This is a genomic window from Nocardioides sp. SLBN-35 (genome assembly GCF_006715725.1).
Lineage (GTDB): Bacteria > Actinomycetota > Actinomycetes > Propionibacteriales > Nocardioidaceae > Nocardioides.
Map to the genome: position 1 here is coordinate 4,386,260 of NZ_VFNU01000001.1, position 112,190 is coordinate 4,498,449.

Consider the following 112,190-nt stretch of genomic DNA (forward strand, 5'->3'; position numbering starts at 1 on the left):
CCCGGGCCGGATCCTGCGGATCGCCGAGGCCAAGGTGATCGAGGCCGACCTGGCCGCCCATCAGGCCCGAGTCGCCGAGGACGCCAAGAAGACCGGGTGCTGGCTCTCCAGGCCTCGTCCCGGCGAGATCATCGACCCTCTCGGCGGCGGCGAAGCAGCCACCCGCCGATTCGCCGCCAAGCTGCCCGCAGGCGCAGCGGTCGAGCTGGATGCCGCCATCGACGACCTCGCCGATGCGCTCGAGGCACACCTGGACCGAGCCGAGGACGACCAGCACGCCACCCGGGCCCAGCTGCGGGCCGAGGCGTTGGCTTTGTTGGCCGACCCCCACGCCGCGGCACGGGTCCTGGACAGCCTCCACGCCCCCTCTCCCGAACCGTCACCCGAACCGTCTCCCCAACCGCCGACACCGCCCGCCCGACGCCGCAAGGCGGTCGTCCACGTGCACCTCTCCGCCGCGGCCCTCGCCGGCGTCCTCCCCGGCGTCGCCCGGGTCGAAGGGTTGGGCCCGTTCCTGCTCGAGCAGCTCGCCGAGCTCCTCGGCCGCAACGACATCTGCCTGCAGCCTGTCCTGGACCTCGCCGGCGTCACGAGCGTGAATGCCTACGAGCACCCCACCGTCGTACGGGAACGTGCCATCCAACGCATGCGCGGCGACGTCTTCCCCCACTCCACCAACGGCGGAGGCGTCGGCGGCCGGTTCGACCTGGACCATCCCACCCCCTACGTCCCGCCCGCCCGCGGCGGACCCCCCGGTCAGACCGGCGACCACAACGCCGCTCCCCTGACCCGAAGACACCATCGGATCAAGACCCACGGCCACCTTCCCGACGGAGGTGGCGGCTACCAGGTGCGCCAACTCGGCCTCGCCGCCTACCGCTGGATCACCCCGCACGGACTGGCCCGCATCGTCACTCCACGCGGCACGACTCGCATCGAGCTGCTGCGCCGCCGCGACGGCACGGTCGTCGGCGAGTGCTACTCAGACCTGCCCCTTGGCCAAGTCGATGGCGGGATCGCACATCGGACGTGACCTGCCTGGTGTTGATGGCTCAGATGGACGGACCTTGCGACCGTTGGCGTATGGGCTGCCTCGACCGGAGCAACTGCGGGCAATCCGCCGCGATCGACCCCGCCGATCCAGCGCCAGGCGCTCAAGATCCGCGCTGCGGTCCGCATCCAGACCTCACTAGTCGGCGCGGACCCGTCGGGTGTCGTACGCCCACATCGCGATCTCGACGCGGTTGCGGGCACCGAGCTTGGCCATCAACGAGGCGACGTGGGTCTTGACCGTGCTCAGGCCGACGAAGAGCTCGGTGGCGATCTCGGCGTTGGTCCGGCCCCGCGCGACCAGGGCGAGCACCTCCTCCTCGCGCTCGGTCAGCGGATCGATGGGTTGGACCGGTGTCGCCGGCGCCTGGTCGGCGAAGGTGGACAGCAGGCGACGGGTGATGTTGGGGGCGATCAGCGCGTCGCCCTCGGCCGCGGCGTGGATCGCCTGGACCAGGAGCGCCGGTCCGGCGTCCTTGAGCAGGAAGCCGCGGGCGCCGGCGCGCAGGGAGCCGAGCACGTACTCGTCGAGGTCGAAGGTGGTGATCACCACGACCGCCATCGGGTCCGGCACGTCCGGGCCCGCCAGGCGCCGCGTCACCTCGACGCCGTCGAGGCCGGGCATCCGGATGTCGACGAGGAGTACGTCGGGACGCAGCCGGGTCGCGACGTCCAGCGCTGCGAGCCCGTCCGCCGCCTCCCCCACGACCTCGATGCCGGGTTGCGCGCCCAGGATCATCACCAGCCCGGTCCGGACCAGGTCCTGGTCGTCGGCCACCACGACGCGGATGGTCATGCCAGTCCCTCCGCCGGCAGCACGGCCTCGACGACCCAACCGCCCTCCGGCCCGGGGCCCGCGGAGAGCGAGCCGCCGAGGAGCTGGGCGCGTTCGGCCATGCCCTGCAGGCCGTACCCGGGCGCCGGGGCCGACCCCGGCTCGTTCCGGCCGTCGTCGCTGACCCGCAGCCGCACCGTGTCGCCCTCCCGGCGTACGTCGATGCCGACCCGGGTGGCGCCGCGCGCATGGCGTACGGCGTTGGTCAGCGACTCCTGCGCGAGCCGGTAGAGCGCGGCGTCCACGGGTGGCGCCAACAGGCTCAACGACCCGTCCAGCGAGACCTCGACGGTCGGCTTCGCATCGGCGCGCTCCAGGGCAGGCAGGTCCGCGACGCCTCGCTGCGGCGAGTACGCGACGGACTCCTGCTCGCGCAGCACCTTCACCATGGACCTCATCTCCGCCAGGGTCCGCGACGCCTCGGACTCGATCGCCGCGAGGACCTCGACGGCCTTCTCGGGCTGGACGCCGGCGACCACGCCGCCGGCCTGCGCCTGCACCGCGATGGCCGAGACGTGGTGGGCCACGATGTCGTGGAGCTCGCGCGCCAGTGCGACCCTCTCGTGGTTGCGGATCTCGCGCTCCTGGCGGTGCCGGAGGTCCGCGCGGTAGCGGAACACCGCCGCCAGGGCGACGCACAACAGCAGCAGGACGCTCCCGCCGAAGACCTGGGACCAGCTCGCGGACGTGGCGTACATGCCCAGGGCGGCGACGACGGCCACGAACGCCGTCCCCCACGCGGTCTCCCGGCCCGAGCCCCACCGCACCAGGGAGTAGAGCAGGACCAGGACTGCGAGCATGGAGTCGAGGCCGAGGGACCCGTTGTGGGCGGTCAGCTGGAGGACCGAGAGCAGCCCGGCGACGCCCCACCCGGCCACGGCGGCCACCAGCGGGTGGCTGCGCCGCCAGAGCAGGGCGGGTGCCAGCGCGAGCGCGAGCACCGTCACCAGCGGTCGCCACGCCAGATCCGGCCGAAGGACGCCCTCGATCAGTACGGCGACCGCGAACCCGCCCGCCAGCAGCCGGTCGGGGCGACCGACGGGCGCGGCGTCGGCAGGCCGCGGCTCGTCGAGGACGGAGCGCCGGACGGTGACCACGGCTCCAGCCTAGGGATCGGCGCGCCCCGGCATACCCGCCGAAAGTACGAGACGCGCAGCATGCCTTCGGCCAGGGGTTCCGCGGCCTCCCGGCCGATGCCGCCCGCCGCCGTACCCAGCCATCGTGGACCGACCGATCCACAGCACGACAACGGAGCCCCCGATGAGCGAACGTCACCCCACCCCACTGCAGGACCAGCCGATCCCCGTGCGAGCCAAGCTCGCCGCCGCGTGGACGAGCCTCATGTTCCTCTACGCCTACGTGGACATCCTCAACTTCTTCACACCCGGCGTCGTGGAGGACATCCTCGACGGCCGGGTCTTCGAGTTCGACCTGTCACAGGCCTTCTCGACCACCGCGCTCGCCATGATGGCCGTCCCGATCCTCATGATCACGCTGTCGACGACGCTGCCCGCCCCGGCCGGCCGCCTCGCGAACCTCGTCGTCGCCACGCTCTACGTCCCCGTCACGGCGTTTAACCTGGCGGGCGAGTCCTGGCTGGCCTTCTACGGGCTCGGCGTCGCGCTGGAGCTGGCGCTGCTCGCCCTCGTCGTACGGCTCGCCTGGACCTGGCCCCGCGAGCAGGACTGAGCCACGCGATGCTCGACCGAGCATGAAAAAGCCCCAGGGCCCCCGCCGAAGCGGAGGCCCTGGGGGTGGTGCGGTGGAGCGGCGGGACTCAGAAGTCCATGCCGCCCATGCCACCGGTCGGGTCGCCGGCAGCGGCGGCCTTCTCCGGCTTGTCGGCCACGACGGCCTCGGTGGTGAGGAACAGCGCGGCGATCGACGCGGCGTTCTGCAGCGCCGAGCGGGTGACCTTGGCCGGGTCGATGATGCCCTCGCCCAGCAGGTCGACGTACTCGCCCGTGGCAGCGTTGAGGCCCTGGCCGGCGGGGAGGTTGGCGACCTTCTCCGCGACGACGCCGCCCTCGAGGCCGGCGTTGATCGCGATCTGCTTCAGCGGGGCGGACAGCGCAACCTTGACGATGTTGGCACCGGTGGCCTCGTCACCCTCGAGCTCGAGCTTGTCGAACGCGTTGGCACCGGCCTGCACGAGCGCGACGCCACCACCGGGGAGGATGCCCTCCTCGACGGCCGCCTTCGCGTTGCGGACGGCGTCCTCGATGCGGTGCTTGCGCTCCTTGAGCTCGACCTCGGTGGCCGCGCCGACCTTGATGACGGCCACGCCGCCGGCCAGCTTGGCGAGGCGCTCCTGGAGCTTCTCGCGGTCGTAGTCGGAGTCCGACTTCTCGATCTCGGCGCGGATCTGGTTGACCCGGCCCTCGATCTGGGCCGCGTCGCCGGCACCCTCGACGATGGTGGTCTCGTCCTTGGTGATGACGACCTTGCGGGCCTGGCCGAGCAGCTCGAGACCCGCGGTCTCCAGCTTGAGGCCGACCTCCTCGGAGATGACCTGGCCGCCGGTGAGGATCGCGATGTCCTGCAGCATGGCCTTGCGGCGGTCGCCGAAGCCCGGGGCCTTGACCGCGACGGACTTGAAGGTGCCGCGGATCTTGTTGACGACCAGGGTCGACAGCGCCTCGCCGTCGACGTCCTCGGCGAGGATGACGAGCGGCTTGCCCGACTGCATGACCTTCTCCAGCAGCGGCAGCAGGTCCTTGACGTTGCTGATCTTGCTGTTGGCGATGAGCACGTAGGCGTCCTCGAGGACGGTCTCCATGCGCTCCGGGTCGGTGACGAAGTACGCCGAGATGTAGCCCTTGTCGAAGCGCATGCCCTCGGTGAGCTCGAGGTCGATACCGAAGGTGTTCGACTCCTCGACCGTGATCACGCCCTCCTTGCCGACCTTGTCCATCGCCTCAGCGATGGCGTCACCGACGGTGGCGTCGCCACCGGCGGAGATGGTGGCGGTGGCAGCGATCTGCTCGCGGGTCTCGACGTCCTTGGCCATGCCGAGCAGCTGCTCGGAGACGGCCGAGACGGCGGCCTCGATGCCGCGCTTGAGACCCATCGGGTTCGCGCCGGCGGCAACGTTGCGCAGGCCCTCGCGGACCAGTGCCTGGGCGAGGACGGTCGCGGTCGTCGTACCGTCACCGGCGACGTCGTCCGTCTTCTTGGCGACCTCCTTGACCAGCTCGGCGCCGATCTTCTCGTAGGGGTCCTCGAGCTCGATCTCCTTGGCGATGGAGACACCGTCGTTGGTGATCGTGGGGGCGCCCCACTTCTTCTCCAGCACGACGTTGCGGCCCTTGGGGCCCAGGGTGACCTTGACGGCGTCCGCGAGCGTGTTCATGCCACGCTCGAGACCGCGGCGGGCCTCCTCGTTGAAAGCAATCAGCTTCGACATAACTCCTGCGATTCCTTCGCGATGTCCGTTGTCACTCTCAAGGCGAGAGTGCCAGCATCATGTTTAGCACTCGACCATGGCGAGTGCAAGGAGAAGGGGTGGTCAGGAGCGCGCGAGACGCCCCGCGACGACGGTCGCGAAGCGGTCGGCGTTGGCCGGGTCGACGTCGAGGTACAGGCCCGGCTCGATCAGCTCCAGCTCACTGACCGCCCAGGCGCCGTCCCGGACCATCAGGTCGACCCGGGCATAGGCGAGGTCGGCTCCCAGCAGCGTTGCAGCCGCCCGCACCGCGCCCTCCGCGACCGCCGCCCGGTCCGGGGCCAGGGCGACGGGCCGGCTCGAGCCGCCGTACAGCTCGTGGACCCGCACCTCCCCCGTCGCCGCGACCTTGTCGACCTGCGCCACGGCGCGCCCGTCGAAGACGTAGACCGACGACTCCCCGGTCGTCCGCACCGACTCCACGAGCGGCTGGGCGATCCACGGCCCGGCGACCAGTCCCTCGAGCCGCGGGTCGTCGGTGCGCTCGGCCACCACGACGCCCACGCCGCCCGCGCCGGTGCGCGGCTTCACGACCACGCTCCCCCAACGGGCCAGGGCCTTCGCCAACCCACCGGCACAGTCAGTGTCGTCGATGAGCATCGTCGGCACCGTCGCCACCAGCTCCGCGAGGTCGAGCAGATAGGCCTTGTCGGCGTTCCAGGCGAACACCTCGGCACCGTTGAGCAGCGGCGTCACCGCCTCGAGCTCCCGCGCCCAGACGAGGAACGAAGGCAGCCGGCGGTGGTAGTCCCAGGTCGAGCGGACTGCGACCAGGTCGGCCGCGGCCCAGTCGACCGCCGGGTCGTCCCAGCACACCCAGCGGCTCTCGATCCCGCGCTCGGCGAGCGCGGCGGCCAGCGCGGCACCTCCCGGCTCGCCGTCGGGCAGCAGGTCGAAGGTGGCGAGGAGGACGGTGGCCATGGCCCCAACGTTAGGAGGCAGGCGCCAGCGATGCCCGGCTCAGTGCGGGTGACCCTCGTTGCTCGGGTTCGTGTCGCCCGTGTCGGGCGACTCGGCCGATTCCTGCTGCTCGGGCGCCGCGGGAAGATCGACACCCACCGGGTGCTTGTCGCGCCAGTCAGCCGAGTCGACGACCTCCTGACGGTGCTCGCGGAGCAGGCCGGCGACGGTCTGGTCGGTGTGGTCGAAGAGCTTGCCGATGTCGTCGAGGGTCTCTCCCGCGTCGACGAGGTCGTGCGAGGTCCGCAGCAGGACGTTCTCCAGCGTCTCGGCGACGGCGTTGTAGATCGGCCACGGCCCGGTCGGGACCATTCCCTGGTGGTCGCGTGTCCAGGGGCCGGCTCCCACCGCAAGGTGCTTGGCCGCCGTCTTCACGTGGCCCGCGACGGCCGGCATCTTCTGGGTGCCGATCCGGTGCAGCTTCTGCGGGTAGATCTCGAGCAGGTTGCGCTGGACCAGGTTGTTGCCCGTCGGGTCGGTCTCCCGGATGATCCGTGGCGGGCCGAGCCGGAAGGGCGAGCTCGCTGCGCCGACGGCCTCCTCGACCGACGTGAGGGCCTGGTAGCTGTCCGACTCGACACCGTAGATCTTGTCGTCGAGCTCGTTGAGCGCGCCGACGATGTTGTCGAGCACGACCTGCGGGTCGGCCGAGCCCATCGGCGGCAGCTCCGCGTTGTCGTCACCGTCGTCCGTGGGCCAGAACTGCGCGAGCAGGCCGTTGATGGTGGCGACCGGGCCGATGACCGCCGCGGCCGCACCTTCGGTCACGACCAGGGATGCGGCTGCCGTGAGCGTGCCGACGACCGTGAAGACGAAGGATGCCACTCCGTTGTCACCACCGGACTCCTCACGCCCGGCACCACCCATCGCCTCGAACCCGGCGATGGCGATGGACAGCACGTCGGCGCGGGTCCGGGTCCACAGCTCCTTCTGCGCGGCGATCGCGAGCTTCAGGTGAGCAGCGACCTCGAACTGCGCCGCGTTCACGCCGGCGTAGTCGTTGACATAGTTCTCGTAGAACGTGTCGACCGCGGTGGAGCCGCCCGAGAGCATCGACCCCAGCTGACCGACGATGTCGTCCATCAGGTTGGGGATCGGCCCGACGCCCTTGAAGTTCTTGATGTTGCTGCCCGAGCCACCCTCACTCGTCCCCCCGGAGGAGATCCCGGGGCACAGCTCGGTGAGCGCCGTGTCGAGCCGGGCCAGCTGGGGCGTGAAGCCATCGGGCTCGGGCAGGATCCGCCACGGAGCGAACACGCTGCGGACCGCGGTGATCCAGGGCAGGTAGACCTTCTGGTACGGGTTGAACTCGAAGACCTCGTTGTTCTCGTCGTAGGCGCCCCAAGCCGGGGAGAGCTCGACCTTGACGTCGCCGGTGTCCCCGTCCTGCCAGCTCCGGATCCGGTCACCAGGGGTGATGAAGTAGCCGACCCGGGTGAACTCGAAGAGTGGGCCCAGGTTCGGGTCGCAGTTCGGGTCCTGCACGGGAATCGACAGGTAGCCGTTGCGTTCCATGTCGGCCCGGATCGCCAAGCTGATGATGGCGTTGACCCAACCGTCAAGGCGACCGACGTAGTAGTCCGACACACTTACCTCCCAAGATCGACGAGCAGACAGTCCCCCACGCCCACCGACGACAAACCGCGCCGTCCAAGCGTTTCTCGCCGGGCTCCTGCGGGAACGTGCTGGCCGTGACGACGCGACGGCTCCTGCTCGCCGGCCTCGTCGTCACGGTTGCGGGAGCGCTGCTCGCTCTGGCGGTCGTCGCCACGACAGACCACGGGTGGCGGGTGCCGGACTCCGCCGGTTCGTACGTCGGCACCGTCGGCTCCGTGGTCGTCACGGTCTCGCCGTCCCAGGTCAACGGCTGGGATCTCGCGTCCGGCGAGCGCCGATGGCGGTGGCGATCAGGCACCCGGAGCGCCTCCGACGCCCTCCGGGTGGGCGAGCGGGTGGTGCTCCGTACCGGCGAGGACCTCGTCGCGCTCGACGGCGACTCCGGTCGCGAGCGGTGGCGCGTCGCCCTGCCGGTGGGGCTCGACCCGGTGACGGCCGACGGTGACGTCCTGGTCCTCACCCGCCGCGACGGCACCGGCAGCCGCGCGCTCGACGTCACCGACGGGCACACCGTCTGGGAGATGCCCGGTCGGGCCGGGGTCAGCAGCCAGGCCGAGGAGCTGGTGTCGTCCGTGCGGTCCTACGGGTCGCCGTACGTCGTCGTGGCCGGCGCGGACGCCGGAGTCTCCCGACTGCAGGTCGTCCAGGTGCGCACAGGCGTCGTCGCCCGGTCGGTCCCGGGCGCTGCCGAGTTCACCCTCCAGGGCAATCACCTGCTCACCCGGTCGCTCGTCCTGCAGAAGGACCCACGCCGCTACGAGTTCGGACCGTGGCAGGGCTACGAGGTCGAGAGCACCGCCGCGCCCTGGTCCGCGCCGGTCGACGTGACGTCGCCGTGGGTCGGCGGGGGACCGAGTCCGGCCCAGTCGGACGCGGTGATCGACGGGCTCCAGGTGCCGGACCGGCGCTGGCTCGCCCTGGACACGGACACCGGCGAGATCGGGACCCTGAGGCCACCGCGGGGCTGGCGGTGGGCCGGCGCACCCGAGCAGGCCGCCTTCGACACCGTGGAGCCGGGCACCGTCCTCGTCACCCGGGGCGAGGCCGCCGGCGTCTGGCAGATCGGTGAGCGGAGCGTCACCTCGCTGCCCGACGCCGAGCGACGCCTGGCAGCCTTCGCGGGGCCGGGCGTCTACGCACAGCTCGTGCGCGCCGGGCGCCGGATCGGCGGCACCCTCACGCGCATCGACCTGGTGCGGGACGGCGAGGTCCACTCGCTGACCGTCGACCTCGAGCCGACCGACCACCTCCGGCTGGTCGTCCTCGACGAGACCGTGGCCGTGCTCGACCGTGGGCGGCTGGCACTTGTCGTCCCCGTCGCGGACTTCGGCTGAGCCGGACCCCGGGACCGTCAGCGTGCGGCGTCGGAGGACCGCGGTGCCCGGTGACCGAACGGCACCCGCTCCGCGTGCCCCAGCGCCAGCAGCACCGATGGCAGGAGCGCCTTGGCTGTGCGCTTGTAGCCCAGGGCGCTGGGGTGGAACCGGTCCAGGCTGAACATCTCGTCGGGATTGGTGATGAAGAACGGTCCGACGACGTGGGCGAGCGAGACGGCGTGCGCCCCGTTGCGTACGGCGACATCGGCCTGCGCGGCGGCGAGCTGGCGTGACATCCGCGAGCCGAGCGAGCGCAGCGGTTGCGGGACCGGCCGGAGCGCACCGAGGTCCGGGCAGGTGCCGACGACGACCTCGGTCCCCTGCTCGCGCAGCCGGGACACGGCCTCCTCCAGCTGGGCCGCCGACGTCGCCACGGGCACCCGGTGGGTCACGTCGTTGCCGCCGATCACGATGACGGCGACGTCGGCGTGGTAGCCGGCCGGCAGCCCGTCGAGCTGCCCGGCCAGCGCCGAGCTCTCCGAGCCCACGATCGCGGCGGTCCGCAGCGCGACCGGCCGGCGCAGCTCGCCGGCCAGGCCGCGGGCGACGCGGGCGCCGAGGGTGTCCTTGGCACGCTCGGCCCCCAGGCCGGCCGCGATCGAGTCGCCGAGGACCAGCAGGTGCAGCGGCGGGCCGTCGTACGACTTGCGCTTCCAGACCTTGTCCGCCGGGATCGCCTGCTCCCCGAGCGGCTTCCCGATCCGGGCGCGGGCGACGGCGGCCTGACGCCGAAGCAGCTCGCGCCCGCCACCGGTCGTCACGCCGATCCCGGCGAGGGCGACGCCGGCGGCGACGAGGGTGGTTCGGGTACGGCTCATGGCTGCTTTGAACCAGACCGGCCTGAACGGATCGTGGCTTCGCGGTTTCGCCCCGGTGTCGGGCATCTCGCACCTACGATCCCCGCATGCTCTCGCGCCTGTCGCTCGCCCTCGCCTGTGCCGTGCTGCTCGCCGGGTGCGGCGGGGAGCCCGTGGCCGAGGAGGACAAGATCCTGATCCCGTCGACGTCCTCCCCGCTGGGGCCCTCCCACGGCGGGACGGGCGCGGCGTCGCCGGAGGCGAAGCCGAAGAAGGAGAAGCAGAGGAAGGCGAATGTGGTCCTCGCCCCGCAGGCCGGCATCCGGTTCACCGCTCCGGCGGGCTGGGCACCGTGGACAGCCGAGGACCTTGCGGGCACCGCACGCAGCTCCGAGCTCCAGGGACTGCTGGACCGGATGGGGATGACCCGCGAGCAGTTCGCACGCTCGCTCGACGACTTCGACGCGTTCCTCGTCGGCTTCGCCGGCAACCTCAACGTCTCCACGGTCGGCACCGGCAGCGCCCTGCCGTCCGAGGCCGAGATGCGCGCGCAGTACGGGGCGGTCACCTCGTCCATCGACGACGTCGAGGACGTCGACACGGCCGCCGGCCCGGGCCGTGTCATCCACTACACGATCACCGTCGGCACCCGAGTGCAGTACGGCGCCTCCCTGATGCTCCTCACCGGCGGCCGGTTCGCGAACCTGACGATCACCACGGCCGACGCGGACGAGAGCAGGTCCCGGATGAGCGATCTCCTGCCGACGATCCGCCGGTCCTGACCTCAGTCCGCGACGAGCACCGTCGGCTCGTGCGCGACCGGGAAGTTGACCGACGCCGCGATGAAGCAGTTCGCGCTCGCCTCGCCGTGGATCTCCCGCGCGGTCGCGGCCATCGAGGCGTCGGCGACGGTGACCCGGGGACGCAGCGTGACCGAGGTGAAGCGTCCACCCTGCCCCACCTGCGCCATCGTGCCGACCGGGCTGTCGTCGTACGCGACCACGACGACGCCGTGGTTGACCGCGGAGTGGAGGTACGACAGCAGGTGGCACTGCGCCAGCGCGGCGAGGAGGAGCTCCTCGGGGTTCCAGCGGCCGGCGTCACCGCGGAAGGTCGGATCGGCGGAGCCGAGCAGGTCGGGCTTGCCGGCCGCGGTGAGGAGGACGTCGCGGTCGTAGTCCCGGTAGCCGGACGTGCCGGTGCCGCGGTTGCCCTGCCAGACCAGGTCGAGCGCATAGCTGTGATCGGTCACCGGACCATTCTGTAGCGAGAACTTGTTCTAGTTTGGCACTCTTCTCCTGTGACCCCCACCACAGAGACCACCGCGCGCCCGATCAACCTCGCCGACGTGCTCGAGGCGATGGCCGACGCGCTGCCCGACCGGGCGGCCGTGCACACCGGCGACCGGGTGTGGACCTTCGCGGAGATCGACGAGCGCGCGACGCGCCTGGCCAACCACCTGGTGGACCTCGGGATCCAGCCGGGCGAGCACGTCGCGGTGCACTCGACCAACCGGATCGAGTGGGTCGACGCGCTCTACGGCTGCCTCAAGGCCCGGGCCGTGCCGATCAACATCAACTACAAGTACCTCCGCGACGAGCTGGCCTACCTGTACGGCAACGCCGACTGCGTCGCGACCATCGTCGCGCCGGAATACGTCGACGCGGTGGCCGAGCTCGACCTGCCGACGCTGCGACACACGATCGTCCTCGGGGACGAGTACGACGCCACGCTGGCCGCGTCCTCCCCCGAGCGGAAGGTCACCGGCCGTAGCGCCGATGACCACTACGTGCTCTACACCGGCGGCACGACCGGCTACCCCAAGGGCGTCGTGTGGCGCAACGAGGACCTGATCCGCGCCGCACTCAACGCCGCGCGGTACGGCGCACCGCTGGACTCGATCGAGCAGCTCGTCGCCGAGGCGAGCGCCGCCGAGAGCCCGATGGTGCTGCTCGCCTGCGGCCCGATGATGCACGGCGGCAGCCAGTGGATCCTCGGCAACGCGCACGTCGCCGGCCAGACCGTGGCGCTCTACACCGAGCCGCACTTCGACGCGGCGTCGATCCTCGACCTCGTCCAGACCGCGAAGGTCGTCTCGCTGACCTTCCTCGGCGACGCGATGGGCCGCCCGGTCGCCGAGGCGATCCTCGCCGAGCCCGACCGGTGGGACCTGTCCAGCCTGGCCGCGGTGTCCAACGGCGCCGCTCCCCTGTCCGACGGCGTGCGCGAGGAGATCCGCCGCGCGCTGCCCGGCCGGTTCATCCTCGACTCCTACGGCTCCTCCGAGTCCGGCGCCGCCGGGTCCCGGATGGACGACGGCACCGACGGCGGCCAGAGTGCCCCGCGGTTCACCGTGACCGACCAGGTCGAGGTCTTCGACACCGAGTTCAAGCCGTGCCCGGTCGGCGTCGACGGGATGCTCGGCCGCTCCGGCCCGGTGCCGCTCGGCTACTACAAGGACCCGGTCAAGACGGCCGCCACGTTCAAGGAGATCGACGGCGTGCGCTGGGCGATCCCGGGCGACTTCGCGCGCCGCGAGGAGGACGGCTCGGTCACGGTCCTGGGCCGCGGCTCGGTGTGCATCAACACCGGCGGCGAGAAGGTCCACCCCGAGGAGGTCGAGGCGGTGCTGCTGCGCCACGACGACATCTTCGACGCGGTCGTGGTCGGCACCCCGCACGAGCGCTGGGGCCAGCAGGTCACCGCACTGGTGCAGCGCCGCGAGGGCTCGACCCTGACCGAGGACGACGTCCGCGACCACTGCCGCGCGCTCATCTCCAACTACAAGGTGCCGAAGACGATCCTGTTCATCGACGAGGTGCCGCGCACCCCGGTCAGCAAGGTCGACTACCCGGCCAGCACGGCCCTGGCGGCCCAGCTTCTCGGCTGAGTCGCGCACCGCACCCCATGCGAATTGGTCGGCAATTCCGCCGTACGGCGACCAAATCGCATGGGGCGCGGTCGTTCAGCAGCCGCCGGCGACCGCGGGGATCACCGAGACCTCGGCGCCGTCGGGCGTCGGGGTGTCGAGCTCCTGCTCGAAGCGCACGTCGTCGTTGTTGACGTAGACGTTGACGAAGCGGCGCAGCTTGCCGTCCTCGTCGAGGATCCGGCCCTTGATGCCCGCGTAGTTGGCGTCGAGGTCGTCGAGGATCTCGGAGAGCTTGGCGCCGGTGGCGCTGACCTCGGACTCACCACCGGTGTAGGTGCGGAGGATGGTGGGGATCCGGACGCTGACTGCCATGGGGGCTCTCCTGGTCTGCTGGTGAGGGGGTGGGCCGGAGCCGGTCTCAGAGACCGGTCTCCTTGAAGGCCTTGTAGCTGGGGGCGATGGTCGCCGCCGCGCCGACCTGGCCGGAGACCGCGTCGAGGGTCTTGAGGCCGTGGCCGGTGTTGATGATGACCGTCTCGAGGCTGGGGTCGAGCTGGCCGGTCTCGACGAGCTTCTTGGTGACCGCGGTCGTCGTACCGCCGGCGGTCTCGGTGAAGATCCCCTCGGTGCGGGCGAGCAGCACGATGCCCTCGCGGATCTCCTCATCGGTGACCTCCTCGACGGCGCCGCCGGTGCGGCGGGCGATGTCGAGGACGTAGATGCCGTCGGCGGGGTTGCCGATGGCCAGGCTCTTCGCGATGGTGTCGGGCTTGACCGGGCGGATCGCGTCGACCCCGGCCTTGTAGGCGGTCGCGACCGGGCCACAGCCGGTGGCCTGGGCGCCGAAGATCCGGTAGGGCTTGTCCTCCACGAGGCCGAGCTTGATCAGCTCCTGGAAGGACTTGTCGACCTTGGTCAGCTGGGAGCCGGACGCGACCGGGATGACGACCTGGTCCGGAAGCCGCCAGCCGAGCTGCTCGGCGATCTCGTAGCCCAGGGTCTTGGAGCCCTCGGCGTAGTAGGGCCGCACGTTGACGTTGACGAACGCCCAGCCCTCCTCCTCGCCGGCGATCTCGGAGGCGAGCTTGTTGACGTCGTCGTAGTTGCCGTCGACGGCGACCAGGTTCTCGGTGAAGATCGCCGAGTTGACCTGCTTGGGCTGCTCGAGGTTGCTGGGGATGAACACGACGGTCTTGATCCCGGCACGGGCGCCGGCAGCGGCCACCGCGTTGGCGAGGTTGCCGGTCGAGGGGCAGGCGAAGACGGTCGAGCCGAGCTCGCGAGCGGCGCTGAGCGCGCAGGCGACGACGCGGTCCTTGAAGGAGTTCGTCGGGTTGGTGGAGTCGTCCTTGACCCAGAGCTTGTCGATGCCGAGCTCGGCGGCCAGGTTCTTCGCGTCGAGCAGCCGGGTGAAGCCGGGCTCGGTGTTGGGGCTGGTCTCGATGTCGCTCGGGACCGGCAGCAGCGCCTTGTAGCGCCAGATGTTGCGGGGGCCGGCTTCGATCTCCTCGCGGGTGATCGCCGGGAAGTCGTAGGAGATCTCCAGCGGCCCGAAGCACTCCGGGCAGGCGTAGAACGGGCCCAGGTCGACCCGGTGGCCGCACTCACGACAGGAGAGGGCGGTGGCGTTGCCGAACGCGCCCTCGCGCAGGCCGGGCTTCGTCTCGGTCGTCTCGACCTCGGTCACAACGGCGCTCATGGATTCCTCCTTCTCATCTGTCCCGGCGACTCTCGCGCGGGTCGGATTTGGCACCGTTTCCGCGACGTCGGATCCCTGCGAGCAGGTGTCCGACGGGAGTTCGCGGCGGTTGCCGGGACTTCTCAGGGCCGTTCCCTCAGTCCCTCTGGATGAGCACGCACAGCCTAGGGGCGATCCACCACCGACACCCAATCGAGATCCCGGATACCGAGACTGACGTCCGGAATATGAGACTCAAGAAGTACGACGCGCCGCGCGCGCGTCGGTCGCGAGCTGCCGGAGCAGGTCGAGCACGCCGGCAGGACCATGCACGACGACGTCGGAGAGCGCGACCAGGGCACTCTGCTCGTCGGACGCCGAGCACACCCGCAGGGTGGCCAGGCCGCGGTCGCCGAGCTCCTCGACGGCCTCGAACGCCTCGACGTCGCCGAGGTCGTCGCCGGCGAACAGGAAGCCGTCGGCCTCGAGCACCGCGGCCAGGCGGTGCACGACCATGCCCTTGTGGGAGCCGGCCGAGCGCACCTCGATCACCGACTTGCCGGGCTCGAGGACCAGCCCGTGCCGGTCGGCGAGCTCGCGCAGCGAGGGCAGCAGCCGGTCGAAGGCCTCCTCGGAGTCCGGCAGGCGCCGGGTGTGGACCGCGACCGCGAGCCCCTTGTCCTCGACGAACGCGTCGGCGGCGCCGGCGCTGCGCAGCGCGCGCGGCAGGTCGCGCTCGAAGGTCGCCAGGCCGCGCGGGGGGCGGGCTCCCTTGATGCGGCGGTGGCTCGAGCTCCAGCGCTCGTTGCCGTACTGGCCGAAAACGAACAGCTCCTTGCCGGCCGCCTCGAGGGCGTCGCCGACCTCCTCCAGCCCCCCGAGGTCGAGCGCCTGGCGCGCGGGTCGCCCGGTGATCACCGCGATCGCGGCGACCTCCTCGGCCAGCGCCGTCAGCACCGCCGGCGCGTCCGGGTGGATGTGCGCCTGGGCGGGGTCGTCGACGATCGGTGACAGGGTGCCGTCGAAGTCCAGGCCGACGACGGTCCGCGACGCGACGCGCACCAGGGCGTCGTACCGCTGCTGGCCGGGAACCGACGTGAACCTCACGCACCCCATCCCATCACGTCGCCCGCGATCGCGGATGACGGGTGGGTGAACCTTCAATCGGGTGGGGCCGGATCGGATCAGTCCAGCTCGCCGGTCAAGATGACCGTGAGGTTCGTGTCGCTCATGTCGCTGTCGGTGTCGGCGGGCAGCACCCGGGCGATGCCCAGGTCGAGCGCGAGCTGCTGGGCGACCGCCTTCTTGCCCTTCGGGAAGTAGACGCTGGTGGCGGGGACGGTGCCGTACCAGTTGTCGGCGGCCGCGACCTTCCAGCCGGCGGCCTTCACCTTCTCCGCGACCCGGCCGGCCAGGCCGCGGATCGCGGTGTTGTTGAAGACCACGACCGAGTGGTCACCGCGTACGACCGGCGGCGGGGCGGGCTTGTCCTCGGTAGGCGTCGCGGTCGGCTCGGTGCCGGCATCACCGGGCTCGTCGGTGGCGGTCGGGGTGGCGGCCGCCTTGGTGGCGGAGATGTCGCGCTCGGCCGGGCCGTCGCCGCGGGTCGCGACGAAGGCGATGGCCGCGAGGACCACGGCGACGATGCTGAGCAGCACCACGGGCGAGGGCAGGACGGCGCCGCGCTCGTCTCGGGTGCGAGTGGGCCAGGTGGGGAAGGTCATGGCCGCCTCTCCGGGTAGCTGGGCTGGTGGGTCAGATCTCGAAGCCCAGGCGCCGCGCGGACCGCTGCCGCTGACGCTGCGAGCGCAGGCGCCGCAGGCGACGCACGAGCAGCGGGTCGGCCTCGAGGGCCTCGGGGCGGTCGATCAGCGCGTTGAGCACCTGGTAGTAGCGGGTCGCGCTCATGTCGAACTGCTCGCGCACGGCGCTCTCCTTGGCGCCGGCGTACTTCCACCACTGGCGCTCGAAGGCGAGGATGTCGACGTCACGCTTGCTGAGGCCAGCGGGAGCGGCGGCGTCGGCGGCCTGGGGGCTGCGCTCGGCGTTCATGCGGTCTCCTCGACGCTCGGGGCGGTTGCGACAACTCTTCGCGAGTAACTGTAACCCGCGAATCACAACCATGTCATTCGGCCGCGCCGGACGCACCCACCCTAGGCTCAGGCGCATGAGCGGCACCTCGGACCCCGTCGGCTGGGGCATCCTCGCCACCGGCAAGATCGCCCGCTCCTTCGCGGCCGACCTGGCCCTGGTCCCCGGCGCGCGACTCGCGGCCGTGGGCTCCCGGAGCGAGGGGTCCGCGCGGGCCTTCGCGAGTGAGTACGGCGACAGCGGCACCCGCGCCCACGGCAGCTACGAGGCGCTCGTGGCCGACCCCGAGGTCGAGGTCGTCTACGTCGCGACGCCGCACTCGCTCCACCTCGACGGCGCCCGCGCCGCGTTCGCAGCGGGCAGGCACGTGTTGTGCGAGAAGCCGCTGACCCTGCGCACCTCCGACGCCGAGGAGATGGTGCGCCTGGCGACCGGGCACGATCGGTTCCTGATGGAGGCGATGTGGACCGCGTGCCACCCGGTGGTCCGACAGCTCGGGGGCGAGCTGGCGAGTGGCCGCTTCGGCACGCCGCACCACCTGGCGGCCGAGCTCGGCTTCCGGGTCGACGCCGGACCGACCGACCGGATGCTCGCCCCGGAGCTCGGCGGTGGGGCGCTGCTCGACATGGGGATCTACCCGCTGACCTTCGCCCACCTGATGCTCGGCGAGGCCGAGGAGCTGCGCGGGGTGGGCACGGTCGACGGGAGCGGGGTCGACCTCGACGTCGCCATCGCCGGGCGCTATCCCGGAGGCGTGGTCGCCACCCTGCACGCGTCGATGACGTCGTGGTCGACGCGCGCCGCGTCGATCGCCACCGACCTCGGCCGGGTGGAGCTGCAGGGCGACTTCCACCACCCCACGTCCGCTGTGTTCACGCCGGTCGGTCACCCCGACCAGCAGGTCGTGCTCACCGGGGACGAGCCCGTGATCGGTCGCGGCTACGGCAACGAGATCGTCGAGGTCGACCGCTGCGTGCGCGCCGGGCTGCGGGAGAGCCCGCTGGTCCCCCACGCGCAGACGCTCACGATCCTGCGCCAGATGGACGCGCTGCGCGCCGACCTGGGGATCCGCTATCCCGGCGACTGAGAGTCGGCGCGCAGGAAGCGCACCACGGCCAGCACCCGGCGGTGGGACTGGTCGTCGTCGGGGCTGAGCCCGAGCTTCGCGAAGATCCGTTGGGTGTGCTTCTCGACCGCCGCCAACGAGACGACCAGGGCCTCGGCGACGGCGGCGTTGGAGCGGCCCTCGGCCATCAGTGCGAGCACCTCCCGCTCGCGCGGGGTCAGCGCGGCCAGCGGGTCGCGCTGCCGGCCCATCAGGTGCTTGACGACCACGGGGTCGAGCACCGTCCCGCCCTCGGCGACCGTACCGAGGGCGTCGAGGAACTCCCCGACCTCGCTGACCCGGTCCTTGAGCAGGTAGCCGACGCCGCCCTCTCCGGTGGCGAGCAGCTCGTCGGCGTACGACGCGACGACGTACTGCGACAGCACCAGGACCCGCGCCTGTGGCCAGGCCCGCCGGCAGGCCACGGCGGCCCGCAGCCCCTCGTCGGTGTGGCTGGGCGGCATCCGGACGTCGGCTATCGCCAGGTCCGGGCGCTGCTCGAGGACCGCGTCGACCAGCGCCGGTCCGTCGCCGACGGCCGCCACGACCTCGTGCCCGGCCTCGGCGAGCAGCAGCTGGAGTCCCTCGCGCAGCAGCACGGAGTCGTCGGCGACCACGATCCTCACGCCGCCATCCTCACCGCAGCGGTACCTGCGCGCGCAGCCGGGTCGGGCCGCCCACCGGCGAGGCCACGAACAGCGCGCCGTCGACACCGGCCAGGCGCTCACGGAGGCCGGCCAGTCCGTGACCGGGTACGTCGGCCGCCCCACCGCAGCCGTTGTCGTCGACGGTGACCTCCAGCCGGCCCTCGACGACGGCGAGGGCGAGGTCGGCACGGTCCGCGCCGCTGTGCTTGACCACATTGCTCAGCGCCTCGGCCGCGACGAAGTAGGCGGCCGTCTCGACCGCCAGCGGCAGCTCCGGGGGGACGTCTGCCGTGACCTGCACCGGGATCGGCTGGCCGTCGGCCATCTCGGCGACGGCGGCGGCCAGGCCGCGGTCGACCAGCAGCGGCGGGGCGATCCCCCGCGACAGCGCCCGCAGCTCCTCGACCGCCTCACGGGTCTGGGCCACCGCAGCGTCGAGCGTGCGAGCGGCCGTGGCGGGGTCGTCGGCCAGCTGCACCCGGGCCCGGCCCAGGTCCATGCCGAGCCGGATCAGCCGCTGCTGCGGGCCGTCGTGGATGTCGCGCTCGAGCTTGCGCAGGGACCCGGCCTCGGCCCGGTGCGCCGACTCGCGACTCTCCTCGACGTGCGCCACCCGGCCCTGCAGCTCGGCGCGGCTGGTCAGCAGCACCGATGCGAGGCTGGCGTGCACGAGGGCCGCGAACCTCATCGCGAACGGCAGCGTCACCAGCGCGAGGAGCCCGATCCCGGAGATCAGGCCGATGTCGGCGACGCGGCTGTCGCCGAGCCCGATCAGGTCGGCGAGGCTCTGCGCATCGCTGTCGTCACGCGGGATGTACCGCTCCCAGAACCAGTACGACAGCCCGCCGAGGACCGAGGCCCACCAGGTGATCGCGACAGAGAAGGCGACCGTCGCGGTGATCCAGCCGACCAGCGACCACACCACGTCCAGCCAGGACTGCGGGTCCCGCAGCGGGGTCAGCGACCGGCGCCAGAAGCCGTCGCCGCCGTGCGCCCGGAGGTACGTCGGCTCCGGCACCGGCCGGCCCGCGAGCACCGCGAGCCGGCGGCGTTCCACGAAGGCGAACCCGCGGGCGGCGTACGTCCCGACCACGAGGACGAACACGCCACCGACCACGACGGCCAGCCCGAGCCCCGCGGACACGAAGGCGATCACCACGACGAGGGCGGCCAGGGCTACCGGCAGCGCCGTGAAGGCGTAGCCGGTGTCGCGCAGCCACCGCTTCATCAGCGGTTGCGCGGGCGGGGGCAGCACCAGGGTCTCGGTCATGGGTCCAGCGTGGTCGGGACGGGTCGTCGAGAGAATCCTGCCAGCACGACACCTGCTGTCGGGCCAGCCCGACATCCCCCTTCCCACTAGGGTGACCACGTGGGCCATGACCTCGTGATCGTCGCCAACCGACTCCCCGTCGACCGCGTCACCGACCGCACCGGGAAGACCCGCTGGCGCCGGTCCCCCGGGGGCTTGGTGTCGGCCATCGAGCCGGTGATGCGGGCTCACGACGGTGTCTGGGTCGGCTGGCCGGGCGGCACGAAGTCGTTCAAGCCGTTCAAGGTCGACGGCCTCGACCTGGTGCCGCTCGCGATGTCGGCGGAGGAGATCGAGGAGCACTACGAGGGCTTCTCCAACGGCACCCTGTGGCCGCTCTACCACGACGTCGTGGCGAAGCCGGAGTTCCACCGCGAGTGGTGGGACACGTACGTGAAGGTCAACCGGCGCTTCGCGGAGCGCACCGCCGAGCTGGCCAACGACGGCGCGACCGTGTGGGTCCACGACTACCAGCTGCAGCTGGTGCCGCAGATGCTGCGCGAGCTGCGCCCGGACCTGCGGATCGGCTTCTACCTGCACATCCCGTTCCCGCCGGCCGAGCTGTTCCAGCAGCTGCCGTGGCGCCGCCAGATCCTCGAGGGCCTGCTCGGTGCCGACCTGGTGGGCTTCCAGCTGCCCGGCGCGGCACAGAACTTCATCCGCCTGGTCCGCCAGCGGGTCGGCCACAAGACGCACCGCGACCTCGTCTACCTGCCCGACGGACGCACGGTGCGCGCCGCCGCGTTCCCGATCTCGATCGACGCCGCCGGGTTCGAGGAGCTGGCCCGCTCGGAGGCGGTGGCCGAGCGAGCCGAGGCGATCCGCGACGCTCTCGGCAACCCGCGCAAGATCTTCCTCGGCATCGACCGGCTCGACTACACCAAGGGCATCCACGCCCGGCTGCGTGCCTTCGGCGAGCTGATCCGCGACGGCTCGTTCACCGTCGACGACGCGGTGTTCGTCCAGGTCGCCGTCCCCTCGCGCGAGCGGGTCGAGCACTACCGCAACCTGCGCGACGACATCGAGCTGCTCGTCGGCCGGATCAACGGCGACCTCGGCCGGATCGGCCGGCCGGCCGTGAGCTACCTGCACACGTCGTACCCGCGCGAGGAGATGGCCGCCCTCTACCGCGCCGCCGACATCATGGTCGTCACGCCGTACCGCGACGGCATGAACCTGGTCGCCAAGGAGTACGTCGCCTGCCGGATCGACGACGACGGCGCGCTGGTGCTCTCGGAGTTCGCCGGCGCGGCCGACGAGCTGCGCCAGGCCTGGCTGGTCAACCCCTACGACATGAACGGCATGAAGGCCGCGCTCCTCGAGGCCTACGAAGCCGATCCCAAGGAGCTGACCCGGCGGATGAAGGCGATGCGGCGCCAGATCGCGCAGCATGACGTGAAGGCCTGGGCCGACAGCTTCATGACCGAGCTCGAGGACGAGAGCCACAGCCACACCAAGTCCGTGCGGCCCGCGACCCGCTCCTGACGGCGCGTCGCCGGCGGCCGTTTCGAGACCGTCCCCGCGGGGCAGCACCCCGTCATGTCGATCTTCGCTCTCGTCCGCTCGGACATGACCAGAGCAGCATCGGCCGCAGAGGACTCGGCCGATGCTGCACGTGGCGCCGACGGCGCCGACGCCCTCGCCACCCTGGCGGCGGGCCTTCCCGGATCCACCATCTCCACCATCACGACCGAGCTCGGCAACGCCTGGAACACCGGCGTCGACGAGTGGGCGGACGGCGTGGACGCGTTCGGGGTCTCGATCAGCTCCGCGACCGGTGACGCCGGCGGCACCGACGGCTCGTGCGGCGGGTTCCTGGACCACCTGCTCGGGCTGTGCTGAGGAGGCCGCGATGGTGACCTTCACGGACCTACGTGCCTGGCGGTCGGCCAAGCTCACCGAGGCGAGCAAGGACCTGCGCTCGGACCTCAAGATCCTCGAGCGCGCCAAGGACGACCTCGAGGACAAGACGCTCCCGGAGTCCTGGTCCGGCCTGTCGCGGCTGTTCGCGGGCATCCGGCAGACCGGGCTCGTGTCCAGCATGGACGAGCACATCGAGGCCGTGCGCACCTTCGAGTTCGAGATCTTCTACCAGGCCGACGAGGTCAAGAAGATCGAGACCGAGGTCGCCGACATCGACACCGACGCGAAGGCGGCGGAGTTCTCGGTCGACGGCGACGGCTACCTCGAGGACCAGAAGAAGCCGCCCACCTTCCACAGCCGCTGGGAGGCCGAGGAGTACGGCACCAGCCGGCACGACGCCGCCCAGCCGCTGGCCGAGCGGATCACAGCCGTCTTCGAGGCGGCCTACGACGTCGACCGGGCCCTGTTGCGCGCCCGGCCGCGCAGCACGCTGGGCCAGGAGGTGCCGACCGACGTCGTCGACCCGGAGGTCTCGCGCGACTGGGAGACGATGGACGACGAGGAGCGCCGCAAGGTGCTCGAGCGGATCGCCAACCGGCTCGCCGACCAGTACGGCATCGAGGACTTCGAGATCCGGTTCGAGGACCTCGAGGACGAGGACGGCGACGGCACCGACGACAACCCGTCGACCGACTCCCACGGCAGCTGGTCCGAGGACGACCGGGTGCTGCGCATCGACATCAACGACGTCGACGACCCCGCCACCATCTCGACGATCGCCCACGAGGTCCGCCACGCCGCGCAGCACAAGTACGTCGACGACTACCCCGACCTGCCTCCCGGCGTCGACCCCGACGAGGTCGAGGACTGGGACGAGAACTTCGACGACTACGTCGACCCCGACGACGACTTCGACGGCTACCGCGACCAGCCGGTCGAGTCGGATGCCCGTGAGGCGGGCGACGACTACGTCCGCGACTACGACGGCGACGACCTCGACGACGACCGGGAGGCGGTCCGATGAGCAGCGACGTCAGCACGCTCGACGCCCTCGCCCTGCGCTGGCAGGAGTCCCGCTCCCCCGCCGACCTCGCGGCCCTGCGTGACGCCGTCCGCCACGTGCCCGGCTTCCGGACCGACCTCGACGTGGCCGGCGAGACGGCCGGGGCGCACGCGCGCGGCGCGCACGCCGAGGTGCTGGTCACCGTCGAGGCCGCCATGCCCGGCGCCTTCCTCAGCCCAGCCGCCCACGCCGCCCTCGCGACGGCGTACGACGCCCTCGGCGACACCTCCGCAGCCGAGCACCAGCGCGGCCTGGCCCGGCTGGCGCTGGACTCGATCGCCGCGACCGGCGACGGCTCGGCCGCCCGGCCGTGGCGGCCGCTTCGGCTCAGCGACCAGTACGACCTGCTCCGCTGGCGTGGCCGCCGTTCCCGGCGCGTGGACCTGGTGGTCCGTGGTGGGCGCCGGCTCGACCGGCACCGGTGCACCGACGGCTCGGTGGCGTGGTTCGACATCGGGGCCGCCGCACCGGCGCCGACGGATCGCACGTGAGGTCGCCCGTACCCGCCCTGGCGGCACTCGCCGTCCTGCTCGGTGGCTGCGGCACCGACGACGCACCAGCCGGGGGTGACCGGCCGGCCGGGGACGTCGACGTGGTCGCCGGAGTGCAGCTGAACCCGGACGGTGCCGCGCTCTCACCCGACGGCACCCGCCTGGCCGCGCCCTGCGAGGAGCGGCTGTGCGTGTGGGACACGACGACCGGCCGGCTCGTGAGGCGGCTGGACGGCGGCGAGGTCGCGGCGTTCACCCCCGACGGTGTGCGGATCGTGACCGCCGACGGCCCCGATGTCGTCGTCCGCGACGCCACGACGGGGGCCGAGGTCGAGCGGCTCGAGGGGCACCGGGCCGGGGACGACACCGACGACGCGTCCCCCGCCGTACGCGACCTGGCCGTGTCCACGGACGGCCTGGTGGCCAGCGCGGGCAGCGACGGCACCGTGCGGCTGTGGTCGGACGGCGCCGCCGCCGGGGTGATCGAGCCCGAGGGCGACCTCGCGACCGACCTCGCCTTCTCCCCCGACGGCCGACAGCTGGCGGTCGCCTCGACCGACTCCCCGGCCGAGGTGTGGGACGTGGCACCGGTCCACCGCGCCTGGGTGCTCGACACCGAGCCCGCGCAGCAGGGCTCGCTGGCCTGGCGCCCGGACGGGCAGCAGCTCGCGTCCGCGAGCGCCGCACCGGGCGACGGAGCCGCCGTCCTCCTCTGGGACACGACCACCCACCGGCAGGTCGACGAGACCACCGGGTCGGCGACCGACCTCGCCTGGTCGCCCGACGGCAGCACCCTCGCGATGGCGGTCCGCTCCCCCGACGGACTGGCCCTGTGGCGACCCGCCGACGGCGGGCCCCGGTCACTGAGCACCGCCGCCGGGCTGCAGGCGGTGCGCTGGTCGCCGGACGGGCGCACGGTGCACACCGTCGCGGTCGACGGCGTCCGGTCGTGGGACGTGGCGGCCGGGACCGCCTCCGCCCCGTACCAGCTGCCCTGATCCCCGTCGGTCCACCGTTGCGGACCAGGGCGCACGACTGCCTACCGCGCGGTAGTTTTCGCACATGGATCTGGTGCCCCTGCGCTCCGTCCCTGGCGCCGGCCTGCTCCCCGCCCCGGACCAGGTCGTCGCTGCCGCGAGCAATGTCGCCCACAAGCTGCTCTACGGCGGCGTGGCCGACCTGCGCCCGATGCCGCGCACCCTGATCGACGACGGCACGCTGCGGGAGGTCTACCACTACCGGCCGTCGGGCCACGTGCAGGAGCACGGCGACCCCGTGCTGCTGGTGACGCCGCTCGCTGCGCCGTCGAGCTGCTACGACCTGCGCCGCGGCTGCTCGCTGGTCGAGCACTTCGTGACGGAGGGCCGGCCGACCTATCTCGTGGAGTACGGCGAGGTCTCCTTCCGCGACCGCAACCTCGGCATGGAGCACTGGGTCGACGAGGTCGTGCCCAACGCGATCCGCGCGGTGTCCGAGCACGCCGGCGGCCGGCCGGTGCACGTGATCGGCTGGTCCCTGGGCGGCATCTTCTCGCTGCTCACCCTCGCCGACCAGCGCTCGGGCGAGCTGCCCGTCGCGTCGCTGACCGTTGTCGGCTCGCCGATCGACATCTCGCTGGTGCCGCTGCTCGCGCCGTTCCGGCCGCTGCTCAACCTGTTCAACGGCAACGGCCCGATCACCAAGGGCTACCAGATGCTCGGCGGGGCGCCGAAGCCACTGGTGAAGTGGGCCTTCCAGCTCACCGCCTTCCAGAAGCTGGTGACCAAGCCGATCGCCCTGGCCACCCATGTCGACGACCGCGAGTTCCTCGCGCAGGTCGAGGCGGTCGACCGATTCACCTCGAACATGATCGCCTACCCCGGCCGCACGTTCGGGCAGCTCTACCACCGCTTCGCGAAGGGCAACCAGCTCGCCAGCGGCACCTTCGAGCTCGACGACCGGACCATCGACCTCGGCGAGATCACCGTGCCGGTGCTGGTCTTCGGTGGGGCCACTGACGGCATCGCTCCGGTCCCGGCGGTGCGGGCCGTCGTACCCATGCTGGCGAAGTCGCCCGAGGTCCGCTTCGAGGTCGTGCCGGGCGGCCACCTCGGCATGCTGACCGGCCGCGCGGCACGGACCACCACCTGGTTGGCGATGGACGAGTGGATCACCGAGTGGTCCACCGACAACCGGCCGGCCACCCCCATCGGCACCAACCGCAAGCGGCGGCACTCCTCCGCGGCGTCGCGAGCGCTCGGCAAGTGAGCCCACGGATCGGGTACGGCGCGGGCTCGGTCGCCACGGGTGCGTTCGGCACCGTCCCCGGCCTGATGCTGCTGCCCTACCTGACCGACACGCTCGCCGTCCCCGCCCTGCTGGCGGGCGCGATCGTGCTCGTGCCGAAGGCGTGGGACGTCGTCCTCAACCCCATAGCGGGGCGGATCAGCGACCGCACGGTCGACCCGCGCGGGCCGCGGCGTCCGTGGCTGCTGCGCGCCGGGCTGGTGCTGGGCGTGTGCTTCGCGGTCCTCTTCGCCGGTCCCGACCTCGGCTCGCGGGCCTTCGACGCGGCCTGGGTGCTGGTGGCCTTCCTGGCCTGCGCGACGGCGTACGCCTTCTTCCAGGTGCCGTACGTCGCGATGCCCGCCGAGATGACCGACTCCTACGCCGAGCGCACCCGGCTGATGACCTGGCGGGTGGCGATCCTGGCGTTCACGATCCTGCTCGCCGGCGCCAGCGCCCCGGCGATCCGCGACGCGGTCGGCGGCCGCGACGGCTACCGGGTGATGGGCGTCGCGATGGCCGCGATCATCGTCACCGGCGCGCTGCTCGCCTACCGCGGCACGCGCGACGCCCGCATCGGCGAGGTGGCGCCGGGACCGGGCAGCCTGCGCGACCAGCTCCGGCTCGTCGCGGCGGCCCGCGACTTCCGGCTGCTGCTCGTCACGTTCGTGGTGCAGGCGCTGGCGACCGGCTGCATGCTCGCCGGCGTCGACTACCTCGCCGGCGACGTGCTCGAGCACGACGGCGCCTCGACCGTCCTGTTCGTCTGCTTCGTCGGTCCGGCGCTGCTGCTGACGCCCGCGTGGGCGGCGATCGGGCGCCGGGTCGGCAAGAAGCGGGGCTACGTCGCCGCCTCGCTCGTGCTCGCCGCCGGAGCGGCACTTGCGGTGCTCGCCGGCCACGCACCGTCGTCCGTGGTGTTCGCGGCGGTCGGCCTGGTCGGCGTCGGGTACGCCGGCGTGCAGGTGTTCCCGATGGCGATGCTGCCGGACGCCGCGGCGGTCGACGCGCGTCGTACCGGATCGTCGCGGGTGGGCGTCTACACCGGCGTGTGGACCGCGGGCGAGACGCTGGGACTGGCGCTGGGTCCCGGCCTGTTCGCGGTCGTGCTGGCCCTGGGGTCCTACCGCTCCAGCGACAGCGGCGACCTGTTGCAGCCCGACTCCGCCGTCACCGCGATCACGCTCGGATTCTCGGTCCTGCCGGCCCTGCTGGTGCTCGCCAGCCTGTGGTGGCTGCGTGGCTACGCTCTCGACGAGAGGGAGGTCGATCTCGTTGACGCCTGAGGACATCCGCGCCCGGCTGGCCGCACTGCAGGCCGACGACCTGCCCGTGCACGGCGGCCGCACCCTCGCCTACGTCTACGACGCCGGTCTGGCCGAGGTCGACGCCCTGGCCCGTGAGGCGGTGGCGGCATTCGCCGGCAGCAACGGCCTGGACCCGACGGCGTTCCCGAGCCTGCTGGCGATGGAGAACGACCTGGTGGCCTTCGCGCGTGCACTGGTCGATGGTCCGGAGACGATGGTGGGGACGCTGACCTCGGGTGGCACCGAGTCGTGCCTGCTCGCCGTCCAGGGCGCGCGGGACGCGCGGCCCGACGTGCGCGACCCGTCGATCGTCGTAGCGGACACGGTGCATGCGGCCTTCCACAAGGCCGGGCACTACTTCGGCGTCCGGGTGGTCGTGGTGCCGGTCGGTCCCGACCACCGGGCCGATGCCGCAGCCATGGCGGCCGCCATCGACGACACCACGGTGCTGGTCGTGGCCAGCGCGCCGTCGTACGCCGACGGAGTGGTCGACCCGGTCCCGGCGGTCGCCGCGGCAGCGGCGGCGCGGGGCGTGCGCTGCCACGTCGACGCCTGCATCGGCGGCTGGGTGCTGCCCTACGCCGCCCGGCTGGGCCGGCCCGTGACTCCGTGGACGTTCGCGGTCGAGGGCGTCACCTCGATCTCGACCGACCTGCACAAGTACGCGTACGCACCGAAGGGTGCGTCCCTGCTCCTGCACCGCGATCCGTCGCTGCGCCGCCCGCAGTACTTCGCCCATGCCGGCTGGCCCGGCTACACGATGCTCAACGCGACCCTGCAGTCCACCCGCTCGGGCGGCCCGACCGCCGGGGCGTGGGCGACGGTGCAGGCGATCGGCGACGCCGGGTACCTGCGCCTGACCGAGCAGGCGCTGGTCGCCACCGACGCGATCGCTGCGGGGATCTCGGCCCTGCCCGGGCTCTCGCTGGTCGCCTCGCCGGAGTCGACGCTGGTCGCCGCGGTGGCCGCTGCGGGTCTCGACGTGTTCACCGTCTGCGACGAGATGGCGGCCCGTGGCTGGTTCGTCCAGCCCCAGCTGTCCTACGGCGACCGCCCGCCCTCGCTGCACGTCGCGATCAGCGCGGCCACCGACGCCGAGGCGTTCCTGGCCGCGCTGCGCTCGTCGGTGGAGGCGGCGCGCGAGGCCGGCCCGGTGCCGGTCGACCCGGGCGTAGCCGAGCTGCTGCGCAGCCTCGACCCCGCGACCCTCGGCGACGCCGAGTTCGACCTGCTGCTCGCCGCCGGTGGCCTGGCCGGAGACGACGGCGACCTCGGGCTGCCGGAGCGGATGGCACCGGTCAACGCGCTGCTCGACGTCGCCCCGCCGGCCCTGCGGGAAGCGGTCCTGGTCGCGTTCCTGGACCGGCTGGCTCGGCCGGGCGCCGGGTCGTTCGCTCCCGGGACATAGTCCCAAAGGACTAACGCGTCCCGGCCGCGTTCCCGATGCCCGGCCTGCGTCGTACTCCGTAGATTCCTCACTACCGACGCGGACCTCAGGTTCGCTGGAGGGAGCCCCACCGGGTCCGGCACCCCATTGCCGGGAGTGCCCCCGGAGGACCAGCAGAACTCGAGATCCGCGTCGGAGCTACGCCGTACGCCGGCAGTGGCGCCCCTGGGAGGGAGAGGGGCGCCCGCCGGCGACGCGGCGTCAGGGAGCAGCAACCACGGCCGGGCCCTCTGGAGGGGTGGGGTCTGGGGGGACCGCGACACCTGTGGTGTCCTAGGGTTCGGCCGTGGGTGCTCTCCAGGGACTCGTCGACCAGGGCCTGATGGCCGCCGACTGGGCCGAGGCCCTCGCGCCGGTCGAGGACCGGGTCGCCGCGCTCGGGCAGTTCCTGCGTGCCGAGATCGCCGCGGGCCGTGCGTATCTGCCGGCCGGCGAGCACGTCTTCCGCGCGTTCCGGCGCCCGCTCGCCGACGTCCGTGTCCTCATCGTGGGCCAGGACCCGTACCCGACCCCCGGGCACCCGATCGGCCTCAGCTTCGCCGTCGACCGCGGCGTGCGGCCGATCCCGCGCAGCCTCACGAACATCTACCAGGAGCTGGCCAACGACGTCGGCTTCGTCTCCCCCGGCCACGGCGACCTCACCGGGTGGGCCGACCAGGGCGTCATGCTGCTCAACCGGGTCCTGACCGTGCGCCCCGGCGAGCCCGGATCGCACCGCGGCCAGGGCTGGGAGCACGTCACGGCCTGCGCCATCCAGGCCGTCGTACGGCGGGCCGAGGCGGGCGCGCCGATCGCCGCGATCCTGTGGGGCCGGGACGCGCAGACGCTCCGACCCCATCTCGGCCCGATCCCGTCGGTCGAGTCCCCGCACCCCTCGCCGCTGTCGGCCTCGCGCGGGTTCTTCGGGTCGCGGCCGTTCAGCCGGGTCAACGCCCTGCTCGTGGAGCGCGGCGGGCAGCCCGTCGACTGGACCCTGCCGGCCTGAGCCCGCATTCAGGCTGAGCATCAGCCGAGGGTTTCTCGGGGCCCTCGTCCGGGGAGGGACGAGTCGTGTACGAGCCGTACGTCCCGCCCGCGAAGGACTCCGACCCCGGCACCCCGTGCCGGTGCGTCGCCGAGGGTGTCCCCTGTCCGTGGGACTGCGACCGTTGCCCCGCCGAGTGCCCCGAGCGGGAGGCGGTCACGCAGCCGGTGGCCGAGCGGTCGTCGTACCGGAGCTATCGGTCGCGGCGGCGCCGGACCTACACCAGCACCTCCTCCTCGAGCACCTCGAGCAGCTCCCCGGGTGGGTCCTCGTGGCGCTCCGGTCGCTCCTCCGGCGGCTCGTCGGGCAAGTCGGGCGCGTCGAAGAAGGCCGGCGCGGGCATCGGCGCGGCCGCGACCGCCGCGGCCGGCGGGTTCGGCGCGCTGAGCTCGGGCAACGACGACACCCCGGACCCGACGCCGGACTACTCGTACCACGCCGACAGCGACACCGACCCCTACCAGTACGGCAGCGACCCGTACGCCGTCGTGGACCGGGCCGAGGCACCGGTCGTCTCGTTCCGGACCCGCAAGGACGGCCGTCTGGTCGTGGTCACGGGCAGCTGGCGCGACGTCGACCACTCCGGGACGTGCGAGGTCGAGGTCACCGTGACCGAGCGGACCCACCGCGTGATCATCGAGGCCGGCACCGACCTGACGCGGTTCGACGTCGACCGCGGCGAGACCTGCCCCGCGCCCGACATCTGGGCGACCGAGAAGACGGTGCTGTTCCTGGACGAGCCGGTCGGCGACCGGCAGGTGGTGACCTCCGGCCCACTGCTCGAGGGCGGCTCCCCGATCGACCCGCCCGGGCTCGCCCCGGTGCCGCGCGCCGACTGACCCACCTCACTCCACCTTGTCCGGCGACACGTCGGGGAATATAGTTGAACTCTCAACTATTGGAGTGGACATGACGACGGACACCAGCACCCGGATGCCGGCCCTCTACATCGGGCACGGCGCTCCCCCGCTCCTCGACGACGTGCTGTGGTCGAGCCAGCTCGCCGCCTGGGCGGGCGACCTCCCGCGGCCGAAGGCGATCCTGATCGTCAGCGCCCACTGGGAGTCGGCTCCCCTGTCACTGACGGCGAGCGGCGCGCCACTGGTCTACGACTTCGGCGGGTTCGCGCCGAAGTACTACCAGATGACCTACGAGACGCCCGACGCCACCGCGTTCGCCCGGCAGGTGGCGGCGATGATGCCGCGCACCGAGCCGATCCACCAGCACTCCTCGCGCGGCCTCGACCACGGCGCCTGGGTGCCTCTGAAGATCATGTACCCGCAGGCCGACATCCCGGTCCTGCAGATGTCGATGCCGACCCACGACCCGGGCCGCCTCATGGAGATCGGGCGCCGCCTCAAGCCGCTGCGCGACGAGGGCGTCCTCATCATCGGCTCCGGCTTCCTCACCCACGGCCTGCCGTTCCTGACCTCCTGGGAGCTCGACGCTGCCGCCCCCGGCTGGTCCTCGGACTTCGACGCCTGGGCCGGCGAGGCGATGGCGCGCGGGGACGTCGACGAGCTGGCGTCGTACCGTGACAAGGCGCCGGGCATGCCGTACGCGCACCCGACCGTCGAGCACTACACGCCGCTGTTCGTCACGCTCGGCGCCGCGAGCGACCCCACCGAACCCGGCGACCAGGTGATCGACGGGTTCTGGATGGGCCTGTCCAAGCGCAGCCTTCAGGTGTCCTGAGCCAGCCGCCGCCGCAGCCGGGCGACCTCGGCCTCGAGCTCGAGCACCCGCGCGATGCCGACCAGGTTGAGACCCTCCGAGAGAAGGTCGCGGATCCGGTGCAGGGTCTCGATGTCGGCTCGGCTGTAGAGCCGGGTGCCGCCGTCGCTGCGGTCGGGCGAGAGCAGCCCGCGCCGCTCGTAGACGCGCAGGTTCTGGATCTGGAGCGACGTCATCTCGGCCGCGATCGAGATGGCGAAGACACCCCGGTTCCGTTCGCGATCTCCTTGATTCACGACGACAGATTATCTATAACAGTCAATGCAGATCTACTGCACCGGCCGATCGCCGGACATCGAAGGGAGACATGTCATGTTGCTGCGTACCACCGACCCGTTCCGTGACTTCGACCGGCTCGCCGGCCAGCTCCTGGGCGCCGGTCTCGGTACGACGAACCGGCCCGCCGTGATGCCGATGGACGCCTGGCGCCAGGGCGATCAGTTCGTGCTCGAGTTCGACATCCCGGGCGTCAGCCGGGAGAGCATCGACATCGACGTCGAGCGCAACGTGTTGACCATCAGGGCCGAGCGCATCGCCGGCAACGGCGACTGGCAGCGCCTGGCCTCCGAGCGCACCCACGGACAGTTCTCGCGCCAGCTGGTCCTCGGCGACAACCTGGACCTCGACCGCATCGAGGCGGCGTACGACAACGGCGTGCTCCGCCTGGCCATCCCCGTCGCCGAGAAGGCGAAGCCGCGCAAGGTCGAGATCTCCACCGCCTCGCCGGCCGCCGACCGCGAGGCGATCGAGGCCTGACCGACCCGGCACGAACTGTCGCTCAGGCACCGCCGACCCGGCACGAACTGTCGCTCAGGCACCGCCGACCCGGCACGAACTGGCCGACAGATCCGGCCGACCCGGCAGAAGTTCTGCCGGGTCGGCGCAATTCTCGGGCCATTTCGAGCCGGGTCGGCGGAAAACCGGAGCGACTTCGCGCCGGGTCAGCGGACGCGGAGCTTCTTCATCAGCTTCAGCGAGCTCAGCATCTGCTTGACGTACGCCTCGTAGGCCTGGCCGGGCCGCGGACCCATGACCTGCTTCTTGAGCACGGCGACGTTCTTGGCGTCGGTGTACTTGAGCAGGCCCTGGTCGCCGTGGCGGGCGCCGACGCCGGACTTCTTGACGCCGCCCGACGGCGAGCCCTTGGAGGCGTACGCCGTCGCGAGCGCGTCGTTGATGTTGACGTTGCCGGACTCGATCCGCGCGGCCACGGCCTCGGCGCGGGACAGGTCGCCGCTCCACACCGACGCGTTGAGGCCGTAGTCGGTGTCGTTGGCGAGGTGGATGGCCTCGTCGACGGTGCGGTAGGAGTACAGCGAGACGACCGGGCCGAAGGTCTCGGTGTGGCCTGCGAGCATGTCCTTGGTGACGCCCTCGAGCACCGTCGGCTCGAAGAAGGCCGGGCCGATGTCGGGCCGTGCGCGGCCGCCGGTGAGCACGGTCGCGCCCTTCGCGACCGCGTCCTCGACGTGCGAGGCGACGCGGTCGCGGTGCTCGGGGCTGACCAGCGAGCCGATCTCCGGGCCGAAGTCGTACGCCGCCCCGATCCGCAGGTTGGCCGCGCGCTCGACGAACGCCGACCTCAGCTCGTCGTACCGGCTCTCGGGCAGGTAGATCCGCTCGATGTGCATGCAGATCTGGCCGGTGTTGCCGAAGACGCCGAAGGTGGTGCCCTCGACCCACTCCTCCACATTGACGTCGTCGAGCACGATCATCGGGTTCTTGCCGCCGAGCTCGAGGCAGCAGCCGATCAGGTTGCGCCCGGCGCGCTCGCCGATCACCCTGCCGGTCGCGGTGGAGCCGGTGAACATGACGTAGTCGGCGTTGTCGATCAGGGTCGGTCCGACGTCGGGGCCCTCACCGCAGACGACCTGGAACAGGCCCTTCGGGAGGCCCGCCTCCTCGAGCAGGGAGATGCCGTAGAGCGGCGAGAGCGCCGTCTTGTTGTCGGGCTTCACCACGACCGCGTTGCCGGCGATGAGCGCCGGGATCGCGTCGGAGAGGCCGGTGGCGAACGGGAAGTTCCACGGCGCGATGATGCCGACGACGCCCTTGGGGACACGGACCTCGGTCGAGCCGGACACGACCGGCACCGGGCCGCCGTGCTTCTTCGGCGCGAGCAGCCTCTTGGCGCGCTTGAGGTAGTACGACATCACCATCGGCGGGTCGCAGGTCTCCTCGATCGCCATCCGCCGGTTCTTGCCGCTCTCGACCTGGATCAGGTCGGCGGTCGTGTGGGCATTGTCGACGAGCAGGGCGTGCGCGCGGTCGAAGACCTCGAGCCGCTTGGCGACCGGCCACTGGGCCCAGAGCTCCTGGGCGGCGCGGGCCCTGGCGAAGGCGTCCTCGATGTCCTCCGGCGTCGACTGCGGGAGCTCGACGAGCACCTCGCCGGTGTAGACCTCGGTGAGCTTCCAGGTCGCGCCGGTGCGGCCGGGGACCCGGGCGACCAGCCGCTCGAGGAGCTCGTCGGTGACCGAGGCGGGGCGGTTCGGCGTACTCACCAGTTCGCTCCACCCAGGATGATCTCGGCGGCCTTCTCGCCGATCATGTAGCACGGGGCGTTGGTGTTGCCGCCGGTGATACTCGGCATGATGGAGGCGTCCGCGACCCGCAGACCCTCGATGCCGCGGACCTTGAGGTCCGGGCCGACGACGGCGCGCTCGTCGACGCCCATCCGGCAGGTGCCGACGCCGTGGTAGACCGAGGTCGAGCGGTTCTTGAGCGCGACCCGCAGCTCCTTGCCGTTGGGGATCGAGGGCCCGGGGTGGATCTCCTCCTTGACCGCGCCGCCGAAGGCGGCCGAGGCCATGATCTCGCGGATCATCTCGGTGCCCTCGGCGAGCACCTCGACGTCGGCGGCGTCCTGGAAGAAGCCGTAGTCGATGAGCGGCGCGGCGGTCGGGTCGGAGGACGCGAGGCGCAGCGTGCCGCGGCTCTTCGGGTAGATCAGCGTCGAGAAGACCGTCAGCGACGGGCGGCCGTCGGGGATGTGGCGGATCGGCTCGTCCTGGTTGGGGCTCGGGTAGGCCCACGGCAGCATGTGCAGCTGGAGGTCCGGGGCGACGGTGGCGGCCGACGTACGGACGAAGCCGACGGACTCGAACACCGAGTTGTCGAGGAACGAGCCGCCGCGGGTCAGGTCGCGCGCCATGCCCTTGAAGAAGGTCCAGGCGTTGCCGCGGTACTCGACGCTCGGGACGTGGAACGACATCGGGTGGAACAGGTGGTCGTGCAGGTTGTCGCCGACCGGGAGGTCCGCGACACAGTCGATGCCGACGCTGGCGAGGTGGTCGGCGTGGCCGATGCCGGAGAGCATCAGCAGCTGCGGGCTGTTGGCGAAGCCGGCGGAGACGATGACCTCCTTGCCGGCCCTGATGAACCGGCGGGTGCCGCCGCCCTTCCCCTGGTCGATGACCTCGACGCCGGTCGCGCGACCGTTCTCGATGACGATCTTCGCGACGTGGACCTCGGTCTGGAACTCCAGCGTGCGCGGCGCGAGGTTGTGGACGTAGCCGCGGGTCGAGGAGTAGCGCAGGCCGTCGGCAGCGTTCTGCTGCATCCGGGCGATGCCCTCCTGCTCGGCGGCGTTGTAGTCGTCGAGGACCTTCACACCGAGGGTGTCGGCGGTGGCCTGGATGAACTGGAGGCTGGCCTCCTGCGGCGTCTTGTTGCGAGTGATCTTGATCGGGCCGCCCGCGCCGCGGTAGGCGTTCTCGCCGTCCTCGAAGTCCTCGTAGCGCTTGAACGCCTCGTTGACGCTGTCGGCGTCCCAGCCCGCGTTGCCCTCGGCCGCCCACGAGTCGTAGTTGGCACGGTTGCCGCGGACGTAGACCATGCCGTTGACCGAGCTCGACCCACCGCCGACCTTGCCGCGCGGGGCGGGCATCCGGCGGCCGTCGAGGCCGGGCTGCGGCACCGAGCGGTAGCCCCAGTCGAAGAGCCTCTCGAGCCGCGGCTCGGAGTGCATCGGGCCGATCATGCCGGGCTTCTTCGTGAAGTAGCCGTGCATGCCCTTGTCGTCGGACTTGCCGGCCTCGAGCAGGATCACGCTCGCGCCGGACTGCGCGAGCCGCCCGGCGACGATCGACCCGGAGCTGCCCGATCCGACCACCACGTAGTCAGCCTCGTTGCCGTACGCCGCGCGCTTCGCCATCCGCTTCCATCCTTCGCTCGTGTGACCGGGGTCATCGGGGGCCCGGCCGGCTCACTGTAACGCGTTCTAGTTTCTTCACGAAAGTGTTTCGTTTGCGAGAATGCCCGGGTGCGGATCCTGTCCATCCAGTCCTCGGTCGCCTACGGCCATGTCGGCAACTCCGCTGCGGTCTTCCCGCTGCAGCGCCTCGGGCACGAGGTGTGGCCCGTGTTCACGGTGCACTTCTCCAACCACACCGGGTACGGCGCCTGGCGCGGCCCGCTCCTAGCGCCCTCCGACGTCGCCGAGGTGATCACGGGGATCGAGGAGCGCGGGGTGCTCGCGACGTGCGACGCCGTGCTCTCCGGCTACCAGGGCTCCCCGGCCGTGGCGGAGGTGATCGTCGATGCCGTGCGCACGGTCAAGGCGGCGAACCCCGCGGCGACATACACCTGCGACCCAGTGATGGGCAACGCCAAGTCGGGCTGCTTCGTGAACCCCGAGATCCCGCCGATCATCCGGACCTCGGTGGTCCCGGTCGCGGACATCCTCACGCCCAACCAGTTCGAGCTGGGCTTCATCACCGGCCGCGACGCCCTGTCCGGTCCGTCGTCGCTCGACGACATCCTGGCGGCGGCCGACGAGGTCCGCGTCCTCGGTCCCGCCACCGTGCTGATCACCTCCGTCGAGCGCCTCGGTGCCCCCGAAGACGTGATCGAGATGATCGCCGTCACCGGCGACGGCGCCTGGATCGTGCAGACGCCGCGCCTGCCCATGAAGGCGAACGGCTCCGGCGACATCACCGCCGCTCTCTTCACCGCCCACCTGCACAGCACCGGCTCCGCTGCGATGGCGCTCGGCAGGACCGTCGCGTCGGTGTACGACGTGCTCGCGGCGACGCTCGAGTCGGGTGAGCGGGAGCTGCGGCTGATCGCGGCGCAGGAGGCGATCGCCGTACCGGACGAGCGGTTTGAGGTCGAACGGCTGCGGTGACTACAGTGACGTCCGCGCCTGCCCCGCAGGCCGTGCCGCGTTAACTCAGTTGGCTAGAGTGCCGCCCTTGTAATGCGGATGCCGTCGGTTCGAATCCGACACGCGGCTCCACTTTTCGTCGGACCCGATACATGGCGTGCGGTTATGACGAAGTGTCTCGGGTGCGGCGTCGAGCTGGTCCGGCGCAGCCAGAAGGTGTTCTGCAGCAATCGGTGTCAGCGGTCAGCCGAACGCACGGCCAAGACCTATGCCTGGCTACAGACCGGGATCGCGACGGTCGCCGGCGAGAAGGGCCACTACATCCGGCGTTACCTCCTCGACGCCCAGGACGGCTGCTGCGAGATCTGCGGCATCGTCGAGGAGTGAAACGACCAGCCCCTGGTCTTCGTGCTCGATCACATCGACGGCGACGCCACCAACAACCACCGCGACAACCTGCGCATGGTCTGCCCCAACTGCGACTCTCAGCTCCCGACCTTCAAGAGCCGCAACCGGGGCAAGGGTCGGCACTTCCGACGGGAGCGGTACGCCAACGGGCAGTCACACTGATCTCGAGCGATGAGTGTCGGAGCCCTGGCTAGTCTCACCACCGTGGACCTCCCCGTGATGCCGCCCGTCCTGCCGATGCTCGCGAAGGCCGTGTCCGGCGTCCCCGACCCGGCGAAGTACGACGAGCGAGGCCTCAGCTTCGAGCCGAAGTGGGACGGCTTCCGGTGCATCGTGTTCCGCGACGGCGACGAGGTGGAGCTGGCGAGCCGCAACACCAAGCCGCTGACGCGCTACTTCCCCGAGCTGGTGGAGGCGATGAGGGCCGAGCTGCCGGAGCGGTGCGTGCTCGACGGCGAGATCTTCGTGTCGCAGATGGGCGGGGACGGGAAGGGGCGGCTGCAGTTCGAGGTGCTGCAGGAGCGGATCCACCCGGCCGCGTCCCGGATCAACCTGCTGGCCGAGCAGACGCCGGCGGACTTCGTGGCGTTCGACCTGCTCGCGCTGGGCGACGAGAGCTTCCTGGAGCGACCGTTCGCGGAGCGGCGGGCGGCGCTGGAGCAGGCGCTGGCCCACCTGAGCGCCGACGAGGGCCGCTGCCACCTCACCCGCACCAGCACCGATCCGAAGGTCGCCGAGGAGTGGTTCCACCAGTTCGAGGGGGCCGGGCTCGACGGGGTGGTGGCGAAGCCGTTGAGCGCGCCGTACGCCCCGAACGCCCGGACCATGCTCAAGATCAAGCACGAGCGGACGGCGGACGTGGTGCTGGCCGGCTACCGCGAGCACAAGACGAGCACGCCCGAGAACCCGCTGATCGGCAGCCTCCTGCTGGGCCTGTACGACGGCGGCGAGCTCCAGCACATCGGCGTCAGCGCCAGCTTCACGGCAGCGCGACGGGCCGAGCTGTGGCACGAGCTGCAGGCACTGGTCGTGCCGATCGAGGAGCACCCGTGGGGGCGCTGGCAGGAGTTCCTGGTGGCCAACCCCGGCCGCCAGCCGGGCACGCAGAGCCGGTGGAGCCAGGGCAAGGACCTCTCGTTCACACCGCTGCGCCCCGAGCGCGTGATCGAGGTGAAGTACGACGCCATGGAGGGTCGGCGCTTCCGGCACACCGCGCACTTCAAGCGCTGGCGCGAGGACCGCGACCCGGAGTCGTGCGGCTACGACCAGCTCGAACAGCCGGTGCGCTACGACCTCGCTGACGTCCTCGGGGGCTGACCGGGGGCTGACGCGCGACCGGGAGCGCGGCAGGATGGTGTCATGAGCACCGCTCCCCGCGAGGAACCGTACGCCGTCGTCCTGCTCATCGAGCAGGCGCTCACCGCCGCCGACGCCGCCCAGGTCCGCGGCCTGCACCAGGAGCTCGACGACGACCCGACGATCGAGGTCCAGTACCACGTGCTGCTGCCGATGGCGGACGCCGCGGCCGCGGTCGAGGCCTCGCTCGGCGTCATCGGCGGCGCCGACCTGATCGCCCCGCCGATCACGCCGTCGCCGGACGAGATCGAGCGGTTGCGCGGGGAGTACCGCGAGCAGGCCGAGCGCGACCTGGCCGCCACCCGCGACGCCCTGGTCGCCGCCGGCGCGATCATCGGCTCGGTCTCGATCGTCACCGAGCCACCGGTCGACGCCCTCATCGGCAAGGTGAAGGAGGTCGACGGCCGGGAGTCGATCATCCTCACCCGCCCCCACCTGGTCTCCGAGTTCTTCCACGTCGACTGGACCTCGCGCGCGCGGCGCAAGCTCGGCGTACCCGTCCTCCACCTGCTGGAGCACGAGGAGTCGTAACGCCCCGACCCGGGAGGTCGTTGACAGGTCATGTCGGCCCTGCACACCCTCGACGTCCGCCTCCTGGCGGCGCTCGCGGACGCGCACCTCGTGCCGGCCGAGCGTGACCGCGTGCTCGACGTGTGCGACGGCGCGGTCGAGGCGGTGCGCGGCCTGGGTGTCGCGCACCCGGGCCGCGCCGTGCGCGAGGTGGCCCTCCTCATGCTCGCAGAGGACGCCCCGCACCTCGACCGCCAGGTGCGCGGGGACCTCGCGCGGCTGTGCGAGGTGGAGGTCGTGCGAGGCTTCTAGGATCCCTCGATCCGGTTGCCGTCCTCGTCCCAGTGCTCGGCGACCTTCTTGCTCGGCTGCACCCGCGGCGGCTCGCCCGGCATCTTCGGGTAGTCCGGCGGGAAGTTGAGCTCACCCTCGCCGTCGGCGACCTGCTGGTCCCAGAGGTCGAGCAGCGGCTGGAGCGAGTACGCCGTGTCGTCGATCCCGGCCCACGGGTCCCCGTCGGCCATCCGCTCGGGCACCGTGAACAGGTTGTACGCCCCGGGATCGGTCGCCGACGCCAGCTCCGACCAGGTCATCGGGGTCGACACGGGCGCGCCGGGCTTCGGCCGCAACGAGTACGCCGAGGCGATGGTCCGGTCGCGGTTGTTCTGGTTGAAGTCGATGAAGATCCTCTCCCCCCGCTCCTCCTTCCACCACGCCGTCGTGACCTGCCCGTCGCGCTCGGCGAGCTCGCGGCCGAACGCGATCGCGGCATGCCGCACGTCGGTGAACTCCCAGCGTGGCTCGATCCGCACGTAGACGTGGACGCCGCGGTTGCCGGAGGTCTTGGGGTAGCCCTCGAGGCCCAGGTCGGCGAGCAGCTCGCGTGCGACACCCGCGACCCGGACCGCGTCGCCGAAGGTCGTGCCGGGCTGGGGGTCGAGGTCGATGCGCAGCTCGTCGGGGTGGTCGACGTCGGCCCGTCGTACCGGCCACGGGTGGAAGGTGAGCGTGCCCATCTGGGCACACCAGACGGGTACGGCGATCTCGGCCGGGCAGATCTCCTCGGCGGTGCGGCCCGACGGGAACGTGATCCGCACCGGCTCGAGGTAGTCGGGAGCCCCCTTGGGGACGCGCTTCTGGTAGAAGCCCTCGCCGTCGTCGCCGTACCCGGTCGAGAGCCGGAAGCCCTCGCGGTAGCCGTCCGGCCAGCGCTCGAGCGCCGTCGGCCGGTCGCGCAGCGCTCGCATCAGGCCGTCCTCGACGGCCACGAAGAACTCGGCGACCATCAGCTTGGTGACCTCGGGCGTGCGCTCGGTCGCCTCGTAGATCACGCGGTCCGGGCTCGACACCCGGACCTCGCGGTCGCCTGCCTGGACCATCGCCGCCGCGGTCTTCGCCATGCGGCGAGCCTACGGGCTCAGCCGGCGACCCCGCGGAGCTCGACGGGCACCTGCGGCACGTCGAGCGTGTCGACGACCGTGCGGGTGGCCAGGTCGACGACGTGGACCTGCTTGGTGGCCGGCTCGGTGACGTACGCCGTGGCGCCGACCACCTCGAGCAGCGGTCGCGGCTGCTGCCAGTCCGTCGGCTCCTGCCAGGCCGCGGTGACCGGGACCGAGGCACTCACCCGGGCGGCGTCGACGTCGATGACGTGCAGCGCACCGTCGGTCCCGAGCACGAGGGCGTCGCCGTCGGGGGTGCGGCCCAGGGAGCGGAAGCTGTAGCTGGCCGGCAGGTCGACCAGCCGGAGAGACGCGTCGCGGGTGTCGATGACTGCCACCCGGGTCGGCCGCTCCAGCTCGGCGTCGGGGTCGACCTTGTAGTCGCCCAGCACGTACGGCGAGCTCTCGTGACCGGCCTGGTTTCCGATGCGGCCGTACGCGTCGGGCGCGTCGATCTTGGTGATCTCGCGGCCCTCGACGAGCAGCACCCCGTCCTCGCACCCGAACAGGGCGACCTCGCCGGCGAAGGCCTCGCCGTGCACGCCCGGGCACTGGTCGGACGCCGCCAGCTCGCTGCCGGCCGCCGTCACCAGGCGGATGCCGAAGCGCGACTCGTCGTCACCGACGGTCATCAGCAGGTTGCCGTGGCCGTCCTGGACCGCAACGCCGTGGTGCGCCTGCTCGGCCCGGAAGGTCTCGACCTCCGGGGTGCCGTCCGCCAGGTCGGCGGGGTCGAAGGCCGTGATCTGCCCGGTGCCGTCGTCGAACACGGTGGTCCGCCCGTGGTGAGGTACGACGTGCCCCGGCTCCTCGGCCGCGATGGTGAAGTCCGTCAGCCGGGGCTCGGCGGTCCACGAGTGGCCGTGGTCGCCGTGCTCCTCGGTCCAGGCCCCCGTGTCGAGCGCCGTGAGCCCGCCGGCGCCGGAGACGAGCACGTGCCGCTCGTCCCCCGCGGGGTTGAGCCGCAGGAAGCCTTCCCGCTCCTCGTTGAGGAGGACCTTCCCGGTCTCGGCGTCGAGGACGAGCACGCCGCCGTCGTAGGTCATCGCGAGGCGGGGCCGCGGGCCGTCGACCTCGGTGGCGGTCGCGGGCGACGGGGCGGGTGAGGTCGGACGGGCGGACTGCTCGGAGCCGCACGCGGCGAGGACGAGGGCGCCGAGGACGACAGGGACAGCGGATCGGATCAACATGAGAATGATTCTCATGCCCAAGCCATGTGGACGTCAAGCCGTCAGTGCTCGTCGGTCGACCGGGAGCCCGTGAGGGTGCGGCCCCCGACCACCGTGATGAGCGCGACCAGGCCGGCGAGGATCGCGAAGCCGATCCGCTGGCTGTGCAGGAACTCCTCGACCACGGCCGCGCTCCAGCGCCCGGTCGGCAGCGAGGTGCCCATGACGGCGGCGGTGACGGTGCCGACCACGGCGACACCGAAGACGTTGCCGATCTCCTGGGCGGTGTCGTTGAGGGCGGAGCCGATGCCGGTGTGGTCCTCGGGCAGGGCCTCGATCAGGGCGACCGCCGAGGTCGTCATCACCATGCGCATGGCGACCGCGAGCAGCAGCATGCCGGCGGCGAAGACCGGGTACCCGGCACCGAGGGCGACGTACTCCACGGCCAGGGAGACCAGCAGCGACGTACTGCCGACCAGGGCGGTGGCCCGGTGCCCGAGGCGCGCGACCAGCGCATCGGTGAGCGGCCCGGAGACGAACATGCCGGCGACCATCGGCAGCGTGCCGAGCCCGGCCTGCAGCGGGCTCCAGCCCCAGGCGAACTGGAAGAGCTGGGTCGCGGCGAACATGACGCCGACCATCGCGACCATCACGCCGGTCTGCAGGATGGCGCTGCCGCGGACGGTACGACGCCCGAGCAGCCGCAGGTCCAGCATCGGGTCCGCAGCCGCGCGCTCGCGCATTACGAAGCCGACTCCCGCCGCCACCGCGGCAACCGCGGTGGCGAGCGTGACGGGCGAGGTCCAGCCCTCGTCGACGCCGAGGGTGAAGGCGAACAGGCCCAGGCCGAGCATCGCGACCGACAGCACCGCGCCGGGCACGTCCGCGGCGCCGGTACGGCGCTCGGCCGGGTCGTCGACGGGGATCCCCCGGGCGACACCCCAGAAGGCGACAGCGGCGACGGGTGCGTTGACGACGAGCAGCGCCTGCCACGGCAGGTGGGTCACCGCGAGGCCGCCGAGGACCGGGCCGACCATGACCCCGACCATGGCGACGCTGACGATCAGCCCGATCGCGCGCCGGCGCAGCTCCTCGTCGTCGAAGAGCCGGAAGACCAGCGACATGGTGCCGGGCGCGATGAGGGCGGCGAACACGCCGCACAGCGCGCGGACGGCGATCAGCTGCCACGGCTCGGTGGCGAGCAGGACGAGGGTGGAGGACAGCCCGAAGCCGGCGATGCCGGCCAACAGCATCCGGCGCCGGCCCAGCTTGTCGCCGAGCGTGCCGCCGACCATCAGCAGGCCGCCGAAGGTGAGCGAGTAGGCGCCGACGATCCACTGCAGCCCGGTGGGGCCGACGGCGAGGTCGCGCCCGATGGTCGGCAGCGCGACGGACAGCACGGAGTTGTCGACCATCTCCACGAGCATGGTCAGGCAGAGGGCGAGGATCGCGGGCGCGGCGGCACGGAGAGTGGCGGGCTTCGCGGTCCGCGCGGTGGTGGGCGTCGAGGACGCGGCGGCGGTGGTCATGACGGCCTCCCTTCGGGATCAGAGTGGTCGAACGTTGTTCGAGTCGAACACTGTTCGAGAATAGAACGTTGTTCGAGAATGTCAAGACGCCCTAGGGTCGTGTCAGGTTGAAGCGCTGACACAGCCGGTGGTCCTGGTGCGTGCATCGCAAGGCGCCGGCGCGCAGCCATACCGCGTTGTCTCGCAAGCGTCGGCAACGCCGCGAGGTGCGTGCCAGGCCGCCGGATGTGGCGACGAATCAGCCTGACACGACACTAGGGTTGGCGGCATGCCAGGACGCCCCAGGACGACCCGTCGCGCGACCCACTCGCTCGACCAGATCGTCGACACCGCGATCGCGATGCTCGACCGCGAGGGCGCCGGCGGACTCACCCTGCGCGGGCTGGCCGCCGAGCTCGGGGGCGGACTCGGCAGCATCTACTGGTACGTCGCCGGCAAGGCCGAGCTGCTCGACCTGGCCTGCGACACGCTGATCGGGCGCGCTCTCGCCGCGGCCGAGACCTCCGACGTACCCACTCCCCCGATGGAGGTCGAGCTCGCCACCGACGACCCCGCGATCGTCGAGGCGGCCGCGACGGTGCGGCGGATCTCGCTGGCGCTGTTCGCGCAGATGGACGAGCACCCGTGGCTCGCCGCCCAGTCACAGCTCGGCGGCGCGGAGCGTCCCAACGGGCTGCGGGTCTGGGAGCTGGTCGGGCGGGCCCTGGCGACGATGGGCCTCTCCCCCCGCCAGCAGTTCCACGGCAGCACCGCGATCACGGGCTACGTCGTCGGCGTCGCCGCCGAGATGTCGGCGCAGGACAACGCGGTCGACCCGACCCTGTCGAAGGACGAGCAGCTCGACCGCGTCGTCGAGCGCTGGCAGGGCGAGGAGTTCGACGAGTTCCCGTGGATCCGCTCGATGGCCGACCAGTTCCGCCGGCACGACGACCTCGACCAGTTCGCCGCCGGCCTGGACCTGCTGGTCCTGGGCCTGGTCCGCCAGGCGGTCAGCCCTGGTCGGCCGGCTCCAGGCTGAGGCTGATCGAGTTGATGCAGTAGCGGTCGCCGGTGGGGGTGCCGTACCCGTCGGGGAAGACGTGGCCGAGGTGCGAGCCGCAGTTGGCGCAGCGCACCTCGACCCGCTTCATGCCGTGGGTGTTGTCCTCGAGGTACTCGATCGTGTCGCTGATCGGCTGGTAGAAGCTCGGCCAGCCGCAACCGGAGTGGAACTTCGTGTCGGACTCGAACAGCTTGGCCTGGCAGGCCTTGCAGCGGTAGACGCCGGTGGTCTCGGTGTCGGTGTACTCACCGGTGAAGGCCCGCTCGGTGCCGGCCTTGCGGAGCACCTGGTACTCCTCGGGAGTGAGCTCGGAGCGCCACTCCTCGTCCGTCTTCTCGACCTCGTATGCCATGGCTTCAGCGTACTCAGGCACCCACGCCGGCCGGGCTCAGGCAGCGACGCCCGCGACCGGCATCCCGGCCTCGCGCCAGGCGGCGAACCCGCCGATCACGTCGGTGGCGCGCTCGATGCCGATGCTGCGCAGGGCGTCGGCGGCGAGCGAGGAGGTGTAGCCCTCCTGGCACAGCACGATCACCCGGCGGTCGTACGCCGCCTCGGGCAGCCGAGCGTCGCTGCGCGGGTCGAAGCGCCACTCGAGCACGTTGCGCTCGACGACGAGGGCGGGCAGCCAGCGGGCGACCTCGCCCTCGCGGGCGCGCTGGGCGGCGGGCCGGATGTCGACGAGCAGGGAGCCGAGGGCGACCAGCTCCTGGAAGGCGGCGCGGGCGGTGACCCGGTCGAGCCGGGACCGGGCGTCCGCGAGGAGGGCGTCGACGCCGTCGTACCGCACGGGGACGAGGGTACTCACCACTCCTCCCCCGCGCGCTCGACGCCGAGCACCTCGAGGCGGTCGCCGTGGAACCTGAACCGGGTCATCGTGTGCAGCCGCGGCGAGTACGCGTGCAGCGAGAGGGCCGGACCGTCGGTGGCATTGCGTACGTCGTGCGCATAGCCGGCACCGAACGCCTTGCCGTCGCCGGGGCCCAGGTCGATCAGCCGGAGCCCGCCGTCGAAGGTGTGCTCGGTGAGCCGGCCCTCCAGGACGGTGAACGCGCCGGACGAGGAGCCGTGGTCGTGCCAGTCGGTGGCGGCACCGGCCGGCCACGAGATCAGCCAGAGCTCGTAGTCGTCGGTCCTGAGCAGGCGGAGCCACGAGCGCTCGTGCGGGTCGTGGTCGAGGAGGTGGCGCAGGTCGGGGTCGGCCGCGTGGTTGCGGACCACCTCGAGCAGGGGCAGGACGGCGAGCTGGGTCATGGGTTTCCTCCGGGTGGTGTCGGTGCTGGATCGGGGTGGGGATCAACAGCAGCGACAACACGACCCGGGGAGCCGGTGGGCACCACGCAGGACAGGGAGGAGGCTGGTCATGGCTCCATAGTGGAGTAAGTCGATAGACTTTTCAAGTCGGGCTACGAAACCCTAGGAGTCGTAGGGTTCCGGCGTGTCCCGCGCTCCGGCAGCTGCCGCTCCGTCCTGGCTGGCCGGCGCTCACGCCGCGCTGGTCCACAGGGTCCCCTCGGCGAGCGCGACCGTGGTGGCCGTGTGGGCCGGGCTGTGCGCCGTCGCCGCCCTGATCCCCTCGCTGCGCCACGGGTTGCGGGAGCCGTTGACCGCCGTCAGCGAGAACGTGCTGCTGATCCTGCCCAACCTCGCCTATGCCACCTTCCTCGCGCTGCTCGCCGGCGCGCTCAGCACCGGCAAGCGCGCCGGCTGGCGGATCCTGGTCGGCGTCCTCGTCATCAACCTCATCGATGCCCTGGGTGAGTTCACCGCCCGCCCCCGCAGCAATGTCGCGGTCGCGGTCGCCACCCTGCTCCTCGTCGTGGTGCTGCTCGCCCGGACCGGCTTCAACACCCGGGTCAGGTCGCGGTCGATGCTCAAGGCGATCGCCGTCCTGGTGCCCTGCCTGATGCTGAGCATCGGCCTCGGCTTCCTTCTCCTCCATCTCTTCCACGGCACGCTGCCGGCCGACCAACGGCTGCTCTGGTCGCTCAACCGGGCCACCGGTGGCGTGATCGGCCCGCGTGCCTTCGACGGCCGACCCGACGATTGGGTCAGCGACCTGATCGGGTTCCTCGGCGGGGTCTCGCTGCTCGGGTCGTTCGCCGTCGTCTTCCAGTCCCAGGCGTTGCGCGCGACGCTGACCGATTCCGAGGAGCGCGCGGTTCGCTCCCTGCTCGACGAGTACGGGCGCCACGACTCGCTCGGCTACTTCGCCAGCCGGCGCGACAAGGCAGCCGTCTTCTCCGAGGACGGCCGGGCCGTCGTACTTCACCGCGTCGAGGTCGGCGTGTGCCTGGCCAGCGGCGACCCGATCGGCGACATGGGGTCGTGGCCCGACGCCATCGCCCGCTGGCAGCGGCTCGCCCGCGAACACGGGTGGTCGCCTGCGGTGCTCGGGGCCAGCGAACGCGCCGCCCACCACTACGAGCGCGCCGGCCTGACCGCCCTGCAGCTGGGCGACGAGGCCATCATCGAGGTCGCCGACTTCAACCAGCGCCGCCCACGGCTGCCCGCGATCCAGCGCGCCGTACGACGCGCCCGGCGCCACGGCGTGACCGTGCGGATCCGGCGCCACCACCAGGTGCCGCCCGAGGAGATGGATCAGGTACGCCGTCTCGCCGACGCCTGGCGCGGCGACGAGCCCGAGCGCGGCTTCTCGATGGCGCTCGGGCGGCTCGGCGACCCGGCCGACGGCGACTGCCTGCTCGCCGAGGCCCTCGCTCCCGACGGCTCGGTGCTCGCTCTGCTGTCCTTCGTGCCGTGGGGCACCTCGGGCATCTCCCTCGACCTGATGCGTCGCGACCCGGCCGGGCCCAACGGCGTGATCGAGTTCCTGGTGAGCGCCATCGCCGAGCACGGCTCGGAGCACCGGGTGGCCCGGATCTCCCTGAACTTCGCCGTCCTGCGCTCCGTCTTCGAGGAGGGCGGGCGGATCGGCGCGGGCCCGCTGCTGCGCGGCTGGCGGCGGGTGCTGCTCGTGCTGTCGCGCTGGTGGCAGCTCGAGGCGCTCTATCGCTCGAACGTGAAGTACGAGCCCGCGTGGTTCCCCCGGTTCCTCTGCTACGACGACGCGCGGATGATCCCTCGCGTCGGAGTCGCGGCGGGCATAGCCGAGGGCTTCATCGACATCCCGGAGCGGATCCGGACCCGGCGGCCGCTCGAGCCCGAGCACCTGTCGGCCGACCGCGCCGACGAGATCGTGGCCGCGGTGAAGGCGCACCAGGAGCTGCGGGCCCGCGGCCGGCGCCGTCCCGAGCAGGTCCGGATCCGCCTGGAGCGGATGTCGGCCATGGCCGCGGCCGGCCGCTCCCCCTATCCCGCGGCCGGGGTGCGGCCGACCTCGACCGCGGCCGCGCTCGCGGCCGACGACGGCTCAGCGGTGAGCGTTGCCGGCCGTTTGGTCGCGATCCGCGACCACGGCGGCGTCGTGTTCGTGGAGCTGCGCGACTGGCACGGCTGCGTGCAGTGCGTCCTGCAGGCCGACTCCCTCGCACCGGACATCGAGGTCTTCGTCGGCGACTGCGACCTCGGCGACCTCGTCGAGCTGCACGGCACCGTCGGCACCAGTCGCAGTGGCGAGCGGTCGGTGCTCGCCACGTCTTGGCGGATGCTCGCGAAGTGTCTCCACCCGCTGCCCGGACATGTGAACGGCCCGATGGCGCCGGAGTACCGGGTCCGCCAGCGCCACCTCGACCTCGCCATGAACGACGGCGCCCGCGAGCACCTGCGCCGCCGGGCCCAGGTGCTGCGCGGGATCCGCGAGACCCTGCACGAGCAGGACTACCTCGAGGTCGAGACGCCAGTGCTCCACACCGTCCACGGCGGCGCCAACGCCCGACCGTTCGCCACCTACAGCAACGCCTACGACCTCCCCCTGTCCCTGCGGATCGCGCCCGAGCTCTATCTCAAGCGGCTGTGCGTCGGCGGCGTCGAGCGGGTCTACGAGATGGGCCGGGTGTTCCGCAACGAGGGCGCCGACCGCACCCACAACCCCGAGTTCACCGCGCTCGAGGCGTACGACGCCCACGGCGACTACACGACGATGCGGGACCTGTGCCAGCAGCTCGTGACCGCCGCCGCCACGGCCGTGCACGGCCGACCAGTCCTCGTGCACCGCGACGCCGACGGTCGGGAGCAGGAACTCGTCATCGACGGCACCTGGACGGTCCGAACGGTGCACGACGCGGTGTCGGAGGCGCTCGGCGAAGCGGTGGACTGGGCGACCCCGGCGGACGAGCTCCGGGAGCTGGCCGCGGCCCACGACGTGGCGGGGGCCGAGCTGAGCGCGGACCAGATCGTGCTCGAGCTCTACGAGGCCCTCGTCGAGCCGGCGACCGTGGCGCCGACGTTCTACACCGACTTCCCGACCTCGGTGTGCCCGCTGACCCGGGCGCGCGACGACAACCCGGCCCTCGCGGAGCGCTGGGATCTGGTGGTCCTCGGGATGGAGCTGGCCACGGCGTACAGCGAGCTGACCGACCCGGTCGAGCAGCGCCGCCGCCTCGAGCAGCAGTCGCTGCTCGCGGCCGGCGGCGACCCGGAGGCGATGGTCGCCGACGAGCTGTTCCTCCAGTCGCTGGAGGTCGGGATGCCACCGACCGGCGGCCTCGGCATGGGCATCGACCGGCTGCTCATGCTGCTCTCCGGCGACCCGATCCGCACCACCGTCACCTTCCCCCTGGTCCGCCCGGACGCCGAGGAGACCGCGTGGTGACCACACGGTTGCGCACCCTGGCGGTCGTGCTGCTGGTGGTCGGCGGGCTCGGGTACGCCGACTGGGTGCTCCAGCTCGTCGTGCCCGTCGATGCCGACCTGCGTACCAGCTTCATCAGCGAGCTCTCCGCGGTCGGCCAGCCGTACCACCAGGTGTTCCGGATCGCCGACATCGTCGCCGGGGTCGCGCTCGGCGCGGGAGCGGCGCTGTCGTGGGCCCTCACCCGGCGCACCGCCGCGGTCTGGGCGCCGCTCCTGGTGCTCGCGGTGTGCGCGGTCGTCGAGGCGGCGGTGCCGCTGTCGACGTCGTACACCTTCGGCTCGGCGCTTCCCGACCCCGGCACCTCGGCGTGGTGGGCCAAGGTGAGCGAGCCGCACGGCGTCTCCAGCTTCCTGGAGACGCTCGCCTTCCTGCTCGTGCTGCTCACCTGCAGCCTTGCGCTACGACGCGACGGCGCGGACCGGCGTCGGCTCACGCTGCTCGCCGTCGGACTCGGCGCCGCGCTCTGCGGCGCCATCGACGCCGTGCTGACCGCGACCCTGCTGCTCAACGGCAGCGCAGCCCTCCTCGGCCTGGTCCAGCGGCTGGGCGTGACCCTCACCGCGGTGTGGCTGGCCGCGGCGCCGACCTGGCTGCTGCTCCTGCCGGATCAGGGCAGCCGGGCCAGCAGGTCCGCGACCTCGACGCGACGTCCGGTGTAGAACGGCACCTCCTCGCGCACGTGGCGGCGCGTCTCCGAGCCGCGCAGGTGCCGCATCAGGTCGACGATCCGGGTGAGGTCGTCGGCCTCAAAGGCGAGGATCCACTCGTAGTCGCCGAGCGCGAAGCTCGGGACCGTGTTGGCCCGCACGTCCGGGTAGCCGCGGGCCATCTGGCCGTGCTCGGCGAGCAGCCGGCGGCGCTCGGCGTCCTCGAGGAGGTACCACTCGTAGGAGCGGACGAAGGGGTAGACGGCGGCGTACGCGTGGGCGCGCTCGTCGGCGAGGAACGCCGGCAGGTGGCTGCGGTTGAACTCCGCCGGGCGGTGCAGCGCCATCTGCGACCAGACCGGCGCGAGCCGCGACCCGAAGGCGGTACGGCGCAGCCGGTGGTAGGCATCCTGCAGCCGGTCGCTGTCGGCGGCGTGCCACCAGATCATCAGGTCGGCGTCGGCGCGCAGCCCCGCGACGTCGTACAGGCCGCGGACCACGACATCCTCGGCCGCGAGGTCCGCGAGGAACGCCTCGAGCTCGGCGGTCTCGTTCTTCCGGACGACGTCGTCGGCGCCGAGCGTCCGCTCGAGCCGGAACACCGACCACATGGTGAAGCGGACGGTGTCGTTGAGCTCGTTGATCTTCGCGGCGTTGGTCTTGATGTGCGCCTGGGGGTCCTGGTCCGACATGCCCCCATTCTGCCGGGGCCTCAGTCGCGGCCGTAGCCCGCCTCCCGTGCCTTGACGATGGCGTCGGCGCGCCCCGTCGCGTGCAGCTTGGCGTAGATGGCCGACACCGTGTTGCGCACGGTCTTGTTGGAGACGTAGAGGGCGGCCGCGATCTCGTCGTTGGAGCGGCCCGCGGCGATCCGCTGGAGCACGTCGCGCTCGCGGTCGCTGAGCTCTGGGAACGGCTCGTCCTCGACCTGCTGGGCCGGCCGCGCGCCGGCGAAGAAGCCGGCGACCTTGGCCGCGAGGCTCGCGCCGAACACCATCCCGCCGGCGGCGGCCGAGCGGATGGCGTGCTGCACCTCGTCGGCGCCGGCGCCCTTGAGCAGGTAGCCGCAGGCACCCGCCCGGATCGCGCTGAGCACCGTGTCGTCGTCCTCGTTCATGGTCAGCATGACCACGCGCAGCGCGGGATTGCGGCCGGTGAGGAACCGGGTCGCCTCGATGCCGTCGAGATGCGGCATCTGGATGTCCATGACCACCAGGTCGGGCGCGTTGTCCTCGACGACGTGCAGCGCCTCGCGGCCGTCGGATGCGGAGCCGACGACCTCGATGCCGTCGAGCGCGCCGAGCAGCGAGGTGAGTCCGTCGCGGACGATCTGGTGGTCGTCGACGACGACCACCCTGATCGGGCTGGCCGAGGCGGTCATGCGGGGCTCCTCAGGGGAAGTCGGGCGCGGACGACGGTGCCGCCGCCGGGAGGGCTGGAGATGGTGGTGGTGCCGCCGAGCTCGGCGGCACGCTCGCGCAGGCTGGCGAGCCCGACGCCGGCCGCCCGGTCGACCGGGATGCCGCGTCCGTCGTCGACGACCTCGAGCACGAGGGTGTCGTCGGCGGTCTCGAGGAGCAGCCGGGCACCGTTCGCGTCGGCGTGGCGGGCGACATTGGTGAGCGCCTCCCCCGCGATCCGGTACGCCGCGACCTCGACCGCCGCCGGGAGCCGGAGGTCCTCAGGTGCCGTCACGTCGAGGGGTACGGCGAGGTGCTCGGCCTGCTGGCGCAGGGCGCCGACCAGCCCGCGGTCGTCGAGAGCGGGCGGGCGCAGGTCGTGCACGAGGCGGCGCACGTCGGCGACGACCTCCTGCACCTGGGAGCTGACCGTCTCGAGCTGGGTGCGGGCCAGCGCCGGGTCGCGCTCGACGGTCATCCGGGCGGCCTCGAGCTGGAAGACGATGCCGCTCAGCGCGGGACCGAAGCCGTCGTGCAGGTCGCGGCGGATCCGGCGCCGCTCCTCCTCGCGGGCGGTGACCAGCCGCTCGCGGCTGTGCTGGACCTCCTCGGCGAGCTGGCTGGTGCGGGCGGCGGTGGCGGCCTGCCGGACCAGGTCGCCGAGCAGCTCCTCGTCACGCACGCTGAGCCGGCTGCGCAGGCCCTTCGCCGGCAGGACCAGACGGCCGATGGTCGTCTCCCGCCAGGTGATCGGGAGGGTGCGGACCTCGGCCGGGCGCTCGCCGAAGGTCGTCACGAGCCGTTCCCCGTGACCGCGGTCGACCTCCACGCTGACGAACGGGACCGCGAAGGCGGAGGCCACCGCGCGCGCGACGGCGGCGAGCTGCTCGACGGTGTCGTCGGTGTTCTCCAGCGTCGAGGCGAGACCGGCCACGGCGTCGTACCGGTTGCCGCGCTCGCCGAGCATCACCCGTCGTACGCCGGCGGAGAGCCGCTGGCGCAGCGGGCCGTAGAGGACGACGCAGACGACGAGCACCACCCCGACCACCTGGGCCCGGGTGAGCTCGTCGTCGAGGAGCAGCGTGAACAGCCCCAGCACCAGCGCGTCGGCGGCGACGAGCACGGCGAACACGGCGGCCAGCACCGAGGTGCGGGCGAGCAGGTCCTGGATCGACACGAGCGTCGGACGGACGATCGCGATCGTCATCGCCATCGGCGGCACGACCGAGGCCACGATGGCGCCGATGAAGTCGCCCTCGGGCACCGAGAAGGCCAGGGTCCCCACGCTGACGGCGACGACCACGACGACGCTCCACAGCAGCCAGCGCATCCGGTCGCGGTCCAGGCCGGCGGAGCGGCGGTAGCGCACCACCACGGTGAGCAGCGCGAAGAAGAAGCCGGTGACGCCGAGCGCGAGGCCGATCGTCGCGACCTGGTCGCCGTGACCGGAGAGGGCGGTGATCGAGGTCGGGTCCTCGTCGACGCCGGCCGGCAGGCCGGGGATCGCGCGATCGCCCTCGGCCGGGATGACGAGGAAGCACAGGCCGCTGACCGCCATCGCGACCGTGGCGACCCACGACGCCGTGCCCCAACGGCCGGGCAGGAAGCGCCCGGTCGGGAAGATCATGACCAGCACCGCGGTCACCGAGGTCAGGTAGGACCCGAAGCGGTTGAGGAACCACAGCGCGAAGGTCATCCCCGGCCAGGCGCCGGTCTCCCGCAGGCCGGACAGGATGTAGCTCTGCGACAGCCCGTCGAGCGCCCAGAAGAGGCCGGAGCCCGCGAGCACCCAGCCGACCCGCTGCCGCGGCTCGCGCACCAGGATGACGGAGGCGAGCACCCCGAGCAATGCACCGATCAGCGTCCACGGCCACCCCGGGCCGCCGGCGACGTCGTACCCGGGGCCGGAGGTCGGCGCGCCCATGTCGAGCCAGAAGGCGATGGGCACCATCGCGACGCAGAGGACGGGTACGACGAGCGCCGCGACGGCCCGCGGGCCGCGCGGGCGGGTCTCGGCCGGATCCTGCACCGGCACATTGTGCAGCCGGTCCGCACCCCCACGGTGCGGACCGGCCGAATTGGTGTGCTTCACGAGCGACCGCGGAACGCCTTGTCCCCGGCGAGGAAGCCGAGCGCGATGACGAGCAGGCCGATCGGACCGGTCATGCCCGCCATGTACTGCAGCGGGGAGATGCCGAGCAGCAGGGTCAGGCCGCCGCCGACCAGGCCGACGAGGCCGATCCACTTCGGTACGCCGCCGTGGCGGGCCGCGCCGAACAGGGTGATGCCGGACAGGCCGAGCAGGCCCCAGCACCACGGGATGGTGCCGATCCAGTGGTTGAACATCGCGGCGTCCTCGGGGACGACGATGTCGGGGTCGCCGGCGGCGAAGATGAACTCGGTGTCGAGGCCGGAGCCCAGGATGAGCACGACCGCCGTGATCAGCACCCCCGAGAACGCGACCAGCGGGAGCACGCTGTCGGCCGGGCTGGTCGCCTTGAGCCGGCGGTACAGGCCCGCAGCGAACGGGATCATCAGGACGGCGGCGATCATCGCGCAGACATGGAACGCGAGCATCTGCGGAACCATGTCGCCGAGCGCCTCGGAGATGGCCTCGGCGTCGCCGGCGTTCTTCTCGTCGTAGACGGCGTTCACCATCGAGGACGAGACGATCACGCCGAGGCCGGCGAGGCCGGCGCCGAGACCCGCCAGGGCCCAGCGGGTCGGGGGCCGCGCGGCCGGCTGGTCCTGCGGCGCGGGGTGGTCGAGTGCGGTCGGGGGAACGTGGGTCTGAGCTGTCATGGCAGGACCCTCGCGGGCCCGGTGTCCCGCGGGACAGGGACAACGGGGCAGACCTGGTGGGTCAGGTGAGCAGGCCGGCGACCGCACGCTGGGCGGAGCCGATGGTGGCCGGGATCCCGACGCCGTCGTACGCCGCCCCGCACAGAGCGAGCCCGGGGACCTCGGCGACGGCGGCACGGATGCGGGCGACCCGGTCGGCGTGGCCGACCCAGTACTGCGGCAGCCCGCCGCCCCAACGCTGCACGACCGCGTCGACGGGGGCCGCGGTGAGACCGGTGGCTGTCTCGAGGTCGGCGAGCGAGGCGCGGACCAGCCCCTCGTCGGGGACCTGGAGACTGCTCTCCTCGCCGAACCGGCCGAGCGAGGTGCGCAGGACCAGCAGGCCCTCCCCCGCGTCGCGCACCCAGTCCCACTTGGCGAAGGAGAAGGTCGACGCCTTCACCCGGCGGCCGTCGACGGGCGGGACCAGGAAGCCGGACGCGCCGGTGTCGAGCGCGTCGGCGACACCGGGGTCGTCGCCGCGGAAGGCGAAGGTGACCAGGGCGACGCTCGCGTAGGCGATCTCCTCGAGCTCGGTCGCAGCGCCGGGGGCGAGGTCGGCGAGCAGGCGGGCGGTCGGCGCCGCGGGCGTGGCGAGCACGAGCAGGCCGGCGGCCTCGTCACCGGTGGAGGTGGTGACCACGAAGCCGGTAGGGGCACGGCGGACCGCGGTCACCGGGGTGTCGTAGCGGACCTCGGCATTCGGCCGGTCGTGGAGATCCGCCTCGAGCGCCGCGGGCAGGCGCCACATCCCACCGTCGACGCTCGCGAACACCGGGAGCGCGTCGGTGGGCGGGGCCGGAGCAGTGACCTCGTCGCGGGCGAGCAGGTCGAGGAGCTGGGGTGCCGCGGAGCGGGCGGAGATGCGGCGCGCCTGGCCGGCGTACACCCCGCCGAGCAGGGGCTCGACGAGCCGGTCGACCACCTCGTCGCCGTACCGCTGGGCGACGAGGTCGCCCACCGAGACGTCGCCGTCGGGGTGCGGCACCGCCTGGTGCCGGGCGCGGTCGAGGCCGTCGGCGGACAGGATGCCGGTCGCGGCGAGGTCGTCGAGGTCGAGCGGCGCGCCCATCACGGTGCGCGGCAGGCGGCGCAGCGCGTCGCGGGTCCAGACCCGGGAGGTGGCCGCCGTGGGATGGGTGATCGGTAGGCCGAGCGCGGCCGCGAGCGCGGTGCCCTCGGGCCGGCGGTGGAGCATCGCCTCGGCGCCGACGTCGACCCTCACGCCGGCGACCTCACCGGCGCGCAGCTTGCCGCCCGGCCGGTCGGTCGCCTCGAGGACGAGCACGTCGTTGCCGGCCTCGGCGAGCGCGCGGGCCGAGGTCAGCCCGGCGATCCCGGCTCCCACCACGACTGCCTTCATGGCCGCATTGTCTCAGGCGGCGAAGTCGGCAGAGAGTGCCAGGGCCTGCTGGGCGTGGAGGCGGTACTCCGCCTGGGTGATGGGTCGGGTGCCGCCGCCGGTGACGAGGCGGTAGAGGCCGTGGGGTGTGCCCCAGATCCACTTGTCGGGGCCCAACTGCAGGACGGTGTAGCCGAGGTGGGTCTTCGCGCGGTGGTGGTGCCGGGTGAGCGGGGTGTCGTTGTGATCGCCGGTCTGGCCGGGTGGTCCGTGCTTGTCGTAGGCGACGGTGTGGTCGTGGTCCGGTGCCCGGCCGTTTCTGATGAAGAGGCCGGTGGCGTGGGGGAACACGTCTCCGACGGTCCTCAGCTGGGTGCGCTGTTTGACGTCGGTGGGGTGCTCGTAGCCGTTGACCGACCGTCCGGTGTGCAGATCGATCACCGGCTGCACGCTGATCGCCGCGTGGCGACCCAGGAGGTCGCTCACCTGGGTGAGGAGCCGAGGGCCGAGGCCCTCGACCCGCGCAACGGGTCCGAGGGCGCCGGTGTCGGTCAGGGAGACGTGCACGACGACCTCCGCGGACCGGCGGGGGTCTCGTGACGGTTGCTGCGCAACCTCCTCGACCTCCGAGGTGCCCGGGGTGTCGTCGATGCCGTTCAGGAACGCGAGGACGGCAGCGGGGTCGGCGAGCATCGCGAACGCCTCGGCCCGCCAGTGGTCCATCGACAGTGGTTCGGCACCCTCAGGGACCTCGGCGTGCTCGGCCAGCGCGGCAGCGAGGTCGTCGACCGTGTGCTGGTGGGCGAGGGCGTCAGCCTCGTCGAGCCGCGCGAACACCGTCCCGATCCCTGCCGTGTTGTCGGCGTTGTCGGCGTCGTCGACCTGGGACCCGGGACGCGCCTTGGGGTACCAGACGCCCTTGTCGTTCTGGTTCTTCTCGATCCGGGTCTGGTGGGCGACCGGGTCGGCCTCGATCACCTTGGCCTCCGCGATGGCGAGGATCCGGGATGGTGCCTGGTCCAACGCAGCAGCGACCGCGGTGTCGACGATGTGGATCTGGTGGCGGTCGAGGGTGTGGGACATCCGTGCGACCCGCCGCACCACCCACACCTCGCAACGTCCCTCGCGGACACCGGCCCACACGGTGGGGAGGCGGTGGCGCAGGTCGAACGCGTCGGCCAGGGCGCCACGGGTCGAGAGCACGTGCTCGTGCCGGGCGATCGCCATCTCCACCAGTGCGAGGTCGGCGACCTCCGGGGTGCCGTCCCCGCCCAGGGTGATGAGTCGCGGCCCGCCGTACCGGACCGGGACCGCGTCGGGCTCGGCCTGCGGGTCACCGGAGTGCAGGCCGGCCCACGCGAGCAGCAGCTCAAGCTGCCGGACCTCGGCCATCCGACGATCTCGGACACCGTCCTCGGCCGCGTGGAGCAGCTGCTCCGGTGTGGCATCCGAGAGGTCCGAGATCATGCGTCCATTCTATCGCACACATGTTCGAACGGCGAGGCCTCTCGCGGACTTTCCCCTTGTTTCTAGGGGGTTTTCGAGGCGCGCGGACCGAAGGCCGACCGCGGAACCGGGCCACCTCCCGACCTTCCTCGTCGCTGCCTTTCGGAACGCAACCGGCTACGCACCCGAAGCCCAACGGACAGTTCGCGCCGATGGCCCGGAGGTTTCGAGGCTCGTCGCTGGCGCTCCTCGCACCTCAACCACCGGAAGGCTCGTCGCTGGCGCTCCTCGCACCTCAACCACCGGACCAGGAGATCAGGCCTGGGTCGCGACCCGGTCCTCCAGCAGCGAGGCGGACACGTCGCCGGTGACGCCGCGGGAGGCCGCGGCCCGGCCGACGACGAAGACGTAGGCGAGGAAGACCACCTCGGCGAGCACGCCGATCGCGATCCGGGCCCACGTCGGCAGTGGCGAGGGCGTCACGAAGCCCTCGATGATGCCGCTGACGAACAGGCACACCGCCAGCCCGAGGGCGACGGTGACCGACGTACGCCCGGCCCGGGCGAGCGACTGCGCACGGGACAGCTGCCCGGGCTCGACCCACGACCAGAACAGCCGCAGGCCCACGCCGCCCGCCACGAAGACACAGGTGAGCTCGAGCAGGCCGTGCGGGAGGATCAGCCCCCAGAACAGCTCGCCGCGGTCGTGGCGGATCATGATCGAGCCGACGATCGCGAGGTTCGCGACGTTCTGGAACAGCAGGTAGAGCACCGGCAGCCCGAGGATCCCGAGCGCGATGCACAACGCACTCACCCAGGCGTTGTTGACCCACACGTGGGTCGCGAACGCACCGGCCGCGTTCTCGCTGTAGTAGCTCTCGAAGTCGCTGTTGACCAGCTGGTCGACCTCCTGCGGCGAGAGCAGGTTCTGCTCCACCTGCGGGTGCTGGCCGAGCCAGATCATCATCACCGCGGTGACCACCACGTTGCCCGCCAGGCAGCCCAGCCACCACCAGCGCAGGTGGTAGAGCGCCGCCGGGAACCTCTCGGTGAAGAACCCCGCGAACCCCCGCCAGCTCGGCACCCGCGAGGCCAGCATCGCGATCCGCGCCCGCCCCAGCAGCGAGGACAGGTGGGCCACCAGCTCGCCGTCGGGCGCCGAGGTGCGTACGACGGACAGGTGGGTCGCGACCTGCTGGTAGCGATCCACCAGCTCGTCGGCCTCCGCGCCCGTGCGGTGGCGCTGGCGCACCAGCTGGTCCAGGCGCGTCCAGGACCCCGCGTGGGTGGCGACGTACGCGTCGAGGTCGATGCGGGGCATGGGGACAACCTAGGTGGTGATCGGCGGCCGACGGGTCGAACCACGTATATACTCGATGTATGTCCGTCATCACCCGACTCTTCCTCTCCAACCGGACCCAGGCCGTACGCCTCCCGAAGGCCGTCGCCTTCGACGAGTCCGTCTCCGAGGTCGAGATCGACGTGGTCGGCGACACTCGGGTGATCCGACCCGCAGGCTCCCGGGTCGACGCCTTCTGGGACAGCGAGCTGCGGATCAGCGACGACTTCGGTCGCGAGCAGCCGGCCGTCCCGCAGGAGCGGGTCTGGGCATGATCCCGCGCCATCGCCACCTGATCGACACCGATGTCGCCATCGAACTGCTGCGCAAGCGCGATCTCCCGCTGCGCGAGCGATGGAGGGCCGCAGGTCCGGTGGCTGCGTCCGCCGTCTCGTTGTTCGAGCTTCGCTTCGGCGCCGCCCGCAGCACCGAGGCGGCCCGCAACGCCCTAGCGGTCGACGAGCTCGCGGCGGCGGTCGACTTCCTCGAATTCGACGCCGACGCCGCCGCCCATGCCGGCGACATCCGTGCCGACCTCGCCCGACGCGGCACTCCGATCGGCGCCTACGACGTGATGATCGCCGGGCATGCCCGATCGCGGGGCCTGATCGTGGTGACCCGCAACGAGCGCGAGTTCCACCGTGTCGAAGGTCTGCGCGTCGAGCGATGGTGAGGAGGGCGTGTCCTAGGCTCTGTGCATGACGGCGTCCGACTTCGCCACCGTCACCGCCGACGACCTGGTCACCGGCGAGGGCGTGGCGCTCGACCTCCCGGCCGCGTCGCTCGGCCTGCGGATGGCGAGCGGGCTGATCGACGTGCTGGTGACGGTCGTGACCCTGATCCTGCTCTACATCCTGCTGCTGGTCGGTGCGTCGGTCGCCCACGACGAGGCGCTGCTCGGCGCGGGGATCGTGCTCACGTCGGTCGTCACGTTCCTGGTGATCCCGACAGCGCTGGAGACGCTGACCCGCGGCCGCTCCGTGGGCAAGCTGGCACTCGGGCTGCGCACGGTCCGCGACGACGGCGGGCCGATCAGCTTCCAGCACGCGCTGGTGCGCGCACTCATCGGGTTCGTCGAGATCTACGCGTTCTCCGGGGCTCCCGCTTTCTTCTCGATCATGCTCAGCACCCGTGGGAAGCGGCTGGGGGACTACGCCGCCGGCACGTACGTCGTGCGCGAGCGGGTCCCGCTGCGGCTGGCACCACCGCCGCCGATGCCGCCGCAGCTCGCGGCCTGGGCCCGGAGGACGGATCTCGCGGCGCTGCCGACCGGGACCGCGCTGGCCGTGCGCCAGTTCCTCGGCCGGCTCCCCACGCTCGACCCGGTCTCCCGCGACCGCGTCGGGCGAGCACTGCTTGCCGACGTGTCGCCGTACGTCGCCCCTCCCCCGCCTCCCGGAGCACCGCCCGAGCTGGTGCTGATGGCGGTGGTTGCCGAGCGCCGCGAGCGTGACCTGGCCCGGCTGCGGCGCGACGACCGGCTGCGTCGGCGACTGCTGACCGAGGAGGGGTGACGCCGAGGTCCGCTGGGTAGGTTGGGCGGCATGACGCAGGTCAACGAGTCCCGCACCCGGCGTACTCCCGCCGACCCGAGCACCCCGCTCACGGTCGACGAGCTCGGCGCCGCGACCGAGGCGATCAGCAAGGTGTCCGACGCCTTCTCGAGCCGGGTCGTCGGCCAGCACCGGGTCCGTACGGCGCTCCTGGTCACCCTGCTCTCCGAGGGCCACGTGCTGCTCGAGAGCGTGCCCGGGCTGGCGAAGACGCTGGCCGCCTCGACGCTGGCCCAGGCGGTCAGCGCCCGGTTCGCCCGCATCCAGTGCACCCCCGACCTGCTGCCCAGCGACATCATCGGCACGCAGGTCTACGACCCGCGCCGGCACGAGTTCGAGACCCAGCTCGGCCCCGTACACGCCAACTTCGTGCTCCTCGACGAGATCAACCGGGCGAGCGCGAAGACGCAGTCGGCGCTGCTCGAGGCGATGCAGGAGCGGCAGACGTCGATCGCCGGGACCATCCACCCGCTGCCCGACCCGTTCATGGTGCTGGCCACGCAGAACCCGATCGAGGAGGAGGGCACCTACGTCCTCCCCCACGCCCAGATGGACCGGTTCCTGCTCAAGGAGATCGTCGACTACCCCACCGAGGACGACGAGCTGATGGTCCTCGAGCGGATCGACGACGGCACCCTGGGCCAGCACATGACCGACGTCGCCGCCGTGGTCACACCGCAGGAGGTCGCGCAGCTGCAGGAGCTGGTGCGGCGGGTGTACGTCGACCCGGCGATCCGCCGCTACATCACCGCCGTGGTGCGGGCGACCCGCGACGTCACCGGCCTGCTCGGCCCCGAGCTCGGCAACTACGTCGAGATCGGGGCGAGCCCGCGCGGCTCGATCGCGTTCTTCCAGGCAGCCCGGGCGATGGCGGTCGTCCAGGGCCGCCACTACGTCATCCCGGAGGACGTGCGCGAGCTGCGCCACAGCGTGCTGCGCCACCGCCTCCACCTCAGCTTCGAGGCGCTCGCCGACCGGGTCCGCCCGGAGACGGTCATCGACGCCGTCTTCCGCGCGGTGCCGACCCCGTGAGGAAGCAGTGACGGCCCACCTGACGCGGATCAAGTCGCGGCTGGCCATCCATGCCCACCGCAAGGTCTGGGGCCTGCTCGAGGGCGAGTACGCCGCGGTCCACGTCGGGCGCGGCATCGACTTCAACGACCTGCGCGAGTACGTCCGCGGCGACGACGTGAAGGACATCGACTGGAAGGCGTCGGCCCGCAGCCGGCAGCTCCTGGTCAAGAGGTACGTCGCCGAGCGCAAGCACACCGTGCTGCTGTGCGTCTCCACCGGGCGCAGCATGGCGGCGCTCAACGACGCCGCGGTCGCCAAGCGCGAGCTCGCCGTCCTGGTGAGCGGCGTGCTCGGCTATCTCGCCGTCCAGCACGGCGACCTGGTCGCGCTGGTCCACGGTGACGAGCGGCGCCGTCACGTCGAGCGTCCGGGCGCCGGCGAGCTCCACCTGGAGCGGCTGCTGGGCACCGTCCACGACGCGATCACGCCCGACGGGCCCCACGGCGACCTGCCCGGCCTGCTGCGCCACGTCGTGCGCACCATCCGCCGGCGCACCATCCTCGTCGTCGTCACCGACGACGTGACCCTCTCCGACGAGTCCACGATGCTGCTGCGCCGGCTGACCGCGCAGCACGAGGTGCTGTTCCTGACCGTCGGCGACCTCGATCCGACCCGGCGCGAGGTGGCAGGCCGGCGGCTCGTCGACATCGACGCCGACGCCGAGGTCCCGGGCTGGCTGCGTCGCGACGCCCGGCTGCGCGCGGAGTTCGCCGCCCTCGTCGACGAGGAGGGACAGCGGATGCGGCGGCGCCTCGACCAGCTCGGCATCGCCCACGAGCTCGTCCGCGACCACGACACCGCGATCACCGCCGTCTTCCGGCTCCTCGAGAGGCACCGCCATGCGCGCCGGCGTTGAGGTGCTCGCCGTGGACCTGCCCGAGGAGTTCACCGGACCGGTCGGGTACGCCGACCGGTGGGTGTGGATCGCCGTCGGGCTCGCCGTCGCGCTGGTCGTCTACTACGTGCTCGCGTGGTGGCTCACCCGCGCGCCCCGACGCCCCGCCCTGGCCCGCCCTGGCGTCGCCCTGCCCGACGTGCGCCAGCAGCACCTCGCCCGGATCGACCGGATCGAGGCCGAGGTCGTCGCGGGCAGGATCACGGCGCGCGACGGCCACCAGCAGCTCAGCGAGGTGGTCCGCGACTACGTCGCCGCAGTCACCACGCTGCCCGCCCGGACCATGGCGCTGGCCGACTTCCGCGGCCGGGCGCCGGTGGCGCTGGTCGAGGTGCTCGAGCTGGTCTACCCGCCCGAGTTCGCGCCCGACGACGCCATCGCCCACGACCTCTTCGAGACCGCCGTCGACCGCGCCCGCGGACTGGTGGCGACCTGGAGCCCGACCCGGAGCGCGGCCTGATGTGGGACAGCGACACCACCGGCTTCCGCTGGCCGTGGCTGGCGCTGGCGCTGGGTGCCCTGGTGCTGCTGCTGCTCGTGCTGTGGCTGCGCCCGTGGCGGCGACCGAGCCGCGCCGGTGCGTCGTACGTCGCCCATGCCGCGCGGCTGCAGTCCCTGCCTCGCTTCCACGCGCTCGTACGACGCCAGGTGGCCTTCGGAGCCTGCCTGACCCTGGCCGCCCTGGTGGCGTGCACGGGTGCGGTGGTGCTGGCCGGGCGGCTGCAGCAGCGCCAGACGATGAGCCAGGAGGACCGAACCCGCGACATCGTGCTGTGCCTGGACGCGTCCGGGTCGATGGCGGAGGTCGACACCGAGGTGCTGCGCGAGTTCCGCACGATCATCTCCGGGCTCCGCGGCGAGCGGATCGGGCTGACGATCTGGAGCGGGGCCGCGATCACGGTGTTCCCGCTGACCGACGACTACACGTTCGTGCTCGAGCAGCTCAACGCGGCCGAGAAGGCGTTCGCGTCCGGTGACGTCTACAGCGACGAGTACGCCGTCTTCACCGCCGGCACCGTCCTCGACTGGGACATCCAGTCGCAGATGGGCGACGGACTGGCGTCGTGCGTGCAGCGCTTCGACCGCAACGACGAGGACCGCAGCCGCGCGGTCGTGCTGGCCTCGGACAACGAGCCGATCGGCGCCGGCATCTTCAGCGTGCCGGACGCGGCGGCGTACGCACGCGAGAAGAAGGTCGTCGTCCACGGCATCGCGGCGCCGGCGACGGCCGAGCGGCCCGATGCGGTCCAGCAGTTCGAGACCGCGGTGACCAGCACCGGCGGCACCTTCTCGATGCTCGGCGCCGACGGCAGCGCCAAGGCGGTCATCGACGCGATCGCCGCCCTGGACGCGAAGCCGATCAAGCGCCCGCCCCTGGTGCAGGTGCTCGACCGCCCGCACCTCGGCACCGTCATCGTCGGGGTCGGCCTCGCCGGGCTGGTGGTGCTGTGGGCGGTCCAGGGCGTGCTGGTGCTGCGCGACCGGAGCGCCGGGGGCGGTGAGCGCCGATGAGCGCCACCACGTCGACCGCGCTCGTGCTCGCCCGCCGGATCGGGATCGTGCTGCTCTTCGTGGTCATCCTGCTGCGCCCGGGCTTCGGACGCGCCGAGGTCCCGACCCAGCTCTCCGACGTCGACGTGATCGTCGTGATCGACCGCACCCGGTCGATGGCGGCGCTCGACTACGAGGGCAAGCTGCCCCGCATCACCGGCGCCAAGGCCGACCTCACCGCGCTCGCCGAGGCCCTGCCCGGCGCCCGGTTCGGGATGCTCGCCTTCGGCACCGACGCCCGCGTCGTGCTTCCGCTCACCTCCGACAGCGCGGCTTTCGGCGCCGCCGTCGAGACGCTCTACCTCGAGAAGCCCAAGGACGGCATCGGCTCGCGCGCCGACCGGCCGGTGCCGGAGCTGAAGGACCTGCTCGAGCGGTCGGCCGAGCAGGCGCCCCAGCGGCGCCGGATCGTGGTGTTCGTGGGCGACGGCGAGGACACGACGAGTGAGGGCACCGACGAGTCGTACGCCGACGTGGCCGACGAGATCGCCGGTGGTGCCGTCCTCGGCTACGGCACCACGCAGGGCGCCCCGATGCCGGAGGACGACGACCTCACCGGCGACCTCGGCTTCGTCCAGGACTCCACGACCGGCGACACCGCCCAGTCCCACGCCGACCTCGACAACCTCGAGAAGGTCGCCGACGAGCTCGGCGTCCCGTTCGAGCACCGCACCCGCCCGGGCGGCCTCGACGACCTCGCGCGGTCTTTCAAGGCGTCGTACTCCGACGGCTCCGGCGGACACGACCGTCCCGCCAAGCACGACCTGACCTGGCTGGCCGGGGTCCTGCTGCTCGCGCTGCTGCTGCTCGAGCTGCACGCCGGCTGGCGCGCGGTCTGGGCGTCGCGACACGTGCTGGCCCCGCGGAAGGGAGCGCTGCGATGACGAACCCACGCCGTCGGCTGCGGCTGGTGCTGTTGCTGGCCGGGCTGGTGCCGGTGCTGCTGGTCGCGGCGTACGCGCTCAAGGTGACGCTGATGCTGCAGGCCAACGGGTCGGGCCGCGACGCGTTCGACCGTGGCGACCTCGACGGCGCGGCCTCCGGCTTCGCCGGCACCCGGAAGCTGAACTGGTTCGAGTCGTGGGTCGCGGCCTTCGACGAGGGCACGGCCGAGCACGCCCAGGGCAAGTACGCCGAGGCGATCGCCGCCTACCAGGCAGCGCTGGAGGACGTGCCGCACCGCGAGGAGTGCACCGTGCGGATCAACCTGGCGCTGGCCCACGAGGCCGTCGGCGACGCCGCCGCCGAGTCCGGGGCGAGCGAGGACGCGCGGAAGGCGTACCAGGCCGGCATCGACGTCCTGGCCGCCGGCAAGTGCCCCCAGGACTCCGGGCGTGGCAAGGAGCAGAGCGCCGACGCCGGCGCGGTCGACGAGCGACTGCGGCAGAAGCTGGATCAGAGCCAGCAACAGGAGCCGCAGGACCCCCAGGGCCAGCAGCCGCCCCAGGAGCAGCCGCCCGGCGACCCCGGTGAGTCCGACCCGCGCCGCGACCGGCTGCAGGAGCAGAACGACCGCGGCGCCGACCAGCGCCACGAGGACCAGGACCTCTACGACGACGAGGACTACACCAAGCCCGACGCGTGGTGAGGCCGCCCGCGGCTGAGGAACGAAGCCGCGGTCAGCGGCCGAAGGTCGAGGAGCGCCGGCGAGCTCGCGCCGCGGAGCAAGCGAGGTCGTGGCGCGTCTCGAGACCAGGTGAGGTGCTGCCGGCACTGTGCATCGACAGTTGCGACAGCAACTCGCCTGGTCTCGTGACGGTCGCTGCGCGACCTCCTCGACCTTCGGTCAGCGCCGGCGACGCCGCCTCAGCAACGCGATCGCGACCAGCACGGCGAGGACCGCACCGATCTGCTTGCCGTAGGTCTTGAGCAGGATCGGCAGCACCGCCGAACCGAGGTCGAGGGCGTCGTCCTCGGCCGGACGTGGTGCGGCACCCCATGCGTTCTGGCTGTGTCTCGGCGCATCCGACGACGAATTCGCATGGGGTGCGGTGGGTGCCGCGGCCGCCGGCTCGGGATGGTTCCCGGCGGCCGCGGTGTCGGTGGGTTCCTCAGCCGCCGGAGCGGCTGCCGTGGGCGGCGCCGCCTCGGCCGCGAGGCGCTGCTCGAGGCAGGACACGAACTGGCCGAGCAGCTTGTCGGAGACGTCCTGCATCACGCCGCGCCCGAACTGGGCCGGCTTGCCGGTGATGGCGAGGTCGGTGACGACGTCGACCTGGGTGGCCTCGCCGGAGCCGGCGGCCATGGTCACCGTGACGGTGGCGCCCGCCGTACCGTTGCCGCGCTTGTCGCGGCCCTTCGCCTCCACGACGAACCGGTGCCCGTCCTCGTCGCGCTCGACGAACTTGCCGGATCCGGCGTACACCAGCGCGATCGGGCCGAGCTTGACCTTGCAGGTCCCCTCGAAGGTCGGTGCCCCGTCGTCGTCGGTGCCGACGGAGGTGACCTGGGCGCCCGGGAAGCACTCGGCGAGGGCGCCGATGTCCTGGAAGTGCGCCCAGGTCGCGTCGAGAGACGTGGGGACGCTGAAGGAGTGGCTGAGGTCCAAGGTCAGCCCCTCCCGGCTGCGGCGAGGACGGCCCGTCGGGTGAGCACGGTCGCGAGGTGGCGGCGGTAGTCGGCGTCGCCGTTGAGGTCGCTCGGCGGGTTGGTGCCCTCGGCGGCGAGCGCGGCCGCGGCGGCGACGCCCTCCTCGGTCGCGGGTACGCCGGCCAGCGCGGCCTCCGCGGCGCGGGCCCGCACGGGCGTGGAGCCCATGTTGGTCAGGCCGATCCGTGCCTCCGCGATCGTGTCGCCCTCCATCCGCACCGTCGCCGCGACCGCGACGATCGGCCACTGGTGGGCGATCCGCACGAACTTCTCGTACGCCGCGCCCCAGCCGTCGTGCTTCGGCACCCGGACCTCGGTCAGGATCTCGTCGTCGGAGATCGCCGTCTCGAAGAGGTCGACGAAGAAGTCGTCGGCCGCGATCTCGCGAGTGCCACCGGGCCCCTGGACCACGAAGGTGGATCCCAGCGCCAACGCCGGCGCGCCGAGGTCGCCGGCCGGGTCGGCGTGGGCGAGAGCGCCGCCGAAGGTCCCGCGGTGCCGCACCTGCGCGTCGGCGAGGTGCGTGATCGCCTTGCTGACCAGCAGGGCGTGCTCGTGCACGAGCGGGTCCTGGCCGACGTCGTGGTGGGTGGTCATCGCGCCGATCGCGAGGTGGTCTCCCCCGTCGCGGATGCCGCGCAGCGACGCGATCCGGCCGAGGTCGATCACCCACTCCGGCGCGTTGAGGCGCATCCGGAGCACGGGCAGCAGGCTCTGCCCGCCGGCGATGATCTTGGCGTCGTCGCCGTGCTCGGCGAGCGCGGCCAGGGCCTCCTCGACCGAGGCCGGGGCGACGTACTCGAAGGCTGCGGGGATCACTGGGCTGCTCCTTCCGACTCGTCGAAGTGGGGTGCGGCGGCCTCGGTCGTCTCTCCCCCGGACCCACCGCCGTTGATCGCTCGCCAGACGCGTTCCGGCGTGCAGGGCATCGCGACGTCGTGGACGCCGTAGGGGCGCAGCGCGTCGACGACCGCGTTCACCACCGCCGGGGTGGACGCGATCGTGCCGGCCTCGCCCACCCCCTTGGTGCCGAGCGAGTTGGTCGTCGCCGGCGAGGTGGTGTGGTCGAGCTCGAAGCTGATCGTGTCGGCCGCGGTGGGCAGCAGGTAGTCGACGAACGACCCGGTCACCAGGGTGCCGTTGTCGTCGTAGACCGCCTCCTCCCACAGCGCCTGGGCGATGCCCTGGACCAGTCCGCCGTGGACCTGGCCGGACACGATGAGCGGGTTGATGACGTTGCCGATGTCGTCGCAGCAGGCGTACTTGCGCAGCTGGACCTGCCCCGTCTCGGTGTCGATCTCCACCGCACACAGGTGGGTCCCGTGCGGGTAGTTGAAGTTGACGGGGTCGTACGTCGCCTCGGAGTCGATCGACGCCTCGACACCGTCGGGGAGGTTGTGCGCGGCGAAGACGGCGGTCGCGATCTCGGTGATCGCCATCCCCTGGTCGGTCCCGCGGACGGTGAACCGGCCGTCGCTGAACTCGAGGTCGTCGGCGGAGGCCTCGAGCAGGTGGGCCGCGACGGGCCGCGCCTTCTCGATCACCTTGTCGACCGCCCGCACCAGGGCCTCGCCGCCGACGACCAGGCTGCGGGACCCGTAGGTGTCCAGGCCCTTGTGGGAGATCTGGGTGTCGCCGTGCAGGACCTCGACGTCCTCGAACGGTACGCCGAGCCGGTCGGCCACGATCTGGCTGAACGCCGTCTCGTGACCCTGCCCGTGGGCGGACGCCCCGGTCACGACCTCGACCTTGCCGGTCGCGAGCATCCGGACCTCGGCGTGCTCCCAGCCGCCGGCGCCGTAGTTGAGGCTGCCGAGCACCCGGGACGGGGCGAGGCCGCACATCTCGGTGAAGGTCGAGACGCCGAGCCCGAGCTGGACCCGGTCGCCGCGGGCGCGGCGCTCGGCCTGCTCGGCGCGCAGCTCGTCGTAGCCGAACATCTCCTTGGCGCGCGCGGTGGCGGCCTCGTAGTTGCCGGAGTCGTACTCGAGCCCGGCCACCGTGGTGAACGGGAACTCCTCGTGCTTGATCCAGTTCATCTCCCGGACCTCGAGCGGGTCCTTGCCGAGCTCGTTGGCGAGCTCGTCCATCAGCCGCTCGATCGCGAACGTGGCCTCGGGCCGGCCGGCGCCGCGGTAGGCGTCGGTCCAGGTCTTGTTGGTGAGGACGTTGGTGGTCTGGAACTGGTAGGCCGGGAACTTGTAGATCGCGTTGAACATGAACGCGCCGAGCACCGGTACGCCGCCGCCGACGATGGCGACGTAGGCACCCAGGTCGGCGAGCAGGTCGACCTTGAGGCCGGTGACGTGGCCGTCCTTCGTGGCGGCGAGCGTGAGCCGCTGCCACTGGTCGCGGCCGTGGTGGGCGGTGAGCAGGGACTCGCTGCGGGTCTCGGTGAACTTCACCGGCTTGCCGAGCTTGCGGGCCACCGCGAAGGCGATCATCTCCTCCGGCGTCTGCTGCAGCTTGCCGCCGAAGCCGCCGCCCACGTCGGGCGCGATCACCCGGATCTTCGACTCGGGCACGCCGGTCGTGGCCGCGATCGCGAAGCGCAGGATGTGGGGCACCTGGGTCGCCGACCAGACGGTGATCTGCTCGCCGGTCGGGTCGACGACGACGCTGCGCGGCTCCATGAACGCGGGGATCAGCCGCTGCTGGCGGTACTCCCGCTCGATCACGATCCCGTTCTCGCGAGCCTCGGCGATGGCCTGCTCGACGTCGCCGCCGGTGCCGGCCTCGGCCGAGTCGAAGCGCCACACGGCGCTCACGTTGGTGCCGAGGTCGGGATGCGCGAGCACCCCGCCGTCGGTGTGGGCCGCGGCCGACTCCTTGAGGTCGAGCGCGGCCGGGAGCTCCTCGTAGTCGACCTCGACCAGCTCGGCGGCGTCCCGGGCCTCGGCGGCGCTGCGGGCGACCACGACGGCCACCGTCTCTCCGGCGAAGGCGACCCGGTCGGTCGGCATCGGCAGGTGGGCCGGCGTCACCTGGTCGGGTACGACGGGCCACGCGTTGATGCACGCCCCCTGGCCCTCGCCGAGGTCGGCGCCGGTGAGCACGGCGACCACGTTGGGGCTCGCCTTCGCCTCGGCCGTCTCGATCGAGGTGATCCGGGCGTGCGGGAACGGGCTGCGCACCATCGCGAGGTGCAGCATGCCCGGCAGCGTGATGTTGTCGGTCCAGCGGGTGCGGCCGGTGATGAGGCGCTGGTCCTCCTTGCGGCGGCGGTCGCGGCCGATCTCGCCCTGGGTGGGCTCCTGGGTGGCGGTCATGCCTTCGCCTCGCTCCCGCTCGACGCGCTCGTCGTGCCGGCGGCGTGCTGCACCGCCCGGACGATGTTGTGGTAGCCGGTGCAGCGGCACAGGTTGCCCTCGAGGCCGAGGCGGATCGCCTCCTCCGACGGGCTGGGGTTCTCCGCCAGCAGGTCGACGGTCTGCATGATCATGCCGGGCGTGCAGAACCCGCACTGCAGGCCATGGCACTCGCGGAAGGCCTCCTGCACCGGGTGCAGCGTGCCGTCGTCGCCGGCCAGCCCCTCGATCGTGGTGACCGTGGCCCCGTCGGCCTGGACGGCCAGCACGTTGCAGGACTTCACGCTCCTGCCGTCGAGGTGGACCGTGCAGGCGCCGCAGTTGCTGGTGTCGCAACCGACCACGGTGCCGGTCTTGCCGAGCTTCTCGCGCAGGTACTGCACGAGGAGGAGGCGGGGTTCGACGTCGTCGGCCACCTGCTGGCCGTCGACGGTGAGGCTGATCCGGGTCATGACTCTCCCTTGAGCGTGCGGGACCTGTGACCCGGCTCACGCTAGGGAGGGGTGGTTGGTGCCGGGTTGGTGGCGGGCGGTCGTCGTACCGAAGGGTGTCGATGCTCGGGCCTAGCCTGCCGACATGAACCGCACGGACCGTCTCTACGCCCTGGTCGAGGAGCTGCGCGCCGCCGGCCCGCGCGGGCGGACGGCCACCCAGCTCGCCGCGCACTTCGAGGTCAGCGTGCGCACGATCGAGCGCGACCTGAGCGCGATCGGCCAGGCCGGCGTACCGATCGCGACCAGGCAGGGACGCACGGGTGGCTACAGCCTGGACCCGTCGATGACGCTGCCGCCGCTCAACTTCACCCCGCGCGAGGCGACGGCGGTCGCGGTGGCGCTGAGCAGCAGCGCGCACGTCCTGTTCGCGCGCGACGCCCGCTCGGCGCTGCAGAAGATCGTCGCAGCGATGCCGCGCGCGGCCCTCGACGAGGCGCGCACCGCCGCGGCCAAGGTGCGCCTGGTCGTCCCCGTCGGCGCCGCGCCCGACGCCGACGTCGCCGAGACCATCTGGCAGGCCGTACGCCGCAACCAGGTGCTGCGGATCGGGTACGTCGACGTCGACCAGGTCGAGTCCGATCGCGACGTCGAGCCGCAGCACGTGGTGGTGGGGCCGCGCGGGTCGTACCTCACCGCGTGGTGCCGGCTGCGCGAGGACGACCGGGTGTTCCGGATGGACCGGATCACCCGCGCCGAGCGGATCGCCGCGCTCCCCCGCGGCCCGCGCCGCCCGATCGAGCCCGAGGTTCCCGGGCAGCTCATCGCCCGTCCGGAGACCGCGCTGCGTGCGGAGAAGATTCTCGCGATGGCCACGGAAACACCGACATAGGGCTGTCGCGAACCGCTGCGAGCGTGGTCAGCACCCACCCATCCACGGAGGAGACACCGATGAGCGAGACCGCAGCAGCACCCACCCCCGGCACCGTCCCTTGGTTCGAGGTCGCGACCGACGACCCGGCCGCCGCCGAGCGCTTCTACGGCGGCCTGTTCGCCTGGACGTTCAGCGCCGACGAGGCCTCCCGGGCCGGGGGGCTCGACTACCGGCTGGTCACGGGTCCGGCGGGAGGCGCCCCGATCGGCGGGCTGTTCGGCACGGCCGGCCGGTTCCCGCCGCACGCCGTGTTCAGCGTGATGGTCGCCGACGTCGCCGCCACCTGCCGCGCGGCCGAGGAGCTCGGCGGGACCGTGGTCAGCCAGCACCTCGACGTCGGTCCGGGCGTTCCGGCGTTCGCCTACCTGCGCGACCCGGCCGGGCAGCAGATCAGCGTCTTCTCCCCCGCCGCCCCCTGAGGACGGCGAAGGGCCCGACCGCACGCGGCGGTCGGGCCCTTCTCGTCCCCGGTCAGCCCAGGTCGACGATGGCGGCCACGGGGCCGCCACCCTCCGGGCCCTGGTGGGCGGCGGAGACCGAGACGAAGACAGCAGGGTCCCCGGTCACGGCAGCGGTGACGCCACCGACGCACGACTTGATCTGGCGGTGCCAGTGCACGTCGGAGTCGTCGAGCATGGCGTTGCGGCGACCACGGACCTCACCGTTCTGGGACGCCTCGCACTTGAGGAAGACGTTGACCAGGCGACCCTGCAGGTCGGAGGAGTGCGGGCGCTCGGGCAGGTCGAGGCCGGCGTCCTTGATGGCGTTCCAGATGCCGTCCTGGTCGAGGGCGTCGTTCATCACCGAGTGGCCGATGCGGTAGCGGCCGCCGACGCCGGTCGCGTTGCCGACGACGACGATCTGGGCGACGTCGAGCTCGACGCCCGAGGAGCAGGAGGCCACCGAGGAGTAGAGGTCGCGGTTGTTCATGACGTCGGCGTCGGTCGGCATCTCGATCTCGCCGAGGGCGACGGCGATACCGAGGCCGGTGACGCCGTTGGACAGGTCCATCGACTCGTGGGTGTGCTCGGTCCAGACCTCCTTGCCGCGGCTGTGCGCGTCACGGATGGTGTGGATGGTGAGCAGCGGCGTCTTGGTCTGCACGTAGTGCACGTCGGCCGGGTCGGTGATGCCGGCGCGCTCCATGGCGACCTTCACGCCCGCGGCGACCTTCTCGATCATCGCGACGTACCCGATCTCCTCGGGCAGGATCGGCTCGCTCATCGCGAAGCCGACGGTGAGGCGCTGCTCCTCGCGGCTGGGGTCGTCCTCGGCGACGTCGACGGTCGCGAAGATGGTGGCGTGGGGGCTGATCACACCGTCGGTGCCGCCCGACCACACGATCGGGACCTGCTTGACCTGGTCGACCGGCGCGCCCTTGTCGACGAGCACCTCGCGGAAGGCACGGTCGGCGATGATCCGGGTGTAGTCGTTCACCCCGCCGTTGCCCTCGGTCTTGCCGATGATCGCGATGACGCGGTCGGCCTTGAAGACGCCGTCGTCGATGAGCTTGGCCAGCTCGGACGCGTCGGCGACGGAGTGGATCGGGACCTTGCGGACCTCGATGGCAGAAGGCATGGTCGGGTTCCTTTCGGGGTTCTTCAGTTGGGGGTGACGATGGTTCCGGCGCGCCCCTCGGCGGCCGCGAGGATGCTGCCGAGGTCGGTGATGACGCCGCGGCGGCCCGAGCTGGCGACGAAGCGGCAGACCGCGTCGACCTTGGGGCCCATGGAGCCGCCGGCGAAGTGGCCGTCGGCGGCGTACTTCCGCATCTGGTCGAGGGTGACCTGACCGATGTCGGCGGCGTCGGGGGTGCCGAAGCCGAGCACGGCGTGCGCGACGTCGGTGGCGATGACGAGGAGGTCGACCTCGATCGCCTGGGCGAGCAGCGCGGCGCCCAGGTCCTTGTCGATGACGGCCTCGACGCCGGCCAGGCTGCCGTCGGCGTTGCGGACCGTCGGGATGCCGCCACCGCCGTTGGCGATGACGACGAAGCCGGCGTCGACCAGCGCGACGGCGGCCGGGGCGTCGAGGACCTCGAGCGGCTCGGGCGAGGCCACGACGCGGCGCCAGCCGCGCTCGCCGCGGTCCTCCCAGGTCTCGCCGTGCTCGATCATGGTGCGTGCCTCGTCGGCCGGGAGGTAGCGGCCGACCGGCTTGCTCGGCGCCGCGAACGCCGGGTCGGCGGCGTCGACGCGGGTGCGGGTGACCAGGGCCGCGGTGGGCCGGGTGAGGCCGCGGGCGGCGAGTGCGCCGTCGAGCGCGTTCATCAAGATGTCGCCGAGGGTGCCCTGGGTCTGGGCACCGCACCAGTCGAGCGGGACGGGAGGTACGACGGTCGCGGCCAGCTCGTTCTTCACGAGCAGGTTGCCGACCTGCGGCCCGTTCCCGTGGGTGATGACGACGTCGACACCGGCCGCGACCAGGTCGGCCACGGCCTCCATCGCCTCGGTCGCGGCCGCGATCTGGTCCTCCGGACGGGCCTTCCCGTCGGGGGACGTCATCGCGTTGCCGCCGAGTGCCAGCAGGATCCTCATGCAGCGAACCTAGTGAGCCGGATCACCGTCGTTCATCGTGAGGAACAGCCAACTCGGGCGGCGAAGGCTGGCAACACCTGCCAGCGGTTCTCACGCGCCGGGATCGGCCGCGAGCTCCCGGGCCAGCACCTCGGCGACCGAGGCCGGGGTGCGGCCGAGCAGGGCGGCCAGCGGTACGCCGCCGGTGGGCAAGCCGTGGTCGTCGTAGTAGTCGAACATCGCCTGCAGCCACGGGTGCACGTCGTCGGCGGCGGGGACCCGGCGGGCGGGGACGCCCGCGGCGGCGGCCACGTCGGCGACCGAGACCAGGGCGGGGCCGCCGAGCTCGTAGGTCGCACCGACGTGCGCGTCGCCGGTGAGCACGACCGCGGTCGCGGCGGCGACGTCGTGCAGGTCGACCATCCCGAACGGGGTGTCGACGGAGTAGGGCACCTCGAGGGCGCCGGAGCGCAGGGCGGGCAGCAGGTTCTGCACGTAGGCGCAGGGCTGGAGGATCGTCCAGGCCAGGCCGGAGCGGCGGACCAGGTCCTCCGAGACGGCCTTGCCGAGGTGGTGCGGCATGGCGGGGACGTAGGGCGAGGCCACCGAGTGGTAGCCCACCCGCCCGACGCCGGCCTCGGTGGCGGCGGCGAGCACGGCTGCGACGTACGCCGGCTCGTCGGGGTGCAGGTTGGGGGCGATCACGTGCACGGCGTCGGCACCGGCCAGGGCGGCCGGCAGGTCGCCGAACGCGGCCCGGCCCAGGGCGCGTGTCGCCACGCCCGCCTGGGCCAGGGCCGCGCCGACGGCGCGACCGGTCTTGCCGGATCCCCCGAGGATCGCGACCTTCATCGTCTGCTCCTGCGTTTCCTCAGAGCACGTCCACCGCGGCGGCGGTGGCACCACCGGCGAGTGCGCCATAGCCGGGGCCGCGGTCGAAGAACGCGTCGTCGGCCGCGGGCACCGGGCGGGAGGCCCGCTCGGCGGCGGTCGCGTCGGCGTTGTACCCGAGGGTGTCGTCGTCGAGCGAGCCGGTGAGGACCACGCCGTAGTCGGCGAGCGCGGCCTCCGGGGAGACCTTGCGCCACACGACGTCGCGCACGACCAGCGCCGGGTCGCGGTCGGCCGGGTTGCCCCAGCCGCCACCGCCGGTGGTGCGGATCCGGATGACCTCACCGGTCACGACGGGCTCGGAGTCGGCGAGGGCGTCGACCTCGCGCTCGTTGGGGCCGCCCGGGTCGATGGTGACCTGGAACGGCTTGCCGGCCTTGCCGCCCTTGACGCCCCAGCAGGCGAGGATCGAGCGGTCGGCGATGGACATGAAGTTGGCGTCCTTGAGCATCCGGATGTGCTTCTCGTAGCCCAGGCCGCCGCGGAACTGGCCGGCGCCGCCGGAGTCCATGGCGAGCCCGAGCGACTCGACCACGAACGGGAAGCGCGACTCGGTGAACTCCGTGGGGAGGTTCCGCGAGTCCGGTACGACGTGGATGGTGTCCTCGCCGTCGGCGTAGTAGCGACCGCCGGAGCCGCCGCCGAGCACCTCGCGCATGAGGTACGAGCGGCCGTCGAGGTCCTCGCCGTACACACCGGTGTAGCGGATCGTCTCCTGGTCGGCCGGCATCTTGCCGTCGACCGCCTTGGCGATCACGCCGGCGAGCACGCCGAGCAGGCGCAGGATGACGAACGTGCGGGCGTTCGTCGGCGCCGGGAAGACCGGCGTGAGCAGGGTGCCCGGGGGCGGGAACCGCATCTCGATCAGCGGCACCACGCCCTCGTTGACGTCGAGCTCGGCCATCCGCTCCGGGGTGTCGGCGAGGTTGCGCAGGATCGGCGCGAGCCACTTCTTGAGGAAGACACCGTCGGAGTAGTCGCCGCAGTGGTTGATCGGGCCCTTGGCCTGCGGCCCGGTGCCGTCGAAGTCGAGGATCAGCCGCTCGCCCTCGGGGTCGTCGGCCGCGGTGCGGGTCAGCGTGATCCGCTGCGTGTGCAGCTGCGGCTCGTCGACGCCGTCGTGCTCGGCGTAGTCCTCCCAGGTCCAGCTGCCGACGGGGATCTTGGAGAGGATCTCGCGGCGGTAGGTCTCGGTGGAGCGGTCGATGACGGCGTCGAAGCAGGCCTCGACGGTCTCGATGCCGTAGCGGTCGAAGAGCTCGCCCAGGCGCCGCGCGCCCATCAGGCAGGCCGAGCACTCGGCGTCGAGGTCGGCGGCCAGGGACTCGGGCATCCGCGAGTTGCGGGTCATGATCCGCAGCGCCGCCTTGTTGGGCACGCCGGCGTCCCACAGCTTGATCGGGGGCACGGCGAGGCCCTCCTCGAACACGCTGGTGGCGTGCGAGGGCATCGAGCCGGGCACCGCGCCGCCGATGTCGTCGTGGTGGCCGAAGGCCTGGATGAAGCCGACGACACGGCGCTCCCCCTCGGCCCCGGCGAACACCGGGACGGTGACGCACAGGTCGGGGAGGTGGCCGATCCCGCCCTCGGACAGGTAGACGTCGTTGTGGAAGAAGACGTCACCCTCCTTCATCTCCTCGATCGGGAAGTCCCGGGCGACGGGGTGCACGAGCGCGGAGTACGAGCGGCCGGTCAGCTTGCGCAGCAGGCGGTCGTGGATGCCGGCACGGAAGTCGTGCGCGTCGCGGATCATCGGGCTGCGCGAGGTCCGCGCGATGGCGGTCTCGACCTCGTGCTCGACGGCGGCGAGCGAGCCCTGGACGATCTCGACGAGCACCGGGTCGGCGCTGCGGCCGGCGTCGGCGGTCAGGGTGCCGAACGGGAACTGCGTGGGTGCGCGGCGCGAGCCGGTGTGGGCGTCATGCGCGTGGTCGGCAGGTGCGGTGCCGTTGTGGATGGTCTGGCAGCTCAGGCACATGTCAGCTCTCCTCCGAGCGCGTCACGATGATGTTGGCGTAGTCGTCGACCCGGGCGGTGAAGCCGGGGTGGATGGGCACGGTGGAGCCGAACTCCTCGATGATCACCGGGCCGGTGAGCACCTGCCCGGCGGGCAGGTCGGTGCGCCAGAAGACCGGCGTCTCGACGTACCCCGCCTCGGCGTCGAAGCAGATCGAGCGCGAGCCGGTCTGCTGCGGCTGCGGCTTCGCGCCGTCGGCGCGCAGGATCTCGGGCCGCTTGATCGGGCCGACGCCGGAGACGCGCAGGTTGACGACCTCGACCTGCTGGGACGCGTCGCCGGAGAAGTCGTAGCCGTAGAGCACCCGGTGCTCGGCGTGGAAGCGCTCGGCCACCGTGGCCAGCGTCTCGGGGGTGATCGGCCCGTCCGGTACGCCGACGCGCACCTCGAACGCCTGGCCGAAGTAGCGCACGTCCGCGGTCCGCACGAAGACGTGGTCGGCCTCCGCGAAGCCCTCCTTGCTCAGCGCCTCGGCGGCGCGGGCGGTGAGGACGTCGTACTCCTGCTGCAGGTCGGCCGGGTCCAGGTTCTCCTGGAGCGCGACGTGGGTCTGCACGTAGTCGTTCTTGACGTCGACGGTGAGCAGGCCGAAGGCCGAGACGTTGCCCGGGTTCGGCGGGACCAGCACGGTCGGGACGTTGAGGATGTCCATCAGCCGGCACAGCAGCAGGGAGCCCGAGCCACCGAAGGTGGTGAGGGTGAAGTCGCGGACGTCGAGGCCGCGCTTGACGGTGACCTGGCGCAGCGCGTTGGCCTGGTTCCACGCGGAGATCTCGAGGATGCCGGTGGCGCAGGCCTCGGCGGAGATGCCGAGCTTGCCGGCGAGCTGCTGGATCGCGGCGCTGGCGGCGTCGACGTCGAGCGGGATCTCGCCACCGAGCAGGTGGGGAGGGATCCGGCCGAGGAAGACGTGCGCGTCGGTGATGGTGACCTCGGACCCGCCCTTGCGGTAGCAGATCGGGCCCGGGTCGGCGCCGGCCGAGTGGGGGCCGACCTTGAGGGTGCCCTCGGGCGAGAGCCAGGCGATCGAGCCGCCGCCCGCGCCGACGGTGACGACGTCGATCATCGGGATCTTGGACGGGTACACGCCCACGCTGCCCTCGGTGGTCAGCGTCGGGTCGCCGTCGATGACGACGGAGACGTCGGTCGACGTACCGCCGCCGTCGGAGGTGAGCACCTTGTCGAAGCCCGCGACCTTGGCGATCAGCGCGGCGCCGAGCGCGCCGGCCGCGGGGCCGGAGAGCACGGTGGTGATCGGCTGGTGCACGACCTCGTCGGCCGAGAGCACGCCGCCGTTGGACTTCATCACGTAGAACGGGATGGTCCGGCCGCTCTGGGTGGCGAGCCGGTCCTTGATGTTGTTGACGTAGCGGCTCAGCTTCGGCTTGACCGCGGCGTCGACCAGGGTGGTCATCGAGCGCTCGTACTCGCGGTACTCGCGCAGCACCTCGCTGGAGATGGAGACGACGGCGTCCGGGTGCTCCTCGGCGATGATCTCGCGCATCCGCTCCTCGTGCGCCGGGTTGGCGTACGCGTGCAGGAAGCAGACACCCAGGGTGTCGATGCCCTTCGCCTTGAACCAGCGGGCCACCGTGCGGGCGCCGTCCTCGTCGAACGGTCGGATCTCCGCGCCGGTGAAGTCGAGCCGGCCACCGACGCCCTTGACCAGGTCGCGCGGCACGATCCGGTCCGGCTTCACCCAGAAGTAGGAGTTGCCGTAGCCGTCCGGCACGGACTGGCGGGCGATCTCGAGCATCGCCTCGTAGCCCTCGGTGGTGATGAACCCGAGCGCGTCCACCTTGCCCTCGAGCAGCTGGTTGGTCGCGACCGTGGTGCCGTGGCTGACGGCGACGACGTCGCCGAACTCCGCCCCCGCGATGCCCAGCACCTTGTCGATGCCCGCCAGGAACCCGTCGGCCGGGTTCCCCGGCGTGCTCGGGGTCTTGGTCGTGACGACCTCACCGCTGTCCTCGTCGAAGGCCACGACGTCGGTGAACGTGCCGCCGGTGTCGATGCCGATCCTGATCCGCCTCGCTGTCATGACTCACATTCAAGTGAGCCACGTCGCGCTGCACGACGGCATCATCTGCCGATGGATCGGCCGGTCGTGGGCAGATGTTGCCCCGCCGTCGTTGCTCGGCCGGGTGGGAGTTTCACCGGTCGACCGGTGAAACTCCCATCCGGGACGACAAAACTGGCGCCTGGACGAGGAAGCTTCCTCGTCCAAGCGCCAGTTTCACCGGTCGGCCGGTGAAACTGGCCGAGCGACTGCCACCGATCAGCGCGCAGCGAGCTCCTCGACGGCCAGGGCCACCTCGAGCAGCTGCAGGTCCGCACCGTGCCGGGCGACCAGCTGGACCCCCACCGGCAGCCCGGTCGAGGTCGTGCCGAAGGGCACCGAGATGGCGGGGCAGCCGGTGACGGTGATGAAGTACGCCGACCGCATCCAGTCGAGGTAGGTCGCCATCTCCTTGCCGTTGATCTCGGTCGGGAACTCCTGGTCGGCCGGGAACGGCGGGACCTGGGAGACGGGGAGCACGAGCACGTCGTGGTCGCCGAAGAACAGCCGCATCGTCTCCGACAGCGCGGTCCGCTGCGTGTAGGCCCGCGCGACGTCCGCGCCCGTCAGGGCCTCGCCGAGCCGGATGTTGTCGGCCAGGGAGGGCTTGAAGTCGTCGGGGTGCGCAGCGAGCAGCGAGCCCAGCTTGGCCTGGAAGTGCCAGGCGCGCAGGGTGCGGAAGGTGTCCTCGGCGAGCGACAGGTCCGGGTACGCCGACCCGACGGCAGCCCCGGCGCCGGCCAGCGCGCGTCCGGCCGCCTCGACGACGGCCGCCACCTCGTGGTCCACCTCGAGCACGCCGCCGAGGTCGACACTGAGCGCGACCTTCAATCCGGCGAGCGAGGCCGGCGTCGGGGACGCGAAGGCGGATCCGGGAGAACCCAACGCGTGGGGCGCGCGCGGGTCCGGTCCAGCCATGACGGACAGCAGCAGGGCGAGGTCGCCGACGTTGCGGGCCATCGGGCCGCCGACCGAGGTGGTCTCCCACTGGTTGTAGAGCGGCCACTCGGGCACCCGGCCCAGGCTGGGCCGCATCCCGACCACGCCACAGAAGGACGCGGGGTTGCGCAGTGAGCCACCCATGTCGGAGCCGTCGGCGAGCGGCACCATGCCGGCCGCCAGCGCACAGGCCGCTCCCCCGCTGGACCCTCCCGCGGAGCGCGTGGGGTCGACGGGGTTGAGGGTGGTGCCGAAGACCTTGTTGAAGGTGTGCGAGCCCGCGGCGAACTCGGGCACGTTGGTCTTGCCGATCGTGAAGGCGCCCGCGGCGCGCACCCGCTCGACGATCAGCTCGTCGTGCTCCGGCACGTTCGAGGCCATCACGGTGGAGCCGTACGTCGTGCGCCAGCCTCCCACCGCGTGGGTGTCCTTGAACGCGAACGGCAGCCCGTGCAACGCACCGACCTCCGCACCCGACGCCAGCGCCTCGTCAGCAGCGAGAGCGCCAGCGCGTGCGCGTGACTCGTCGAGCGAGACGATCGCGTTGAGCTGCGGGTTGCGCTCGGCGATCCGCTCGAGGTGCAGGTCGAGCAGCTCGCGCGCGGAGATCTCCCGGCGTCGTACGGCGGCCGCCTGGTCGCGTGCGGTCGAGTCGACCGACAGCGAGGTGGTCGCGGTCATCGACGGCGGCCCAGCAGCCCGCCCACGATCACGCCGGCGAGCACCAGCCCGCCGCCGACCGCGACACCCATGAGGAACGATTCGCCACCCACGGACGGGGCCGCCGACACCTTCGCAGGAGCCGCGAAGACCGGCGCGCCCTCGGCGGACACGGTCCCCACGGGCGCACCACCAGCGGCCGCGGTGGGCAGCCCGTTGGCAATCACCTTCTCGACGTTGCCGAAGAACTCGGCGGCCATCCGCCGCGAGACGCTGGTCAGCATCCGCTGGCCGACGCCGCCGATCATGCCGCCGACGACCGCGTCGGCGTCGTACGACAGGACGGTCTGGCCGCCGTCGTCCTTGAACGTCACCAGGACGGTCGCGTCGATGGTGCCGGGAGCACCGGCGCCCTTGAGCTTCATGGTCAGCCCGTCGTTGACGCGCAGGTCCTCGAGCACGCAGGAGCCCGAGTAGGTCCCCTTGATCGCCGCGACGCCGGCGCTGACCGTCATCGCGTAGGCGTTCTCGCCGGTGGCCTCGAGCTGCTCGCAGCCGGGGATGGTCGCGACCAGGACCCGCGGGTCGAGGATCGCCTCCCAGACCTTCTCGACGGGCGCGGCGATGGTGTTCTGACCGGAGATCTTCACTTCGACTCCTGAGCGTGGGGGGCGTGGGCCGCCCGGAGCGCGAACAGCTCCGACGGCGAGATGGGCATGGCGGTGATGGGCAGCCGCTCGGCGTCCTCGATGGCGGCGGCGAAGGCGGCGGACCCGGGGATCACGCCGGCCTCCCCGGCACCCTTGATGCCGAGCGGGTTGAGCGGGGACGGCGTCTCCAGGTGGTCGATCTCGATGCTGGTCGGCACCTCGGTGACGTAGGGCATCAGGAAGTCCATGAAGGACGCGTTGAGCAGCTGGCCGGACTCGTCGTACGCCATCCGCTCGTAGAGCGCGCCGCCGACGCCCTGTGCCACGCCGCCGTGGATCTGGCCCTCGACGATCATCGGGTTGATCAGGTGGCCACAGTCGTGGACGACGGCGTACTTGAGGATCCGGATCTCCGCCGTGTCCACGTCGGTCTCGACGATCACCGCGTGCATGCCCGAGGCGAAGGTCGAGCGCGGCGGCGAGTAGAAGTCCTTGCCCTCCAGGCCCGGCTCGTCGTCCTCGGCGACCGGCGGCTTCGTCGGGTCGCCGACGTTGAACTGGGTGGCGGCCTTGGACGCCTCGTCGAAGGCGTAGCGCAGCGGGTTGGACAGCACGGCGACCGTGCCCAGCGGGATGGACGAGTCGGTGCCCTTGACGCTGACGACGCCGTCGACGATCTCGAGGTCCTCGATGTCGGCCTCGAGCGCGTCGGCCGCGATCCGCAGTGCCTTCTCCTTCGCGCGCTTCGCGGCGAGGTGGATGGCCGAGCCGCTCATCACCGCCGCACGCGAGGCGAAGGTGCCCACGGCGTACGGCATCCGGCGGGTGTCGCCGGTGGTGATCTCGACGTCCTCGAAGCGCACCCCGAGCTCGTCGGCGACGATCTGGGCGAACGCCGTCTGGTGGCCCTGGCCCTGCGAGGTCAGGCCGGTGGCGACCTTCACCTTGCCGGAGGTCTCGATGTGCACGTGGGCGCCCTCGTAGGGGCCGACGCCGGTGCCCTCGACGTAGCAGGCCAGGCCGAGGCCGACCCGCTTGCCCTCCGCCGCCTTCGCCGCGCGGAAGTCCTCGAAGTGGTCCCAGTCGACGAGCTCCTTGATCTTGTCGAGCATCGCCGGGTAGTCGCCGGAGTCGTACGTCAGCTCGCGACCGTCCTGGAAGATCAGGCCCTGGTCGTAGGGGAACTCGTCGGGCTGGATGAAGTTGACGGCCCGCACGTCCGCGCGGTCCTTGCCGAGCTCGGCGGCGATCGCGTCCATGGTCCGCTCCATCACGAAGCAGCCCTGCGGCCGGCCCGCGCCACGGTACGGCGTGACGATGACGGTGTTCGTGTAGAGCGAGTCGAACTGCACGTGATAGGCGCCGGGCTTGTAGGGCCCGAGCAGCTGCGTGGACGTGATGATCGGGACGATCAGGCCGTACGGCGTGTAGGCGCCGTGGTCGTGCCAGAACCGCACGTCCAGGCCGAGCACTCGACCCTCGTCGTCGAAGCCGACCTCGACGTGGTGCACCTGGGCCCGCTCGTGGGCCGAGGAGATGAAGTGCTCGCGCCGGTCCTCGGTGAACTTCACGGCCCGGCCGAGCCGCTGCGCGGCGAGCGGGACGAGGAGCTCCTCGGGCCACGGGTGCACGATCTTGACGCCGAAGCCGCCGCCCACGTCGGGCGTGATCACGTCGACCTGGCCGAGGTCGAGTCCGAGCTTGGCCGCGACGGCGGCGCGCACGCCGGTCGAGGTCTGGGTGGAGGTCCACACCTGGAGGCGGTTCTGGTCGGGGTCCCAGCGCGCAACGGTGCCGCGACCCTCCATCGGCATGCAGGCGCTGCGCTCGATGTGCAGGTCGAGGGAGAGCGTGTGGGGCGCGGCGGCGATGGCGGCCGCGGCGTCGCCGTTGGACTGCTCCATCCGGGCCGCCACGTTGCCGGGTACGTCGTCGTGCACCAGCTGGGCGCCCGAGCGCGCGGCCTCGATGCCGACGACGGCGGGCAGCAGGTCGTACTCGACGACGATCTGCGCGAGCGCGTCCTCGGCGACGTAGCGGTCGTCGGCGACGACGAACGCGATCGCCTCGCCGACGTAGTTGACCTCGTCCTTCGCCAGCGCGTACTGGGTGCGGCCGTGGGTCAGCGTGGGGTGCGGGATGAGCAGCGGCAGCGGGTCGGCCATCGCGCCCTCGAGGTCCTCGTGGGTCCACACCGCGTGCACGCCCTCGACGTCGAGGACGGCGTCGACGTCGATCGACACGATCCGCGCGTGGGCGTGGGGGCTGCGCAGCACGGCGGCGTGCAGCGCGTCGGGGGCCACGTCGTCGACGTAGCGTCCGGTCCCGCGCACCAGCCGGTCGTCCTCGACGCGCTGGACCTTCGCGCCCATCATCTTCGTCGTCATGCGGCACCGTCCTCGTCGGCGCGGGCCAGCTCGGCCGCCCGGCAGACCGCCTTGACGATGTTCTGGTAGCCCGTGCAGCGGCACAGGTTGCCGGCGACCATGTCGCGGGCCTCGTCCTCGGTGGGGTCGGGGTTCTCGGCGATGCCGGCGGTGATCGTGGTGAGGAAGCCGGGGGTGCAGAAGCCGCACTGCAGGCCGTGGCACTCGCGGAACGCCTGCTGCACCGGGCCGAGCTCGCCGTCGGGTCGGGCCAGGCCCTCGACGGTGGTGATCTCGTGCCCGGCCGCGGAGACGGCGAACATCAGGCAGCTGCGCATCGGCTGGCCGTCGACCAGGACGGTGCACGCGCCGCAGACGCCGTGCTCGCAGCCGACGTGGGTGCCGGTCAGGCCGAGGTCGTGGCGCAGCGCGTCGGACAGCAGCCGGCGGGCGGGCACGGCCGCCTCGTGCTCGACGCCGTTGACGTTGAGCCTGATCTCGTGGGTCTGCTCGGTCACGAGCGTGCCTCCCGTGCGTTCTCGTGGGCCGCGGTCACGACCCGCGCGGTCAGCACCCGGGCGAGGTGTGCGCGGTAGTCGGCCGTGGCGTGGATGTCGGTCTCCGGCTCCAGCTGCTCCAGCGCGGCATCGGCCGCGGCGGCCAGCGACGCCTCGGTGACCTCGCCGCCGAGGGCGTCGGTCAGGTCGATGACGGCCGGGACGTCGGAGACGGAGAGGTAGCCGGCTCTCGCCTGCACCACCCGGTCGCCGTCGAGGGTGACGACGGCCGCGACGCCGCACATGGCGTAGTCGCCGTGCCGGCGGGCGATCTCCTCGAACGCCACCCCGGTGTGGGGTGCGAGCGCCGGGAAGAACGCCTCGACCGCGATCTCGTCGTGGTGCAGGCTGGACTCGAGCGGGCCGACGTACAGCTGCGCGACGGGGATCGTACGGCGCCCGCCGGGTCCGGCGACGTCGAGCGAGCCGTCCAGCAGCCGCAGCACCATCGGCATCTCGGCCGCCGCGTCCGCGTGGACCAGCGAGCCGACGGTGGTGCCGCGGTTGCGGATCGTCGCGTGCGCGACGTTGGCCAGTGCGAGGGGCACCAGCGGCTGCACCCGGGCGACGTCGGGGTCGCGCAGGACCGCGGCGTGCCGGGCGAGGGCGCCGATCCGGACGCCGTCGGCGCTGACCCGGACGTGGTCCAGGTCGGGCAGGTCGTTGATGTCGACCAGCACCGCAGGTGCGGCCAGCCGCATCGAGAGGAGCGGGACGAGGCTCTGTCCTCCGGCGAGGACCTTGGCCTCCGGGTGCCCGGCCAGGGCCTGGAGGGCTTCCTCCAGGGACCCCGGCCGGACGTAGTCGAATGGTGCGGGCTTCACAGCCTCTTGGTCACCTCTCCCGAAGTGGCGTCGACGGAGCGTCCCTTCACGGCGTGGAAGAAGACGATGACGAGGATCGTGCCGAGGGCGATGCCGCCGAGCTCGAAGTCGTCGGTGATCTTGAGCGTGACGCCGCCGATGCCGGCGATCAGGCCCGCGGCGAGGCCGACCATGTTGACCGGGTTGCCGAAGTCCACCCGGTTCTCGACCCAGATCTTGGCGCCGACCAGGCCGATCATGCCGTACAGCACGACCGTGATCCCGCCGAGGACACCGCCGGGAGTGGCGTTGACGACGGCGCCGAACTTCGGGCACAGGCCGAGCAGGATCGCGACGGCTCCGGCGACGTAGTAGGCCGCGGTCGAGTAGACCTTCGTGGCACCCATGACGCCGATGTTCTCGGCGTACGTCGTGGTCGGCGAGCCGCCGAAGAGGCTGGCGACCGCGGTCGCGGCACCGTCGGCACCGATCGCGCGGCCCATGTACGGGTCGAGGTTCTCACCGGTCATCTCGGCGACGGCCTTGACGTGGCCGGTGTTCTCGGCGATGAGGGCGATGACACCGGGCAGCACCAGCAGGATGAAGGTCATCGAGAAGCTCGGGCCGTGGATGACCGAGACGCCGTCGGCGAGCTTGCCGCTCGGGAAGCCGACCCAGTCGGCCGCCTTCACACCGGCCCACGAGACACGGTCGTGCGCGGTGGCCTCGGTGGCGCCGCCTGCGACCGAGGTGATCTGGCCGAAGATCTTGTCGGCGAGGATCGATGCGACGAAGCCGAAGATGAGGGCGAGGAAGACCGCGATCCGCGACCAGAAGCCCGGCAGCAGTACCGAGGCGCACACCATGAAGGCCGCGGTGAGCAGGGCGATCCACTGGTCCTGGGGCCAGTAGATGCCGGCGACGACCGGTGCCAGGTTGAAGCCGATCAGCATGACGACCGCGCCGGTGACGGCGGGCGGAAGGATCTTGTGGATCAGGCCGGCGCCCGCGAAGTGGACGGCGACACCGATCGCGGCCAGCACGAGACCCGCGACCAGGATCGCGCCGGTGACGTCGGCCGAGTCGCCGCCCTGGGTGCGGATGGCGGCCACACCAGCGACGAACGACGCGCTGGTGCCGAGGTAGCTCGGCACCTTGTTGTTGCAGATCAGCAGGAAGCCGATCGTGCACAGACCCGAGAACATGATGGCGAGGTTCGGGTCGAGGCCCATCACCAGCGGGAACACGAACGTCGCGCCGAACATGGCGACGACGTGCTGTGCTCCCAGGCCTACCGTCCGACCCCACGGGAGCCGCTGGTTCGGCGCGACGGGCTCGCCCGGCGCCGGGTCGACTACCTCCCACTTGAACATCGACATGCTGAGTCCTCCTGAATCTGGGGCTGTGCTCACTGGTCCCACTTGGGGCTCCCGAGACTCACCAACCTATTGAGGGCCAGATCACACCTCACTGGCCACATTCGCCAAAGGATCCCCGGGAACTGCTGGCGGAAGTTGCCCGCGATTCACCGGCTGACGACTTCGAGCACCTTGAGCGCCACGGCCACGTCGAGGCGCAGGTTCTGGTCGGACGCGACCGGGCCGAGCATCCGCTCGAGCTTCCCGACCCGGTAGCGCATCGTGTTGTAGTGGAAGAACTGCGTGCGCGCGGCCTCGGCCACGTTGAAGTTGGTGTTGAGCAGGACCTGCAGCGTCTCGCGCAGGGTCACCGCCTCCTCCGACGATCCGGCCAGCTCGCCGAGCACGTCGTGCGCGAAGGCGCGCAGCTCCTCGGTGTCGGGCACCATCGCGATCAGCCGGTGCAGGCCCAGGTCGTCGAACCAGGTGGTCGTGCTCGACCCGCGGAACCGGCGGCCGACCTCGAGCGCACGCCGCGCCTGGGTGTAGCTGTCCGGCAGTCCGGACGGGCTCGCGGCCACGCGGCCGACCCCGGCGGTGAACGGACGGCGCCCGCCGCCCTTGTCGCCGGCGACCGCGACCACCAGTCGTCGTACGAGTGCGGCGGTGGCCTCGCCGTCCTCGGCCGGCAGCACCGCCACCACCTCGGAGCCGAAGTCGGCGATCGGGATGGCGCGGTCGACCGAGGCGGAGACCTGGCGCCAGGCGTTGGCGAAGCGCTCCTGCCAGTGGCGGCGGTCCTCGACCGAGGCCGGCGCCTGGTACGACGGCTGCGGGTCGATCTGCGCGGCGAGCACGATCGTGGGGCGGCTCAGGTCCCAGCCGAAGCCGACGACGTGCTCGCGCACGAAGTCGTCGCTGCCGGCGCGGCCGAGGAAGACGTCGCGCAGGAAGTCGCCGCGGTACTTGTTCTCCACCGCCGAGACCGCCTGCTCGCGGGTGATCCACAACGACACCGCCGTCGCCGCACGCTGCAGCGCGACGACCTGCTGCGGCACCATCCCGTGATCGGCGACGGCGACCAGGTGCCCGAGGGCCTGGTTGGGCGCGGCGAGCGGCTCGCGGTGCACGTGCGCACCGGTCACCGGCTGGCCCTCGTGGCCGCCTCGGTCCCCCAGCCACTCGACCCGGAGCCGACCGGTCTCGTCGGTCAGCCCCGCGGCGGAGATCCGCTCGCGCATGGCATCGTCGATGCGCGCCGCGCGCTCGCGGCCGTCGGTGGTCGTCACCGCGACGTGCACGTCGAGGGCGTCGCCGATCGCGGCCACCAGCTCGTCGAGGTCGGCCCCGGCCAGCACGAGCTGGGCGAGCGCCTCAGCCAGCTCGTCTGTGTCCATGACGCCATCGTGCGGGATGCCGCCCCCGCCGGTGGCTATCAACTCTTGCCCGACTTCTGCCCGGACGTTGGCAATGCTCACCATTCGATGCACCTTACCCAGCCGTTAGCGTCCCAGAGGTGAGAAGGGTCGATTCAGTGGTGGGCGGTGCCGGTTCCGGCACGCTGCGCGCCCTGCTCGCGGGCCCGACCGTGACCGGATCGGTCGTGCACGCGGGACGGCAGGCCGTGTACGCCGACCTCGACGGGCTGGTCGTCGGCGTCCTCGCGCGGGGTGCGGTGCACGTGCCCTGCGCGGTGCTGACCACGCTGCCCGGCCTTCCGGAGGCCACCGTGGGCGACCCGGTCCTGGCGGGCGACGGCGAGCTGCGTGTCGGCCCGCTGTCCGTGACGGTGACCCGCCTGGTCTCCTTCGCGGTCCCACGCCTCACGACCCCGCTCGCCCCGGTCGAGGCCGACCTCTCCCCCGCCCGTGACCAGCTCGCCACCGACGCGCTCGACCTGCTCGCCGCCGGCGACCCGGCCGCCGTACCCGCCCTGGTCGGCCGCGGCGACGGGCTCACCCCGGTCGGCGACGACGTGCTGGCCGGCTGGCTGGTCGCGACCCGGGCTGCCGGGCGCGACAGCTCGCCGATCGCCGAGGCGGTCGAGGCTCACCTCCCCCGCACGACCAGCCTGTCCGCGGCCCTGCTGCGACACGCGATCGCCGGCGAGGCCATCGCCCCGTTCCGCGTCGCCCTCACCACCGGGGCGGTCGCCGGCCTCCTCGCGGTCGGCCACACCTCCGGCGCCGGGATGCTCCTCGGCGCCCACCTCTCTCTTTCCCCGTCCATCACCCACGAAGCCCTTGAAGGGAGTACTCGATGACGCATCAGCACGTCGAGATCCGACCCGGTGCCTATGCCGACAGCGTCGCGCTACTGCAGGTCAGCCGGGACGTCGCCGCCACCCCCGGTGTCGCCGCCGCCCAGGTGGCGATGGCCACCGAGCTGAACGTGGAGGTGCTGCAGGGCATGGGCTTCACGCTGCCCGCCACCAGCACCAACGACATGGTCGTGGCGCTGCGCCTCGACGACGAGTCGGCGCTGCCCGCCGCGCTCGCCGCGGTCGACTCGGCGCTGGCCGCGGCACGCAAGGGCTCGTCGGGTGGCGAGGTCACCGCGCCGCCGCGCACCACCGCCTCCGCGCTGCGCCGCGCGGACGCCGACCTGGCCCTGGTGTCGGTGCCCGGCGCCTCGGCGCTGGTCGAGGCGATGGACGCCCTCGACGCCGGCGTCGACGTGATGATCTTCAGCGACAACGTGCCGGTCGAGCAGGAGCTCGCGATGAAGCGGATCGCGCGCGAGCGCGGGCTGCTGGTGATGGGGCCCGACTGCGGTACGGCGGTCGTCGGCGGCGTGGGCCTCGGCTTCGCCAACACCGTGGCCCCGGGCCGGGTCGGCATCGTCGCCGCGTCCGGCACCGGGTGCCAGCAGGTCCTGGCGCTCCTCGACGCCGCGGGTGTCGGTGTCGCCGCCGCGCTCGGCGTCGGTGGGCGCGACCTGTCCGCAGCCATCGGCGGCATCTCCACCCGGACCGCGCTGGACCGCCTCGACGCCGACCCGTCGGTCGAGCACGTCGTCGTGGTGTCCAAGCCGCCCGCGGCCGAGGTGGCCGCCTCGGTGGAGAAGTACGCCGCCGACCTCGGCACGCCGGTGCGCTTCGCGCTGCTCGGCGCCGGCCAGCCCGACCTCACCACGCAGACCGAGGCGCTGCTCGGCGACCTCGGCGTCGCCGTACCGGAGTGGCCGGTGTGGGGCACCCCCGCTGTCCCCGACGGTGGCAGCGCGCTGCGCGGGCTGTTCGTCGGCGGCACCCTGTGCGACGAGGCGATGCTGCTCGCGGCGGCCGAGCTCGGTGGGATCCGCAGCAACATCCCGCTCTCGCCGGACCTGGAGCTCGACGCGAGCCTCGTCAGCGACGGCCACGTGATGATCGACTTCGGCGACGACGGCCTCACCCGCGGCCGCGCGCACCCGATGATCGACCCGACCCTGCGTCTCGAGCACCTCGCGAAGGTCGCCGCCGACCCCGCGACCGCCGTCATCCTGATGGACGTCGTCCTCGGCCACGGCGCGCAGGACGACCCGGCCGCCGAGCTCGCCCCGGCGATCGCCGCTGCCCGCGCGGTGCGTGAGGTCCCCGTCGTCGTCGCCTGCGTCGGCACCTCGACCGACCCGCAGGGCCTCGCCCGCCAGGCCGAGGCGCTCGCCGCCGCCGGCGCCGAGGTCCACCTGTCCAACGCCGCGGCCACCCGCCGCGCGATCTCCCTCGTGAACGGAGCCGCCCGATGACCGCCCTGCCCAGCGTCGCCCCCGCCGCCGTCGCCGCCGTCGGCGCCGACATGTTCGCCACCGCCGTCGCCGACCAGGCCGTGGCCGTCGAGCGGGTCGACTGGACACCCCCGATGGACGGCACTGCCGACGACCTCGCGACCGTCGCCGCCGACCCGCTGCGCCGCGACGCCAACGCGCTCGCGGTCTCCCGGATGCTCGACGTCCAGGCGATGCTCGTCGGCGTCGCGCCCGCCTCCGAGCTGCTCGGCCTCGAGAAGGGCCAGTTCCTGCACGCCGGCCCGCCGATCGAGTGGGCCCGCGCCTCGGGTCCGCTGCGGGGCGCGCTGATGGGTGCGGCCGCGTTCGAGGGCCTGGTCGAGGACCCGGAGGACGCCGAGGCGCTGTTCGCGTCCGGCTCCGAGGTGTCGCTGGAGCCGTGCCACCACCGCAGCGCCGTCGGCCCGATGGCCGGCGTGGTCTCGCCGTCGATGTGGATGTTCGTCCTCGAGGACCCGGCCACGGGGCGTCGTACCTACTGCTCGCTGAACGAGGGCCTCGGCAAGGTGCTGCGGTACGGCGCCTACGGTCCCGAGGTGCTCGAGCGGCTGCGCTGGATGCGCGACGTGCTCGGCCCGCTGCTCGGCGAGGCCGTCTCCGCCGCCGGTCCGGTCGACGCGACCGCGATCCTCGGCCAGATGCTGCAGATGGGCGACGAGGCCCACAACCGCAACCGCGCCGGCACGCTGATGCTGCTGCGCGACATCGCGCCGTCGCTGGTGCGCTCCTCGCGCTCCTCGGAGGAGGTCGCCGAGGCGTTCGCCTTCATGGGCGGCAACGACCACTTCTTCCTCAACGTCGCGATGCCGGCCTGCAAGCTCGCGCTCGACGCGGCGCGCGACGTGCCCGGCTCGACGATGGTCGTCGCGATGGCCCGCAACGGCACGGACTTCGGCATCCAGGTCTCCGGCACCGGCGACCAGTGGTTCACCGGTCCGGCCCAGCTCGCCGACGGCCTGTTCCTCGGCGACTACGGCCCCGAGGACGCCAACCCCGACATCGGCGACTCGGCCATCACCGAGACCGCCGGCATCGGCGGCTTCGCCATGGCCGCCGCGCCCGCGATCGTCCGCTTCGTCGGCGGCACCGTCCCCGACGCGCTGGCCACCAGCCGCCGGATGCGCGAGATCACGATCGGCGAGAACGACCGCTGGCCGATCCCGGTGCTCGACTTCGCCGGCGCCGCGACCGGCATCGACGTCACCTCGGTGTGCCGGACCGGCATCCTGCCGCAGATCAACACCGGCATGGCCGGCAGGGTCGCCGGCGTCGGCCAGGTCGGCGCCGGCCTGGTCACCCCGCCCGCGTCGATCTTCCCCGCCGCGCTGGCCGCGCTGGCCGAGCGGACCCGGGAGCGCGCCGGCTCCTGAAGTCTCGCACCCCATGCGAATTGGTCGTGATCCGCGCAGATCCGCGACCAATTCGCATGGGGCGCCGCGCAGGATCAGCTCACGCGGTCGATGACCAACGGCCCCGGGGTGTACGACGTACCGGGCGCGGCGACGTCGTAGCCACCCTCCAGCGACGCAAGCGCCCGCTCGAACCGCTCGGGCGTGTCGGTGTGCAACGTGAACAGCGGCTCCCCCGCGCGTACGACGTCGCCGGGCCGGGCGTGCCAGACGACCCCGGCCCCGGCCTGCACCGGGTCCTCCTTGCGCTCGCGGCCGGCGCCGAGGCGCCAGGCGGCCACGCCGACGGCGAGGGCGTCGAGGCGGGTGAGGACGCCGTCGGACGGCGCGGCGACCACGTGCTGCTCGCGGGCCACCGGCAGCGGAGCCGAGGGGTCGCCACCCTGCGCGGAGATCATCGCGCGCCAGGCGTCCATCGCGGACCCGTCGGCGAGCTTGTCGGCGGGGTCGATGTCGTCGCGGCCGGCGCCGGCGAGCATCTCGCGGGCCAGGGCGACAGTCAGCTCGACCACGTCGGCCGGTCCGCCGCCGGCGAGCACCTCGACCGACTCGGCGACCTCGATCGCGTTACCGGCGGTGAGGCCCAGCGGGACGGACATGTCGGTGAGCAGGGCGACGGTGTGCACGCCGGCATCCTTGCCGAGCGCGACCATCACCTCGGCGAGCTCACGCGCCCTGTCGACGTCCTTCATGAAGGCACCCGAGCCGACCTTCACGTCCAGCACCAGCGCGCCGGTGCCCTCGGCGATCTTCTTGCTCATGATCGACGAGGCGATCAGCGGGATCGCCTCGACGGTGCCGGTGACGTCGCGCAGCGCGTACAGCTTCTTGTCGGCGGGCGCGAGGCCGTCACCGGCGGCGCAGATGACCGCGCCGACCGACTCGAGCTGCGCCAGCATCTCCTCGTTGGACAGCAGCGCCCGCCACCCGGGGATCGACTCGAGCTTGTCGAGGGTGCCGCCGGTGTGGCCCAGGCCCCGCCCCGACAGCTGGGGTACGGCGACCCCGCACGCCGCGACGAGCGGTGCCAGCGGCAGGGTGATCTTGTCGCCCACGCCGCCCGTGGAGTGCTTGTCGGCCGTGGGGCGCGACAGGGAGGAGAAGTCCATCCGCTCACCGGAGGCGATCATCGCCGCGGTCCAGTCGGCGATCTCGCGCCGGTCCATGCCGTTGAGCAGGATGGCCATCAGCAGCGACGACATCTGCTCGTCGGCGACGGCGCCGCGCGTGTAGGCGTCGACCATCCAGTCGATCTGGCTGGTGGACAGGCTGCTGCCGTCCCGCTTGGCGTGGATGACCTCGACGGCGTCGTGCGTGCTCACGGTGCGTTTGTACCAGTCGTGTCCACGCCGGTGACCCGGTCGAGGTCGGCCGGCCCGAACGCCTGCGGCAGCACGGCGTCCATCGCCAGCACACCCTGCGGCGTCAGCACCTCGAGCGCGGCACCGCCGTTCTCCCACAGCAGCTGGCGACAGCGGCCGCACGGCATGATCACGTCGCCGGCGCCGTTCACGCACACGAAGTGGGTCAGCCGGCCCCCGCCGGTGGCGTGCAGCTGCGACACGAGCCCGCACTCGGCGCACAGCGTGACGCCGTACGCCGCGTTCTCGACGTTGCAGCCGACCACCAGGCGACCGTCGTCGGCGAGCGCGGCGGCACCCACCCGATAGCCGGAGTACGGCGCATAGGCCCGCGCGGCGATGTCGATCGCCGCCTGCATGAGGGTGTCCCAGTCGACCACGAGGTCAACGTAGACGATCGCGAGGATCTTGCGCATGGGCAGGTTTCGACGGGAAATGTCCCAAGTTGGTAACCGTTTCGACGAATGCGCTTCCCGTTGCGCGCTCCTTGGGTGAGGATGCACCCCGAGTACCGGAAGCAACATCCTTTGCCCTGCCCTCGGAGCCGGGCGTCGATCTGGAGGACATCTGTGAAGACCTGGAAGAGGACGACGGCCGCCGCGGCCGTGGCGCTCATGGCGAGCGCAGCCCTGGCTGCCTGTGGCGATGCCCCCGACGAGGGCAAGAAGGGTGGCTCGGCGAAGAGCGACTTCCTCCCCTGCATCGTCTCCGACGCGGGTGGCTTCGACGACAAGTCGTTCAACCAGCTCAGCTTCGAGGGCATCAAGGAGGCCGCGAAGGAGCTCGGCACCGACTACAAGGACGTCCAGTCGAAGACGGACCAGGACTACGCGCCCAACCTCGAGAACCTCGTCGGGCAGGGCTGCGACCTGATCGTGACCGTCGGCTTCGCGCTCTCCGCCGCGACCGTCGAGTCCGCCAAGGCCAACCCCGACATCGAGTACGTCCTCATCGACGACGCCGCCGACAACGACTTCGACGGCACCAAGGACGCCGACAACATCAAGCCGATCCTGTACGACACCGCGCAGGCCGCGTTCCTCGCCGGCTACGCCGCGGCGGACTACACCAAGACCGGCACCGTCGGCACCTACGGTGGTCAGCCCTTCCCGACCGTCACCATCTTCATGGACGGCTTCAAGCAGGGCGTCGACTACTACAACAAGGAGAAGGGCAAGGACGTCAAGCTCATCGGCTGGGAGGGCAACGACAAGGGCGTCTTCACCGGTGGCTTCGACGCCAACGAGAAGGCGACCAACACCGCCAAGTCGATCCTCGACAAGAACGCCGACGTGATCCTGCCGGTCGGTGGCCCGATCTACCAGGGCGCGCTCACCGCTATCAAGGACTCCGGCAAGGACGTCGCCCTGATCGGTGTCGACGCGGACTTCTACGAGACCGACCCGAGCACGCAGGACCTGGTGCTCACCTCGATCCTGAAGAACATGAAGACCTCGACGATCGAGACCGTCGTTGCCGCGGGCAAGGGCAACTTCGACCCCGAGGCCTACGTCGGGACCCTGGAGAACGACGGTGTCGGCCTCGCGCCGTTCCACAACTTCGAGTCCAAGGTCAACCCGGACCTCCAGGCCGAGCTCGACAAGGTCAAGCAGGGCATCATCGACGGCAGCATCCCGGTGACGTCGTACCTCGACAAGTGACGACGGCTCACCTGCGCTGACGCAGGGTCCGGGGGAGGTCGGATTTCCGGCCTCCCCCGGACGCGTTGCTGGCAACTGCTCGTCCGCTCCGAGAGGATCCCTCCATGACGCTCGAACTCCGGGGCATCACCAAGCGCTTCGGCCCCCTGGTCGCCAACGACCGGATCTCCCTCACCGTCAACGAGGGCGAGATCCTGGCCCTGCTCGGCGAGAACGGCGCCGGCAAGTCGACGCTGATGAACGTGCTCTACGGCCTCTACCAGGCCGACGAGGGCGAGATCATCCTCGACGGCGCACCGCTCAAGATGTCCGGCCCGGGCGACGCCATGGCCGCCGGCATCGGCATGGTGCACCAGCACTTCATGCTGGTCCCCGTCTTCACCGTCGCCGAGAACGTCATGCTCGGCAACGAGAGCACCGGCTTCGCCGGCACCCTCGACGTCGACGCCGCACGCCAGCGGGTCCGGGAGATCTCCCAGCGGTTCGGGTTCGACGTGGACCCCGACGCCCTGGTCGAGACCCTGCCCGTCGGCGTCCAGCAGCGCGTCGAGATCATCAAGGCGCTCTCCCGCGACGCCCGCGTCCTCGTCTTCGACGAGCCGACCGCGGTGCTCACGCCCCAGGAGACCGACGAGCTGATGGAGATCATGCGCCAGCTGCGCGCATCGGGCACCGCCATCGTCTTCATCAGCCACAAGCTGCGCGAGGTCCGCGCCATCGCCGACCGGATCACCGTCATCCGCCGTGGCGCGGTCGTCGGCGAGGCCAGCCCGACCGCCACCAACGCCGAGCTGGCCGCGCTGATGGTCGGCCGCCCGGTCGAGCTGACGGTGCACAAGGAGCCCGCGCAGCCCGGGCCCGACGCGCTCGTCGTACGCGACCTGCGGGTCACCGACGACAGCGGCCACAGCCACCTCGACGGGATCAGCTTCTCGATCGCACGGGGCGAGGTGCTCGGCGTCGCCGGCGTCCAGGGCAACGGCCAGACCGAGCTCACCGAGGCGATCATGGGCCTGCAGGCCCACGTCCACGGGTCGATCCGCCTCGGCGACCACGAGCTGGTCGGCCGGTCGGTGCGCAAGATCCTCGACGCGGGCGTCGGCTTCATCCCCGAGGACCGTCAGGTCGACGGCCTCGTCGGTGGATTCACGATCGCCGAGAACCTCATGCTCAACCGCAGCCACGGCAAGCCGTTCGTGTCCGCGGGCACCGTCCGCTCCGGCTTCCTGGAGGACTTCGCCCAGCAGAAGCTGGTCGAGTACGACGTCCGCGCCTCCGGCATCCAGGCGACGGCCAGCCAGCTCTCGGGCGGCAACCAGCAGAAGGTCGTGGTGGCCCGCGAGCTGTCCCGCGACCTCAGCCTGCTCGTCGCCGCCCAACCCACCCGCGGTGTCGACGTCGGCTCGATCGAGTTCATCCACAAGCAGGTGGTGGCGACCCGCGACTCCGGCGTACCGGTGCTCCTGGTCTCCACCGAGCTCGACGAGATCGTCGCCCTCTCGGACCGGATCATGGTCCTCTACCGCGGGCAGGTGGTCGGCATCGTGCCGGCCGACACACCCCGCGAGACCCTCGGCCTGATGATGGCCGGCGAGCGCCCGGAAGGAACCGCTGCGTGAGCACCGACATGGAGTCCGAGTTCGGGCAGAAGCAGGACGGCGGACGCAGCCGCTTCGACGGCGTGCTGCGCGAGATCGTCGCGGGCAACGCGATGGTCGCGGTGCTGTCGGTCTTCCTCGCCGTGGTCGTCGGCTCGCTGATGATCCTGCTGACCGACGAGAACGTCCGCACGACCGCCGGCTACATCGGCGCCCGGCCGGGCGACTTCTTCAGCGCGGTCTGGACCTCGATCTCCGACGCCTACACCGCCCTGTTCCGCGGCGCGATCTACAACACCAACCTCACCGGCTTCCAGGGCCGGATCCGGCCGCTGACCGAGACCCTCAAGTTCTCGGGCCCGCTGATCCTGGCCGGCCTGGGCGTCGGTCTGGCCTTCCGCGCCGGCATGTTCAACATCGGTGGCCGCGGCCAGATGCTGCTCGCCGGTGCCGCCGCCGGCTGGGTCGGGGTCAGCATGGACCTGCCGATGGCGCTGCACCTGCCGCTGGCGATCCTGGCCGGCGCGCTGGCCGGCGCCCTGTGGGCCGGCATCGCCGGCTTCCTCAAGGCGCAGAGCGGCGCCCACGAGGTGATCGTCACGATCATGCTCAACTACGTCGGCTACTACCTGGTCTTCTACGCCCTCTCCAAGCAGGGCCTGCTCCAGGCCCCCGGCTCGCTCAACCCGAAGTCCGAGCCGATGCCCGAGTCGGTCATCCTGCCCAAGCTGCTCGGCGACCGGTTCAACCTGCACGCCGGCTTCCTGCTCGCGCTGGTCGCGGTCGCCGTGGTGTGGTGGTTGCTCAACAAGTCGGCGCTCGGCTTCCGGTTCCGCGCCGTCGGCGAGAACCCCGACGCCGCCCGCGCCGCCGGCATCGACGTCGGTCGCACCTACCTGATCGTGATGCTGATCGCCGGCGGCCTGGTCGGCCTGGCCGGCGTCAACCAGATCCTCGGTACGACGACCAGCGGCGTCACCGTCGACCTGGACGCCGGCATCGGCTTCGACGCCATCACCGTCGCGCTGCTGGGCCGGTCCCGTCCCCTCGGCATCCTCGCCGCCGGACTGCTGTTCGGCGGCCTGAAGGCCGGTGGCTTCTCGATGGCCGCCGCCGAGGGCATCCCGGTCGAGATCGTGCTGGTCATCCAGTCGCTCATCGTCTTGTTCATCGCCGCTCCCCCACTGGTGCGAGCTATCTTCCGGCTGCCGAAGGAGGCGACGGCATGAGCGACACCAAGGTGACCGTCCCGGTGCCCGCCGACGCCGCGGAACCGGTCGCCGTACCGCTCCGGACGGCGTTGAAGGCCCCGATCATGCTGGGCGTCGTCACGATGCTCGTCGCGCTGTTGCTCGCCCTCGGCGCCCGCTCCGGCGACACCACGTTCCAGCTGGCCGCGGAGACCGACTTCTTCGACCTGCCGGAGATCACCCTGCCCTCGACCGCGACGGTCGCGACGCTGGTGGTGCTGCTCGCCGTGTGCACGGCCGCGTCGGCGCTGCTGGTCAGCCGCGGGCGTCGGACGCCGCTGTGGCTGGTCGCCCTGTTCGCCTTCTTCGCGGTGACAGCGTTCCTCACCTGGGCCGCGGCCGGCGACAGCCTGACCGTGGTCGGCCTGCTGGGCGGCTCGATCACCCTCGCCGTCCCGCTCGTGTTCGGTGCCCTCGGCGGCGTCCTCGGCGAGCGGGCGGGCGTCGTCAACATCGCGATCGACGGCCAGCTGCTGTTCGGCGCGTTCGCGGCCGCCATGGTCGGCACCCTCGTCGGCTCCCCCTGGGGCGGCCTGGTCGCCGCGATGGTCGCCGGTGGGCTGGTCGCCCTGGTGCTCGGCTTCTTCGCGATCACCTACTTCGTCGACCAGGTCATCGTCGGCGTCGTCCTCAACGTGCTCGTGATCGGCCTGACCAGCTTCCTCTACGGCCAGGTGCTCACCGAGAACCCCGACAAGCTCAACGCCCCCGAGCACTTCTCCCGGCTGCCGATCCCCGTCCTCGGCGACATCCCGATCATCGGCCCGGTGCTGTTCCGCCAGACGATCCTCGTCTACCTGATGTACGTCGCCGTCGCGGTCGTCGCCTGGGCGCTCTACCGCACCAAGTGGGGCCTGCGGGTCCGCGCCGTCGGCGAGCACCCGAAGGCCGCCGACACCGTCGGCATCAAGGTCAACCGCACCCGCTACACCACGCTGCTCATCGCCGGCCTGATCGCCGGCGCCGGCGGCGCGACGTACACCCTGGTCTCGGTGCCGCAGTTCGGGGAGGAGATGACCGACGGCGCGGGCTACATCGCCCTCGCCGCCGTCATCTTCGGCCGCTGGGACCCGGTCCGCGCGACCCTCGCCGCGCTGCTGTTCGGCTTCGCGTCGAACCTGCAGCTCGCGCTGTCGGTGATCGGCTCGCCGGTGCCCAGCCAGTTCATGCTGATGCTGCCGTACGTCGTCACGATCGTCGCCGTCGCCGGCCTGGTCGGGGCCTCGCGGGCCCCCGCCGCGGACGGGGTGCCCTACCGGAAGGGGTAACCGCCGGTGGTTGAGGTGCGAGGCGCCCCAGCGCCGAGCCTCGAAACCACCGGGCAGGCGTCAGCCGCGGCGGTGCACGCGCACCACGTTGTTGGCGCCCTTGACGCGCACCTTGGTCTTGCCGGTGCGCACCTTCACGGTGTTGTTGGCGCCGCGGACGACGACCTTGCGCAGCGCGCGGTACTTGGCCCGGTTGTTGGAGCCCTTGATCTTGACCCTGGTGCCCTGGTCGGCGACGACCTTGTTGTTGGAGCCGATCAGGACCGCACGGTCGAGGGCCGGGATGCGGACGTCGACGTTGCTGGCCTCGACGCGCGCGCTGGGCGCGGCGGTGGCGGTGACCGAGCTGTTGGAGCCGGTGACGACGACCGGGCCGAGGGCACCGGTGGCCGTGACGTCGACGTTCGCGCCGGTGACCATCACGGTCGTGGCGCTGGTCAGCGCGACGCTCAGGTTGCTGCCGTTGAGGATGACGGCCGAGCAGGCGCCGGTGAGGGTGTAGTCCTCGGTGCTGTCGTCGATCGTGACCGGTCCGCCGGTGCAGTCGAGGGTGACGGCCGCGTGGGCCGGGGCCGGGAGGACGGCGCTCGCGCCCAGCAGGGCGACGGTGGCGGTGGCGAGGGCGGCGGGTGTGCGCAGGGCACGCGTGTTCCGAGACATGGGGTGAACCCTTGCCAGGAGTCGCGGGACTGAAACCCCCGTGGGTGCGCCGATCTGGCCCCGGTCAGGCCTGGGCGAGCGCGTTCACGGCGGCGCCGGCCAGCATCCGGGCGCCGTACCCGATCGCCGCCTCGTCGACCTCGAAGTCGCCCTGGTGGAGGTCGAAGGTCGGGCCCCCGGGGCTGCGGGTGCCGAGGCGGAACATCGCGCCGGGAACCTGCTCGAGGTACCAGCCGAAGTCCTCTCCCCCGAGGCTCTGCTCGACCTCGGTGCGGTGGTGCAGGCCGAGCAGGTCGTCGGCGGCCGCGGCGACCATCGCGACGCTGGCCCGCTCGTTGACCACCGGCGGCACGCCCTGGAGGTAGTCGACGTTGGCGGTGACGCCGTAGGGGCGCACGATGTCGAGCACCGCCTCGCGGACCACGGCCTCGCAGGACGCCCAGGCCTCGGCGTCGAGGATGCGGACGGTCCCGCTCGCGATGCCGTGGTCGGGGATCACGTTGGCGGCCGAGCCGGCGCGGAGCATGCCCCACACGACGCTGACGCCGGCGCGCGGGTCCATCCGGCGGCTCAGCACGGCCGGCAGCTCGCTGGTGATCTTGGCCAGCGCGAAGGTCAGGTCGCCGGTGAGGTGGGGGCGCGAGGTGTGCCCGCCGTTGCCCTCGAGGCGTACGTCGATGCGGTCGGCCGCGCTGGTGATCGGGCCGGACCGCAGGCCGACCGCGCCCACGTCGACCGACGGGTCGCAGTGGAGCGCGAAGATCCGCTCGACCCCCTCGATCGCGCCGTGGTTGATCAGGTGGCGGGCACCGCCGGGCATGACCTCCTCGGCCGGCTGGAAGAGCAGCCGCACCCGGCCGCGGAGCAGGCCCTGGGCGTGCAGCTCGGCGAGCGCGTGACCGGCGCCGACGAGCGCGCTGGTGTGCACGTCGTGCCCGCACGCGTGGGCCACGCCGGGCACGCTGCTGGTCCATGGGTCGGTGGTCAGGTCGGCGACGGGCAGCGCGTCGAGGTCGGCACGGAGCGCGACGGTCGGGCCCGCCTCCCCCAGGTCGGCGATCACGCCGCTGCGCGGCATCCGGCTGATCCGCCAGCCGGCGCGCTCGAGATGCTCGATCACCCGCTCGGAGGTGCGCTGCTCCTGCCAGGACACCTCAGGGTGCCGGTGGAGGTCACGGCGCAGCTCGACCAGCTCGTCGTCGTACTTCGCGACGGCGGAGTCGACCAGGGTCAGCGCTGCATCCACCACGTGCCCAGCCTATGCCGCGTCAGTGATCGGTGTCGTAGGCCGCCAGCAGGCGGTCCGCCGCCAGCGGCGCGGTGAGCTCGCCGGCCAGCAGCGCCGCGCGTACGTCGGCCTGGACCGCCCGGACGCCGGCGCTGTGCCGCAGCCGCTGGTCCAGCTCGTCGCGGACCAGCGCCCAGGTGAAGTCGAGCTGCTGCTCGGCGCGCTTGTGGGCCAGCCCGTCGGCGCCGAGATGGTCGCGGTGCTTGAGGACCTGGTCCCACACCTCGTCGACGCGGGCGCCGGTGAGGCCGGAGCAGGTGACGACCGGCGGCGCCCACTCGGCGTGGCCGCGGACCAGCCGCAGCGCACCGGCGAGGTCGCGGGCGGCCACCCGTGCCTCCTGCTCGCGGGCGGGGTCGTCGGGATCGGCCTTGTTGACCGCGATCACGTCGGCGATCTCCAAGATCCCCTTCTTGATGCCCTGCAGCTGGTCGCCGGTGCGGGCCAGGGTGAGGAACAAGAAGGTGTCGACCATGCCGGCCACGGTGACCTCGGACTGGCCGACGCCGACGGTCTCGACCAGGACGACGTCGTACCCGGCTGCCTCGAGGACGGCCATCGCCTGCGTGGTGGCGCGGGCGACACCGCCGAGGGTGCCGGCGGACGGTGAGGGCCGGATGAACGCGTTCGGGTGCGCCGACAGCGTGGCCATCCGGGTCTTGTCGCCGAGGACCGAGCCGCCGGTGCGCACCGACGACGGGTCGACGGCGAGCACGCCGACCTTGTGCCCGGCGGCCGTGAGCAGGCCGCCGAGCGCCTCGATGAAGGTCGACTTGCCGACGCCGGGCACGCCCGAGATGCCGACGCGTACGGCGGGCGTCCGGGTCGGGGCGTCGGTGGCCAGAGCCGTCAGCAGCTCACGGGCGGTCCGGCGGTGCCGGGGCGCGGTCGACTCGACCAGCGTGATGGCCCGCGCCATGGTGGCGCGGTGCCCGGCACGCAGGCCGTCGAGCAGGTCGTCGACCTGCATGCTCAGTGCCCGAGGGTCGTCCGCAGCCTCGCCAGCAGGTCGAGCGCGGACTCCGCGATCACCGTGCCGGGGAGGAACACCGCCGCGGCGCCCATCTCCTTGAGGGTGGGGACGTCGTCCGGCGGGATCACGCCTCCGATGACGACCATGATGTCGTCACGGCCCTGCTCGGCCAGCGCCGTCTTCAGCGCGGGCAGCAGGGTGAGGTGGCCCGCGGCGAGCGACGAGACACCGACGATGTGCACGTCGGCGTCGATCGCCTGCTGCGCGACCTCCTCGGGCGTGGAGAACAGCGGGCCCACGTCGACGTCGAAGCCGAGGTCGGCGAAGGCCGACACGACGACCTTCTGGCCGCGGTCGTGGCCGTCCTGGCCCATCTTGGCCACCAGGATGCGGGGCCGGCGGCCCTCCTCCTCGGCGAACTCGTCGGTCGCCTGGCGGGCCTGGGCGACGAGGGTGTCCCCCTCGCCGTCGTTGGCCAGGTCGGCCTCGTCGCGATACACGCCGCTGATCGTACGGATGACCGCCTGGTGGCGCCCGTAGACCTTCTCCATCGCGTCGGAGATCTCACCGACCGTGGCCTTGGCACGGGCGGCGCTGACGGCCAGGTCGAGCAGGTTGCCGTCGCCGCTCTCGGCGCTGCGGGTCAGGGCGTGCAGGGCGGCCTCGACATCGGCGCCGTTGCGCTCGGCACGCAGCCGCTCGAGCTTGGCGACCTGCTGGCGGTAGACCTCGTCGTTGTCGACCTTGAGCACCTCGAGCGGGTCTTCGGCCGGCAGCCGGAAGGTGTTGACGCCGATCACCTTCTGCGAGCCCGAGTCGATCCGCGCCTGGGTGCGGGCGGCGGCCTCCTCGATGCGCATCTTCGGGATGCCCTGCTCGATCGCGGCGGCCATGCCACCGGCGGCCTCGGCCTCCTGGATGTGCGCCCACGCTCGCTCGGCGAGGTCGTGGGTGAGCTTCTCGACGTAGTAGGAGCCGGCCCACGGGTCGATGGAGTACGTCGTACCGCTCTCCTGCTGCAGCAGCAGCTGGGTGTTGCGCGCGATGCGGGCCGAGAAGTCGGTCGGCAGCGCGATCGCCTCGTCCAGGGCGTTGGTGTGCAGCGACTGGGTGTGGCCCTGGGTCGCGGCCATGGCCTCGATCGCGGTGCGCCCGACGTTGTTGAACACGTCCTGCGCCGTCAGCGACCAGCCGGAGGTCTGCGAATGGGTGCGCAGTGACAGCGACTTGGGGTTCTGCGGGTCGAACTGGCGCACCAGCCGGCTCCACAGCGCCCGGGCCGCGCGCATCTTGGCGACTTCCATGTAGAAGTTCATGCCGATCGCCCAGAAGAAGGACAGTCGCGGCGCGAACTGGTCGATGGTCAGGCCCGACTCGAGACCGGCGCGGATGTACTCGACGCCGTCGGCCAGCGTGTAGGCCAGCTCGAGGTCGGCGGTCGCCCCGGCCTCCTGCATGTGGTAGCCGGAGATCGAGATCGAGTTGAACCGCGGCATCCTCTGGCTGGTGTACGCGAAGATGTCGGAGATGATCCGCATCGACGGCGCCGGCGGGTAGATGTAGGTGTTGCGGACCATGAACTCCTTGAGGATGTCGTTCTGGATGGTCCCCGAGAGCTGCTCCGGCTTCACCCCCTGCTCCTCGGCCGCGGCGATGTAGAGCGCGAGCACCGGGAGCACCGCGCCGTTCATCGTCATCGAGACGGACATCTGGTCCAGCGGGATGCCGTCGAACAGGGTGCGGGTGTCGTAGATCGAGTCGATCGCGACACCCGCCATGCCGACGTCGCCGCGCACCCGTGGGTGGTCGGAGTCGTAGCCGCGGTGGGTCGCGAGGTCGAAGGCGACCGACAGGCCCTTCTGCCCGGCCGCGAGGTTGCGGCGGTAGAAGGCGTTGGACTCCTCGGCGGTGGAGAAGCCGGCGTACTGCCGGATCGTCCACGGCTGCGTGGTGTACATCGTCGGGTACGGCCCGCGCAGGAACGGGCTCAGGCCCGGGTAGGTGTCGAGCGCGTCGAGGCCGGCGAGGTCCTCGGGGCCGTACGACGGCGCGATCTCGATGCCCTCGGGGCTCTTCCAGCCCTCGCCCTGCGGCGGGTTGGGCGCGGCGGCCGCGGCCTGGTCGGCAGCGAGCGCCAGGCCCGCGAAGCTCTTCGGAACGCTCATGCCAGCTTCTCCCTCGTGGCGGTCAGGAACGCCAGGGCGTCCACGCCCAGCGCAGCGGCGTCGTCGACCTCCGCGTCCACGGCATCGGGCTTCCCGGCGATGATCACGTGCTGTGCGCCCGCCTCGCGGAGGGCTGCGATCGCGGCGGCACCCCACTCACCGTAGGCGGCGTCGGTGCCGGCGAGGCAGACGACTGGCTGGCCGGCGTACGCGCGGGTGAGGTCCTCGACACCCGCGGTCGCACCGGCGACCTCGACCGCGATGCCGCCGGCGGCGAGCAGGTTGCTCACGAAGGTGGCGCGGGCGGTGTGCTGGGCGATGGTGCCGAGCGTGGCGAGGAAGACCGGCCGGGCGGCCGGCTCGTCGCGCAGTGCCTCGAACGACGCGCCGTAGCGGCGGACCCGGTCGTTGAGCGGGTCGGCGGCGCGCTCGGGCAGGGTCTCGCCGAGGTTCGGGAACTCGCTGACGCCGGTCAGCGGCCGCTTGCGGCGGGCGATGTCGGCCTCGCGCTTCTCCACGACGGCGGCGATCCGGGCGCGGAACGGGTCGAAGTCGTGGCCGCCCTCCCACTCGGACTCGAGCTGCTGGAACTCCGCCCAGCCGGCGGCCGCCAGGTCGGCGGTGAGCTGCTCGACGGCGTACGCACCGCCGGCCGGGTCGGCGACCGCGGCGACGTGGGACTCGTCGATGAGCAGGTGGTTGACGTTGCGCGCGATCCGGCGACCGAACCCGTCGGGGCGGCCGTTGGCGCTGTCGAAGGGCAGCACGGTGACCGCGTCGGCGCCACCGACGCCGGCGGCGAAGGCCGCGACGGTGCCGCGCAGCATGTTGACGTAGGGGTCGTACTTGCTGAGCATCGGCCGGCTGGTGACCGCGTGCTGGCGCTGGGCGACCGGCGCCTCGACCCCGCTCAGCTCGAGCACGCGCGCCCACAGCACGCGCGCCGCGCGCAGCTTGGCGATGGTCGGGAACTGCTCGTCGGTGGCGGCGTAGCGGAACTCCACCTGGCCGGCCGCGTCGGCCACGGACAGGCCGTGGTCGGTGAGCCAGCGCAGGTAGGCGACGCCGGCGGCGATCGACCAGCCGAGCTCCTGGGCGTCGCTGGCGCCGAGGTCGTGGGCGGCGGTCGCATCGACGACGATCGCGCGGACGTCGTTCTGGTCGGCCTTGCGGGCCAGCGACTGCAGCTCGGCGACGGCCTCGTCGACCGCCAGCGGGATGTCGCGCAGCATGACGCCGAGCGGGTCGATGCCGAGGTTGCTGTCGGGGTGCTTGGCGCCGGGCAGGGCCAGGAAGGCCTCGGCCACCTTCGTCGTCGCCGACGGGGCATCGAGGACGACGGGGGCCAGGTCGAGCAGCACGTCCTTCAGCGTCGCGGCCACGTCGGTGTCGGCGTCGGCGGCCAGCCACAGGCTGGTCACACCGCCGTCGAGGTCGACCAGCGCCGCCTCGTTGACGAGCTTGGCGTCGGGGCCGGAGACCAGGCTGCGGATGTCCCACGCACCGTGACGCGTGGGACGTACGGCGGTCGCGGGGCCGCCGGGCAGGCCGAGCGGCGTGATGCCGATGCCGTCGAGGGTGGTGCGGGTCAGCTTGTCCCACACGGCGCTGTCGGGGTCGCTGTCGCTGAGCTTGCGCTGTTTGCGCAGCACGGCGGCGGTGGCGGCCTCCCACTCGGCGCGCGTGTGCGCGTCCTCGGGCTGCGCCAGCGTCAGGGGCGAGTCAGTCACAAGCGGCAAGCCTATCCGTGACAGCGCCCCTGTTACCGAGGTGTGAGATATCTCCGGCTACCCGGAGGTAGCCGCAGGCTCACCAAGCACTCGTTAGGTTCTGCCCATGAAGGTGGTCGATCCCGAGGGACGGACGTGGCGGGTCACCCGCCGCTGGCTGCCCTGGCGGCCGCGGCGGCGGATGGTGGGCCCGCGGTTGTGGCTCGAGGGTGCCGACGGGATCGCCGGGTTCGTGATCGCCCTGGTCCTCGGGCTGGTCGTCCTTCCCGTCCTGAGCTTCGTGCTGCTCTCGGGCGGCGAGCTGGTGCTGCTCGTCGCCCTGCTGCCGATCGTCACGCTGGCCAGGATCGCCTTCGGGAGGAAGTGGTGGGTCGAGGCCCGCCTCGGTTTCCGCGCGCACTGGGAGCACGAGGTCGGCAGCTGGACCGCGAGCGGACAGCGGATCCGCGACGTGGCGGGGGCCATCGAGCGCGGCGACCCACCGATGCAGACGCTCGGCTCGCAGCTGCAGGGCCCTGTCCCGCCGACCCCCTACGATCCACCGCGTGAAAGTACGTGACCCGGAGGGCGAGACCTGGCGCGTGACCCGGCGTTGGGTGCCGTGGCGCCGACGCCTGCGCTCGGCCGGAACCGGCCCGCTCGATGGGCTGAACGGGCTCGGCGACGACCCGGTGAGCGCGGTCATCGCGATCGTGCTGCTGGTCCTCGCGCTGCCCTTCATCATCCTCGCGCTGTTCGTGGCGTTCGAGTTCGTGCTGCTCCTGCTGCTGATCCCGTTCGCTGCGCTGGCCCGGGTCGCCCTCGGCGCGCACTGGACCATCGAGGCCCGCCGCGGCTTCACGACCTGGTGGGACGCCCCGTCCGGGGACTGGCGCGAGAGCGGCGAGCGGATCCGCGAGGTCGCCCACGCCATCGGGGAGGGCCGGCTACCTCCGCGGACGGTCGGCGCCGACGACGACGGCGAGTGACTCAGCCTGCGTTCGCCGACCAGTCGGGCAGCTGCTGGAGGGCCCAACGGTTGCCGTCGGGATCGGCGAAGTAGACGAACCGGCCCCACGGCTGGTCGTCGACCGCCGACACGTCGATGCCGCGACCGGCCAGGTCCGCACGGATCGCGTCGGCGTCGGCGACCACCATCTGCAGGTTGTCGAGCGAACCGGGCGTCATGGTGGTCAGGCCCTTGCCGATCGCGATCGAGCAGGCCGAGCCCGGCGGCGTGAGCTGCACGAACCGGACCTCCTCGCTGACGGTGTGGTCGTGGTCGGCGTTGAAGCCGGCGCGCACGTAGAACTCCTTGGCCCGGTCCACGTCGGTCACGGGCACGGCAACCAGCTCGAGCTTCATGTCCATGCCGACCAACCTAGGCGCGAGCACCGACCAGCGTTCGCCCCGACCGTTCACCCCGACCGTTCACCCCTGCGCCACCCGACCGGTGACGTCCCGCCATGTCGGCCGCCCACCGTGGGTGGCATGAGGATCGTCCTGGCCACCGAGTCGTTCTACCCGGCGCTCGACTGCACCACCACGACCCTGAAGGCGACCGTGGACCGCCTGGTCGACCGTGGCCACGTCGTGCAGATCATCGCACCCGGCCCGGGCCTGGCGAGCTACCGCGGCTGCGACGTCGTGCGGGTCCGACCCCTGGAGCCGACCGGCGCCCAGCTGCGCGAGGCGATCGACCGGTTCGCGCCCGACCTGGTCCAGGTCCACTCCCCCCGTGCCGTCGGCCGCAAGGCGCTCAAGCACGCTGCGCGGGCCGGCGTACCGACCCTCGCGGTCGAGCAGTCGCCGGTGCTCGACCTGGCCGCCGACTACTGGCGGGCCAAGGTCGCCGAGCGCGCCGACCGGGTCCTGGTCACCTCACCGTGGATGGTCGGCCGGGCCGCGGAGCTCGGTGTCGAGGCCGCACTCTGGGAGCCGGGCGTCGACCCGCTCGCCTTCACCCCCACGCTGCGCGACCCGTGGCTGCACCAGTCCTGGTCACGCGCGAAGTCCGGCGACGGCCAGGTCGTCGTCGGGTACGTCGGAGGGCTCCACAAGGCGGCCGGCGTACGACGCCTGGCGGCCCTGGCCGAGGTCCCCGGCATCCGCCTGGTCGTGATCGGCGGCGGCCCGGACCGGGAGTGGCTGGCCCGCCGGCTGCCGCAGGCCCGGTTCACCGGCCCGCTCGCGGTGGGCGACCTGACGGTGGCGCTGCCGACCCTCGACGTCCTCGTCCACCCCGGCGAGCACGAGACCGACTGCCATGCACTGCGCGAGGCGGGCGCCTCCGGCGTCCCGGTCGTCGCGCCCCGGGCCGGCGGCGCGCGCGATGTCGTCGAGCACCTGCAGACCGGTGTCCTGTACGACGCCGCAGACCCCCGCGACCTGGTCCGCGCCGTCACCGCGGTGGCCGCCGACCCGCACCGTCACCTGCTCGGTGCGGCCGGCCGGGAGCGGGCGCTGCGTCGTACCTGGGCCGACGCGGTCGACGACCTGGTCTCCTCGACGTACCCGCTGCCGGCGCCGGTCGTGGCCTGAGCCTCAGCCGGTATGCGGGCTCAGGCCACGATCCCGACGACCAGGTTGATGGTGGTCGCGATGATCGCCGCCCCGAAGACGTACGACGCCAAGCAGTGCCGCAGCACCACCGCGCGGATCGCGCCGTTCTGCACGGCCGTGTCGGAGACCTGGTAGGTCATGCCGAGGTTGTAGCTGAAGTAGAGGAAGTCCCGGAACGCCGGCGGCTCGGTGCTGTTGAAGTCGATCCCGCCCGGAGTGTCGGAGTAGTAGAGGTGGGCGTACCGGGTCGCGTACATCAGGTGCAGCGACGCCCAGGCCGCGAACACCCCGCCCAGCGCCACGGCGGCGTCTGCTCGTCCGGCGACCGTGCTGCCGCCGACGAGCAGCAGCGCGACCACGCCGCCGAGACCGCCGAGCGCGGCCGCGCCGACCACGACCTCGTCGACACCGGGCGTGAGGTCCTCGTGGGTCGCGTTGACCCGCGTCGCGTCGGCGTCCATCGGCCACAGCACGACCCAGCCGAACACGACGTAGACCGCACCGGCGACGGCGATCGCCAGCAGTACGGCGAGCTGGGCCTCCACCAGCGAGCCGAGGAGGGCGGCCACGGCGCCGGCGCCGACCGCCGACAGCAGCCGCGGCCACGCGGTGGCGATCAGGGGCGGGCGCTTCACACGCCCGACACTAGGGCGCGGCCGGGCCGTAGGGTGACCGCCATGCTGCTGCGCCGCTTGGAGTACCTCGCCGCGCTGGCGCGTGAGGGCCACTTCGGCCGGGCTGCGGAGGCCTGCCACGTGACCCAACCGGCGCTGTCCGCCGGGATCCGCAAGCTCGAGCAGGAGCTCGGCGTCCAGATCGTCAAGCGGGCCCAGCGGTTCGAGGGGTTCACGTCCGAGGGCGTGCAGGTCCTGCACTGGGCCCAGCGGATGCTGGCCGAGCGGGAGTCGCTGGACCAGACGATCGCCTCGATGCGCGGCGGCCTGACCGGCACCCTGCGGATGGGCGCGATCCCGACGGCGCTGAGCGTCGCGTCGCTGCTCACCACCCCGATGCGCGAGCGGCACCCGTTGACGACCTTCCTGCTGCTGTCGATGTCCTCGCGCGACATCGTGCGCCGCCTCAACGACTTCGACATCGACGTCGGGATGACGTACGTCGACGGCGAGCCCCTCGGCCGCGTGCGCGTCGTCCCGCTCTACCGCGAGCGCTACCTGTTCCTGACCCCGACCGACGGCGAGCACGGCGCCGCGGAGGCGGTGACCTGGCTCGACGCCGCCCGCTCGCCGCTGTGCCTGCTGACCGGAGACATGCAGAACCGCCGGATCATCGACGGCCACCTCGCCGACACCGGCGTCGACAGCAATGTCGTGGTCGAGACCGACACGGTCTCGGCGGTCTACGCGCACGTCGCGTCGATGGGCCTGTCGAGCGTGGTGCCGCATGCTTGGCTGCCGACCTTCGGGGTGCCCGAGGGGCTGCGTGCGATCCCGCTGCCGAAGCCGCGTCGTACCCACCAGGTCGGGCTGGTCCTGGCCGGCCACGGGCCGGAGTCGCTGCTGGCCCGGGCGCTGGTCGACACCGCCCGCGGGCTCAACCTGTTCAGCCCGTGACCGGCTGCGGCGCGGTCCGATGCCCTCGCACGAGCGCCGCGGCCGCGACCCCGGCGGCGACGCCGATCAGGGTGTCGACACCGCGGGCGAGCAGCAGGTCGACCGGGTCCGAGGGCGCCGCCAGCTCCGTCATGATCATGATCAGCGGCGTGAAGAAGCCCAGCGCCAGCCCGTAGTGCCGGGCCATGAAGAGCTCGGTCGGGAACAGCAGCACGACCACCACGACGGCGAGGACCTCCGGCCGCGGCTCCGGGAGCAGCACGACCGCGGTGACGACGAGGCCGGCGAAGGTGCCCGCGATCCGGTGTGCGGCGCGGTCGAGCACCGCGCCCAGGTCCGGCGTCTCCCCCGCCGTCACGATCGCCAGTGGTACGGCGGCCGCCGTCATCGCCCAGTTCGCGTGGTCGATGCCCAGGCCGATGCCCACGACGCCGGCCACCGCGGTCGCCAGCAGGTAGCGACCGGCCTGCCGCACGGCGCCCACGGGCAGGCCGTCGGGACGCCGGGCGGGCGCCGGCCGCTCCGCACGGTCGGCGACGCCGAGGGCCAGGCACCAGGCCGCCGTACCGGCGCAGATGAGGACCGCGCCGACCGGGCTGACCAGGTCGGCACTCACCGACGCCGTCGCGCCGAGCGCGAAGATGCCGAAGAAGGGGCCGCCGGGGCGCAGGCCGAGGCCGTCGGTCACGAGCGAGCCGAGGGTCGCGAACGCGGTGACGGCGGCGACCAGCACGGCCGGCCCGGCGCCGCTCGCCGAGAGCAGCGCGCCGAGGCCGACGCCGGTGACCAGCATCCCGGCGCCGTGGAACTGGTGCCGCAGCCGCTCCGCGCGCCCCTCCAGGCGGCCGTACATTCCGGCGAACGACCCGAAGGCGGCGTACATCACCAGCTCGGGGCGCCCCAGCGCGAGCAGGACGAGGCCGGGGACGAGCAGTCCCAGCGCGACCCGCGCCGCGTGGCGCCGGTCAGCTGGAGCCGGCAACGCGCTCCAACCGCACGATCACGCCCTTCGACGTGGGCGTGTTGCTGACCTCCGCCACGCTGTCCAGCGGGACGAGCACGTTGGTCTCGGGGTAGTAGGACGCCGCCGAGCCGCGCGCCGCCGGATAGGCGACGACCCGGAAGCCCTCGGCGCGCCGCTCGCTGCCGTCGGTCCAGATGCTCACGATGTCGACCAGGTCGCGATCGGCCAGGCCGAGCTCGGCGATGTCGTCGGGGTTGACCATCACGATCCGGCGGGCGTCGTGGATGCCGCGGTAGCGGTCGTTCATGGCGTAGGGGATGGTGTTCCACTGGTCGTGCGAGCGCAGGCTCTGCAGCACCAGGTGGCCCGGCGGCGCGGCGATCATGTCGAGGTCGTTGCAGGTGAAGACCGCCTTGCCGCTGGGCGTCGGGAAGCGGCCCTCGTTGACCGGGTTGGGCAGCCGGAAGCCGCCGGGTACGGCGACCCGGGCGTTGAAGTCGTCGAAGCCGGGCACGACGCGGGCGATCCGGTCGCGGACCAGGGCGTAGTCGGCCTCGAAGTCCTCCCACGGGATGGCGCCGCCCTCACCGAGGGTGCGCCGGGCCAGCCGGGTGATGATCGCGACCTCGCTGAGCAGGTCGGGCGAGGCGGGGTCGAGCCGGCCGCGGGACTGGTGCACCTCGCTCATCGAGTCCTCGACGGTCACGAACTGCTCGCCGGTGGCCTGGACGTCGCGGTCGCTGCGCCCCAGCGTCGGCAGGATCAGCGCGGTCTCGCCGCACACCGTGTGGGAGCGGTTGAGCTTGGTGGAGATCTGCACGGTCAGCCGGCACGAGCGCAGGGCGGCCTCCGTGACGTCGCTGTCGGACATGGCGCGCACGAAGTTGCCGGCCACGCCGACGAAGACCCTGGCCCGGCCGTCGCGCATCGCTCGGACGCCCTCGACCGAGTCGAAGCCGTGGTGGCGCGGCGGCTCGAAGGAGAACTCGGTGCCCAGCGCGTCGAGGAAGCTGTCGGGCACCCGCTCCCAGATGCCCATGGTCCGGTCGCCCTGGACGTTGCTGTGCCCGCGCACCGGGCAGACTCCGGCGCCGGGGCGGCCCAGGTTGCCACGCAGCAGCAGGAAGCTGACCAGCTCTCGGATGGTGGGGACGCCGTGCCTGTGCTGGGTCAGGCCCATCGCCCAGCACACGATGACCTTGCCGGCGGCGAGCACCTCGCGGTGGACGCCCTCGATCTCCTCACGGGTCAGTCCGGTCGCCTCGAGCACGTGCTCCCAGGTGACCGCGCGGGTGTGGGCCGCGAACTCCTCGAAGCCGGTCGTGTGGGCCGCGATGTAGTCGTGGTCCAGCACGGTGCCGGGTGCGGCGTCCTCGGCCTCGAGCAGCAGCCGGTTGAGCATCTGGAAGAGCGCCAGGTCGCCGCCGGGGCGGATCTTCACGAAGACGTCGGCGATCGGCGTACCCCTGCCGATGACGCCGCTGGGCTTCTGCGGGTTCTTGAACCGGATCAGGCCGGCCTCGGGCAGCGGGTTGACCGCGATCACGCGACCGCCGTTGCGCTTGGTCTCCTCGAGGGCCGAGAGCATCCGCGGGTGGTTGGTGCCGGGGTTCTGGCCGACGACGAAGACCAGGTCGGACTCGTGGATGTCGTCGAGCGAGACGCTGCCCTTGCCGATGCCGAGGGTCTCCCCCAGGCCGGATCCGCTCGACTCGTGGCACATGTTCGAGCAGTCGGGCAGGTTGTTGGTGCCGTAGGCACGGGAGAACAGCTGGAGCAGGAACGCGGCCTCGTTGTTGAGCCGGCCCGAGGTGTAGAACATCGCCTCGTCGGGCGAGGCCAGGGCGTTGAGCTCGTCGGCGACCAGGCCGAGCGCGTCATCCCAGCTGATCGGCTCGTAGTGGGTCGCACCGGGACGCTTCACCATCGGCTCGGTCAGCCGGCCCTGGTGGTTGAGCCACATGTCCGACTTCGTGTCGAGCTCGGCGACGGAGTGCTCGGCGAAGAACTCGCGGGTCACCCGCCGGGTGGTCGCCTCGTCGTTGACGTGCTTGGCGCCGTTCTCGCAGTACTCGTTCTTGTGCCGGTGCTTGGGGTCCGGCCACGCGCAGCCCGGGCAGTCGATGCCCTCGGCCTGGTTGAGGCTGAGCAGGGTGAGCATGGTGCGCTTCGGCCCGGCCTGGGCCAGGGAGTACTCCATCGCGTGCGCGACGGCAGGGACACCGGCGGCGTACGTCTTCGGCGGGGTGACCCTGAGGTCGTCCTGGGGGTCAGCGTCCGGCCGCGTCTTGCTCACCCTTGCAGGGTCCCGCGCCTCCCCGGCTCCGTCAAACATCATTCCGCCATGGCTTGATAAACAACGGTGATCGTCCTCCCTCTGGTCGACAGGGACTGCTTCCACGAGGATCGACGGGTGCCCACTCCTCAAGCAGTCCTCGCACCGCTGACCGAGTCCGCGATCTTCCTGACACTCACCCTCGACCCCGGCACCGGGGAGGCCGGCGCCGTGACCGTGCGCCAGCTCCTCGCCGACGTCAGCGGCCTGCGCCGCTCGGTCGGCTTCCGGATCCCCGAGGGCGAGCTGACCTGTGTCGTCGGGATCGGCGCCGAGGCCTGGGACCGGCTGCTCACCGCCCCGCGGCCGGCCCACCTGCACCCGTTCCGCGAGGTCACCGGCGAGCGCCACCACGCCCCGGCCACACCCGGCGACCTCTTCTTCCACCTGCGGGCACACCGGATGGACCTGTGCTTCGAGCTCGCCCAGCACCTCACCGAGCGGCTGGCCGGCGTGGGGAAGGTCGTCGACGAGGTGCACGGCTTCCGCTCGTTCGACCAGCGCGACATGCTCGGCTTCGTCGACGGCACCGAGAACCCCGAGGGTCCCGAGAAGGACGCCGCCGTGCTGATCGGCGACGAGGACCCGACGTACGCCGGCGGGAGCTACGTCATCACCCAGAAGTACCTGCACGACCTGACCGCCTGGGGCGCCCTGTCCGTCGAGGACCAGGAGCGCGCGATCGGCCGCTCCAAGCTCTCCGACGTGGAGATGGCCGACGACGTGAAGCCGGCCAACTCCCACGTCGCCCTCAACACCATCGTCGACGCGGACGGCACCGAGCGCGCGATCCTGCGCGACAACATGCCCTTCGGCCGGGTCGGCGCAGCCGAGTTCGGCACCTACTTCATCGGCTACGCCAACGACCCCGGCGTCACCGAGCTGATGCTGACGAACATGTTCGTCGGCCGCCCGCCCGGCAACCACGACCGGATCCTCGACTTCTCGACCGCCGTCACCGGCACCCTCTTCTTCGTCCCGACGAGCGACTTCCTGGACGACATCACCGGCTAGTTCTGCCAAGACACGCCGCGAGTAAGGCTTGCCTTACGTGCATATCTCACATGATCCCGGTCACCTACTGGTCAGTAGCGGGAGTAGCGTGGCCCCCCGTGGCATCGACGACGCGTCCTCAACTGGTGAAGGGCAGTCGTGCAGCACGCACGACCATCGCCCTGAAATTGCTCA

General features: G+C 72.1%; 108 protein-coding genes, 1 tRNA gene and 1 riboswitch (2 of these 110 running past the window's edge). Of the genes, 52 read left to right on the forward strand and 57 right to left on the reverse strand.

Annotation, left to right across the window (positions count from 1 at the left end; all coding sequences use genetic code 11):
- Window positions 1-1,033, forward strand: partial view of a hypothetical protein gene (locus tag FBY23_RS21210; RefSeq protein WP_141799954.1) — the 3' portion only. Its footprint begins 455 nt before the window's first position; 1,033 of the gene's 1,488 nt are visible here — the last part of the coding sequence; the start codon falls outside the window, past its left edge; it ends in the stop codon at window positions 1,031-1,033.
- Between the two features lie 156 nt (window positions 1,034-1,189).
- Here FBY23_RS21210 and FBY23_RS21215 read toward each other — a convergent pair whose 3' ends face one another.
- Window positions 1,190-1,846 carry a response regulator transcription factor gene (locus FBY23_RS21215; protein ID WP_141799955.1) on the reverse strand — a complete coding sequence of 219 codons (657 nt, stop codon included), beginning with the start codon at window positions 1,844-1,846 and terminating at the stop codon, window positions 1,190-1,192.
- Window positions 1,843-2,982 (reverse strand): sensor histidine kinase, encoded by a 1,140-nt coding sequence (locus tag FBY23_RS21220; protein ID WP_141799956.1) that lies wholly within the window; start codon window positions 2,980-2,982, stop codon window positions 1,843-1,845. Before FBY23_RS21220 ends, FBY23_RS21215 begins: the two co-directional genes overlap by 4 nt.
- A gap of 163 nt (window positions 2,983-3,145) precedes the next feature.
- Here FBY23_RS21220 and FBY23_RS21225 point away from each other — a divergent pair, with 163 nt between their 5' ends.
- The gene (locus FBY23_RS21225) at window positions 3,146-3,574 is read left to right on the forward strand and encodes a DUF6326 family protein (protein ID WP_141799957.1); all 429 of its coding nucleotides are present in this window, start codon (window positions 3,146-3,148) and stop codon (window positions 3,572-3,574) included.
- A gap of 88 nt (window positions 3,575-3,662) precedes the next feature.
- Here the strand turns inward: FBY23_RS21225 and groL are convergent, their stop codons facing one another.
- The 3 genes from groL to FBY23_RS21240 all read right to left on the reverse strand — a co-directional run bounded on the left by groL (window position 3,663) and on the right by FBY23_RS21240 (window position 7,877).
- Complete coding sequence (gene groL / locus FBY23_RS21230; protein ID WP_141799958.1) at window positions 3,663-5,291, reverse strand: chaperonin GroEL; 1,629 nt, start codon at window positions 5,289-5,291, stop codon at window positions 3,663-3,665.
- A gap of 102 nt (window positions 5,292-5,393) precedes the next feature.
- On the reverse strand, window positions 5,394-6,251 hold the full coding sequence (locus tag FBY23_RS21235; protein WP_141799959.1) for a RimK family alpha-L-glutamate ligase: 858 nt from the start codon (window positions 6,249-6,251) through the stop codon (window positions 5,394-5,396).
- A 39-nt stretch (window positions 6,252-6,290) separates the two neighbouring features.
- Window positions 6,291-7,877 carry a hypothetical protein gene (locus tag FBY23_RS21240; protein WP_141799960.1) on the reverse strand — a complete coding sequence of 529 codons (1,587 nt, stop codon included), beginning with the start codon at window positions 7,875-7,877 and terminating at the stop codon, window positions 6,291-6,293.
- Between the two features lie 104 nt (window positions 7,878-7,981).
- On the opposite strand from FBY23_RS21240, the gene FBY23_RS21245 reads away from it, so the two are divergent.
- Window positions 7,982-9,241: a PQQ-binding-like beta-propeller repeat protein gene (locus tag FBY23_RS21245; RefSeq protein WP_141799961.1), complete on the forward strand. Its 1,260-nt coding sequence runs from the start codon at window positions 7,982-7,984 to the stop codon at window positions 9,239-9,241.
- Between the two features lie 17 nt (window positions 9,242-9,258).
- Here the strand turns inward: FBY23_RS21245 and FBY23_RS21250 are convergent, their stop codons facing one another.
- Window positions 9,259-10,101, reverse strand: a complete 843-nt coding sequence (locus tag FBY23_RS21250) for an SGNH/GDSL hydrolase family protein (RefSeq protein ID WP_141799962.1) — start codon at window positions 10,099-10,101, stop codon at window positions 9,259-9,261.
- 86 nt (window positions 10,102-10,187) lie between these two features.
- Between FBY23_RS21250 and FBY23_RS21255 the strand changes: the two genes are divergently transcribed.
- Window positions 10,188-10,862, forward strand: coding sequence for a hypothetical protein (locus tag FBY23_RS21255; RefSeq protein ID WP_141799963.1), 675 nt, complete (start codon window positions 10,188-10,190; stop codon window positions 10,860-10,862).
- Window positions 10,863-10,864: 2 nt separating this feature from the next.
- Here the strand turns inward: FBY23_RS21255 and FBY23_RS21260 are convergent, their stop codons facing one another.
- Window positions 10,865-11,332: an OsmC family protein gene (locus tag FBY23_RS21260; RefSeq protein WP_141799964.1), complete on the reverse strand. Its 468-nt coding sequence runs from the start codon at window positions 11,330-11,332 to the stop codon at window positions 10,865-10,867.
- A 48-nt stretch (window positions 11,333-11,380) separates the two neighbouring features.
- Here FBY23_RS21260 and FBY23_RS21265 point away from each other — a divergent pair, with 48 nt between their 5' ends.
- The gene (locus FBY23_RS21265; RefSeq protein WP_141799965.1) at window positions 11,381-12,970 is read left to right on the forward strand and encodes an acyl-CoA synthetase; all 1,590 of its coding nucleotides are present in this window, start codon (window positions 11,381-11,383) and stop codon (window positions 12,968-12,970) included.
- 75 nt (window positions 12,971-13,045) lie between these two features.
- Here FBY23_RS21265 and FBY23_RS21270 read toward each other — a convergent pair whose 3' ends face one another.
- The 5 genes from FBY23_RS21270 to FBY23_RS21290 all read right to left on the reverse strand — a co-directional run bounded on the left by FBY23_RS21270 (window position 13,046) and on the right by FBY23_RS21290 (window position 16,682).
- Entirely contained in the window at window positions 13,046-13,324 is a 279-nt protein-coding gene (locus FBY23_RS21270) for a MoaD/ThiS family protein (RefSeq protein ID WP_141799966.1), read from the reverse strand.
- A gap of 46 nt (window positions 13,325-13,370) precedes the next feature.
- Window positions 13,371-14,651 (reverse strand): threonine synthase, encoded by a 1,281-nt coding sequence (gene thrC, locus FBY23_RS21275; protein ID WP_141799967.1) that lies wholly within the window; start codon window positions 14,649-14,651, stop codon window positions 13,371-13,373.
- Window positions 14,652-14,661: 10 nt separating this feature from the next.
- A riboswitch (SAM riboswitch) is annotated at window positions 14,662-14,807 on the reverse strand.
- Between the two features lie 78 nt (window positions 14,808-14,885).
- Entirely contained in the window at window positions 14,886-15,737 is an 852-nt protein-coding gene (gene otsB, locus FBY23_RS21280) for a trehalose-phosphatase (RefSeq protein ID WP_141799968.1), read from the reverse strand.
- Between the two features lie 77 nt (window positions 15,738-15,814).
- Complete coding sequence (locus FBY23_RS21285; RefSeq protein WP_141799969.1) at window positions 15,815-16,354, reverse strand: LytR C-terminal domain-containing protein; 540 nt, start codon at window positions 16,352-16,354, stop codon at window positions 15,815-15,817.
- A 31-nt stretch (window positions 16,355-16,385) separates the two neighbouring features.
- Window positions 16,386-16,682: a DUF3263 domain-containing protein gene (locus tag FBY23_RS21290; RefSeq protein ID WP_141799970.1), complete on the reverse strand. Its 297-nt coding sequence runs from the start codon at window positions 16,680-16,682 to the stop codon at window positions 16,386-16,388.
- A 115-nt stretch (window positions 16,683-16,797) separates the two neighbouring features.
- Between FBY23_RS21290 and FBY23_RS21295 the strand changes: the two genes are divergently transcribed.
- Complete coding sequence (locus tag FBY23_RS21295) at window positions 16,798-17,808, forward strand: Gfo/Idh/MocA family protein (RefSeq protein ID WP_141799971.1); 1,011 nt, start codon at window positions 16,798-16,800, stop codon at window positions 17,806-17,808.
- Here FBY23_RS21295 and FBY23_RS21300 read toward each other — a convergent pair.
- The gene (locus FBY23_RS21300; RefSeq protein ID WP_141799972.1) at window positions 17,793-18,452 is read right to left on the reverse strand and encodes a response regulator transcription factor; all 660 of its coding nucleotides are present in this window, start codon (window positions 18,450-18,452) and stop codon (window positions 17,793-17,795) included. The two genes, FBY23_RS21295 and FBY23_RS21300, sit on opposite strands and share 16 nt — an antisense overlap.
- Window positions 18,453-18,462: 10 nt before the next feature.
- Entirely contained in the window at window positions 18,463-19,743 is a 1,281-nt protein-coding gene (locus tag FBY23_RS21305; RefSeq protein ID WP_160158322.1) for a sensor histidine kinase, read from the reverse strand.
- Window positions 19,744-19,842: 99 nt separating this feature from the next.
- On the opposite strand from FBY23_RS21305, the gene FBY23_RS21310 reads away from it, so the two are divergent.
- From FBY23_RS21310 to FBY23_RS21355, 11 genes are all read left to right on the forward strand, one after another.
- Window positions 19,843-21,267, forward strand: a complete 1,425-nt coding sequence (locus FBY23_RS21310) for a trehalose-6-phosphate synthase (protein WP_141799974.1) — start codon at window positions 19,843-19,845, stop codon at window positions 21,265-21,267.
- Between the two features lie 54 nt (window positions 21,268-21,321).
- Window positions 21,322-21,624 carry a hypothetical protein gene (locus FBY23_RS21315; protein WP_141799975.1) on the forward strand — a complete coding sequence of 101 codons (303 nt, stop codon included), beginning with the start codon at window positions 21,322-21,324 and terminating at the stop codon, window positions 21,622-21,624.
- Window positions 21,625-21,634: 10 nt separating this feature from the next.
- Window positions 21,635-22,669 (forward strand): hypothetical protein, encoded by a 1,035-nt coding sequence (locus tag FBY23_RS21320; RefSeq protein ID WP_141799976.1) that lies wholly within the window; start codon window positions 21,635-21,637, stop codon window positions 22,667-22,669.
- On the forward strand, window positions 22,666-23,199 hold the full coding sequence (locus FBY23_RS26065; protein WP_160158323.1) for a DUF4919 domain-containing protein: 534 nt from the start codon (window positions 22,666-22,668) through the stop codon (window positions 23,197-23,199). Before FBY23_RS21320 ends, FBY23_RS26065 begins: the two co-directional genes overlap by 4 nt.
- On the forward strand, window positions 23,196-24,197 hold the full coding sequence (locus tag FBY23_RS21325; protein ID WP_160158324.1) for a WD40 repeat domain-containing protein: 1,002 nt from the start codon (window positions 23,196-23,198) through the stop codon (window positions 24,195-24,197). Before FBY23_RS26065 ends, FBY23_RS21325 begins: the two co-directional genes overlap by 4 nt.
- Before the next feature lie 64 nt (window positions 24,198-24,261).
- Complete coding sequence (locus FBY23_RS21330; RefSeq protein WP_141799978.1) at window positions 24,262-25,446, forward strand: alpha/beta fold hydrolase; 1,185 nt, start codon at window positions 24,262-24,264, stop codon at window positions 25,444-25,446.
- Window positions 25,443-26,750 carry an MFS transporter gene (locus FBY23_RS21335; protein WP_141799979.1) on the forward strand — a complete coding sequence of 436 codons (1,308 nt, stop codon included), beginning with the start codon at window positions 25,443-25,445 and terminating at the stop codon, window positions 26,748-26,750. Before FBY23_RS21330 ends, FBY23_RS21335 begins: the two co-directional genes overlap by 4 nt.
- On the forward strand, window positions 26,740-28,179 hold the full coding sequence (locus tag FBY23_RS21340; protein WP_260806121.1) for an aminotransferase class V-fold PLP-dependent enzyme: 1,440 nt from the start codon (window positions 26,740-26,742) through the stop codon (window positions 28,177-28,179). Before FBY23_RS21335 ends, FBY23_RS21340 begins: the two co-directional genes overlap by 11 nt.
- Window positions 28,180-28,504: 325 nt before the next feature.
- Complete coding sequence (locus FBY23_RS21345) at window positions 28,505-29,203, forward strand: uracil-DNA glycosylase (protein ID WP_260806122.1); 699 nt, start codon at window positions 28,505-28,507, stop codon at window positions 29,201-29,203.
- A 65-nt stretch (window positions 29,204-29,268) separates the two neighbouring features.
- Entirely contained in the window at window positions 29,269-30,081 is an 813-nt protein-coding gene (locus FBY23_RS21350; protein ID WP_141799980.1) for a hypothetical protein, read from the forward strand.
- Between the two features lie 70 nt (window positions 30,082-30,151).
- A complete protein-coding gene (locus FBY23_RS21355) occupies window positions 30,152-30,937 on the forward strand; it encodes a dioxygenase (protein ID WP_141799981.1) in 786 nt (261 codons plus the stop codon).
- On the opposite strand, the gene FBY23_RS21360 is transcribed toward FBY23_RS21355, so the two are convergent.
- Complete coding sequence (locus FBY23_RS21360; RefSeq protein ID WP_260806129.1) at window positions 30,925-31,212, reverse strand: MerR family transcriptional regulator; 288 nt, start codon at window positions 31,210-31,212, stop codon at window positions 30,925-30,927. The genes FBY23_RS21355 and FBY23_RS21360 overlap by 13 nt on opposite strands.
- A 76-nt stretch (window positions 31,213-31,288) precedes the next feature.
- Between FBY23_RS21360 and FBY23_RS21365 the strand changes: the two genes are divergently transcribed.
- Window positions 31,289-31,732, forward strand: coding sequence for an Hsp20/alpha crystallin family protein (locus FBY23_RS21365; RefSeq protein ID WP_141799982.1), 444 nt, complete (start codon window positions 31,289-31,291; stop codon window positions 31,730-31,732).
- A gap of 185 nt (window positions 31,733-31,917) precedes the next feature.
- On the opposite strand, the gene FBY23_RS21370 is transcribed toward FBY23_RS21365, so the two are convergent.
- Both FBY23_RS21370 and FBY23_RS21375 read right to left on the reverse strand, forming a co-directional pair.
- Window positions 31,918-33,480, reverse strand: coding sequence for a succinic semialdehyde dehydrogenase (locus tag FBY23_RS21370; RefSeq protein WP_260806130.1), 1,563 nt, complete (start codon window positions 33,478-33,480; stop codon window positions 31,918-31,920).
- Window positions 33,477-35,132, reverse strand: a complete 1,656-nt coding sequence (locus FBY23_RS21375; RefSeq protein WP_141799983.1) for a GMC family oxidoreductase — start codon at window positions 35,130-35,132, stop codon at window positions 33,477-33,479. The genes FBY23_RS21370 and FBY23_RS21375 overlap by 4 nt, the downstream gene beginning before the upstream one ends.
- Before the next feature lie 108 nt (window positions 35,133-35,240).
- Between FBY23_RS21375 and pdxY the strand changes: the two genes are divergently transcribed.
- From pdxY to FBY23_RS21405, 7 genes are all read left to right on the forward strand, one after another.
- On the forward strand, window positions 35,241-36,104 hold the full coding sequence (pdxY, locus tag FBY23_RS21380) for a pyridoxal kinase PdxY (protein WP_141799984.1): 864 nt from the start codon (window positions 35,241-35,243) through the stop codon (window positions 36,102-36,104).
- A gap of 34 nt (window positions 36,105-36,138) precedes the next feature.
- Window positions 36,139-36,215, forward strand: a tRNA-Thr gene (locus tag FBY23_RS21385).
- 33 nt (window positions 36,216-36,248) lie between these two features.
- Window positions 36,249-36,470 carry a hypothetical protein gene (locus tag FBY23_RS26490; RefSeq protein ID WP_222117896.1) on the forward strand — a complete coding sequence of 74 codons (222 nt, stop codon included), beginning with the start codon at window positions 36,249-36,251 and terminating at the stop codon, window positions 36,468-36,470.
- Window positions 36,471-36,491: 21 nt separating this feature from the next.
- Window positions 36,492-36,653 carry a hypothetical protein gene (locus tag FBY23_RS26495; RefSeq protein WP_222117897.1) on the forward strand — a complete coding sequence of 54 codons (162 nt, stop codon included), beginning with the start codon at window positions 36,492-36,494 and terminating at the stop codon, window positions 36,651-36,653.
- A 42-nt stretch (window positions 36,654-36,695) separates the two neighbouring features.
- A complete protein-coding gene (locus FBY23_RS21395) occupies window positions 36,696-37,808 on the forward strand; it encodes an ATP-dependent DNA ligase (protein WP_186348240.1) in 1,113 nt (370 codons plus the stop codon).
- Between the two features lie 42 nt (window positions 37,809-37,850).
- On the forward strand, window positions 37,851-38,378 hold the full coding sequence (locus FBY23_RS21400) for a hypothetical protein (protein WP_141799985.1): 528 nt from the start codon (window positions 37,851-37,853) through the stop codon (window positions 38,376-38,378).
- 30 nt (window positions 38,379-38,408) lie between these two features.
- Window positions 38,409-38,669, forward strand: coding sequence for a hypothetical protein (locus FBY23_RS21405; protein WP_141799986.1), 261 nt, complete (start codon window positions 38,409-38,411; stop codon window positions 38,667-38,669).
- Here the strand turns inward: FBY23_RS21405 and FBY23_RS21410 are convergent.
- Genes FBY23_RS21410 through FBY23_RS21420 form a run of 3 tightly spaced genes read right to left on the reverse strand, consistent with a single transcriptional unit; the run spans window position 38,666 to window position 42,497 of the window.
- Window positions 38,666-39,757: a DNA polymerase domain-containing protein gene (locus FBY23_RS21410; protein ID WP_141799987.1), complete on the reverse strand. Its 1,092-nt coding sequence runs from the start codon at window positions 39,755-39,757 to the stop codon at window positions 38,666-38,668. The two genes, FBY23_RS21405 and FBY23_RS21410, sit on opposite strands and share 4 nt — an antisense overlap.
- A 17-nt stretch (window positions 39,758-39,774) precedes the next feature.
- Window positions 39,775-40,989: a zinc metallochaperone AztD gene (aztD, locus tag FBY23_RS21415; protein WP_222117898.1), complete on the reverse strand. Its 1,215-nt coding sequence runs from the start codon at window positions 40,987-40,989 to the stop codon at window positions 39,775-39,777.
- Between the two features lie 41 nt (window positions 40,990-41,030).
- On the reverse strand, window positions 41,031-42,497 hold the full coding sequence (locus FBY23_RS21420; protein WP_141799989.1) for an MFS transporter: 1,467 nt from the start codon (window positions 42,495-42,497) through the stop codon (window positions 41,031-41,033).
- Between the two features lie 268 nt (window positions 42,498-42,765).
- Here FBY23_RS21420 and FBY23_RS21425 point away from each other — a divergent pair, with 268 nt between their 5' ends.
- A complete protein-coding gene (locus FBY23_RS21425) occupies window positions 42,766-43,515 on the forward strand; it encodes a TetR/AcrR family transcriptional regulator (RefSeq protein ID WP_141799990.1) in 750 nt (249 codons plus the stop codon).
- On the opposite strand, the gene msrB is transcribed toward FBY23_RS21425, so the two are convergent.
- The 3 genes from msrB to FBY23_RS21440 are packed head-to-tail and all read right to left on the reverse strand — an operon-like array spanning window position 43,487 to window position 44,793.
- Complete coding sequence (gene msrB / locus FBY23_RS21430) at window positions 43,487-43,891, reverse strand: peptide-methionine (R)-S-oxide reductase MsrB (protein ID WP_141799991.1); 405 nt, start codon at window positions 43,889-43,891, stop codon at window positions 43,487-43,489. The two genes, FBY23_RS21425 and msrB, sit on opposite strands and share 29 nt — an antisense overlap.
- Before the next feature lie 36 nt (window positions 43,892-43,927).
- Complete coding sequence (locus tag FBY23_RS21435) at window positions 43,928-44,347, reverse strand: rhodanese-like domain-containing protein (RefSeq protein ID WP_260806136.1); 420 nt, start codon at window positions 44,345-44,347, stop codon at window positions 43,928-43,930.
- Window positions 44,344-44,793, reverse strand: coding sequence for a cysteine dioxygenase family protein (locus FBY23_RS21440; protein WP_141799992.1), 450 nt, complete (start codon window positions 44,791-44,793; stop codon window positions 44,344-44,346). The genes FBY23_RS21435 and FBY23_RS21440 overlap by 4 nt, the downstream gene beginning before the upstream one ends.
- Before the next feature lie 184 nt (window positions 44,794-44,977).
- Here FBY23_RS21440 and lysX point away from each other — a divergent pair, with 184 nt between their 5' ends.
- Entirely contained in the window at window positions 44,978-48,253 is a 3,276-nt protein-coding gene (gene lysX, locus FBY23_RS21445; RefSeq protein ID WP_222117899.1) for a bifunctional lysylphosphatidylglycerol synthetase/lysine--tRNA ligase LysX, read from the forward strand.
- Window positions 48,250-48,954: a DUF998 domain-containing protein gene (locus tag FBY23_RS21450; protein WP_160158325.1), complete on the forward strand. Its 705-nt coding sequence runs from the start codon at window positions 48,250-48,252 to the stop codon at window positions 48,952-48,954. Before lysX ends, FBY23_RS21450 begins: the two co-directional genes overlap by 4 nt.
- Here the strand turns inward: FBY23_RS21450 and hemQ are convergent.
- From hemQ to FBY23_RS21490, 7 genes are all read right to left on the reverse strand, one after another.
- Complete coding sequence (hemQ, locus tag FBY23_RS21455; protein ID WP_141799994.1) at window positions 48,903-49,634, reverse strand: hydrogen peroxide-dependent heme synthase; 732 nt, start codon at window positions 49,632-49,634, stop codon at window positions 48,903-48,905. The genes FBY23_RS21450 and hemQ overlap by 52 nt on opposite strands.
- 20 nt (window positions 49,635-49,654) lie before the next feature.
- Complete coding sequence (locus tag FBY23_RS21460; RefSeq protein ID WP_141799995.1) at window positions 49,655-50,323, reverse strand: response regulator transcription factor; 669 nt, start codon at window positions 50,321-50,323, stop codon at window positions 49,655-49,657.
- A complete protein-coding gene (locus FBY23_RS21465; protein ID WP_141799996.1) occupies window positions 50,320-52,371 on the reverse strand; it encodes a sensor histidine kinase in 2,052 nt (683 codons plus the stop codon). Before FBY23_RS21465 ends, FBY23_RS21460 begins: the two co-directional genes overlap by 4 nt.
- 59 nt (window positions 52,372-52,430) lie before the next feature.
- Window positions 52,431-53,144: a hypothetical protein gene (locus tag FBY23_RS21470; RefSeq protein WP_222117900.1), complete on the reverse strand. Its 714-nt coding sequence runs from the start codon at window positions 53,142-53,144 to the stop codon at window positions 52,431-52,433.
- Window positions 53,145-53,205: 61 nt separating this feature from the next.
- The gene (locus FBY23_RS21475) at window positions 53,206-54,546 is read right to left on the reverse strand and encodes an NAD(P)/FAD-dependent oxidoreductase (RefSeq protein ID WP_141799997.1); all 1,341 of its coding nucleotides are present in this window, start codon (window positions 54,544-54,546) and stop codon (window positions 53,206-53,208) included.
- A gap of 12 nt (window positions 54,547-54,558) precedes the next feature.
- Complete coding sequence (locus tag FBY23_RS21480) at window positions 54,559-55,992, reverse strand: DUF222 domain-containing protein (RefSeq protein ID WP_141799998.1); 1,434 nt, start codon at window positions 55,990-55,992, stop codon at window positions 54,559-54,561.
- Window positions 55,993-56,286: 294 nt separating this feature from the next.
- On the reverse strand, window positions 56,287-57,291 hold the full coding sequence (locus FBY23_RS21490) for a stage II sporulation protein M (protein WP_260806144.1): 1,005 nt from the start codon (window positions 57,289-57,291) through the stop codon (window positions 56,287-56,289).
- Between the two features lie 59 nt (window positions 57,292-57,350).
- Here FBY23_RS21490 and vapB point away from each other — a divergent pair, with 59 nt between their 5' ends.
- Genes vapB through FBY23_RS21535 form a run of 9 tightly spaced genes read left to right on the forward strand, consistent with a single transcriptional unit; the run spans window position 57,351 to window position 63,970 of the window.
- Window positions 57,351-57,584, forward strand: coding sequence for a type II toxin-antitoxin system VapB family antitoxin (gene vapB / locus FBY23_RS21495; RefSeq protein WP_141800000.1), 234 nt, complete (start codon window positions 57,351-57,353; stop codon window positions 57,582-57,584).
- The gene (locus tag FBY23_RS21500; RefSeq protein WP_141800001.1) at window positions 57,581-57,982 is read left to right on the forward strand and encodes a PIN domain-containing protein; all 402 of its coding nucleotides are present in this window, start codon (window positions 57,581-57,583) and stop codon (window positions 57,980-57,982) included. The genes vapB and FBY23_RS21500 overlap by 4 nt, the downstream gene beginning before the upstream one ends.
- A gap of 25 nt (window positions 57,983-58,007) precedes the next feature.
- Complete coding sequence (locus FBY23_RS21505; protein WP_141800002.1) at window positions 58,008-58,823, forward strand: RDD family protein; 816 nt, start codon at window positions 58,008-58,010, stop codon at window positions 58,821-58,823.
- A gap of 30 nt (window positions 58,824-58,853) precedes the next feature.
- Window positions 58,854-59,894 carry a MoxR family ATPase gene (locus FBY23_RS21510; RefSeq protein ID WP_141800003.1) on the forward strand — a complete coding sequence of 347 codons (1,041 nt, stop codon included), beginning with the start codon at window positions 58,854-58,856 and terminating at the stop codon, window positions 59,892-59,894.
- A gap of 7 nt (window positions 59,895-59,901) precedes the next feature.
- Entirely contained in the window at window positions 59,902-60,792 is an 891-nt protein-coding gene (locus FBY23_RS21515; RefSeq protein ID WP_141800004.1) for a DUF58 domain-containing protein, read from the forward strand.
- Window positions 60,776-61,291: a hypothetical protein gene (locus FBY23_RS21520; RefSeq protein WP_141800005.1), complete on the forward strand. Its 516-nt coding sequence runs from the start codon at window positions 60,776-60,778 to the stop codon at window positions 61,289-61,291. The genes FBY23_RS21515 and FBY23_RS21520 overlap by 17 nt, the downstream gene beginning before the upstream one ends.
- Window positions 61,291-62,343 (forward strand): VWA domain-containing protein, encoded by a 1,053-nt coding sequence (locus FBY23_RS21525; RefSeq protein ID WP_141800006.1) that lies wholly within the window; start codon window positions 61,291-61,293, stop codon window positions 62,341-62,343. The genes FBY23_RS21520 and FBY23_RS21525 overlap by 1 nt, the downstream gene beginning before the upstream one ends.
- On the forward strand, window positions 62,340-63,266 hold the full coding sequence (locus tag FBY23_RS21530; RefSeq protein ID WP_141800007.1) for a VWA domain-containing protein: 927 nt from the start codon (window positions 62,340-62,342) through the stop codon (window positions 63,264-63,266). Before FBY23_RS21525 ends, FBY23_RS21530 begins: the two co-directional genes overlap by 4 nt.
- Window positions 63,263-63,970, forward strand: a complete 708-nt coding sequence (locus FBY23_RS21535; protein ID WP_141800008.1) for a hypothetical protein — start codon at window positions 63,263-63,265, stop codon at window positions 63,968-63,970. Before FBY23_RS21530 ends, FBY23_RS21535 begins: the two co-directional genes overlap by 4 nt.
- 198 nt (window positions 63,971-64,168) lie before the next feature.
- On the opposite strand, the gene FBY23_RS21540 is transcribed toward FBY23_RS21535, so the two are convergent.
- From FBY23_RS21540 to FBY23_RS21555, 4 genes are read right to left on the reverse strand one after another with little or no spacing between them, the layout of a single operon-like run.
- A complete protein-coding gene (locus FBY23_RS21540; RefSeq protein ID WP_141800009.1) occupies window positions 64,169-64,930 on the reverse strand; it encodes an SRPBCC family protein in 762 nt (253 codons plus the stop codon).
- Between the two features lie 2 nt (window positions 64,931-64,932).
- Window positions 64,933-65,790: a xanthine dehydrogenase family protein subunit M gene (locus FBY23_RS21545; RefSeq protein WP_141800010.1), complete on the reverse strand. Its 858-nt coding sequence runs from the start codon at window positions 65,788-65,790 to the stop codon at window positions 64,933-64,935.
- The gene (locus FBY23_RS21550; RefSeq protein ID WP_141800011.1) at window positions 65,787-68,240 is read right to left on the reverse strand and encodes a xanthine dehydrogenase family protein molybdopterin-binding subunit; all 2,454 of its coding nucleotides are present in this window, start codon (window positions 68,238-68,240) and stop codon (window positions 65,787-65,789) included. Before FBY23_RS21550 ends, FBY23_RS21545 begins: the two co-directional genes overlap by 4 nt.
- On the reverse strand, window positions 68,237-68,731 hold the full coding sequence (locus tag FBY23_RS21555) for a (2Fe-2S)-binding protein (protein ID WP_141800012.1): 495 nt from the start codon (window positions 68,729-68,731) through the stop codon (window positions 68,237-68,239). Before FBY23_RS21555 ends, FBY23_RS21550 begins: the two co-directional genes overlap by 4 nt.
- Window positions 68,732-68,855: 124 nt before the next feature.
- Here FBY23_RS21555 and FBY23_RS21560 point away from each other — a divergent pair, with 124 nt between their 5' ends.
- Complete coding sequence (locus FBY23_RS21560; protein WP_141800013.1) at window positions 68,856-69,602, forward strand: YafY family protein; 747 nt, start codon at window positions 68,856-68,858, stop codon at window positions 69,600-69,602.
- Between the two features lie 59 nt (window positions 69,603-69,661).
- The gene (locus FBY23_RS21565; protein ID WP_141800014.1) at window positions 69,662-70,063 is read left to right on the forward strand and encodes a VOC family protein; all 402 of its coding nucleotides are present in this window, start codon (window positions 69,662-69,664) and stop codon (window positions 70,061-70,063) included.
- A gap of 52 nt (window positions 70,064-70,115) precedes the next feature.
- On the opposite strand, the gene FBY23_RS21570 is transcribed toward FBY23_RS21565, so the two are convergent.
- From FBY23_RS21570 to FBY23_RS21625, 12 genes are all read right to left on the reverse strand, one after another.
- The gene (locus FBY23_RS21570) at window positions 70,116-71,222 is read right to left on the reverse strand and encodes a ring-opening amidohydrolase (RefSeq protein ID WP_141800015.1); all 1,107 of its coding nucleotides are present in this window, start codon (window positions 71,220-71,222) and stop codon (window positions 70,116-70,118) included.
- A gap of 23 nt (window positions 71,223-71,245) precedes the next feature.
- Entirely contained in the window at window positions 71,246-72,181 is a 936-nt protein-coding gene (locus FBY23_RS21575; RefSeq protein WP_141800016.1) for a carbamate kinase, read from the reverse strand.
- Window positions 72,182-72,271: 90 nt separating this feature from the next.
- Entirely contained in the window at window positions 72,272-73,012 is a 741-nt protein-coding gene (locus FBY23_RS21580) for an SDR family oxidoreductase (protein ID WP_141800017.1), read from the reverse strand.
- Between the two features lie 19 nt (window positions 73,013-73,031).
- Entirely contained in the window at window positions 73,032-75,029 is a 1,998-nt protein-coding gene (locus tag FBY23_RS21585; RefSeq protein ID WP_141800018.1) for a hydantoinase B/oxoprolinase family protein, read from the reverse strand.
- Between the two features lies 1 nt (window position 75,030).
- Window positions 75,031-77,109, reverse strand: a complete 2,079-nt coding sequence (locus tag FBY23_RS21590) for a hydantoinase/oxoprolinase family protein (RefSeq protein WP_141800019.1) — start codon at window positions 77,107-77,109, stop codon at window positions 75,031-75,033.
- Between the two features lie 237 nt (window positions 77,110-77,346).
- The gene (locus tag FBY23_RS21595; protein WP_141800020.1) at window positions 77,347-78,747 is read right to left on the reverse strand and encodes an amidase; all 1,401 of its coding nucleotides are present in this window, start codon (window positions 78,745-78,747) and stop codon (window positions 77,347-77,349) included.
- Window positions 78,744-79,376, reverse strand: coding sequence for a carbon monoxide dehydrogenase subunit G (locus FBY23_RS21600; RefSeq protein WP_141800021.1), 633 nt, complete (start codon window positions 79,374-79,376; stop codon window positions 78,744-78,746). Before FBY23_RS21600 ends, FBY23_RS21595 begins: the two co-directional genes overlap by 4 nt.
- Window positions 79,373-81,763: an aerobic carbon-monoxide dehydrogenase large subunit gene (cutA, locus tag FBY23_RS21605; RefSeq protein WP_141800022.1), complete on the reverse strand. Its 2,391-nt coding sequence runs from the start codon at window positions 81,761-81,763 to the stop codon at window positions 79,373-79,375. Before cutA ends, FBY23_RS21600 begins: the two co-directional genes overlap by 4 nt.
- Entirely contained in the window at window positions 81,760-82,260 is a 501-nt protein-coding gene (locus FBY23_RS21610) for a (2Fe-2S)-binding protein (protein WP_141800023.1), read from the reverse strand. Before FBY23_RS21610 ends, cutA begins: the two co-directional genes overlap by 4 nt.
- Complete coding sequence (locus tag FBY23_RS21615) at window positions 82,257-83,123, reverse strand: xanthine dehydrogenase family protein subunit M (protein WP_141800024.1); 867 nt, start codon at window positions 83,121-83,123, stop codon at window positions 82,257-82,259. The genes FBY23_RS21610 and FBY23_RS21615 overlap by 4 nt, the downstream gene beginning before the upstream one ends.
- Entirely contained in the window at window positions 83,120-84,481 is a 1,362-nt protein-coding gene (locus FBY23_RS21620; RefSeq protein ID WP_222117901.1) for a uracil-xanthine permease family protein, read from the reverse strand. Before FBY23_RS21620 ends, FBY23_RS21615 begins: the two co-directional genes overlap by 4 nt.
- Window positions 84,482-84,627: 146 nt before the next feature.
- Window positions 84,628-85,857, reverse strand: coding sequence for a CdaR family transcriptional regulator (locus FBY23_RS21625; protein ID WP_141800025.1), 1,230 nt, complete (start codon window positions 85,855-85,857; stop codon window positions 84,628-84,630).
- A gap of 119 nt (window positions 85,858-85,976) precedes the next feature.
- Between FBY23_RS21625 and FBY23_RS21630 the strand changes: the two genes are divergently transcribed.
- From FBY23_RS21630 to FBY23_RS21640, 3 genes are read left to right on the forward strand one after another with little or no spacing between them, the layout of a single operon-like run.
- Window positions 85,977-86,723 (forward strand): DUF2877 domain-containing protein, encoded by a 747-nt coding sequence (locus FBY23_RS21630; RefSeq protein ID WP_141800026.1) that lies wholly within the window; start codon window positions 85,977-85,979, stop codon window positions 86,721-86,723.
- Window positions 86,720-88,189, forward strand: coding sequence for an FdrA family protein (locus FBY23_RS21635; RefSeq protein ID WP_141800027.1), 1,470 nt, complete (start codon window positions 86,720-86,722; stop codon window positions 88,187-88,189). Before FBY23_RS21630 ends, FBY23_RS21635 begins: the two co-directional genes overlap by 4 nt.
- Complete coding sequence (locus tag FBY23_RS21640) at window positions 88,186-89,598, forward strand: DUF1116 domain-containing protein (protein WP_141800028.1); 1,413 nt, start codon at window positions 88,186-88,188, stop codon at window positions 89,596-89,598. Before FBY23_RS21635 ends, FBY23_RS21640 begins: the two co-directional genes overlap by 4 nt.
- Before the next feature lie 74 nt (window positions 89,599-89,672).
- On the opposite strand, the gene FBY23_RS21645 is transcribed toward FBY23_RS21640, so the two are convergent.
- Together FBY23_RS21645 and FBY23_RS21650 are read right to left on the reverse strand one after the other, a co-directional pair.
- The gene (locus tag FBY23_RS21645; protein WP_141800029.1) at window positions 89,673-90,959 is read right to left on the reverse strand and encodes a thymidine phosphorylase; all 1,287 of its coding nucleotides are present in this window, start codon (window positions 90,957-90,959) and stop codon (window positions 89,673-89,675) included.
- Window positions 90,956-91,414, reverse strand: a complete 459-nt coding sequence (locus FBY23_RS21650; protein ID WP_141800030.1) for a cytidine deaminase — start codon at window positions 91,412-91,414, stop codon at window positions 90,956-90,958. The genes FBY23_RS21645 and FBY23_RS21650 overlap by 4 nt, the downstream gene beginning before the upstream one ends.
- Window positions 91,415-91,567: 153 nt before the next feature.
- Here FBY23_RS21650 and FBY23_RS21655 point away from each other — a divergent pair, with 153 nt between their 5' ends.
- The 4 genes from FBY23_RS21655 (at window position 91,568) to FBY23_RS21670 (ending at window position 96,775) form a co-directional block, all read left to right on the forward strand.
- Window positions 91,568-92,659, forward strand: a complete 1,092-nt coding sequence (locus FBY23_RS21655; protein WP_260806174.1) for a BMP family protein — start codon at window positions 91,568-91,570, stop codon at window positions 92,657-92,659.
- A 104-nt stretch (window positions 92,660-92,763) separates the two neighbouring features.
- Complete coding sequence (locus tag FBY23_RS21660; RefSeq protein ID WP_141800031.1) at window positions 92,764-94,278, forward strand: ABC transporter ATP-binding protein; 1,515 nt, start codon at window positions 92,764-92,766, stop codon at window positions 94,276-94,278.
- Window positions 94,275-95,486, forward strand: coding sequence for an ABC transporter permease (locus tag FBY23_RS21665; RefSeq protein ID WP_260806176.1), 1,212 nt, complete (start codon window positions 94,275-94,277; stop codon window positions 95,484-95,486). The genes FBY23_RS21660 and FBY23_RS21665 overlap by 4 nt, the downstream gene beginning before the upstream one ends.
- Window positions 95,483-96,775, forward strand: a complete 1,293-nt coding sequence (locus FBY23_RS21670; protein WP_141800032.1) for an ABC transporter permease — start codon at window positions 95,483-95,485, stop codon at window positions 96,773-96,775. Before FBY23_RS21665 ends, FBY23_RS21670 begins: the two co-directional genes overlap by 4 nt.
- 60 nt (window positions 96,776-96,835) lie before the next feature.
- Here the strand turns inward: FBY23_RS21670 and FBY23_RS21675 are convergent, their stop codons facing one another.
- The 5 genes from FBY23_RS21675 to FBY23_RS21695 all read right to left on the reverse strand — a co-directional run bounded on the left by FBY23_RS21675 (window position 96,836) and on the right by FBY23_RS21695 (window position 103,591).
- Window positions 96,836-97,435, reverse strand: a complete 600-nt coding sequence (locus FBY23_RS21675) for a DUF3060 domain-containing protein (RefSeq protein ID WP_141800033.1) — start codon at window positions 97,433-97,435, stop codon at window positions 96,836-96,838.
- A gap of 64 nt (window positions 97,436-97,499) precedes the next feature.
- Window positions 97,500-98,684 (reverse strand): amidohydrolase, encoded by a 1,185-nt coding sequence (locus FBY23_RS21680; protein ID WP_260806179.1) that lies wholly within the window; start codon window positions 98,682-98,684, stop codon window positions 97,500-97,502.
- Between the two features lie 19 nt (window positions 98,685-98,703).
- Complete coding sequence (gene meaB / locus FBY23_RS21685) at window positions 98,704-99,693, reverse strand: methylmalonyl Co-A mutase-associated GTPase MeaB (RefSeq protein ID WP_141800034.1); 990 nt, start codon at window positions 99,691-99,693, stop codon at window positions 98,704-98,706.
- Between the two features lie 2 nt (window positions 99,694-99,695).
- Window positions 99,696-101,861 carry a methylmalonyl-CoA mutase gene (gene scpA / locus FBY23_RS21690; RefSeq protein ID WP_141800035.1) on the reverse strand — a complete coding sequence of 722 codons (2,166 nt, stop codon included), beginning with the start codon at window positions 101,859-101,861 and terminating at the stop codon, window positions 99,696-99,698.
- Window positions 101,858-103,591 carry a methylmalonyl-CoA mutase family protein gene (locus tag FBY23_RS21695; RefSeq protein WP_260806186.1) on the reverse strand — a complete coding sequence of 578 codons (1,734 nt, stop codon included), beginning with the start codon at window positions 103,589-103,591 and terminating at the stop codon, window positions 101,858-101,860. Before FBY23_RS21695 ends, scpA begins: the two co-directional genes overlap by 4 nt.
- Before the next feature lie 106 nt (window positions 103,592-103,697).
- Between FBY23_RS21695 and FBY23_RS21700 the strand changes: the two genes are divergently transcribed.
- Window positions 103,698-104,150: a hypothetical protein gene (locus FBY23_RS21700; RefSeq protein ID WP_141800037.1), complete on the forward strand. Its 453-nt coding sequence runs from the start codon at window positions 103,698-103,700 to the stop codon at window positions 104,148-104,150.
- A complete protein-coding gene (locus FBY23_RS21705) occupies window positions 104,137-104,559 on the forward strand; it encodes a hypothetical protein (protein WP_141800038.1) in 423 nt (140 codons plus the stop codon). The genes FBY23_RS21700 and FBY23_RS21705 overlap by 14 nt, the downstream gene beginning before the upstream one ends.
- 1 nt (window position 104,560) lies before the next feature.
- On the opposite strand, the gene FBY23_RS21710 is transcribed toward FBY23_RS21705, so the two are convergent.
- Window positions 104,561-104,941, reverse strand: coding sequence for a VOC family protein (locus FBY23_RS21710; protein ID WP_141800039.1), 381 nt, complete (start codon window positions 104,939-104,941; stop codon window positions 104,561-104,563).
- A 120-nt stretch (window positions 104,942-105,061) separates the two neighbouring features.
- Between FBY23_RS21710 and FBY23_RS21715 the strand changes: the two genes are divergently transcribed.
- Window positions 105,062-106,111, forward strand: coding sequence for a glycosyltransferase (locus tag FBY23_RS21715; RefSeq protein WP_141800040.1), 1,050 nt, complete (start codon window positions 105,062-105,064; stop codon window positions 106,109-106,111).
- A 20-nt stretch (window positions 106,112-106,131) separates the two neighbouring features.
- On the opposite strand, the gene FBY23_RS21720 is transcribed toward FBY23_RS21715, so the two are convergent.
- Entirely contained in the window at window positions 106,132-106,767 is a 636-nt protein-coding gene (locus FBY23_RS21720) for a DUF1345 domain-containing protein (protein ID WP_141800041.1), read from the reverse strand.
- A gap of 42 nt (window positions 106,768-106,809) precedes the next feature.
- On the opposite strand from FBY23_RS21720, the gene FBY23_RS21725 reads away from it, so the two are divergent.
- Entirely contained in the window at window positions 106,810-107,703 is an 894-nt protein-coding gene (locus tag FBY23_RS21725; protein WP_141800042.1) for a LysR family transcriptional regulator, read from the forward strand.
- Here FBY23_RS21725 and FBY23_RS21730 read toward each other — a convergent pair.
- A complete protein-coding gene (locus FBY23_RS21730) occupies window positions 107,693-108,685 on the reverse strand; it encodes an FUSC family protein (protein ID WP_222117902.1) in 993 nt (330 codons plus the stop codon). The genes FBY23_RS21725 and FBY23_RS21730 overlap by 11 nt on opposite strands.
- Window positions 108,669-110,963, reverse strand: coding sequence for an FdhF/YdeP family oxidoreductase (locus FBY23_RS21735; RefSeq protein WP_260806198.1), 2,295 nt, complete (start codon window positions 110,961-110,963; stop codon window positions 108,669-108,671). Before FBY23_RS21735 ends, FBY23_RS21730 begins: the two co-directional genes overlap by 17 nt.
- Before the next feature lie 117 nt (window positions 110,964-111,080).
- Here FBY23_RS21735 and FBY23_RS21740 point away from each other — a divergent pair, with 117 nt between their 5' ends.
- On the forward strand, window positions 111,081-112,016 hold the full coding sequence (locus FBY23_RS21740; protein ID WP_141800044.1) for a Dyp-type peroxidase: 936 nt from the start codon (window positions 111,081-111,083) through the stop codon (window positions 112,014-112,016).
- Between the two features lie 173 nt (window positions 112,017-112,189).
- A protein-coding gene (locus tag FBY23_RS21745) for a succinate dehydrogenase cytochrome b subunit (protein WP_260806208.1) crosses the window boundary here: on the forward strand, window position 112,190 shows a 1-nt sliver of it. The gene runs 641 nt beyond the window's last position; only 1 of the gene's 642 nt is visible here; the start codon is cut by the window's right edge — 1 of its three bases falls inside, at window position 112,190; its stop codon lies off the right edge, out of view.

What these genes read in the sequence shown, in the direction of transcription:
- FBY23_RS21215 (WP_141799955.1), bottom strand. Translation starts at nt 1,846, where the DNA reads ATGACCATCCGCGTCGTGGTGGCCGACGACCAGGACCTGGTCCGGACC.
- FBY23_RS21225 (WP_141799957.1), top strand. Translation starts at nt 3,146, where the DNA reads ATGAGCGAACGTCACCCCACCCCACTGCAGGACCAGCCGATCCCCGTG.
- groL (WP_141799958.1), bottom strand. Translation starts at nt 5,291, where the DNA reads ATGTCGAAGCTGATTGCTTTCAACGAGGAGGCCCGCCGCGGTCTCGAG.
- FBY23_RS21235 (WP_141799959.1), bottom strand. Translation starts at nt 6,251, where the DNA reads ATGGCCACCGTCCTCCTCGCCACCTTCGACCTGCTGCCCGACGGCGAG.
- FBY23_RS21250 (WP_141799962.1), bottom strand. Translation starts at nt 10,101, where the DNA reads ATGAGCCGTACCCGAACCACCCTCGTCGCCGCCGGCGTCGCCCTCGCC.
- FBY23_RS21255 (WP_141799963.1), top strand. Translation starts at nt 10,188, where the DNA reads ATGCTCTCGCGCCTGTCGCTCGCCCTCGCCTGTGCCGTGCTGCTCGCC.
- FBY23_RS21270 (WP_141799966.1), bottom strand. Translation starts at nt 13,324, where the DNA reads ATGGCAGTCAGCGTCCGGATCCCCACCATCCTCCGCACCTACACCGGT.
- thrC (WP_141799967.1), bottom strand. Translation starts at nt 14,651, where the DNA reads ATGAGCGCCGTTGTGACCGAGGTCGAGACGACCGAGACGAAGCCCGGC.
- FBY23_RS21285 (WP_141799969.1), bottom strand. Translation starts at nt 16,354, where the DNA reads ATGACCTTCCCCACCTGGCCCACTCGCACCCGAGACGAGCGCGGCGCC.
- FBY23_RS21290 (WP_141799970.1), bottom strand. Translation starts at nt 16,682, where the DNA reads ATGAACGCCGAGCGCAGCCCCCAGGCCGCCGACGCCGCCGCTCCCGCT.
- FBY23_RS21295 (WP_141799971.1), top strand. Translation starts at nt 16,798, where the DNA reads ATGAGCGGCACCTCGGACCCCGTCGGCTGGGGCATCCTCGCCACCGGC.
- FBY23_RS21305 (WP_160158322.1), bottom strand. Translation starts at nt 19,743, where the DNA reads ATGACCGAGACCCTGGTGCTGCCCCCGCCCGCGCAACCGCTGATGAAG.
- FBY23_RS21315 (WP_141799975.1), top strand. Translation starts at nt 21,322, where the DNA reads ATGTCGATCTTCGCTCTCGTCCGCTCGGACATGACCAGAGCAGCATCG.
- FBY23_RS21320 (WP_141799976.1), top strand. Translation starts at nt 21,635, where the DNA reads ATGGTGACCTTCACGGACCTACGTGCCTGGCGGTCGGCCAAGCTCACC.
- FBY23_RS26065 (WP_160158323.1), top strand. Translation starts at nt 22,666, where the DNA reads ATGAGCAGCGACGTCAGCACGCTCGACGCCCTCGCCCTGCGCTGGCAG.
- FBY23_RS21330 (WP_141799978.1), top strand. Translation starts at nt 24,262, where the DNA reads ATGGATCTGGTGCCCCTGCGCTCCGTCCCTGGCGCCGGCCTGCTCCCC.
- FBY23_RS21355 (WP_141799981.1), top strand. Translation starts at nt 30,152, where the DNA reads ATGACGACGGACACCAGCACCCGGATGCCGGCCCTCTACATCGGGCAC.
- FBY23_RS21365 (WP_141799982.1), top strand. Translation starts at nt 31,289, where the DNA reads ATGTTGCTGCGTACCACCGACCCGTTCCGTGACTTCGACCGGCTCGCC.
- FBY23_RS21375 (WP_141799983.1), bottom strand. Translation starts at nt 35,132, where the DNA reads ATGGCGAAGCGCGCGGCGTACGGCAACGAGGCTGACTACGTGGTGGTC.
- FBY23_RS26490 (WP_222117896.1), top strand. Translation starts at nt 36,249, where the DNA reads ATGACGAAGTGTCTCGGGTGCGGCGTCGAGCTGGTCCGGCGCAGCCAG.
- FBY23_RS21400 (WP_141799985.1), top strand. Translation starts at nt 37,851, where the DNA reads ATGAGCACCGCTCCCCGCGAGGAACCGTACGCCGTCGTCCTGCTCATC.
- FBY23_RS21405 (WP_141799986.1), top strand. Translation starts at nt 38,409, where the DNA reads ATGTCGGCCCTGCACACCCTCGACGTCCGCCTCCTGGCGGCGCTCGCG.
- FBY23_RS21410 (WP_141799987.1), bottom strand. Translation starts at nt 39,757, where the DNA reads ATGGCGAAGACCGCGGCGGCGATGGTCCAGGCAGGCGACCGCGAGGTC.
- aztD (WP_222117898.1), bottom strand. Translation starts at nt 40,989, where the DNA reads ATGTTGATCCGATCCGCTGTCCCTGTCGTCCTCGGCGCCCTCGTCCTC.
- FBY23_RS21420 (WP_141799989.1), bottom strand. Translation starts at nt 42,497, where the DNA reads ATGACCACCGCCGCCGCGTCCTCGACGCCCACCACCGCGCGGACCGCG.
- FBY23_RS21425 (WP_141799990.1), top strand. Translation starts at nt 42,766, where the DNA reads ATGCCAGGACGCCCCAGGACGACCCGTCGCGCGACCCACTCGCTCGAC.
- msrB (WP_141799991.1), bottom strand. Translation starts at nt 43,891, where the DNA reads ATGGCATACGAGGTCGAGAAGACGGACGAGGAGTGGCGCTCCGAGCTC.
- FBY23_RS21440 (WP_141799992.1), bottom strand. Translation starts at nt 44,793, where the DNA reads ATGACCCAGCTCGCCGTCCTGCCCCTGCTCGAGGTGGTCCGCAACCAC.
- hemQ (WP_141799994.1), bottom strand. Translation starts at nt 49,634, where the DNA reads ATGTCGGACCAGGACCCCCAGGCGCACATCAAGACCAACGCCGCGAAG.
- FBY23_RS21460 (WP_141799995.1), bottom strand. Translation starts at nt 50,323, where the DNA reads ATGACCGCCTCGGCCAGCCCGATCAGGGTGGTCGTCGTCGACGACCAC.
- FBY23_RS21470 (WP_222117900.1), bottom strand. Translation starts at nt 53,144, where the DNA reads ATGACAGCTCAGACCCACGTTCCCCCGACCGCACTCGACCACCCCGCG.
- FBY23_RS21475 (WP_141799997.1), bottom strand. Translation starts at nt 54,546, where the DNA reads ATGAAGGCAGTCGTGGTGGGAGCCGGGATCGCCGGGCTGACCTCGGCC.
- FBY23_RS21480 (WP_141799998.1), bottom strand. Translation starts at nt 55,992, where the DNA reads ATGATCTCGGACCTCTCGGATGCCACACCGGAGCAGCTGCTCCACGCG.
- FBY23_RS21490 (WP_260806144.1), bottom strand. Translation starts at nt 57,291, where the DNA reads ATGCCCCGCATCGACCTCGACGCGTACGTCGCCACCCACGCGGGGTCC.
- vapB (WP_141800000.1), top strand. Translation starts at nt 57,351, where the DNA reads ATGTCCGTCATCACCCGACTCTTCCTCTCCAACCGGACCCAGGCCGTA.
- FBY23_RS21500 (WP_141800001.1), top strand. Translation starts at nt 57,581, where the DNA reads ATGATCCCGCGCCATCGCCACCTGATCGACACCGATGTCGCCATCGAA.
- FBY23_RS21505 (WP_141800002.1), top strand. Translation starts at nt 58,008, where the DNA reads ATGACGGCGTCCGACTTCGCCACCGTCACCGCCGACGACCTGGTCACC.
- FBY23_RS21510 (WP_141800003.1), top strand. Translation starts at nt 58,854, where the DNA reads ATGACGCAGGTCAACGAGTCCCGCACCCGGCGTACTCCCGCCGACCCG.
- FBY23_RS21520 (WP_141800005.1), top strand. Translation starts at nt 60,776, where the DNA reads ATGCGCGCCGGCGTTGAGGTGCTCGCCGTGGACCTGCCCGAGGAGTTC.
- FBY23_RS21525 (WP_141800006.1), top strand. Translation starts at nt 61,291, where the DNA reads ATGTGGGACAGCGACACCACCGGCTTCCGCTGGCCGTGGCTGGCGCTG.
- FBY23_RS21530 (WP_141800007.1), top strand. Translation starts at nt 62,340, where the DNA reads ATGAGCGCCACCACGTCGACCGCGCTCGTGCTCGCCCGCCGGATCGGG.
- FBY23_RS21535 (WP_141800008.1), top strand. Translation starts at nt 63,263, where the DNA reads ATGACGAACCCACGCCGTCGGCTGCGGCTGGTGCTGTTGCTGGCCGGG.
- FBY23_RS21550 (WP_141800011.1), bottom strand. Translation starts at nt 68,240, where the DNA reads ATGACCGCCACCCAGGAGCCCACCCAGGGCGAGATCGGCCGCGACCGC.
- FBY23_RS21555 (WP_141800012.1), bottom strand. Translation starts at nt 68,731, where the DNA reads ATGACCCGGATCAGCCTCACCGTCGACGGCCAGCAGGTGGCCGACGAC.
- FBY23_RS21560 (WP_141800013.1), top strand. Translation starts at nt 68,856, where the DNA reads ATGAACCGCACGGACCGTCTCTACGCCCTGGTCGAGGAGCTGCGCGCC.
- FBY23_RS21565 (WP_141800014.1), top strand. Translation starts at nt 69,662, where the DNA reads ATGAGCGAGACCGCAGCAGCACCCACCCCCGGCACCGTCCCTTGGTTC.
- FBY23_RS21570 (WP_141800015.1), bottom strand. Translation starts at nt 71,222, where the DNA reads ATGCCTTCTGCCATCGAGGTCCGCAAGGTCCCGATCCACTCCGTCGCC.
- FBY23_RS21575 (WP_141800016.1), bottom strand. Translation starts at nt 72,181, where the DNA reads ATGAGGATCCTGCTGGCACTCGGCGGCAACGCGATGACGTCCCCCGAC.
- FBY23_RS21580 (WP_141800017.1), bottom strand. Translation starts at nt 73,012, where the DNA reads ATGAAGGTCGCGATCCTCGGGGGATCCGGCAAGACCGGTCGCGCCGTC.
- FBY23_RS21585 (WP_141800018.1), bottom strand. Translation starts at nt 75,029, where the DNA reads ATGTGCCTGAGCTGCCAGACCATCCACAACGGCACCGCACCTGCCGAC.
- FBY23_RS21590 (WP_141800019.1), bottom strand. Translation starts at nt 77,109, where the DNA reads ATGACAGCGAGGCGGATCAGGATCGGCATCGACACCGGCGGCACGTTC.
- FBY23_RS21595 (WP_141800020.1), bottom strand. Translation starts at nt 78,747, where the DNA reads ATGACCGCGACCACCTCGCTGTCGGTCGACTCGACCGCACGCGACCAG.
- cutA (WP_141800022.1), bottom strand. Translation starts at nt 81,763, where the DNA reads ATGACGACGAAGATGATGGGCGCGAAGGTCCAGCGCGTCGAGGACGAC.
- FBY23_RS21620 (WP_222117901.1), bottom strand. Translation starts at nt 84,481, where the DNA reads ATGTCGATGTTCAAGTGGGAGGTAGTCGACCCGGCGCCGGGCGAGCCC.
- FBY23_RS21625 (WP_141800025.1), bottom strand. Translation starts at nt 85,857, where the DNA reads ATGGACACAGACGAGCTGGCTGAGGCGCTCGCCCAGCTCGTGCTGGCC.
- FBY23_RS21635 (WP_141800027.1), top strand. Translation starts at nt 86,720, where the DNA reads ATGACGCATCAGCACGTCGAGATCCGACCCGGTGCCTATGCCGACAGC.
- FBY23_RS21640 (WP_141800028.1), top strand. Translation starts at nt 88,186, where the DNA reads ATGACCGCCCTGCCCAGCGTCGCCCCCGCCGCCGTCGCCGCCGTCGGC.
- FBY23_RS21650 (WP_141800030.1), bottom strand. Translation starts at nt 91,414, where the DNA reads ATGCGCAAGATCCTCGCGATCGTCTACGTTGACCTCGTGGTCGACTGG.
- FBY23_RS21660 (WP_141800031.1), top strand. Translation starts at nt 92,764, where the DNA reads ATGACGCTCGAACTCCGGGGCATCACCAAGCGCTTCGGCCCCCTGGTC.
- FBY23_RS21670 (WP_141800032.1), top strand. Translation starts at nt 95,483, where the DNA reads ATGAGCGACACCAAGGTGACCGTCCCGGTGCCCGCCGACGCCGCGGAA.
- FBY23_RS21675 (WP_141800033.1), bottom strand. Translation starts at nt 97,435, where the DNA reads ATGTCTCGGAACACGCGTGCCCTGCGCACACCCGCCGCCCTCGCCACC.
- meaB (WP_141800034.1), bottom strand. Translation starts at nt 99,693, where the DNA reads ATGCAGGTCGACGACCTGCTCGACGGCCTGCGTGCCGGGCACCGCGCC.
- scpA (WP_141800035.1), bottom strand. Translation starts at nt 101,861, where the DNA reads ATGAGCGTTCCGAAGAGCTTCGCGGGCCTGGCGCTCGCTGCCGACCAG.
- FBY23_RS21700 (WP_141800037.1), top strand. Translation starts at nt 103,698, where the DNA reads ATGAAGGTGGTCGATCCCGAGGGACGGACGTGGCGGGTCACCCGCCGC.
- FBY23_RS21710 (WP_141800039.1), bottom strand. Translation starts at nt 104,941, where the DNA reads ATGGACATGAAGCTCGAGCTGGTTGCCGTGCCCGTGACCGACGTGGAC.
- FBY23_RS21715 (WP_141800040.1), top strand. Translation starts at nt 105,062, where the DNA reads ATGAGGATCGTCCTGGCCACCGAGTCGTTCTACCCGGCGCTCGACTGC.
- FBY23_RS21725 (WP_141800042.1), top strand. Translation starts at nt 106,810, where the DNA reads ATGCTGCTGCGCCGCTTGGAGTACCTCGCCGCGCTGGCGCGTGAGGGC.